General features: G+C 33.9%; 100 protein-coding genes and 3 tRNA genes (2 of these 103 running past the window's edge). 50 read left to right on the plus strand and 53 right to left on the minus strand.

What is annotated here, in order from left to right; translation table 11 throughout:
- Positions 1–143 carry the beginning of a YgiQ family radical SAM protein gene (locus H6589_08405; GenBank protein MCB9174615.1) on the minus strand. The gene continues 1,774 nt to the left of window position 1, outside the view, so only the first 143 of its 1,917 coding nucleotides appear in the window; it begins with the start codon at positions 141–143; its stop codon lies off the left edge, out of view.
- A 38-nt stretch (positions 144–181) separates the two neighbouring features.
- Complete coding sequence (locus H6589_08410) at positions 182–919, minus strand: hypothetical protein (protein ID MCB9174616.1); 738 nt, start codon at positions 917–919, stop codon at positions 182–184.
- Positions 920–1,190: 271 nt separating this feature from the next.
- On the opposite strand from H6589_08410, the gene H6589_08415 reads away from it, so the two are divergent.
- Entirely contained in the window at positions 1,191–1,562 is a 372-nt protein-coding gene (locus H6589_08415) for a hypothetical protein (protein MCB9174617.1), read from the plus strand.
- Here the strand turns inward: H6589_08415 and H6589_08420 are convergent.
- Positions 1,559–2,023, minus strand: a complete 465-nt coding sequence (locus tag H6589_08420) for a hypothetical protein (protein ID MCB9174618.1) — start codon at positions 2,021–2,023, stop codon at positions 1,559–1,561. The two genes, H6589_08415 and H6589_08420, sit on opposite strands and share 4 nt — an antisense overlap.
- A 126-nt stretch (positions 2,024–2,149) precedes the next feature.
- Between H6589_08420 and H6589_08425 the strand changes: the two genes are divergently transcribed.
- The 4 genes from H6589_08425 (at position 2,150) to H6589_08440 (ending at position 7,909) form a co-directional block, all read left to right on the plus strand.
- Positions 2,150–2,857: a Crp/Fnr family transcriptional regulator gene (locus tag H6589_08425; protein MCB9174619.1), complete on the plus strand. Its 708-nt coding sequence runs from the start codon at positions 2,150–2,152 to the stop codon at positions 2,855–2,857.
- A gap of 188 nt (positions 2,858–3,045) precedes the next feature.
- Positions 3,046–4,596: an MFS transporter gene (locus H6589_08430; protein MCB9174620.1), complete on the plus strand. Its 1,551-nt coding sequence runs from the start codon at positions 3,046–3,048 to the stop codon at positions 4,594–4,596.
- 40 nt (positions 4,597–4,636) lie between these two features.
- Complete coding sequence (locus H6589_08435) at positions 4,637–6,265, plus strand: NarK/NasA family nitrate transporter (protein MCB9174621.1); 1,629 nt, start codon at positions 4,637–4,639, stop codon at positions 6,263–6,265.
- A gap of 165 nt (positions 6,266–6,430) precedes the next feature.
- Positions 6,431–7,909, plus strand: a complete 1,479-nt coding sequence (locus H6589_08440) for a hypothetical protein (GenBank protein ID MCB9174622.1) — start codon at positions 6,431–6,433, stop codon at positions 7,907–7,909.
- Between the two features lie 161 nt (positions 7,910–8,070).
- On the opposite strand, the gene H6589_08445 is transcribed toward H6589_08440, so the two are convergent.
- On the minus strand, positions 8,071–8,247 hold the full coding sequence (locus tag H6589_08445; protein ID MCB9174623.1) for a hypothetical protein: 177 nt from the start codon (positions 8,245–8,247) through the stop codon (positions 8,071–8,073).
- A 151-nt stretch (positions 8,248–8,398) separates the two neighbouring features.
- Here H6589_08445 and H6589_08450 point away from each other — a divergent pair, with 151 nt between their 5' ends.
- The 9 genes from H6589_08450 to narI all read left to right on the plus strand — a co-directional run bounded on the left by H6589_08450 (position 8,399) and on the right by narI (position 19,956).
- Positions 8,399–9,499, plus strand: coding sequence for a c-type cytochrome (locus H6589_08450; GenBank protein MCB9174624.1), 1,101 nt, complete (start codon positions 8,399–8,401; stop codon positions 9,497–9,499).
- An 81-nt stretch (positions 9,500–9,580) separates the two neighbouring features.
- Positions 9,581–10,309, plus strand: a complete 729-nt coding sequence (locus H6589_08455) for a hemerythrin domain-containing protein (protein ID MCB9174625.1) — start codon at positions 9,581–9,583, stop codon at positions 10,307–10,309.
- A gap of 2 nt (positions 10,310–10,311) precedes the next feature.
- On the plus strand, positions 10,312–11,316 hold the full coding sequence (gene moaA / locus H6589_08460) for a GTP 3',8-cyclase MoaA (protein MCB9174626.1): 1,005 nt from the start codon (positions 10,312–10,314) through the stop codon (positions 11,314–11,316).
- A gap of 90 nt (positions 11,317–11,406) precedes the next feature.
- Entirely contained in the window at positions 11,407–12,057 is a 651-nt protein-coding gene (locus H6589_08465) for a Crp/Fnr family transcriptional regulator (GenBank protein ID MCB9174627.1), read from the plus strand.
- A 197-nt stretch (positions 12,058–12,254) separates the two neighbouring features.
- Positions 12,255–13,127: a cytochrome c gene (locus H6589_08470; GenBank protein MCB9174628.1), complete on the plus strand. Its 873-nt coding sequence runs from the start codon at positions 12,255–12,257 to the stop codon at positions 13,125–13,127.
- A 31-nt stretch (positions 13,128–13,158) separates the two neighbouring features.
- The gene (locus H6589_08475; GenBank protein MCB9174629.1) at positions 13,159–16,800 is read left to right on the plus strand and encodes a nitrate reductase subunit alpha; all 3,642 of its coding nucleotides are present in this window, start codon (positions 13,159–13,161) and stop codon (positions 16,798–16,800) included.
- 74 nt (positions 16,801–16,874) lie between these two features.
- On the plus strand, positions 16,875–18,368 hold the full coding sequence (narH, locus tag H6589_08480; GenBank protein ID MCB9174630.1) for a nitrate reductase subunit beta: 1,494 nt from the start codon (positions 16,875–16,877) through the stop codon (positions 18,366–18,368).
- Between the two features lie 27 nt (positions 18,369–18,395).
- Entirely contained in the window at positions 18,396–19,127 is a 732-nt protein-coding gene (locus H6589_08485) for a hypothetical protein (GenBank protein MCB9174631.1), read from the plus strand.
- 79 nt (positions 19,128–19,206) lie between these two features.
- Positions 19,207–19,956, plus strand: coding sequence for a respiratory nitrate reductase subunit gamma (gene narI, locus H6589_08490; GenBank protein MCB9174632.1), 750 nt, complete (start codon positions 19,207–19,209; stop codon positions 19,954–19,956).
- A gap of 96 nt (positions 19,957–20,052) precedes the next feature.
- On the opposite strand, the gene H6589_08495 is transcribed toward narI, so the two are convergent.
- The 9 genes from H6589_08495 to H6589_08535 form a co-directional block, all read right to left on the minus strand.
- The gene (locus H6589_08495) at positions 20,053–20,889 is read right to left on the minus strand and encodes a universal stress protein (GenBank protein ID MCB9174633.1); all 837 of its coding nucleotides are present in this window, start codon (positions 20,887–20,889) and stop codon (positions 20,053–20,055) included.
- A 107-nt stretch (positions 20,890–20,996) separates the two neighbouring features.
- Positions 20,997–22,337 carry an acetyl-CoA carboxylase biotin carboxylase subunit gene (gene accC, locus H6589_08500; GenBank protein ID MCB9174634.1) on the minus strand — a complete coding sequence of 447 codons (1,341 nt, stop codon included), beginning with the start codon at positions 22,335–22,337 and terminating at the stop codon, positions 20,997–20,999.
- Positions 22,338–22,440: 103 nt separating this feature from the next.
- Entirely contained in the window at positions 22,441–22,947 is a 507-nt protein-coding gene (gene accB, locus H6589_08505; protein ID MCB9174635.1) for an acetyl-CoA carboxylase biotin carboxyl carrier protein, read from the minus strand.
- 63 nt (positions 22,948–23,010) lie between these two features.
- Complete coding sequence (locus H6589_08510; protein MCB9174636.1) at positions 23,011–24,012, minus strand: ketoacyl-ACP synthase III; 1,002 nt, start codon at positions 24,010–24,012, stop codon at positions 23,011–23,013.
- A 133-nt stretch (positions 24,013–24,145) separates the two neighbouring features.
- Positions 24,146–24,331, minus strand: coding sequence for a 50S ribosomal protein L32 (rpmF, locus tag H6589_08515; GenBank protein MCB9174637.1), 186 nt, complete (start codon positions 24,329–24,331; stop codon positions 24,146–24,148).
- 14 nt (positions 24,332–24,345) lie between these two features.
- Positions 24,346–24,855, minus strand: a complete 510-nt coding sequence (locus H6589_08520; GenBank protein MCB9174638.1) for a DUF177 domain-containing protein — start codon at positions 24,853–24,855, stop codon at positions 24,346–24,348.
- Between the two features lie 80 nt (positions 24,856–24,935).
- Positions 24,936–25,985 (minus strand): M42 family metallopeptidase, encoded by a 1,050-nt coding sequence (locus tag H6589_08525; GenBank protein ID MCB9174639.1) that lies wholly within the window; start codon positions 25,983–25,985, stop codon positions 24,936–24,938.
- A 19-nt stretch (positions 25,986–26,004) separates the two neighbouring features.
- Positions 26,005–27,432 carry a pyruvate kinase gene (gene pyk / locus H6589_08530; GenBank protein MCB9174640.1) on the minus strand — a complete coding sequence of 476 codons (1,428 nt, stop codon included), beginning with the start codon at positions 27,430–27,432 and terminating at the stop codon, positions 26,005–26,007.
- On the minus strand, positions 27,433–27,846 hold the full coding sequence (locus tag H6589_08535) for an IPExxxVDY family protein (protein ID MCB9174641.1): 414 nt from the start codon (positions 27,844–27,846) through the stop codon (positions 27,433–27,435). It lies immediately after the preceding gene.
- 87 nt (positions 27,847–27,933) lie between these two features.
- On the opposite strand from H6589_08535, the gene H6589_08540 reads away from it, so the two are divergent.
- Both H6589_08540 and H6589_08545 read left to right on the plus strand, forming a co-directional pair.
- Positions 27,934–28,005, plus strand: a tRNA-Arg gene (locus tag H6589_08540).
- Positions 28,006–28,204: 199 nt separating this feature from the next.
- Positions 28,205–28,561, plus strand: coding sequence for a c-type cytochrome (locus H6589_08545; protein MCB9174642.1), 357 nt, complete (start codon positions 28,205–28,207; stop codon positions 28,559–28,561).
- Positions 28,562–28,627: 66 nt separating this feature from the next.
- Here the strand turns inward: H6589_08545 and groL are convergent, their stop codons facing one another.
- The 3 genes from groL to purD form a co-directional block, all read right to left on the minus strand.
- Positions 28,628–30,265 (minus strand): chaperonin GroEL, encoded by a 1,638-nt coding sequence (gene groL, locus H6589_08550; protein ID MCB9174643.1) that lies wholly within the window; start codon positions 30,263–30,265, stop codon positions 28,628–28,630.
- A 21-nt stretch (positions 30,266–30,286) separates the two neighbouring features.
- Positions 30,287–30,562, minus strand: coding sequence for a co-chaperone GroES (locus tag H6589_08555; GenBank protein ID MCB9174644.1), 276 nt, complete (start codon positions 30,560–30,562; stop codon positions 30,287–30,289).
- Between the two features lie 123 nt (positions 30,563–30,685).
- Positions 30,686–31,960 (minus strand): phosphoribosylamine--glycine ligase, encoded by a 1,275-nt coding sequence (gene purD / locus H6589_08560; GenBank protein MCB9174645.1) that lies wholly within the window; start codon positions 31,958–31,960, stop codon positions 30,686–30,688.
- A 391-nt stretch (positions 31,961–32,351) separates the two neighbouring features.
- On the opposite strand from purD, the gene H6589_08565 reads away from it, so the two are divergent.
- Complete coding sequence (locus H6589_08565) at positions 32,352–32,999, plus strand: hypothetical protein (protein ID MCB9174646.1); 648 nt, start codon at positions 32,352–32,354, stop codon at positions 32,997–32,999.
- 56 nt (positions 33,000–33,055) lie between these two features.
- On the opposite strand, the gene H6589_08570 is transcribed toward H6589_08565, so the two are convergent.
- The 6 genes from H6589_08570 to H6589_08595 form a co-directional block, all read right to left on the minus strand.
- Positions 33,056–34,588: an OmpA family protein gene (locus H6589_08570; GenBank protein ID MCB9174647.1), complete on the minus strand. Its 1,533-nt coding sequence runs from the start codon at positions 34,586–34,588 to the stop codon at positions 33,056–33,058.
- A gap of 73 nt (positions 34,589–34,661) precedes the next feature.
- Entirely contained in the window at positions 34,662–36,440 is a 1,779-nt protein-coding gene (locus H6589_08575) for a hypothetical protein (GenBank protein ID MCB9174648.1), read from the minus strand.
- Positions 36,441–36,547: 107 nt separating this feature from the next.
- Positions 36,548–37,477 carry a type IX secretion system membrane protein PorP/SprF gene (locus tag H6589_08580; GenBank protein MCB9174649.1) on the minus strand — a complete coding sequence of 310 codons (930 nt, stop codon included), beginning with the start codon at positions 37,475–37,477 and terminating at the stop codon, positions 36,548–36,550.
- 2 nt (positions 37,478–37,479) lie between these two features.
- A complete protein-coding gene (locus tag H6589_08585) occupies positions 37,480–42,066 on the minus strand; it encodes a gliding motility-associated C-terminal domain-containing protein (GenBank protein ID MCB9174650.1) in 4,587 nt (1,528 codons plus the stop codon).
- 106 nt (positions 42,067–42,172) lie between these two features.
- Positions 42,173–43,711: an SUMF1/EgtB/PvdO family nonheme iron enzyme gene (locus H6589_08590; protein ID MCB9174651.1), complete on the minus strand. Its 1,539-nt coding sequence runs from the start codon at positions 43,709–43,711 to the stop codon at positions 42,173–42,175.
- 101 nt (positions 43,712–43,812) lie between these two features.
- The gene (locus tag H6589_08595; protein MCB9174652.1) at positions 43,813–44,028 is read right to left on the minus strand and encodes a response regulator transcription factor; all 216 of its coding nucleotides are present in this window, start codon (positions 44,026–44,028) and stop codon (positions 43,813–43,815) included.
- Positions 44,029–44,153: 125 nt separating this feature from the next.
- Between H6589_08595 and H6589_08600 the strand changes: the two genes are divergently transcribed.
- Positions 44,154–44,675, plus strand: a complete 522-nt coding sequence (locus H6589_08600; GenBank protein ID MCB9174653.1) for an adenylyltransferase/cytidyltransferase family protein — start codon at positions 44,154–44,156, stop codon at positions 44,673–44,675.
- Between the two features lie 72 nt (positions 44,676–44,747).
- Here H6589_08600 and H6589_08605 read toward each other — a convergent pair whose 3' ends face one another.
- Positions 44,748–45,260 (minus strand): gamma carbonic anhydrase family protein, encoded by a 513-nt coding sequence (locus tag H6589_08605; GenBank protein ID MCB9174654.1) that lies wholly within the window; start codon positions 45,258–45,260, stop codon positions 44,748–44,750.
- 2 nt (positions 45,261–45,262) lie between these two features.
- On the minus strand, positions 45,263–45,715 hold the full coding sequence (locus H6589_08610) for a D-tyrosyl-tRNA(Tyr) deacylase (protein MCB9174655.1): 453 nt from the start codon (positions 45,713–45,715) through the stop codon (positions 45,263–45,265).
- 72 nt (positions 45,716–45,787) lie between these two features.
- On the opposite strand from H6589_08610, the gene H6589_08615 reads away from it, so the two are divergent.
- Positions 45,788–46,306, plus strand: a complete 519-nt coding sequence (locus tag H6589_08615) for a hypothetical protein (GenBank protein MCB9174656.1) — start codon at positions 45,788–45,790, stop codon at positions 46,304–46,306.
- On the opposite strand, the gene rsgA is transcribed toward H6589_08615, so the two are convergent.
- The gene (gene rsgA, locus H6589_08620) at positions 46,307–47,239 is read right to left on the minus strand and encodes a ribosome small subunit-dependent GTPase A (GenBank protein ID MCB9174657.1); all 933 of its coding nucleotides are present in this window, start codon (positions 47,237–47,239) and stop codon (positions 46,307–46,309) included.
- A gap of 146 nt (positions 47,240–47,385) precedes the next feature.
- Here rsgA and gldA point away from each other — a divergent pair, with 146 nt between their 5' ends.
- From gldA to H6589_08650, 6 genes are all read left to right on the plus strand, one after another.
- Positions 47,386–48,288 carry a gliding motility-associated ABC transporter ATP-binding subunit GldA gene (gldA, locus tag H6589_08625; protein ID MCB9174658.1) on the plus strand — a complete coding sequence of 301 codons (903 nt, stop codon included), beginning with the start codon at positions 47,386–47,388 and terminating at the stop codon, positions 48,286–48,288.
- Between the two features lie 205 nt (positions 48,289–48,493).
- Positions 48,494–49,747, plus strand: coding sequence for a methionine adenosyltransferase (locus H6589_08630; GenBank protein MCB9174659.1), 1,254 nt, complete (start codon positions 48,494–48,496; stop codon positions 49,745–49,747).
- Positions 49,748–49,931: 184 nt separating this feature from the next.
- Positions 49,932–50,753 (plus strand): MotA/TolQ/ExbB proton channel family protein, encoded by an 822-nt coding sequence (locus H6589_08635; protein ID MCB9174660.1) that lies wholly within the window; start codon positions 49,932–49,934, stop codon positions 50,751–50,753.
- A gap of 5 nt (positions 50,754–50,758) precedes the next feature.
- Positions 50,759–51,166, plus strand: coding sequence for a hypothetical protein (locus tag H6589_08640; GenBank protein MCB9174661.1), 408 nt, complete (start codon positions 50,759–50,761; stop codon positions 51,164–51,166).
- Positions 51,167–51,172: 6 nt separating this feature from the next.
- Complete coding sequence (locus H6589_08645; protein MCB9174662.1) at positions 51,173–51,775, plus strand: biopolymer transporter ExbD; 603 nt, start codon at positions 51,173–51,175, stop codon at positions 51,773–51,775.
- Complete coding sequence (locus tag H6589_08650; GenBank protein ID MCB9174663.1) at positions 51,775–52,251, plus strand: biopolymer transporter ExbD; 477 nt, start codon at positions 51,775–51,777, stop codon at positions 52,249–52,251. Before H6589_08645 ends, H6589_08650 begins: the two co-directional genes overlap by 1 nt.
- A gap of 144 nt (positions 52,252–52,395) precedes the next feature.
- Here H6589_08650 and H6589_08655 read toward each other — a convergent pair whose 3' ends face one another.
- Together H6589_08655 and H6589_08660 are read right to left on the minus strand one after the other, a co-directional pair.
- Positions 52,396–53,838: an aldehyde dehydrogenase gene (locus tag H6589_08655; protein ID MCB9174664.1), complete on the minus strand. Its 1,443-nt coding sequence runs from the start codon at positions 53,836–53,838 to the stop codon at positions 52,396–52,398.
- A 68-nt stretch (positions 53,839–53,906) separates the two neighbouring features.
- Entirely contained in the window at positions 53,907–54,347 is a 441-nt protein-coding gene (locus tag H6589_08660; GenBank protein MCB9174665.1) for a CopD family protein, read from the minus strand.
- A gap of 92 nt (positions 54,348–54,439) precedes the next feature.
- On the opposite strand from H6589_08660, the gene mtgA reads away from it, so the two are divergent.
- A complete protein-coding gene (gene mtgA / locus H6589_08665; protein ID MCB9174666.1) occupies positions 54,440–55,162 on the plus strand; it encodes a monofunctional biosynthetic peptidoglycan transglycosylase in 723 nt (240 codons plus the stop codon).
- A gap of 1 nt (position 55,163) precedes the next feature.
- Here the strand turns inward: mtgA and H6589_08670 are convergent, their stop codons facing one another.
- Positions 55,164–55,670: a DUF2480 family protein gene (locus H6589_08670; protein ID MCB9174667.1), complete on the minus strand. Its 507-nt coding sequence runs from the start codon at positions 55,668–55,670 to the stop codon at positions 55,164–55,166.
- A gap of 75 nt (positions 55,671–55,745) precedes the next feature.
- Between H6589_08670 and H6589_08675 the strand changes: the two genes are divergently transcribed.
- Complete coding sequence (locus H6589_08675; GenBank protein ID MCB9174668.1) at positions 55,746–57,305, plus strand: aldehyde dehydrogenase family protein; 1,560 nt, start codon at positions 55,746–55,748, stop codon at positions 57,303–57,305.
- A gap of 54 nt (positions 57,306–57,359) precedes the next feature.
- Here the strand turns inward: H6589_08675 and H6589_08680 are convergent, their stop codons facing one another.
- The 3 genes from H6589_08680 to H6589_08690 all read right to left on the minus strand — a co-directional run bounded on the left by H6589_08680 (position 57,360) and on the right by H6589_08690 (position 63,775).
- Positions 57,360–59,450, minus strand: coding sequence for a T9SS type A sorting domain-containing protein (locus tag H6589_08680; GenBank protein ID MCB9174669.1), 2,091 nt, complete (start codon positions 59,448–59,450; stop codon positions 57,360–57,362).
- A 69-nt stretch (positions 59,451–59,519) separates the two neighbouring features.
- Positions 59,520–61,619 (minus strand): T9SS type A sorting domain-containing protein, encoded by a 2,100-nt coding sequence (locus H6589_08685; GenBank protein MCB9174670.1) that lies wholly within the window; start codon positions 61,617–61,619, stop codon positions 59,520–59,522.
- Positions 61,620–61,642: 23 nt separating this feature from the next.
- Complete coding sequence (locus tag H6589_08690) at positions 61,643–63,775, minus strand: T9SS type A sorting domain-containing protein (protein ID MCB9174671.1); 2,133 nt, start codon at positions 63,773–63,775, stop codon at positions 61,643–61,645.
- 178 nt (positions 63,776–63,953) lie between these two features.
- Between H6589_08690 and H6589_08695 the strand changes: the two genes are divergently transcribed.
- A complete protein-coding gene (locus H6589_08695) occupies positions 63,954–64,961 on the plus strand; it encodes an OmpA family protein (GenBank protein ID MCB9174672.1) in 1,008 nt (335 codons plus the stop codon).
- Here H6589_08695 and truB read toward each other — a convergent pair.
- The 4 genes from truB to H6589_08715 form a co-directional block, all read right to left on the minus strand.
- Positions 64,947–65,732, minus strand: coding sequence for a tRNA pseudouridine(55) synthase TruB (gene truB, locus H6589_08700; protein ID MCB9174673.1), 786 nt, complete (start codon positions 65,730–65,732; stop codon positions 64,947–64,949). The genes H6589_08695 and truB overlap by 15 nt on opposite strands.
- Complete coding sequence (locus tag H6589_08705) at positions 65,732–66,526, minus strand: undecaprenyl-diphosphate phosphatase (GenBank protein ID MCB9174674.1); 795 nt, start codon at positions 66,524–66,526, stop codon at positions 65,732–65,734. The genes truB and H6589_08705 overlap by 1 nt, the downstream gene beginning before the upstream one ends.
- Before the next feature lie 77 nt (positions 66,527–66,603).
- On the minus strand, positions 66,604–66,843 hold the full coding sequence (locus tag H6589_08710) for a DUF3098 domain-containing protein (GenBank protein MCB9174675.1): 240 nt from the start codon (positions 66,841–66,843) through the stop codon (positions 66,604–66,606).
- Between the two features lie 10 nt (positions 66,844–66,853).
- Positions 66,854–67,729 (minus strand): cell division protein FtsX, encoded by an 876-nt coding sequence (locus tag H6589_08715; GenBank protein ID MCB9174676.1) that lies wholly within the window; start codon positions 67,727–67,729, stop codon positions 66,854–66,856.
- Between the two features lie 143 nt (positions 67,730–67,872).
- Between H6589_08715 and H6589_08720 the strand changes: the two genes are divergently transcribed.
- The gene (locus H6589_08720; protein ID MCB9174677.1) at positions 67,873–70,809 is read left to right on the plus strand and encodes a leucine--tRNA ligase; all 2,937 of its coding nucleotides are present in this window, start codon (positions 67,873–67,875) and stop codon (positions 70,807–70,809) included.
- A 44-nt stretch (positions 70,810–70,853) separates the two neighbouring features.
- Here the strand turns inward: H6589_08720 and H6589_08725 are convergent.
- The 7 genes from H6589_08725 to rsmI form a co-directional block, all read right to left on the minus strand.
- Positions 70,854–70,928: transfer RNA gene (locus tag H6589_08725), tRNA-Val, on the minus strand.
- A 65-nt stretch (positions 70,929–70,993) separates the two neighbouring features.
- Positions 70,994–72,889, minus strand: coding sequence for a DUF4153 domain-containing protein (locus H6589_08730; protein MCB9174678.1), 1,896 nt, complete (start codon positions 72,887–72,889; stop codon positions 70,994–70,996).
- A gap of 472 nt (positions 72,890–73,361) precedes the next feature.
- Entirely contained in the window at positions 73,362–73,967 is a 606-nt protein-coding gene (locus tag H6589_08735; GenBank protein ID MCB9174679.1) for a hypothetical protein, read from the minus strand.
- A gap of 248 nt (positions 73,968–74,215) precedes the next feature.
- The gene (locus tag H6589_08740) at positions 74,216–74,581 is read right to left on the minus strand and encodes a hypothetical protein (protein ID MCB9174680.1); all 366 of its coding nucleotides are present in this window, start codon (positions 74,579–74,581) and stop codon (positions 74,216–74,218) included.
- Positions 74,582–74,629: 48 nt separating this feature from the next.
- A complete protein-coding gene (locus H6589_08745; GenBank protein MCB9174681.1) occupies positions 74,630–75,709 on the minus strand; it encodes a hypothetical protein in 1,080 nt (359 codons plus the stop codon).
- A 171-nt stretch (positions 75,710–75,880) separates the two neighbouring features.
- Positions 75,881–77,002 (minus strand): chromate efflux transporter, encoded by a 1,122-nt coding sequence (gene chrA / locus H6589_08750; GenBank protein MCB9174682.1) that lies wholly within the window; start codon positions 77,000–77,002, stop codon positions 75,881–75,883.
- A gap of 68 nt (positions 77,003–77,070) precedes the next feature.
- A complete protein-coding gene (gene rsmI / locus H6589_08755; GenBank protein ID MCB9174683.1) occupies positions 77,071–77,742 on the minus strand; it encodes a 16S rRNA (cytidine(1402)-2'-O)-methyltransferase in 672 nt (223 codons plus the stop codon).
- A gap of 115 nt (positions 77,743–77,857) precedes the next feature.
- Between rsmI and H6589_08760 the strand changes: the two genes are divergently transcribed.
- Together H6589_08760 and H6589_08765 are read left to right on the plus strand one after the other, a co-directional pair.
- Positions 77,858–78,394, plus strand: coding sequence for a sigma-70 family RNA polymerase sigma factor (locus tag H6589_08760; protein ID MCB9174684.1), 537 nt, complete (start codon positions 77,858–77,860; stop codon positions 78,392–78,394).
- Between the two features lie 4 nt (positions 78,395–78,398).
- The gene (locus H6589_08765; GenBank protein ID MCB9174685.1) at positions 78,399–79,511 is read left to right on the plus strand and encodes a gliding motility-associated C-terminal domain-containing protein; all 1,113 of its coding nucleotides are present in this window, start codon (positions 78,399–78,401) and stop codon (positions 79,509–79,511) included.
- Here the strand turns inward: H6589_08765 and H6589_08770 are convergent.
- Together H6589_08770 and H6589_08775 are read right to left on the minus strand one after the other, a co-directional pair.
- Positions 79,508–80,257, minus strand: coding sequence for an ATP-binding cassette domain-containing protein (locus tag H6589_08770; GenBank protein MCB9174686.1), 750 nt, complete (start codon positions 80,255–80,257; stop codon positions 79,508–79,510). The two genes, H6589_08765 and H6589_08770, sit on opposite strands and share 4 nt — an antisense overlap.
- A complete protein-coding gene (locus H6589_08775) occupies positions 80,258–81,001 on the minus strand; it encodes an ABC transporter permease (protein MCB9174687.1) in 744 nt (247 codons plus the stop codon).
- 127 nt (positions 81,002–81,128) lie between these two features.
- Between H6589_08775 and H6589_08780 the strand changes: the two genes are divergently transcribed.
- From H6589_08780 to lptB, 8 genes are all read left to right on the plus strand, one after another.
- The gene (locus H6589_08780) at positions 81,129–82,181 is read left to right on the plus strand and encodes an OmpA family protein (GenBank protein ID MCB9174688.1); all 1,053 of its coding nucleotides are present in this window, start codon (positions 81,129–81,131) and stop codon (positions 82,179–82,181) included.
- Between the two features lie 312 nt (positions 82,182–82,493).
- Positions 82,494–82,721, plus strand: a complete 228-nt coding sequence (locus H6589_08785; GenBank protein MCB9174689.1) for a ferrous iron transport protein A — start codon at positions 82,494–82,496, stop codon at positions 82,719–82,721.
- A gap of 11 nt (positions 82,722–82,732) precedes the next feature.
- Positions 82,733–84,712: a ferrous iron transport protein B gene (gene feoB, locus H6589_08790; GenBank protein MCB9174690.1), complete on the plus strand. Its 1,980-nt coding sequence runs from the start codon at positions 82,733–82,735 to the stop codon at positions 84,710–84,712.
- Positions 84,713–85,315, plus strand: a complete 603-nt coding sequence (locus H6589_08795) for a SprT-like domain-containing protein (GenBank protein ID MCB9174691.1) — start codon at positions 84,713–84,715, stop codon at positions 85,313–85,315. It begins immediately after the preceding gene.
- A 170-nt stretch (positions 85,316–85,485) separates the two neighbouring features.
- A complete protein-coding gene (locus H6589_08800) occupies positions 85,486–86,727 on the plus strand; it encodes an aminotransferase class I/II-fold pyridoxal phosphate-dependent enzyme (protein ID MCB9174692.1) in 1,242 nt (413 codons plus the stop codon).
- Positions 86,728–86,731: 4 nt separating this feature from the next.
- Positions 86,732–87,823 carry a mannose-1-phosphate guanylyltransferase gene (locus H6589_08805; protein MCB9174693.1) on the plus strand — a complete coding sequence of 364 codons (1,092 nt, stop codon included), beginning with the start codon at positions 86,732–86,734 and terminating at the stop codon, positions 87,821–87,823.
- Positions 87,824–88,043: 220 nt separating this feature from the next.
- Positions 88,044–88,850 (plus strand): twin-arginine translocase subunit TatC, encoded by an 807-nt coding sequence (gene tatC, locus H6589_08810; protein MCB9174694.1) that lies wholly within the window; start codon positions 88,044–88,046, stop codon positions 88,848–88,850.
- 415 nt (positions 88,851–89,265) lie between these two features.
- Complete coding sequence (lptB, locus tag H6589_08815; protein ID MCB9174695.1) at positions 89,266–89,997, plus strand: LPS export ABC transporter ATP-binding protein; 732 nt, start codon at positions 89,266–89,268, stop codon at positions 89,995–89,997.
- A 13-nt stretch (positions 89,998–90,010) separates the two neighbouring features.
- On the opposite strand, the gene H6589_08820 is transcribed toward lptB, so the two are convergent.
- The 6 genes from H6589_08820 to miaB form a co-directional block, all read right to left on the minus strand.
- Positions 90,011–90,553 carry a hypothetical protein gene (locus tag H6589_08820; protein ID MCB9174696.1) on the minus strand — a complete coding sequence of 181 codons (543 nt, stop codon included), beginning with the start codon at positions 90,551–90,553 and terminating at the stop codon, positions 90,011–90,013.
- Between the two features lie 141 nt (positions 90,554–90,694).
- Positions 90,695–91,060, minus strand: a complete 366-nt coding sequence (gene secG, locus H6589_08825) for a preprotein translocase subunit SecG (GenBank protein MCB9174697.1) — start codon at positions 91,058–91,060, stop codon at positions 90,695–90,697.
- Entirely contained in the window at positions 91,061–91,975 is a 915-nt protein-coding gene (locus H6589_08830) for a hypothetical protein (protein MCB9174698.1), read from the minus strand. It lies immediately after the preceding gene.
- Positions 91,976–92,488: an LptE family protein gene (locus H6589_08835; protein ID MCB9174699.1), complete on the minus strand. Its 513-nt coding sequence runs from the start codon at positions 92,486–92,488 to the stop codon at positions 91,976–91,978.
- Positions 92,485–93,729: a sigma-54-dependent Fis family transcriptional regulator gene (locus H6589_08840; protein ID MCB9174700.1), complete on the minus strand. Its 1,245-nt coding sequence runs from the start codon at positions 93,727–93,729 to the stop codon at positions 92,485–92,487. Before H6589_08840 ends, H6589_08835 begins: the two co-directional genes overlap by 4 nt.
- Before the next feature lie 11 nt (positions 93,730–93,740).
- Positions 93,741–95,180, minus strand: a complete 1,440-nt coding sequence (gene miaB / locus H6589_08845; GenBank protein ID MCB9174701.1) for a tRNA (N6-isopentenyl adenosine(37)-C2)-methylthiotransferase MiaB — start codon at positions 95,178–95,180, stop codon at positions 93,741–93,743.
- A 210-nt stretch (positions 95,181–95,390) separates the two neighbouring features.
- Between miaB and topA the strand changes: the two genes are divergently transcribed.
- The 7 genes from topA to gldN all read left to right on the plus strand — a co-directional run bounded on the left by topA (position 95,391) and on the right by gldN (position 104,979).
- On the plus strand, positions 95,391–97,868 hold the full coding sequence (gene topA / locus H6589_08850; protein ID MCB9174702.1) for a type I DNA topoisomerase: 2,478 nt from the start codon (positions 95,391–95,393) through the stop codon (positions 97,866–97,868).
- A gap of 32 nt (positions 97,869–97,900) precedes the next feature.
- Positions 97,901–99,064, plus strand: a complete 1,164-nt coding sequence (locus tag H6589_08855; protein ID MCB9174703.1) for a formimidoylglutamase — start codon at positions 97,901–97,903, stop codon at positions 99,062–99,064.
- A 132-nt stretch (positions 99,065–99,196) separates the two neighbouring features.
- Positions 99,197–100,147 (plus strand): type IX secretion system membrane protein PorP/SprF, encoded by a 951-nt coding sequence (locus H6589_08860; protein MCB9174704.1) that lies wholly within the window; start codon positions 99,197–99,199, stop codon positions 100,145–100,147.
- Positions 100,148–100,255: 108 nt separating this feature from the next.
- Complete coding sequence (locus tag H6589_08865; protein ID MCB9174705.1) at positions 100,256–101,557, plus strand: SUMF1/EgtB/PvdO family nonheme iron enzyme; 1,302 nt, start codon at positions 100,256–100,258, stop codon at positions 101,555–101,557.
- A gap of 100 nt (positions 101,558–101,657) precedes the next feature.
- The gene (gene gldL, locus H6589_08870; GenBank protein ID MCB9174706.1) at positions 101,658–102,413 is read left to right on the plus strand and encodes a gliding motility protein GldL; all 756 of its coding nucleotides are present in this window, start codon (positions 101,658–101,660) and stop codon (positions 102,411–102,413) included.
- 37 nt (positions 102,414–102,450) lie between these two features.
- Positions 102,451–104,118: a gliding motility protein GldM gene (gldM, locus tag H6589_08875; protein MCB9174707.1), complete on the plus strand. Its 1,668-nt coding sequence runs from the start codon at positions 102,451–102,453 to the stop codon at positions 104,116–104,118.
- A 21-nt stretch (positions 104,119–104,139) separates the two neighbouring features.
- Positions 104,140–104,979, plus strand: a complete 840-nt coding sequence (gene gldN, locus H6589_08880) for a gliding motility protein GldN (protein ID MCB9174708.1) — start codon at positions 104,140–104,142, stop codon at positions 104,977–104,979.
- Positions 104,980–105,030: 51 nt separating this feature from the next.
- Here gldN and H6589_08885 read toward each other — a convergent pair.
- A tRNA-Cys gene (locus H6589_08885) sits at positions 105,031–105,101 on the minus strand.
- An 82-nt stretch (positions 105,102–105,183) separates the two neighbouring features.
- On the opposite strand from H6589_08885, the gene H6589_08890 reads away from it, so the two are divergent.
- Both H6589_08890 and H6589_08895 read left to right on the plus strand, forming a co-directional pair.
- The gene (locus H6589_08890; protein ID MCB9174709.1) at positions 105,184–106,206 is read left to right on the plus strand and encodes an aminotransferase class I/II-fold pyridoxal phosphate-dependent enzyme; all 1,023 of its coding nucleotides are present in this window, start codon (positions 105,184–105,186) and stop codon (positions 106,204–106,206) included.
- The gene (locus H6589_08895) at positions 106,207–106,773 is read left to right on the plus strand and encodes a DUF3109 family protein (protein ID MCB9174710.1); all 567 of its coding nucleotides are present in this window, start codon (positions 106,207–106,209) and stop codon (positions 106,771–106,773) included.
- Here H6589_08895 and ispG read toward each other — a convergent pair.
- Entirely contained in the window at positions 106,770–108,692 is a 1,923-nt protein-coding gene (ispG, locus tag H6589_08900; protein MCB9174711.1) for a (E)-4-hydroxy-3-methylbut-2-enyl-diphosphate synthase, read from the minus strand. The genes H6589_08895 and ispG overlap by 4 nt on opposite strands.
- A 193-nt stretch (positions 108,693–108,885) precedes the next feature.
- Between ispG and H6589_08905 the strand changes: the two genes are divergently transcribed.
- Both H6589_08905 and H6589_08910 read left to right on the plus strand, forming a co-directional pair.
- Positions 108,886–110,988 carry a T9SS type A sorting domain-containing protein gene (locus tag H6589_08905; protein MCB9174712.1) on the plus strand — a complete coding sequence of 701 codons (2,103 nt, stop codon included), beginning with the start codon at positions 108,886–108,888 and terminating at the stop codon, positions 110,986–110,988.
- Between the two features lie 186 nt (positions 110,989–111,174).
- Positions 111,175–113,340, plus strand: coding sequence for a gliding motility-associated C-terminal domain-containing protein (locus H6589_08910; GenBank protein ID MCB9174713.1), 2,166 nt, complete (start codon positions 111,175–111,177; stop codon positions 113,338–113,340).
- 7 nt (positions 113,341–113,347) lie between these two features.
- Here the strand turns inward: H6589_08910 and metH are convergent, their stop codons facing one another.
- On the minus strand, positions 113,348–115,343 hold the 3' portion of the coding sequence (gene metH, locus H6589_08915) for a methionine synthase (GenBank protein ID MCB9174714.1). The gene runs 1,670 nt beyond the window's last position; 1,996 of the gene's 3,666 nt are visible here — the last part of the coding sequence; its start codon lies beyond the right edge, outside the window — the gene reads right to left on this strand; the stop codon is at positions 113,348–113,350.

A 115,343-nucleotide genomic window follows, 5' to 3' on the forward strand; every position in this document is an offset into this window, starting at 1 on the left:
CCAATTACAGCTGCCCCAAAAGCAGGATGGTCAACATAGGCGTCACCACTAATTAGTATGACGTCTAAGTTGTCCCACCCACGTATTTCTACTTCTTTTTTTGTTGTTGGCAACCAGTCGGTTAACTCATACTTCCTTTGCATGCTTCAAAGTTAAGTATTACTTTAACAGGTTGTTGTTTTTAATTATCTGCTAAATTATTTACCATAGTTTGTACTGTTATAGCAAAATTATCGTAATCATCAATGTCAATTTTTTCATCGGTAATCTGAGCCATAATAAATACATCATTGATATTTCCACCAATAAATTTCTGACGAGCTTTTAATACATCTTCAAATTTCTCGTATCTACCTATAGAGTAAATATCGTTGTCAGAACTTATTTCTATTATTTGTTCGTTATCAATCTCTTCTAATAATTTGTCAACTGTTTCAATAGATTTTACAGGAATAGCTAAGGCATAGTAATGTTTTAGCCCTGATCTTTGAACGTCTAATAAATAGTTAACCTCTCGTGTTGAGATTTTTTTCAAGTCTCTATGCTCTTGTGCAGTTGATTCATTTAACATGTCTGCTTTGTAATTTATCGATATGGCTTCGGCAACCGAAATTTCGATTTGATCTTTAAATGCTATTACTTCTATTTTAGTACAACCTTGTTGCTCTAAAAGTGTTTTTACAGAATCTATGGTTGAAAAGGTTGAGTAATTACCAAATATATATAGTGAGGATGTTTCTTTAATAACATGAGTTAGATAGGGGTATTCGTTAATTACTTGTTGTGATTTTTGTAAATCGTTACTGTTTAGGCACAACTGGTAAACAATACCTTTTGGTAAATTTGGATTAAAAGCATTTACTTTAATCGAAGTTGCAATTATTATAATAATTGTCAGATATGTGGCTAAAGTTTTCATGGCTGTAAGTTTTAGTTATTAGACAATATTGTTGCTTTCCCCTAAATAGGGTATTTTATACTGATATTCTTTAAACTAATTTGGGAGCTCTTGGTTGTATTGTACTAAAAAATACAACAAAAGGTTTCGGTTGTTCTTAGTAAATAATAATATTTAATATATAATATTAATATTTAATATTATATAAAAATAATAAACTACAAAACTTGTATTTAGCAGAATATAAAATTTATACTTACAATGCATGACTATTAATTAACTTTGTATCGTAATGTTTAAATACAACAGTAAACATAAATTAATAATAGGAGTCCTTATCATGCTTTGGGCGGCTTATTCATTTTCTGGAAAGAGAACTAACGATACCTTTGATAAAGAGGGTAGGCTTTTACAAACGGGTGATTTTAAAGAAGGGAAAAATCATGGAAAATGGACTTGGTTTTATGAAAATGGTAAAAAGAAACTAGAAGGTTCTTTTAATATGGGAAGTAGAGAAGGGGTGTGGTTAACTTATGATAAAAATGGCGACACCCTAAACAAAAGTTATTACATACAAGATAAACTAGATGGTCCTTTTATCACGTATAAAAAAGGACTACCTATAGATACCACAATATATATTAACGATATTGAAATGAATTAAAGAGGTAATTCAAATTTTGTTTCCCAAATTTCTTTTGAGTTAACTTTCTGTAATTTCACTTGTAAATAAGGCGTATCTTTTTCTTTAAATAGTGATCTATCAATTACTTTGCTAGCTTCATTAGATGGATTTTCTGAGTCTGTTATTACATCATCTAATCGAGGTAAAAACGGATATTGGATGGTTATTTTTTCATCCTCGGTATGAACCAATTTATTAGCTGTTTCAAAAATAATTTCTTCAAATTTTTCAGCAATTATTTCGTCGTTTACTTCATCTTTTGCTTCAGGATTCAAATTTGAAACCCATTTAAAAAATCCATCTACAGCTTTTTCTTTTAATATAGGGCGAATGTATTCAGGAAATGGTGAGCGAATGTGTTCGTTATCGTTAAACCAAAAATTAAAGGTTTGTTCAACTAATTCGCTGCTTTCTACGGTATTTGGTTCTAATTCTTTCATGTTGAATTTTTTATCAAATTTAAGAATTGATTTGTCTTAATAAAAATGATTTAAATCAGTTATTTCGAATTCGTCATTTTTATAAAATAATATTTTGTATACATTTGGGCAACTTTGATTTGCCACATGAGAAAACCTTTTGTGAAATGTATAGATTGTGAAACAACAACTTGTTTAGTTAAACTAAACTCTAGTGCTGCTTGGATTAAAAAATTTGAAGAACACAATCAAATGGCATACTACAAAGAAGGGCAGCATATTGTTTATGAAAATAATCCTGTATTAGGCTTGTATTTTATACAAGAGGGGAAGGCAAAAATATTTTCTACAGGTATAAACAATAAAACTCAAGTTGTAAGATTAACTAAGGCTGGAGGAATAATTGGACACAGAGGCTATGGTGGAGATGTTTATCCAATAGGTGCGATTGCAATTGAAGATTCTGTAGTTTGTTTTATTGATAACGATACTATTTACAAAGCTTTTCTTGAAAATCCTAAGCTTACATTTAGTTTAATGATGTATTATTCCAAAGAGCTAAGAAATTCTGAAGCTAAAATTAAAAACATAGCTCAGATGAACGTGAAAGAAAAAGTTGTTGATGCCTTACTATATGTTGATGATGTTTTTAATTCATCCAATAACACTCATCAAATTATTTCTTTGTCAAGAAAAGACTTAGCCGATTTAGCAGGGATAAACCCTGAACAGTTGTCTAGAATTCTGTCGGAGCTTAAAAAGGAAAAACTGATATCGGTTAAAACCAACGAGATTAATCTAGAAAAATTAGAAGGACTAAAAGCTATTATTAGTCCTTTTTCAAGAACATATTAATCAAAGCTAGCATTCTCAAAAAACGCAAATAGATATGATATACATCATATAAATATTTGCCAAAAAACAATTTTAAGGTTGAGCATTATCAGTTTAAGACCCTATTAGTCTTTCTACATTTGTTGTGTTAAATTATGTGTTATACAAAAATTGTATGATACAAATCAGAAAACTAAACACTACAACACATGGAAGATAAATTTAAATTGTTCGATTTCTCACAAGAGAGGGTAAGAGTGCTTCATTATACATGGATAGCATTCTTTTTGACATTTTTTGTATGGTTTAATATGGCTCCTATAAAAAGTCTTTTGATAGAATCATTTGACTTTTTAACTGATCAAAACATTAAATCGTTATTAATATGTAACGTGGCTCTTACTATCCCAGCGCGTATTATTATAGGTTCGCTAGTTGATAAATATGGTCCAAGAGTAACTTTTTCTGGTATTATGATACTTACTGCAATACCAGGGTTGATGTTCGCTTTCGCTGATACCTTTACACAATTAATCGTTAGTCGTTTATTATTAAGTTCTATCGGTGCTGGTTTCGTAATTGGTATTAAAATGACTGCAAACTGGTTTCCTCCTAAAATGATAGGACGAGCTGAGGGTTTTTATGCAGGTTGGGGTAATTTTGGGTCGGCTGCTGCTTCAGGCTTAATTCCTGTTATTGCTATTTCTCTAATTGGTGGGCAGTTTGGTTGGAGATATTCTCTTGCTCTTAGTAGTATAATTTGTGGTTTGTATGGTGTGGTGTATTATTTTTTAGTAAAAGATTATCCAGTAGGTAAAGAGCCTCAAAAACAAACCAAAAAAGCAAGTGTGATGCCAGTATCATCTTATGGTGACTTAATTCAATACATTATTTGGACTGCTCCAATGAATTTTGCATTAGGGTTATTGGCTAAAAACTTACAAAAACAAATGGTTCATGGAGAAAATATGTTTTCTATGGATGTTTTATATATGATTTGGGCTGGATTAACCATTTTATATCTTTATAAAGTAATTTCAATTTTGAAAGTGAATTTACCTCGTTTGAAAGAAGGTGTTCCAGACGAAGAAAAATATCCATTTAGCAGTGTTTCTGCATTAAACACCACGTATTTTGCAAATTTTGGAGCAGAGTTAGCCGTTGTTTCTATGCTTCCTGCATTCTTTTTTGAAGTGTTTGAACCATTAAAAGATTCAAGCGGAGAAAGAATTGTTACACTTGGATTGGCAGGGTTAGTAGCTGGTTCGTTTGCTTTTATCAATTTAATTGCTCGTCCTTTAGGTGGTTATTTATCAGATAAGATGGGTAGCCGTAAAAAAACCATGTTGATATACATGCTTGGTATTGCATTAGGTTTTGCTGCAATGGGTTTAATAGGTAAATATTCAGGTACTTTTCACGAAAATGGAGTTGAAGTTATTGTTCCAACTTTTAGTGGAACATGGTGGTTGGTTGTATCAGTAATTATAACCATGGCTTGCTCAATGTTTGTTCAAGGAGCTGAAGGAGCAACATTTGCTGTAATTCCATCTATTAAAAAAGAATTAACAGGTAGAATTGCGGGAATGGCAGGGGCTTATGGTAATGTTGGAGCAGTTACTTATCTGTACCTATTTACATTGGTTGATGAAAAAACATTCTTTTTCGTACTTGCAGGAGGAGCTTTCTTCAGTTTCCTTTATTGTATGGCATTTTTAAAAGAACCAGAACATGGTTTTGATGAAGAAGGAGGACATTAATACTAACTCAAACAATAATAACCTAACTAAAAATTAAATTATGGCACAAATTAATATTGAAAAATGGGACATAGAAGACGAGAGTTTTTGGAAGTCAACAGGAAAAAAAATAGCAAATAAAAACTTGTGGTTATCTATTCCTGCATTATTTCTGTCTTTTGCTACATGGGCAATGTGGGGAGTTATCATCAAGTACATGAAAGACTTTGGTTATAACTTCGGTTTAACTGCAGGACTCGAGCCTGGTTCAGATGCGTTTAATAATGCTTTGGCAGAGGTTAATAATTTGTATTACACCTTACCCGCAATAGCTGGTTTAGCAGGAGCTACTTTACGTTTACCTAATTCATTCTTAATTTCATTGGGTGGAGGTAGAAACGTAATCTTTATCACAACTGCATTAATGTTAATTCCTACTATTGGAACAGGTATAGCATTAAACGATATCAATACTCCATACTTGTTTTTTGCTGTCATGGCATTCTTTTCAGGTTTTGGTGGTGGTAACTTTGCGTCTTCTATGAGTAACATTAGTGGATTTTTTCCTAAAAAAATGCAAGGTTATGCTTTGGGGATGAATGCTGGTATTGGAAACTTAGGTGTTGGTGCAATGCAAAAAATGATACCTTTTATTGTTGGGTTTGCATTTTTTGGAGCTGTGGGTTCTGATGCAGTTATTAATGGAGCTCCATTTGCTGGTGTTCAAAATGCTGGTTGGATATGGGTACCACTATTGGTGTTGTCAACCATCGGAGCCTTTTTTGGGATGAATAATATTTCTTCAAATTGCCCTAACTTACCTAATACAGCACAAGGAGTTGGTAAAACGCTGTATTTGGTTGGGTTGGGTTTATTAGCCGCAGGTATTGGTGCAATATTATTATTAGGTATTCCTTGGAAAAATTTTGGAATGAAAGATTCTTCTATTTGGATTGTAGTACCAGTTGTTGCGTTAATAACTGTACAATTAATGAAATATGCAACCCCTTCAGAAATTAAATCAAATTTAAAAAAGCAATTTACTATTTTAAGCAGTAAACACAACTGGATTATGACTATTATCTATATCATGACATTTGGTTCTTTTATTGGTTTCTCATTTGCATTCCCTAAATTATGTCAAGATATATTTGAGTTTACTGATAAAGCCAACCCATTATATAAAAATCCAAACGCTCCAAACTATATGCTATGGGCTTTTATTGGACCAATGCTTGGTGCTCTTGTTAGACCATTAGGAGGCATTATTTCTGATAAAGTGAATAGTGGAGCGAAAGTTACTGCAATTGCAACTGTTGTTCAGATTATAGCAACTTTTGCGGTGGCTTACTTTGTAATACAAGCAAAAAACTCATCTACTCCTGAAGATTACTGGTGGCCATTCTTTGCTTGTTTTATGGTATTGTTTATAACTACTGGTATTGGTAATGGCTCTACTTTTAGAAGTATTCCTTATATTTTTAGTAAAGAACAAGCAGGTCCTGTTTTAGGTTGGACTTCAGCTATTGCTGCTTATGGTGCGTTTATTATCCCAAATATTTTTGGACAACAAATAAAAGCTGGAACCCCTGAATATGCTCTTTACGGATTTGGTGCGTTTTACATAGTTTGTTTGGTGTTAAACTGGTGGTATTATCAAGGTCCAAAAAGAGAATTTGATAATCCTTAACAATGTTATAAAAAGGGGCTTTAAGAGAGCCCTTTTTTATTGAGTCAAAAATATGATTTGTATCAGTTTTTTATCTTCTAAAAAGAAGAATAACTCTTGACAACATTCATAACTCATCATAAAATCTAAATCTAAATTTGAGTAATAATTATAAAAAACAATAAAATGAAACTATCAAAAAAAATATTAGTGGGGGCAATGCTATTTGTAGCAGCACCTACTTTTGCACAATTTACATTAGACGGGGAAGTTCGTCCACGTTTTGAATATCGCCACGGATTTAAAGCTGTTGCCGATTCAGCACAAGATGCAGCAGCATCAGTTGAGCAACGTACTCGCTTAAATTTTGGATATAAAAACGAAGGTTATATTTTTAAAGTAACTGTTCAAGATGTTAGAACATGGGGTAGTCAGCCACAAATAGTTGGTACTGCTGCACAACAAAACAACGATGGAGCATATATCTCTATTCATGAAGCATGGGGAGAGGCATTAATGTCAGATAAATGGTCGTTAAAAATGGGTCGCCAAGAAATTAATTATGATGATGCTCGTATTTTTGGTGATTTAGCTTGGGCATCTCAAGGACGTAGTCATGATGCAGCATTACTGAAATTTAAAGCTGAAAAATTTAAAATGGATTTAGGGGTTGCATACAACCAAGATAAACAAGCTACAATTGGTCACGATGCTCAATTTGGAACTTATAAAGCGATGCAGTATCTATGGTTCAACCATAAGTTTAACGAGAGTTTTTCTGCAAGTGTGTTGTTCTTAAATTTAGGGAAAGAGCAGTTAAATTACGACAGTACAGTGAGAGCTCCAGTAGCTCCACCAACTCAATACTATACCGATGTGTATGCGCAAACCGCTGGTACTAGGTTGTTGTATAAAAAAGAAAAATTAGAGGTGGCAGGTGCTTTTTACTACCAAATGGGATTAGATGGAAATAGAAATGTTGTATATACAGATAGAGATGGAGAGTACAATAAAGAAGTTCAAGCTATGAATTACCGTGTGGATGTTAATTACAAGATTACTGAAAAGATTTCAACTCATTTAGGATACGAGTACATGAGTGGTAACAACCAAACGGATACTAACCTATCATATAGAAGAGTTAATCATGCATTTAACCCATATTTTGGTACTAACCATAAATTCAATGGTTTAATGGATTATTTTTATGTAGGTAACCATGCTGGTAGTGTAGGGTTAAGCGATATTTTCTTTGGACTAAAATATAAAAACGAAAAATTCTGGGTGGCTGCAGACGCTCATTTGTTTGCTGCTGCAGAAGATGTGTGGGATGGTTATAAATACAACAAAGATTTAGCAGACGCTATTACTGCTGGAACTCCAACTCAACCAATAACGGATGTTAAATACACCAAATATAAAATGGAAAAAAACTTAGGTACTGAGCTTGATTTCACTTTTGGTTTTGATTTAGCTAAAGGAGTTGGATTACAAGGTGGTTATTCGGTGTTAATGGATACTGAAACTCTTGCTTACTTAAAAGGAGTGACATATGCAGGCAATAATAAAAATGCTGGTCAAGGTAGAACAGATCAAATGAACTCTTGGGGTTGGGTAATGGTTACTTTCAAACCTAAGTTTATAACAGGAGAAGAGAAAAAATAGAGACATTGGTTTTACAGTTTAATTCGTTTAAATTGTAGTTAGTTAGGTGGTGAAAAGGAGCAGCTGTAGGTTGCTCCTTTTCTATTTCTCGTTAGTCATTCCTGCGAAAGCAGGAATCCAGATTTAAGATAATATGAGTTTGATATAAAACAGATTCTTTATTAGTTAATTAAACCATCTTTGATGAGAATAACCGACAAGACAAAGCTGGTTTCCTGCATACGCAGGAATGGTAATTGCCCTTTATAAACTAATTTATCCTCTTGAGGGGATTGTAGGGGTGGTTTTGGCAATACAGATTGTATGTCTTGTAATGCTGAATGAAGTTTTATTGCCATTTTTAATGGTAGTATAAAACAACATGAAGTATTTATCTTAAAGAATGCTAAAGCTCAATTCAATAAGACATATTGAGTATTGGTATGATGAATATCATATATCACCAAACTCGAATTGGGTAATTTTATGATATAAGCTTGTATTAACGTGATGAAATTATTTCCAACCATTATCAATTACATAACCATACTTAGTTGTTTGGCGGCGGTTTCGTGTAAAAAAGATGATGTTAAAATACAAGAAAGCTCTGTTCCCGCACCTCCAATTTTAGAAGCCTACAATCCCACCTACATACAACCACCTATGTTACCTTACATATTACCCATGCACAACCCTGAATTTAATAAAATGACTGTTGAAGGTGTTGCACTGGGTAGAAAACTATATTATGATAAAATATTAAGTACCAACAATCGCTCTTGTTCGTCTTGTCATTTGCCTCAATACTCATTTTCACTTCCTTTTATGGGACCAATAGGTACTGCAATATTGCCGCATGTAAATTTAGGTTGGTACAACAAATATGGCTGGGAAGGTGGTGAAGACCATTTAGATTATGTTGCATTAGCCGATTTAGCCGAGGGCAATCCCTTTTTAAATGCAAATGCCGATAGTATTGATTCTCGATTTAAAAGAAGTACAGAATATCAACAAATGTTTTGGTCTGCTTTTGGAGTAAGTATTACCACTCAAACCGATAGTGTTAGAAAAAACTACATCAGTTTTGCATTGGCTCAGTTTTTACGTTCGATGGTTTCAAACGATTCAAAGTTTGATAAATACCTAAGAGGTGAAGTAGCATTGACACCCCAAGAATTAAGTGGATTTAATGTTTTTATAAGCGAAAATAAAGGAGATTGTTTTCATTGTCATGGAACAGGTAATAATCCAATGTGGTCCGATTTGCAGTTTCATAACAATGCCCTTAACGCAACATTTTCTGGGGTAGATTTAGGAAGGTATAATGTTACAGGAAACCCAAATGACATTGGTAAATTTAAGACGCCAACACTTCGTAATATAGCTTTATCCGCACCATATATGCACGATAATAGGTTTGCAACACTCGAGGAAGTTGTCGATTTTTATAGCGAAGGTTTACAGCAATCACCTTATGTTGATCCGCTAATGCAAAAAATAGGGCAGGGAGGAGCACAGTTAACTGCTGCAGATAAAGCTGATTTGGTTGCCTTTCTAAAAACATTAACCGATAGTACTTTTATCAATAATCCAGATTTTTTAACACCATAATTTAAAACATGATTTAAATCATTTTACGAAAGTTTCGACTAGCGTAATTTTATCTAAAATATAACGCTTAAATTTACTCAGATGAAAATAGTTGATAGAGAAACAGGTAAAAGATTAAAAGAGGTTGATCCTGTAATAGGAAACCCTGAAAAAGATATTGAAATTCAAAACGATGAATTGTCGCCAATGGATCCGCCTGATGCTTATTCATCCTATGCATCTATTGAGATTGAAAATGGAGAATTAAACGAAAGTTTAATCATCTTAAAAAAAGAACACGAAGAACTTATAGCTGTTTTAGATGTGTTTGAAAAAGCATTAGCCGATTTTAAAGAATTAGGATATGTGTTGAATAACGATGTAAATGAAGGCTTTAAAAAATTCTTTGATTTTTTCGATAATGATTTATTGCCTCATAATAGAAAAGAAGAAAAAATATTGTTTCCTGTTTTACAAAAAGCGCTTTTGGCGAATAACGAACATGGTGTTGGAAAAAATCCAGTGACAGCAGTCGATATAATGGAAGACGACCATGTTAAATTTATTCAATTAGGAACACTAACGTTTAATCTATTAGGTTTAGCACCTCGTTTTAGGGATGCACAATCGAAAATGTTTACCTATGATGTGGCTTATAATAATGCTAAAGAATTGGTTGAATTAATTAGATTGCACGTGTTTAGAGAAGACAATACCTTGTTTCCGTTAGCGCAGAAATACCTTTCGGCTAAACAATTTGAAGATATTATTTTAGAAATGAACGCGATAACAACCGAAGGTGAACATTCGGAAGAACACCATCATCATTAACAATGTTTAACCCAACAAATATAACTGATCAATTCGGGCGAGTACACAATTACTTACGTATTTCGTTAACCGAACGGTGCAATTTACGTTGTTTTTATTGCATGCCCGAGGATGGTATTCCATTAACCGAAAAGTCAAATTTAATGACTCATGAAGAGGTTATATTTATTGCTAAGCAGTTTGTTGACATGGGTGTAAAAAAAATCCGATTAACAGGAGGAGAGCCTTTGCTAAAAAAGAACATCGAAAAAATAATTCGTGAATTAGCAGCTTTGCCAATAAGTTTGGGGATTACTACCAATGGTATTTTATTAGATAAATATTTAGATTTATTCAAAGAAGTTGGTGTAAAAGACATCAACGTAAGTTTAGACACGCTTAATAAAGAAAAATTTAACACAATAACTCGTAGAGATTATTTTGATACTGTTACCACAAATATTGATAACTATATTAGAGAGGGATTTAACCTTAAAATTAATGCTGTATTAATAAAGGGAGTAAACGATGATGAATTAGTTGATTTTGTTGCTTATACCAAAGATAAAGATGTGTCAATCAGATTTATTGAGTTTATGCCTTTTGATGGGAACAAGTGGGATTTAAGCAAAGTAGTTTCGTTGCAAGATATTTTGGATAAAGTAGAAGCCAAGTTTGGAAAAGATAATTTGATAAAATTAGAGGATAAGAAAAACGATACCACAAAAAATTATCGAATAGAAGGCTATAAAGGTTCATTTGGAGTTATTAGTACCGTTTCGAATCCGTTTTGCGATAGTTGTAATCGAATCAGACTGATTGCTAACGGTAGAATTAAAAATTGTTTATTTTCATCAACCGAAACAGATTTGCTTTCCTCGTTAAGAGAAGGTAAAGACATCAAGCCATTAATTCATCAAGGTGTTTATGCTAAATTTAAATCAAGAGGAGGAATGTCTGCCGATAAAGATTTCTTTAACGAAGATAATTTTTCAAAAAATAGGACCATGACTGCAATTGGTGGTTAATTTAGTATTTTGAACAACTCTTTTTTTCCTGCCAAAAATCATTTTATTACCGTTTTTTAATAATTAGTTTTATGCCATAATTTATTAAATATGGACTCATTTTTAAAACAATATTGTACTCCAGAGTGGCAGCAATTTGTTGATTTTCATAAAACTACTTTAACTTTTGACGCAAACTCTTTGATTTTTAGTGAAGGAGATGAAGTAAAAGGGTTATATATCGTAAAAGAAGGTAAAGCAAAAGTATACTCGAACGAGTTTGATGGTAAAGAAAAAATTATTCGTTTAGCTTCTGATGGAGAAATAATAGGACACAGAGGTTTTGGGGGTAATTGGACTTATCCTGTGTCAGCAAAAACGTATGTAAAAACCACCATGACGTTTATTCCTATAAATGTGTTTAATACCATAGCAAAAGCCAATGTAGAATTTACCTATCAGTTAATGATGTTTTTTGCTGAGGAGCTTAGGCTTTCGGAAGAAAGAAATTCATCAATACCAGTTAAAAATAGAATAGCAAAAGCCATTTTATTAAATTACAAAGCTTTTGGTGCCGATGCAAAAGACCCACTTACATTGAGTTATACCATAAGCAGAAAAGATTATGCAAGTAAAGTAAATACGACTTACGAAACAGTTATAAGAGTGTTGAGTGAGTTAAATAAAGACAAGGTAATTGAATTACAAGGTAAGACAATCAAAATATTAAATCTTCAAGAATTGAATCGATTAGCAAAATAACTCTTGCCTAATTTTATGTTTTGAATCATATTTTATTCGTTCAAAACAATTAAAAAATCCAGAAATCCTAAAAAACATGATTAGAATCATATTATCACATGATTCGAATCATTTCTCATTTGTTCAAATGGTATGACTTTTATATCGTCAAAGAATGCATTAACTAAACAATGATATAAATTAAAAGTACAATGAACATGAAACTAAAATCAATTGTTATTACCGTTTCAGTGGCAGTTTGTAGTTTAGCCGTAAACGCACAAGATGGCGAGGCACTTTTCAAACAAAACTGTAGTGCTTGTCACTCCATAGGAAAAGGTAAATTGGTAGGTCCTGATTTAAAGGGTGTAAATACCAAAAGAAGCGAAGAATGGATTACCAACTTCGTTAAAAATGCTCAAGCATTTGGAGAAAAAGATGCTGATGCAAAGGCAATGATAGCTGAGTATGGTTACCCAATGCCAAATCAAAATGTTTCTGATGCCGACATCAAGGCAATTATTACGCACATTGCTGCAAATAGTCCTGCAGAAGCTGTAGCAACAGAAGAAGCTCCTGCAGAAGTAGTTGAGACTCCTGCTGATCCTGCTTTAGACCCAGCAAATGCATCTGATGAAGACGTAATGGCTGGTTTAATGTTGTTTTCAGGAGAGAAAAGATTTGAAAACAAAGGGGCGCCATGTATTACTTGCCACAATGTAGATTACGATAATTTAATTGCTGGTGGATTATTAGCAAAAGATTTAACAATGGTTTACGAAAGAATGGGCTCTGCAGGTATCAATGGTATTTTAAGTGCTCCACCATTCCCAGCAATGAATGCTTCGTACAAAGATAATCCATTAACAGAGCAAGAAATTTTTCAGCTTTCAGCTTTCTTTAATAAAGCAGGAGTTAACAATGTGTATCAACACCAAAGAGTATACAACAATAATCTACTACTTTATGGCGGAGGTGGAGCATTTGTTGTAATTGCAGCAATCATTTTATTGTTATACATCGAAAGAAAAAGAAAATGCGTTAAACAAGACATTTTTGATAGACAAATCAAATCGGCTTGTTCGAAATAATATTATTGACTAATAAATTAAACTAAAAAATATGAGTTGGATTGAAGATATCATATCACCGAAAACCAGAAAATGGGAAGAATTTTATCGTAACAGATGGCAGTACGATAAAGTAGTACGTAGTACTCACGGTGTTAACTGTACTGGTGGTTGCTCATGGGCAATTCACGTAAAAGACGGAATTGTTGTATGGGAAATGCAACAAATTGATTACCCACAATTTAATAAAGAAATTCCACCTTATGAGCCAAGAGGATGTCAAAGAGGTATTTCTTACTCGTGGTACTTATATAGCCCAATTAGAGTAAAATACCCAATAATGAGAGGTGCTCTTTTGGATTTATTTAATGCTGAAAAAGAGGCTGCAGGTGGTGACTTAGTGAAAGCTTGGGAAAATTTACAAAAAGACCCAGTAAAAAGAGCTCGTTATCAAAGAGCAAGAGGTAAAGGTGGATTTAGAAGAGTAAGATGGGATGATGCTCTTGACTTGATTGCAGCAGCAAATATTTATACTGTTCAAAAATATGGTTCTGACCGTATTATAGGTTTCGCACCAATTCCTGCAAAAAGTATGTTGAGCTACGCTTCTGGAGCTAGATATATCCAGTTAATGGGTGGTGTTAACTTAAGTTTTTACGATTGGTATTGCGATTTACCAAATGCTTTCCCAGAAATTTGGGGCGAGCAAACTGATGTTTGCGAAAGTGCTGACTGGTTTGTATCGAAATTTATTGTGTCGATGGGAGCAAATCTTGGTATGACAAGAACACCAGATATTCACTTCTTCTCTGAAGCAAGACACAATGGAACAAAAACGGTTGTAATGTCGCCAGACTTTAGTATGGTAACAAAACACGCTGATCAATGGATTCCAGTTCATGCTGGTTCTGATGGTGCTTTCTGGATGGCTGTTACTCACGTTATTTTACAAGAGTATCACGTTAATCGTCAAGTTCCTTATTTTATTGATTACGTAAAAAGATTTACCGATTGCCCTTTCTTAGTTCGTTTAGATAAAAAAGGAGATGTGGTTACTCCAGGTAGAATGGTTAGAGCCAATGAAATGAAACAATATCAAGGCATAACTAACGGAGATTGGAAATTCTTAAACTTTGATACAAAATCTGGTGATTTAGTTGTTCCAAAAGGATCTATGGGTCAACGTTGGGATGACAATCAAGGTAACTGGAATTTGAAATTCGAAGACAGTGAAACCAACAAAGAATACGACCCTGAATTATCATTCATTGATAAACATGAAGAAGTAGTTCAAGTAGAATTTGTTGAATATGGGTTAGATAAAAAAGCGTTAAGAGGTGTTCCAGTAAGATATTTAACTTCTGCAACAGGCGAAAAAATTCCAGTAGCTACTATCTACGATTTAACCATGGCACAATATGGTGTGGGTAGAGGTTTAGCTGGTGATTATCCAACTTCTTACAATGATAAAGACCAAGCTTATACTCCAGCATGGCAAGAAATATTTACTGGAATTGGTAGAGATACTGTATTACAATTGGCTAGAGAATGGTCAGATACAGCTGAAATTACTGAAGGTAAATGTATGGTAATTGTTGGTGCAGCTATTAATCACTGGTTCCATGGTAACTTAATGTATAGAGCTTCAATTATGGCTCAAATGCTTACTGGTTGCAATGGTAAAAATGGTGGTGGTATGAACCATTACGTTGGACAAGAAAAATTAGCTCCAATGGAGTCTTGGTCAACAATAATGAGTTCTAAAGATTGGGGTACAATTCCAAGATTACAACAAGGGCCAATATGGCATTACATCAATTCTTCGCAATGGAGATACGATGGAAACCAAAAATATTACAACTCTGTACCAGATAATAAATTAGCTGGCATGCATACTGCCGATTGGGCTGTGAAAGCAGTTCGTAACGGTTGGATGCCTTATTATCCTCAATACAACAAAAGCAATTTCGATATTGTAAAAGATGCTCAAAAAGCTGGTTGTAATACTGATGATGAAATGAGAAATCACATTGTTAAACAATTGGTAGACGGAACATTAAAACACGCAATTGTTGAACCAGATGAAGAAATTAACTTCCCAAGAAACTGGTTTATTTGGAAAGGTAATGCCATTGGAACTTCTGCCAAAGGGCATGAGTATTTCTTAGATCATTATTTAGGAACTCATACCAATAAAATTGCTGACGAAGTTGCTGGTGATATAGTTGAAGATATTACTTACAAAAAAGAAGGAGCAAGAGGTAAAATGGATTTAGTAGTTGACATCAACTTCCGTATGGATACGTCGGCGTTATATTCTGATATTGTTTTGCCAACAGCATCATGGTACGAAAAAGCAGATATCAACTCTACTGATATGCACTCGTTTATTCACCCATTATCAGCAGCGATTGACCCAGTATGGGAATCGAAAACTGACTGGCAAATATTTGAAACATTAGCTGAAAGAGTTAGTTCAATGGCTCATAAATATTTACCTGGAGTAATGAAAGATGTGGTAAACTCTCCATTATCTCACGATTCGAAAGATGAAATTACTCAACCAAGATTACAAGATTGGAGTAAAGGTGAATGTGAAGCAATACCTGGAAAAACAATGCATAAAATAGCATTTGTTGAAAGAGATTACTCTAAAATTTACCACAAATTTATCTCTTTAGGTAAAGGTGTAGAGAAAAATGGAGTTAGTGCTCACGGTGTTGGATTCCCTGTTGACGATGTGTACAAAGAAATGTTAGAAAACAGACAACACATTAGTAAATGGGAAGATGGAACTGAATACCCATCATTAAAAGAAGATGTGGAAGCAATTAACGCAGTACTTAAACTTTCTTCATTAACAAACGGTAAGTTAACCAAACGTGCTTACGAAATAATGGGTAAGAAAATAGGTGTTGAGGCGGTTGAAAGATTGGGTGATGGTTATGAGCAAATAGAAATGGAATATCGTGACTTACAAGCTCAACCAAAACGTTACAATTCTTCACCACTTTGGTCAGGTTTAATGCACGAAGGAAGAACTTATGCAGCCTACACCTATAACGTTGATATGTTTGTTCCATGGAGAACATTAACAGGAAGACAACACTTCTACTTAGACCACGATGCTTACATCGCATTTGGTGAACACTTGTCTACTTACAAACCCTCTCCAACTCCTGAAGCTTATGGTGATTTAAGAGTTACTGTAAACGATGGTAAAGCAAGAATGTTAAATTGTTTAACTCCTCACGGAAAATGGCATATTCACTCAACTTATGGTGATACATTAAGAATGTTAACCTTATCAAGAGGTGGAGAACCATGTTGGTTAAGTGAAAAAGATGCCGAAGATTTAGGTATAAAAGATAACGACCATGTGGAAGTTTACAATGACCACGGTACTTATGTAACTAGAGCTTGTGTTAGTGCACGTATTCCAAAAGGTGTTTGTATTGTTTATCACGCTGTTGAAAGAACTTACAACATTGCAAAATCACAAGAAAGAAGAGGTAAAAATGGTGAGGCTCGTAGAGGTGGAATGAACAACTCGTTTACTAGAGTTCATTTGAAACCAAACTTAATGTGTGGTGGTTACGGACAATTCTCTTACCACTTCAATTACTGGGGTCCAGTAGGGGTAAACCGTGATACACATGTATTGGTACGTAAAATGACTAAAGTTGAATATTAAAAAAATGTTGAATTATAAATGATGAGTGATAAATATTTAAAACTCAACATTTAAAACTTAAAACTTCATAAGTTATGAATATAAGATCGCAAATATCAATGGTTTTCCACCTCGACAAATGTATAGGTTGTCATACTTGTTCGGTTGCTTGTAAAAACATCTGGACGGATAGAAAAGGTGCCGAATACATGTGGTGGAACAACGTGGAAACTAAACCAGGAACTGGATATCCTACAAAATGGGAAGACCAAGAAATTTACCAAGGTGGTTGGGTTAAAAATGGAGATACTGTTTCGTTAAAAGGAGCTGGTAAATTAAAAGGGTTAAAAAATATTTTCCACAATCCTAATATGCCAGTATTAGATGATTACTATGAGCCATGGGCTTATCGTTATCAAGATTTGTTTGATGCACCAGAAGGTGATGATCAACCAATCGGTAGAGCTGTATCGTTAATTACAGGCGAACCAATGGAAATTAAAGCTGGTCCAAACTGGGATGATGATTTATCAGGAACACCAGATTATGCTCGTCAAGATGTTAACTTTAAACACTTGAGCCAAGCAGAACAAGAAGCAATGTTCCAGTTGGAAAAAATGACTTTCCATTACTTGCCACGTATCTGTAACCACTGTTTAAATCCTGCCTGTGTTGGATCATGTCCATCAGGAGCTTTATACAAAAGAGGTGAAGATGGTGTAGTTTTGATTAACCAAGAAAGATGTAGAGCTTGGAGAATGTGTGTAACTGCATGTCCTTACAAAAAAAGTTACTACAACTGGAATACAGGTAAATCAGAAAAATGTGTGCTTTGTTACCCACGTTTAGAATCGGCTCAAGCACCAGCTTGTATGCACTCATGTGTTGGTCGTATCCGTTATTTAGGAGTAATGTTGTACGATGCAGACCAAATTCAAGCGGTTGCTTCTTGCGATGAAGACCAATTGGTTGACAGACATTTAGATATTTATTTAGATCCGTTTGATCCAGCTGTAATTAAAGCTGCAAAAGAAAATGGTATTGCTGACTCTACAATTAAAGCAGCTCAAAATTCTCCAGTATATAAATTTGTTAAAAAGTGGAAAATTGCGTTACCACTACACCCTGAATTTAGAACTTTACCAAACTTATTCTATGTTCCACCATTGTTGCCAGCTATGGCTTCGGTGAGTGCTGATGGTACTTATGATACAGTTTCTGAACATTTATTAGCGGGTGTAGAAAAATTAAGAGTTCCAATTCGTTATTTATCATCTTTATTTACTGCCGGAAACGACAACAAGGTAATAGATGTGTTTAAAAAGTTACACGCTGTTAGGGTTTCTAGAAGAGACACTACCGTAAAAGATGTAACCGAAAAACAATTAAATACTGTAATGAGCGAAGCTAATATGGATATACATACTGCAAACGAAATTTTCAGATTAACATCGTTGGCTACTTTCGAAGAAAGATTTGTTATCCCTGCTGCTCACCGTGAAGAAGCTATTGAGATGCTTGAAAACACTGGTGATTACAAAGGAAGTACTGGCTTTGGATTTAAAGAAAAACCAGCTAGAGGTCTTTAATAATTGAATAGAATTAAATCTTTTAAAATGAAAAATTTAGAACACTATAAACTTTTAGCTGAGCTTTTCAGATACCCTCAAGAAACCATTTTTGAGACGGTAAGTGAAATTCAGTTATTGTTGGATAGAAACTATCCGAATGCAGGTCTAGAATTTAAAAGATTCTCTGATTTTATTGCAAATACACCATTTAATCAAGTTGAAGAGATATTTCAAAAAACGTTCCACATACAAGCTGTTTGCTTTTTGGATTTAGGCTATGTTATTTTTGCCGAAGATTATAAGCGTGGAGAGTTCTTGGTTAACATGAAAGCAGAGCAAGACAAGTATAAAAATGATACCGAAAATGAACTTGCTGATAATTTACCTTACGTATTGAGATTGTTACCAATACACAAGGATAAAGATTTTGTAAATGAATTAGTGGTTATGGTTATTATTCCTGCACTTGAAAAAATGCTTTCTGAATTTGATGAGTCGAAAACACAAATCAGAGAAAAGGTGTTGAACAAAAAACAGAAAGTAATTATAATGGAAGGGATTAAAGATGGAAACATATATAAAAATGCCATCAGCTCTTTAATTATGGTGTTCAAAAAAGACTTTGAAGAGGTTAAATATGAAAAAGAGGTAGAAATTATTCCAGCTTATGCAAAAGCATTTTTACATAGCGATTGCGAAGATGGATGTAGTGTGTCGACCCCAACACCAGAACAAGTAAAACAACGTGCAATGCAGTCCATGGGGATTGGAAATTAAAATGTTATAGAAATAAATTAAAAATTATATTAATAAATCTGCAATTTGTAAACTGTAATTGCAATAAAAACTTAAAACTATGTTAGATTTTTTATTATTCGGAGCCTTACCTTATGTAGCACTAGCGGTGTTTTTAATAGGGTCAATATATAGATATACTGCCAAAGGCTTTCAGGTGTCGTCATTGTCATCACAATTTTTAGAAGGAAGACAATTGTTTTTCGGTAGTCAGTTTTTTCACTGGGGTATCGTAATGTTGTTTCTTGGTCATTTAATTGGGTTTTTAGTGCCAAGTGCTGTTTTAGCTTGGAATGGTTCTCCAGTTAGATTGTTAATTCTTGAATTTACCGCTTTTGGTTTCGCCATCTCATCATTAATTGGGTTAGCATTATTAATTAAAAGAAGAGCTACTACAAAAAGAATTCAAATGGTATCTAACAACATGGATTATGTTGTTTACCTAGTATTGTTGGTTCAAATCATTACAGGTATTGGAATAGCTTATTTTGGTAGATGGGGCTCTAACTGGTTTGCATCAGTAATGACACCTTATTTACGTTCGGTATTTGCTTTTAATCCTAACGTTGATTTAATTGCTCAGTTATCTACAAGTAACGCAATGGCATTGTTAATGGTTAAAACCCACATTGCTTCTGCGTTCTTAATTATCGGAATTATTCCTTTTACAAGATTTGTTCACTTTTTGGTTGCTCCAGTTGATTATATTTGGAGAAAATACCAATTGGTTATTTGGAATTGGAATCACAAAGAAATTAGAAACTCTAAAAATTATTTCCCAGGAAAAAGTAGAGATTTCAAAAACAATTAATAAATTAGTAATGAAATACAAAAAGAGCCCATCAAATTTGATGGGCTCTTTTTGTATTATAAAAAACTGTTTGGCTACCCAAACGAATTGTGCAAATCAGGTTCCTAATACACCTCCAGCAACAACTTGCTGAGTAGGGTTAGTTATGATAACAGGTATTTCTGCATCATTTGCAATAACAACTTGTTCATCGCTTCCAAAAAAATCAGGTAATAAAGCACCTTCTTGAGTGTTAACAACAGCAATCAAATCAGCATCAATACGTGCTGCAAATTTGATTAATTGTTTTTTCAAACTACCTTCTTCATCAGCTTGATTCATGGTGTAAGTAATTTTTCTTTCTAAGAAGTAATTCTTAGCGAAAGACAATTCTCTATCTAATTTTTTCTTTAAAAATTCATCACTTACATTTTCATAAAATAAATGGATTCTACTTCCAAAATGAGTAGCAATATTAGCTGCAACAGCTAATTTTTGTTTCGTCACATCTGAATGATCAACAGGAACAACAATGTCATCATAAGTATCAGAATCTTTTGGATTTTTATTTTGAACAACAACAAATGGTACTTTTGAATGAGAGATTACTCTTAAAGCATAACTACCCATAATTTTTTGCATACCCTTTGCACCATGTGTTCCCATTACAATAAAACCAGCACCTATTTCTGAAGCTACATCACCAATGTCTTCAAAAATATTTCCAATACGAACAATAACATGAAAAGATGCTGCTGTATTTTTCTCTGCTTTTTCTGCAATTTTTGTAAGTTTTTCTTTTATAGCATCAACTTCTTTTTGTTTAGAAACAACATGAAGTAAATGAACTTCGCCATTAAACGAATTAGCAATTTTGGAAGCATGATTAACTGCACAGTCTGCAACTGCACTAAAATCATGAGGGACTAGAACTTTAAAAATCTTTTTATCCATAGTTATTTTTATTTATTGACTTAGCAATTTATTGATTTTTAGAACAATAAATATACATTTTTATTGCAAAGATATAAAACAGATTAATCTTAACCCTTAATCTTTTATTAAATTTCTTTTAATTTAAACGTTTCCATAAATTTAGTAGTGAAGTTTCCTTTTCTGAAATCTTCATTTTGCATTAGTTGTTGGTGAAAAGGTATAGTAGATTTTACACCCTCAATAATGTATTCACTTAACGCTCTTTCCATCTTTTTAATTGCTTCTTCACGGGTTTGAGCTACTGTAATCAATTTTGATATCATCGAATCGTAATAGGGTGGAATAACATAACTAGCATAAACATGAGTGTCTATTCGTATTCCATGACCACCTGGTTCGTGATATGTTTCAATTTTACCTGGGCTAGGTCTAAAATCATTAAAAGGGTCTTCTGCATTTATTCTACATTGAATAGCATGCATAGTTGGTTCATAATTTTTTCCGCTAATTTTATCTCCCCAAGCCAGTTTTATTTGTTCTTTTATTAAATCGTAATTAATTACCTCTTCTGTAATTGTGTGTTCTACCTGAATTCGTGTATTCATTTCCATGAAATAAAAATCTCTATTCTTATCCACTAAGAATTCAACAGTACCAACACCTTCGTATTTAACGGCTTTTGCAGCTTTAATTGCCGCAGCGCCCATTTTTTTTCTTAACTCAGGAGTCATAAAAGGAGAAGGGGTTTCTTCAACTAATTTCTGATGTCTTCGTTGAATAGAGCAATCTCTTTCAGATAGATGACAGGCATTTTTGCCGTCTCCAGCAATTTGTATTTCGATATGACGAGGTTCTTCAATGTATTTTTCCATATACATACCGTCATTACCAAATGCAGCAGCAGCTTCTTGACGAGCAGATTCCCATGCCGCTTCTAATTCTTCTTCTTTCCAAATGATACGCATACCTTTTCCCCCACCACCAGCAGTTGCTTTCATCATTACTGGGTACTTTATTTTTTTAGCTACAATTTTTGCATCAGCTAAATCTTTAAGTAACCCTGGTGAGCCTGGCACAACAGGAACCCCTGCTTTAATCATGGTTTCTTTAGCAGATGCCTTGTCGCCCATTGCATCAATCATTTCTGGTGATGCACCAATAAACTTAATGCCATTTTCTTGGCATATTTTCGAAAACTTAGCGTTTTCTGATAAAAAACCATATCCAGGATGAATCGCGTCAGCATTAGTAATTTCAGCAGCAGCAATTATTCGAGGTATATTTAAGTAAGATTCTGAACTCTTAGGAGGACCAATACAAACTGCTTCATCAGCAAAACGTACATGTAAACTATCTTTATCAGCTGTAGAATAAACTGCAACGGTACTAATTCCCATTTCTTTACAAGTTCTAATAACTCGTAGTGCAATTTCTCCTCGGTTAGCTATTAATATTTTTTTAAACATAATGTCAATTTGAAAATTAAACAATTTGAAAATTTGAAAATAATTACTACCTAATTTGAAATTGATTGTTCAATATTCAAATTAGCATTTTCAAATCATAAAATTAACTAGGGTCTACTAAAAACAATGGTTGGTCGTATTCTACAGGAGAGCCATCGTCAACCAACATTTTTACAATTTTACCAGTAACTTCTGCTTCAATTTCATTAAATAATTTCATTGCTTCGATAATACAAACAACTGTTTTAGGAGTTACATCATCACCAACATTCACGAAATTAGGCTTGTCAGGCGATGCTTTTCTATAAAAAGTACCAATCATTGGCGATTTTACAGTAACATATTTTGCGTCATCACTTTCTGCTGCTTTTTGTGGAGCTGCTGCAACTGGGGCAGGAGTAGGTGCTGGAGCCGCTTGTTGAATTTGTTGCGGTGCCTGCATCATCATTTGTTGCGGTTGAGCATAAATAGTATGAATCTCTTCGCCTTTACCTTTCTTTTGTGCAGGAGTTTTAATAACAATTTTAAAATCTTTGTCTTGAATTTCTACTTCGCTTACGCCAGATTTAGAAACAAATTTTATTAATTCTTGAATTTCAGTTGGTTTCATGTATTGAAATTTATGTTTTTGTCAATTATTAGAATGTAAAATTAATTATTATTTGCATAAATACTATTGTTTGGAGTCATAAGCCCATTTTACCCAAATGGCACCCCAAGTAAATCCACCACCAAAAGCAGATAAAATAATATTATCACCTTTCTTTAATTGTTTTTCCCATTCCCATAAACACAAAGGAATAGTTCCTGATGTGGTGTTGCCGTATTTTTGAATGTTTAGCATAACTTTATCGTCGCTTAATCCCATTCTACGAGCAGTTGCATCAATAATTCGTTTGTTGGCTTGATGTGGCACTAACCATGCAACATCATCAGCAGTTAGATTGTTTTTTTCCAATATTTCTGCAGAGACATCTGCCATGTTGGTTACAGCAAATTTAAATACTGCTTGTCCTTCTTGGTGGATATGATGTTCTTTATTTTTAACGGTTTCTAATGATGGAGGGTATGCTGAACCTCCAGCTTTTTGGTGTAAATGCTGAAAACCAGATCCATCACTTCGTAAAATGGAATCCATCACTCCATAACCTTCGGTATTTGGTTCTAATAAAACAGCTCCACAACCATCTCCAAAAATAATACAAGTTTGTCTGTCTTCATAGTCAACTAAAGCTGACATTTTATCTACGCCAACAACTACTACTTTTTTATGTGTGCCAGATTCAACAAATTTCGAGCCCGTTACAAGACCATATATAAATCCGGAACAAGCTGCATTAATATCAAATCCAAAAGCATTAATTGCTCCAACTTTATCGGTAATAATGTTAGCTGTTGCTGGAAAAATGTGATCGGCTGTAACCGTACAGCAAATAAGTAAGTCTATTTCTGTTGGAGAGATTCCTCTTTTTTTACAAAGCTCTAAAACTGCAGGAGCTGCCATATCTGATGCTCCTTTTCCTTCTCCTTTTAGTATTCTTCGCTCTTGAATACCAGTTCTCGAGATAATCCACTCATCGTTGGTGTCAACCATAGTTTCCAACTCTTTGTTGGTTAAAATATAATCTGGAACGTACCCCTGAACTGCAGTTATAGCTGCTGTAATTTTACTCATAAGTTTTGTTTTCTAGAAATGAACAACGAAGGTAAAAAATATATCTTAGTCTTAAAAAGAATAAGGTAATAAAACAAAAAAACTTGCTGCAATAGTTTACAGCAAGTTTTTATATGTACTTGAAATTGCTAATTTAAAGAGCAACTTGTTTTTCTACAGCTTGTTTTCCTCTGTAATAGCCGCAATCGCCACATACTCTATGGTATAATGTTGGGGCTCCACAGTTAGAACATGTTGAAGTGGTTGGAGCAACAGCTTTGTAATGTGTTCTACCTTTGTCTCTTCTAGTTTTCGATGTTTTTCTCTTAGGATGTGCCATTTTATTTTATTTTTCTAATTGTTGTTAATGTTTTTTAATGCTGACCAACGTGGGTCTATCTCTTCTGTTTTATTTACTTCTAGTTCGTTTAATCGTTTTATTGTTTCAGCGTTACAATCTGCTTCTTTATGTACTCTTCTGAAAGGTATGTTTAATTCAATAAACTCATAAATATAATGTGCTACGTTTATCTCATGTTCGCTTTCGGCTAATATTAAAATATCGTCAACTTCGTTATGTGAAGTATCACCGAATTTAACAATTAATTTGTCTTCACCTTTAATGGGCATCTTTAAATCTTCAAGACACCTATCGCATGGTACAATTATTTCGCCTTTAAACGAAAAATTTAGTAGCATCATGGTAGATTGTTTGATAAATTCTAATTCCACCTTAAAGTTGGAATCAATAAAATCATCACAATCTAATTGTTCAAAGAACTTGTTGTCTACACTGAACTCAAAATGATGAGTTCCTTGCTTTAAACTAACAAACTGTATTGTATAGTCTTTCAATGCTTTCACTTACTCTTTTAAAAAGAAAGTTGGCAAAGGTAATAAAATTATTAACACTACAAATAGTGTTGCAAACAATTTTAGTTTATTTAAAATCTCCAATCGTACTGATTTATTTCTAATAAACAATTAGTTAGCAAATCAATACTACCTTTTATATCATCTTTATCAGCCATTTCAATTACTTGATGAATGTGTCGAGTAGGTATAGAAATTGCACCTGCAATAGCCCCGCCTGGATTCATACGTTGAATTCCAGCAGTATCTGTGCCTCCTGCGGTTAGTATTTCTTTTTGATATTTTATTTTATGTTTTTTAGCTGTTTGTTCCATAAATTTTACCATACGGTAATCGCAGATGGTAGAGCTATCCATAATTTTTATAGCTGTTCCTTCGCCCAAAGAGGTAATTATCTCTTCTGGTTTTGCTCCAGGAACATCAAAAGCTATTGTAGTATCTAAACCGAAACCAAAATCAGGTTTAATTTCTAGAGCTGCAACATTTGCTCCTCTAATACCAACTTCTTCTTGAACAGTAAACACTCCGTAAATATCAAAAGGAACTTTTTTGGTTTTTAAATTTTTTAAGGCTTCAATTAATATGAAAACCGCCAAACGATTATCTAACGATTTACAATTAACACAATTCCCCATCTCTATTAAGCCTCTCTCACGAGTAATTGGGTCGCCTACGCTTACAATTTTTTCGACTTCTTTTTTGTTCATTCCTAAATCAATAAAAAAATCGGTTGTTTTAGGAAGTTTGGTTCTTTCTTCTGTACTCATTACGTGTATTGGTTTTGAACCCATTACACCAATCACATCTTTTTTTCCATGAATAATTACTCGTTGTGCAGTTAATGTTTTTGGGTCGAAGCCACCAAGTGTATGAAATCTAACAAAACCTTTATCGTCAATATGAGTAACCATAAAGCCTATTTCGTCCATGTGAGCACCAATCATAACACGTTTTTTGTCTTTACCTTTTTTAATGGCATAAACATTCCCCATATTATCTATGGTTACTTCATCTACCAATGGTTTAATTTCTCTTAATACAATTTCTCTTATTCGTTGTTCGTGACCTGGAGCTCCCGCAACTTCAGCAATTTCTTTTAATAAAGGAATGTTAATTGGCATAATATATATTTTTATTTTATTAATCTATGTAACTTAATTTCATCATGTTTGCTTGTCCTTTTTCAGCAATTGGAACGGAAGCAATATTAATTACAAGGTCTTTTGTATTTACAAAACCTTCTTTTTTAAGTATGTATTTGATATCAGCAATGGTATGGTCGGTGCTTACATATTTGTCGTAATAAAATGCTTTTACCCCCCAAACTAAACTGAGCATATTTAATATTGATTTATTACCAGTAAACACATAAATACCTGCTTTTGGTCTAAAACTAGAAATTTTAAACCCAGTATAGCCTGAGAAGGTCATGGTTACAATTGCTTTGGCTCCAACTCTTTGAGCCAATCGGCACGAGTTAAAACAAATGGAATCGGTAATATACCTATCGTGATTATCTTCTTCAGGTGGATATTCATAATTGTATAAACTATCATCTTGTTCAACATCAGAAATAATTTTTGCCATGCTTTCAATCACTTTAACAGGATGTTTACCTACGGATGTTTCAGCACTCAGCATTACAGCATCGGCACCATCTAAAACAGCATTGGCAACGTCATTAACTTCTGCTCTTGTTGGAGTGATGTTTTCAATCATACTTTCCATCATTTGAGTAGCAATAATAACTGGTTTTCCTGCTTTCATGCTCTTTTTAACTAGCATTTTTTGTGTTAATGGTACTTGATGAAAAGGGATTTCTACACCTAAGTCGCCTCTTGCTACCATTAAGGCATCAGTAACTTTTAGGATGTCGTCAATTTCTCGAATGGCTTCAGGTTTTTCAATTTTTGCTACTACCTTGGCAGTACTTTTCGCATCTGAAATAAGATATTTTAATTCGATAATATCTCGAGCAGTTCGTACAAATGAAAGACCTATCCAAGAGATGTTCATTTTCAAAGCAAAGTTTAAATCTTCAATATCTTTAGGTGTTAAACAAGGTAAAGAAATTTTGGTGTTAGGAAGATTCACCCCTTTATTAGAAGATAATTTGCCGCCATGAACAACCGTAGCAACAACTTCATCTTGTTTGTTGGTTGACTTAATTTTTAAGTTTAACTTGCCATCGTCAAGTAAAATGGTTTCTCCTGACGAAACATCTTTCGGAAAATTTTGGTAGCTGATATAAACTTTTTCGTTAGTTCCAATACACTTAGTCGAGGTGAAAATAATATCTTGTCCCACTTCTAGCATTATTCCGTTATTTTCAATTTCGCCAACTCTAATTTTTGGTCCTTGTAAATCTGCTAGGATAGCCACATTTCGACCTTTTTCTTCGCAAATTTCACGGATTATATTTATCGTTTTTTCATGATCGTCATAACTTCCGTGAGAAAAATTAACTCGGCATACATTTACACCAGCATCAATTATCTCTGAAATGACTTCTTTGGTTGATGTTGCTGGACCTAATGTTGCAACAATCTTGGTTTTTCTATAATTCATTTAAAAAATTAAATTTTGTTTAGATTTTAGTGAGTTTACATCAATTTGAAACGAGGTTAGTACCAATTCAATTTCACTAATTTTATTTATAATGTTTTCTATAATATCATCGTTTGATGCCCCTTTAAGCAATAAAAAAAAGTCGGTAGACTTATGTTCGGGGATTAAAAAACCTTTGTTACTTCTATTTGAAATCAAATAATAGTCTATAAAGTTTTCTTCATCAATATAATCATAAAGTGCGTAATTTGCTTTAGTATTTTTCGAATCAATATCTAAATCTTCTCCACGAACTAGATCAATTTCTAAAATTTTATTTAATTCGTAACACAATCTATAATCTTTAGCATGACAACTAATACCTATCAAGCTAAAATCATAATCTTCCTCAATATTTAATGTGAATTTAGACATTTCTTAGCAAAGATATAAAGTTATCCCTATTCTAAGAGTTAATTAGACGTTAAATGATAAAGAATATATTATTTTTGAATTGATTTTGGCCCCGTAGTTCAACGGATAGAATAGTAGTTTCCTAAACTGTAGATTCGGGTTCGATTCCCGACGGGGCTACTGAAAAAAGTTAGGAGCTAGTAAAACTATTTATAAACCAAGTATTGAGTAGCATATTTTCTATGAATTTGTTGTGAGAAGTTTAATATTTTGTACAACTTTGCACCTGATTTTCAATTCTAAAACAATTTAAAAACATAAAACAATGAAAAAAGTACAAATTAGTGTGTTAGCATTAGCGATGATTTTTGGGTCAGTAATGTTAACTTCATGTGGTTCTTCTGAAGAACATAAAGAAGAAGTTGCTGCGACTGAAGCTCCAGCTGAAGAGGCTGTAGCAGAAGCTGCTCCAGCAAAAGATGGTGCAGAATTTTTCCAAACAAGTGGTTGCGTTGCTTGTCACCAAATGGATGTAAAAACAGTAGGCCCTGCAATTAAAGATATTGCTGCTGCTTATGCTGATGAGGCAACTTTAACGGCGTTCTTAAAAGGTGAATCAAAAGCGATTGTTGATCCAGCTCAAGAGGCAGTTATGGCTCCACAAGTAGAGGTTACTAAAAAAATGAGTGCTGAAGATTTACAAGTTATCGTTTCTCATATTATGGCAAACAAATAATTACAGTATCATTTTAATAAAAAAGGAGCTCATTGAGCTCCTTTTTTGTTGTTATGAATTTTTAAATTACATCATTCCAGGCATTCCTCCGCCCATGCCACCCATGTTTGGCATAGAGCCTTCTTCAGTAGGTTCATCTACAATAACACATTCGGTAGTTAACAATAATGCAGCAATTGAAGCAGCATTTTCTAACGCAACTCTTGTTACTTTAGTTGGGTCAATAACTCCTGCAGCATACATGTTGGTGTATTCTTCAGTTCTAGCATTGTAACCAAAGTCATCTTTGCCTTCTCTAATTTTTTGAACAACAACAGCTCCTTCTCCGCCAGCATTAATGATTATTTGACGTAAAGGTTCTTCTAATGCTCTTTTTACGATTGCAATACCCGTGTTTTCGTCTTCGTTAATTCCTTTAAAACCATTTAAAGCGCTTTCTGCTCTAATTAAGGCAACACCACCACCAGGAACAATACCTTCTTCAACAGCAGCACGAGTAGCAGCTAATGCATCATCAACTCGGTCTTTTTTCTCTTTCATTTCCACTTCGGTAGCAGCACCAACATATAGTACAGCAACCCCACCAGCTAATTTAGCCAAACGCTCTTGAAGTTTTTCTTTATCATAATCAGAAGTAGTTGTTTCAATTTGTGCTTTAATTTGATTTACCCTTCCGTCGATTGCTTTTTTATCACCAGCACCGCCAACAATGGTAGTATTATCTTTGTCTATTGTTACTTTTTCTGCAGTACCTAACATTTCTAAAGTAGCATTTTCTAATTTAAAGCCTTGCTCTTCAGAAATAACTGTTCCCCCAGTTAAAATAGCGATGTCTTCTAACATGGCTTTTCTTCTATCACCAAAACCTGGAGCTTTAACAGCTGCTACTTTTAAACCACCTTTTAAACGGTTTACCACTAAAGCAGTTAAAGCAGTACCATCTACATCTTCAGCAATAATAACGATTCCTCTACCTGATTGTGCAGCAGGCTCAAGTATTGGCAATAATTCGTTTAAGTTCGATATTTTTTTATCGTGAATTAAGATATAAGGATTATCCATATCAGCAACCATTTTCTCAACATCTGTTACAAAATATGGAGATAAATAACCTCTATCAAACTGCATACCTTCAACCACGTCAACTGTAGTTTCAGTTCCTTTCGCTTCTTCAACAGTAATTACACCTTCGGTTTTCACTTTTTCCATTGCTAAAGCAATTAAGTTACCGATGGTTTCGTCATTATTTGCAGAAATTGTAGCTACCTGGCGAATTTTTTCGTTGTCAGTCCCTACTTCTTTCGATATTTTTTTAAGTTCAGCAACAACAGCTACTACTGCTTTGTCGATTCCTCTTTTTAAGTCCATTGGATTTGCTCCAGCAGCTACGTTTTTAAGTCCGGCAGTTACAATAGCCTGAGCTAAAATGGTTGCAGTAGTTGTTCCATCACCTGCATCATCAGCGGTTTTGCTAGCTACTTCTTTTACCATTTGAGCACCCATGTTTTCAATAGGGTCTTTCAATTCAATTTCTTTGGCAACAGTAACACCATCTTTGGTTACGTGTGGCGCACCAAATTTTTTGCCAATAATTACATTTCTACCTTTTGGTCCTAAGGTTACTTTTACTGCATTTGCTAATTTATCAACACCTATTTTAAGGCTATCTCTCGCATCTATGCTAAATTTAATTTCTTTTGACATTTTTTTAACGAATTAATTTGGTTAAACAATTGCGAAAATATCCGCTTCTCTCATGATTAAATAATCTTTGCCTTCAACAGTTATTTCAGTTCCAGCATACTTGCCATAAAGTACAGCATCGCCAACTTTTACTGTCATTGGCTCATCAGGTTTACCTTTTCCAACAGCCAAAACTTTTCCACGTTGTGGTTTTTCTTTTGCGGTGTCAGGAATAATAAGTCCTCCTGCGGTTCTTTCTTCAGCTGCAGCAGGCTCTACAATAACTCTGTCAGCTAATGGTTTAATGTTAATAGACATTGTTTTTTAATTTTTTGGTTAAACAAATTTTTACGGAAGCACATTAGTCAGATTTTGTGCCAATGCACAGAATTAATTTTTTTAAGACATTTTTGCAGACAAGTATGACAAGAATGACATGTTTTACACTAAATCAAACCCAATATCTTTTCGGTAGTACTTTTTAGTGTAGTTGATTTTTTCTGCATTAGCGAACGATTTACACAAGGCATCTTTAATGTCAGTTCCGAACGAAGTTATTGCTAACACTCTACCACCAGCAGTAACAATGTTTTTGCCATCTTGTTTAGTTCCTGCATGGAAAGCTATACTGTTTTCAATGTTGTCGAAACCTGTCATTACATGTCCTTTTTCATAATCTTCTGGATACCCACCTGAAACCAACATAACCGTAGTTGCAGTTCTAGTATCAACTTCAAACGATTTTTCGTGAAGTGTTTGATTGCCAACACCAATAAACAAATCCAATAAATCAGACTTTATTCGAGGTATAACTACTTCTGTTTCTGGGTCGCCCATGCGTACATTGTATTCTACCACGCTTGGATTTCCGTTATCGTTCATTAACCCAATAAAAATAAAACCTCTATAATCGATTCCATCTTTTTTCAAGCCATTTATGGTTGGAATAACCACTTGTTCTTCTACCTTTTTAATAAAATCGTTGGTAGCAAACGGAACAGGAGATATAGCTCCCATACCACCAGTATTCAGTCCTTTGTCGCCTTCGCCAATTCGTTTGTAATCTTTTGCAGAAGGTAAAATTTTATAACTGTTACCGTCGGTTAAAACAAAAACCGAAAGCTCAATACCTTTTAAAAACTCTTCGATAACAACAGTAGCCGATGCAGCGCCAAATTTTGCTTCGGCAATCATGTTGGTTAGTTCTTTTTTTGCTTCTTCTAAATTGTTTAAAATCAACACTCCTTTACCCGCAGCCAAACCATCGGCTTTTAATACGTATGGAGATTGTAAAGTTTCTAAAAAGGCAAAACCATCGGTTAAATTAGCTTTGTTAAAACTTTGGTATTTAGCCGTTGGAACACCATGTTTTATCATGAATTTTTTTGAAAATTCCTTGCTTCCTTCCAACAAAGCACCATCTTTTTTAGGCCCTATAACAGGAATATTTTTCAATTCATTGTCTGCTAAAAAGAAATCGTGAATTCCATTCACCAAAGGGTCTTCTGGTCCAACAACAACCATGTTAATGTTATTGGATAAAACAAAAGATTTTATACTTTCAAAATCGTTAACTCCAATATTTACATTAGTACCAACTAGTGCTGTACCTGCATTACCTGGAGCAATAAATAAGTTTTGTAGTTTGTTGCTTTGTGCCAATTTCCATGCAAAGGCATGTTCTCTTCCTCCTGACCCAATGATTAAAACATTCATGTTGTTTTTCTTGCAAAAGTATAAAATCCTAAACGAGTTTGATAATGATTTTTATTTTCTTTCGGTAAAGATTTGTTGCTTTCTGCACAAACCATGGAAATGGACGAGCAAGAATCTTACTTGCACTATGTATTAAAAAATTGGATGCAAGATGAACCCCAAATTGACGATATTTTAATGGTGGGGATTAAATTGTAACAAAAACGGTCCGTTTTTCTGCCCGCTTTAATTAGTTGATTATATTTGGGTAAACTTATAATGCGAATAAATGCATTGTATAGCAATCAAGATAAAAAATATGAGAAATATAATTATAACGATTACATTATTCATCATAACTACGATGGCTTATGGACAATCATTTCTTGACTCGTCCAATTATTATGTGCAAATGGCAAATGGGTTACCAAAGGAAAACCATAAACAGAAAATCGAATATTTAGATAAGGCAATTGGATTTTGCAAACAAAGTAATATGAAGACTATTCTTTTCATGGTTGTTCCAAATAGGATTAATGAATATATAGCAATTAATGAATTTGATCTAGCTGAAAAGGACTATTTGTGGTTACTTGAAGAACATAAGCAATCACCATATTTTGGTATAGGGGATATTTATTGGGGGCTAGCAAATTTATATAGAGATTCAAAAAAATATAATCAAGCCATTGAAAACTATAAAAATGCAGTGACATCTAATGGAATGATTGGTAAATTTATAGTGTTTCTTGACTATTCAAAATGTTTGACAGAAATAAATAATTATGATGAAGCAATAGAAAATATTAATAATGGATTGAAGTCATTAGCAAATAATGACCCTAATGTGATAAAGATTAACTATTATGAATCAAGAAAAAATATTCCAGCAGAATACTTTTTGCTAATGCTTCAAAGAGCTAATATTTATTTTAAAGCCGATAAGAAAAAAGAAGGCTGTAATGATTTGAATGTAGTTCTTGATCTTATTGAAAATGAACAGGATATATTTAATGTTAAGATTGAGGCAGTTGAGTTAAGAAATAAAAGATGTAAATAATAGTATTTATTTTGGGTTTTAACGTTAATCCAGCCTTTAAAAGATAAAACATTCTTCTATTTCGTCTTGACCACAAACTCCACCCTTCTGTTCAGTTGTTTTCCTTCTTCGGATTTGTTATCAGCTAGTGGTTTGGTTTCTCCAAAACCATTAGAAGACAAACGTTTTTCCGCAATTTTTTTTGAGGTAAGATAAGATACCACCGCAGCAGCTCTATCTTGCGAAAGTCTAAGGTTGTCGGCATCAGCTCCAACATCATCAGTATGTCCGTTAATTTCTATGGTAATGCTTGGGTTATCGGTTAGTAATTTTACCAATCGGTCCAATTCTGGAAAAGATTCTTCTTTTAAGGCGGCTTTACCAAATTCAAAGAAAATGTTATTTAAACGTATGGCTTCATCTTTTTCGATAGGAGCTAAATATAAATTAACTTCTAACTCTTGGTAAGCCTCTAGTTTACTTGCGTCAATGTTTTGTGTTACTGAATAATAATTATCGGCAGTAGCCATAAAACCATAGTTTTTACCGTGCGGCAACACAATTTTATAAATGGTTTCGTCGGGGCTAGTACTGGCTGTGCCCAATTGTCTACCTGAAGGCAATTGTTCGTAGCTAATTTTTGCTTTTATTGGTTGATTGGTTTTTTGGTCAAGTACTTTTCCGTAAACCAACACTACGGGTTCTGGTTTTGCAGCTTGAGGCATTTTAATTCTATAAATATCGCTTTTCCCATAGCTGTTTTTTTCGGAACTGAAATAAGCATATTCGCCTGATGCATCTATACTAAAATAAGCATCAAAATTGGCAGAATTAATTTTTTCACCCATGTTAACAGGTTTCGACCAATTGGTCCACGAGTCGTCTAATCTTCTGGTCATCCAAACGTCAGCTCCACCATAACCACCAGGTAAACCTTCCGAAACGTAGTACAATGTTTTTTCGTCGGATGCTAAAAATGGTCCAAATTCGTCACCTTTGGTATTTACAACATTGCCAAGGTTTAAAGGTACCGACCAGTTGTTGTCAGACGTTTGAAATGATACCCAAATATCTTTTTCACCAAGACCTTTTTTCTTTTCGATTGCCATAAGTAAAAACTTACCGCTGTTCGATAAAAAATAGTTCACGTATTGGTTGTTGTTTTCGTATTTTTCGATGATTTGCTGTTTAGGAAACGCCCATCCACCACGTTGTCGTGAGCTTATAGAACAGCCTCCTCCAGAAACGCTACCATCAAAATATTTGTACAAGTTAGATAGCAAAATGGTGTTACCATCAGGAGTAACGGATTGAACCGATGTAGAATATCCAGGAACATTCAGGGGAGTTCCAATGTTTGAAGCTAATGTCCATTTTCCGTTGGCTTGTAAATACGATACCCAAATGTTGTTTTTTCCGTTATTGTTTTCAGGGTAGCGAGTAATGAATAAGGTTTTGCCGTCGGGAGATATTTTTGGAGACAACTCATCTCCAGCAGAATTAACGTTTGTTCCTAAATTTTCGGGTTCTGCATCGAAAACGATTACATCTTGCGAAAAAGTAACTTGCGTTGTAAATAAAATGGTTAGAAAAAAAATGAAACGTATCATAGGGTTTAATTTAAAGTAAAAAAATGCCTGCTTTTTACACAGGCACTTCTTATGAAAAACTAACTAAACTTACTTATTGTTTTAATGGGTCGAATTTACCAAACCATAGGCTGTTGCCCCATCTTTCGTTACCGCTCATACCACCTTTACGTTGACGAGCAATGTAAACCACTTGTTTACCACCATTGATAGTGATGTAAGGACTATCTTTTCCTTTTCCATTATCTTCTAAATCTAGGTATAAGTAGTAATCTTTACCTCCAAAAGTTTTAAAATCAGAGATGTCTCCTGAAGTGATGTCTATTTTACCCAATCTACCTTGGTATAGTGGCGTATAAACACATGTTGTAGTAGTTGTTTGAGTTCCTGCAATGTAGTTTGTTGAGGTTTCAGAAGAACAGTCAACATCCACATCTTGAACCAAGAATACATTCCAGAATAAATCTTTACCGTTTGGAGCTTCGTAGATAGAAAACTCTGATGGGAATGATTTAGCGCCACCAGCGCCACCTAACAAACCTGCCGATTTAGCTGTGTTTTCAACACCATAGTATCGTTTAAATGCACCTGTTTTATCAAAATGGAACATTAATAAGTCTTTGTAAACTCTTCCTTTTACATCGCCAATATTATCCATTTTAAAATCCTGACCAGAGATAAATACATCGCCATTTGAAGTAATGTTAACACCGTTTAAGATGAATTTTTTACCATCGAACTCACGTAATTTTTTCTGACTAGCTGGTTTAATGCCTTTTGCATTAATATCTTCGATAGAAACTGCCGAAACGAATTCCGCTTTTCCGCCACTAATTTTAGCAACTTGTAAGTATCCAAATTTCATGCTCTCTAATGTTGTCATTCTAGATTCAGCATCTCCTGCACTTGGCATAGCATCAAATGAAATACAGTAAGGAGGTTTAGTGTAATTTTTTTCTGGTTTGTTAATGTTACCAGCTCCGTAGAAATAAACATCATTACCTACGGCATAAGCATCGAAAATTGCCCATTCGTTACACTTGCTTTCAAAATTGAAACGTTCTTTAACATTTCCTGCCTCATCAATTCTAATGTAAGTAAGGTTGTTGGAATTGTCGTCGGCTAATTTTCCCATACCTTGAGCACTATATGGTGCAAAAACCAATAACCATTCGTCGGTATCTTCTAATTCTTTTGAAATTAATAAGGATTGTGGATGATCAAATTTAATAGGTGTTTTTTTAACTACATTTAAATCTTTGTCTATATGCATCAATAAATATTCTCTGTCGGCTTCTTTAGCCATTGACATAATACCTTTATTTATTAAAGCACAAACCAATAATTCTCCTTTGTCAGCAATATCTTTATGAGCGGTGTAAAATAATTTACGTTTTTTATCATCGCCGTCACCACCAATTTCTTTTGGTTTTTCTTTATCTAACAGTTTTTTAGTGGTTTCATAACCACCTTTCCACCAGTTCCATTGGTTAATGTATAAGGTTTTACGCAACACCAATTTCCCTGTCATGTTTGGACTAGCAGTAACACCAATCACCTCTTGGTAATCGCCTTTGTAGGTTTTGTTTTTTGATTTTGATTTCAGTTTTCTTTCAGCATCTTTAAAATTGTTTAACAAATTAAAGTCGTAATCGAATTGGTATACTTCATATTCCACCTTACGGTTGTTGTCTTTGGTTACAAAAACCATATCAAACTGCTGTTTAACATCGTCAACAACAACATTACCTAAGTACCCTTTGTTTTTAGATTTACCAGTAAGTTCTACAATTTTTTCTTGTGCAATTTGCGCACTAGCTGAGAATACAATGGCAAAACCAAATAGACCAGCGATTATTTTTTTATTCATCATAATTATTAAAGTTTAGAATAGTTAACGATACAAAGATTCCTCAAATAGAAAACAAAAGCAATACGGCATTTGACGTATAAATCAATTTTCAAATATTTTGAAAAACATTAAAAATGACTAGGCATTGATTTTTCTTTATTCTTAACAATGTCGTATCTCAACATTATTTCGTGACTACCACCATTGTAGTTAAACGTAGTGTTAGTGTAAGAAAAATCAAAAGAATAGCCAAACATAAATTGGTCGTTTAAATTGATGCCAAGCAGCAAGCCAAGAGCATCTCCAGTTCTCCAAGATATGCCTCCAGAGAATTTATCATTATAAATAACTGAAGAAGTTAAATCCATTTGAATAGGAGCTCCACTTGTAACTTTTACAAACGATGTTGGTTTTAATTTAAATTGTCCATCAGTTGTAAGGTTAAAAATGGTACCTCCCATTAAAAAATAGTGGCGTTGTTCGTTCGATATGGCTATTGAAGTTCCAGCTGGATTGCTAGCATCAAAACCATTTTGTAATAATTTTGGAGTTGATATTCCCGCGAAATATTTTTTGTTGTAATAATATGCTCCAAATCCAAAATTTGGTAACGTACCACTGCTTATGTTTTGAGCAAACGAAGCATCATTTTGGTCGATTATTTCTAACGAGGTTAAATTGGTTGAAATAAAATTAATTGATGCTTTAATTCCTAGTGACAACTTATCTCGTTCGTTAATTTTTATTTTGTAGGCAAAATCACCTGCTAAACCAATATTTTGCGTTGGACCAATTTGATCGTTTAATACCGAAAATCCAACACCAATATTTTTACCATCAATAGGCATGTGAGCCGTTAAATTTTGTGTGGTAGGTGCTCCTTTAAATGATGTCCATTGCGAACGATGAATACCTGTTATGCTTATGGCATCAACAGTACCGGCATAGCCTGGGTTTATAGCCAATTTATTAAACATGTAATGCGTAAACATGGCTTCTTGTTGTGCAAACGTTACACAAGAAATAAAAAGAGATATGATGGTTATAAAGTTTCGCATGGTTATCTATTTATATATATGTAACCTTTAATTTCTTGAGAACCTGAAGGTCCTGTTTTACCTAAATCAAGGATGTAGAAGTACGTTCCTGATGGTAATTTTTCGCCAATTGTAATTCCAAACTGACTTGTTCCATCCCAATCCGATTTGTAAGGAGCAGCTTCAAACACTTTGTTCCCCCAACGGTTTACAATCATTATTTTATTGTTCGGGAATTGACTAATACCCACTATTTCAAATACATCATTAACTCCATCACCGTTAGGAGAGAATCCTTCAGGAATTTTAAATTCAGAATCAACACTTACTGTAATGGTGTCTGAAACGATACAACCACTTAAATTAACCTCAACTGTATATAAAGTTGTTTCTGTTGGAGATGCAATAGGATTGGCACAGTTTATACACGATAAACTTGATGTGGGTGTCCAAGTATATAACCCTCCGCCTGTAGCAGTTAATTGCGACGATTGACCGGATAATATCAATTCAGGGTCGGCAGTTAATGTTACTACTGGTAACGGATTTACATAAAGTTCAGTTATTACTAAACTATCGCAACCACCAGAAGATACTAGCAATTCAGTATAAGTTCCTGCAACAGTTTGATAAGCTCCTGCCAACAAGATGCTATCTCCAGCGCAAATGGTATCGTTGATGTTTATGGTAAAGCTGTTTATCACATTTAATGTTGTTGTAATTGTGCTATCGCAAGTTAAACTTGATGAATAAACATCCACATAAACTCCTGCTGTAGTTTGGTAAGCACCGCCAAGGAAAATACTATCTCCGCTACAAATGGTTGCGTTTGCAAAAATTTGATAGGTAGGATTTACAATTAATTCTTGTTGTACAATACTATCGCAACCATTTACTGCTCCATTTGGTATTACAGTAGAATAGATTCCTGCAACGGTTTGGTAGTTTCCAAAAATAAGAGCAGAATCGTTATCACAAATTGTAATTGGAGTTAAGGTTTCTGTTGCAATTGGTTTAATTCCTAAAGTTGTAACAACTGTACTGTCGCAACCAAATATTGAACTATAAACATCGGTGTAAACGCCTGCACTATTCTGATATGCTCCACCAAGCATTATGCTATCGCCAAAACATATTTCAATGTTTTGATTTATTGAGTAGGTAGGATTTATGTTTAAGGTTGTGTTAACTGTACTATCGCAACCAAAAATTGTACTATAAACATCAGTATAAACTCCAGCAACAGTTTGGTAAGCCCCTCCAAGCATGATGCTATCGCCTTGACAAATTGCAGCACTTGTATTAATAGTAAAAGTAGGGTTAACAATTAAAGTCGTTGCAATTATACTATCACAAGTATTTACAGATTGCAAAGTATCGTAATACGTTCCAGCAGTATATTGGTATATTCCACCGAACATAACACTATCACCTTGACAAATAGCAAGAGATTGAGGTACAACGTAATTAGGGTGTACAATTAATTCCTGAACCAAAATACTATCGCAACCAGAAGCTGCTGTGAGTACTTGATTGTATGTTCCTGCAACAGTTTCGTAGTTTCCAAAAATCAACGCACTATCCCCCTGACATACTTCTGCATCAGCTAAATTGGTATAAACAGTTGGAATTACATTAACATTAATAGTATCTGACGAAGAACATACACCTATTGTGGCAACTACATAGTACATGCCTGCACCAGCTGCACCAAAGGTTTGATTCATGTATCCTGGTAATGGGTTGCTTTGCCATTGATAAGTATCTGCACCAGCACCTGCATCTAATAATACTGTTACATTTTCACAAACGGTGGTATCTGGTCCCAAATCAATCGGGTGGTAAGGATTGATAATTAATTCTTGAGCAACAATACTATCACATCCAAAAACTGTTGTTGTTGAATCGTAATAAGTTCCCGCAACGGTTTCGTAGTTTCCAAAAATCAATGCACTATCGCCTTGGCAAATAGATATTGGAGTTAAACTATAGTTGTACGTTGGGTTAATGATTAATTGTTGTATCACGATGCTATCGCAAGTTGTTGATGCAACTAAGGTATCGTAATAATTACCTGCAACGGTTTGATAGTTTCCAAAAATTAATGCACTATCGCCTTGGCAAACTGCAACATCTGGTAAATTAGTTGTAGGTATTGGATTAACCGTTACATTAATAGTATCATTTGCAGAACAACTTCCAACATTTACAGTTACATAATATTGTCCAGAAGTAGTAACCAAATAAGTTTGATTAGTACTGTTGTCTTGCCAAGTGTACGAATTTCCAGCTCCTGCATCAAGTAATAATGAGTTTCCTGCACAGAAAGCCGTATCGTTGCCTAAATTAACACTTGAGTTTGATAATACTGATAAAGGTTGATTAACAATACTATCGCAACCATTGATACTTGTTAATGTATCGGAATAAGTTCCTGAAACGGTTTGATATGTTCCAAAAATTAACGCACTATCACCACTACAAATGGTAATTGTAGTAAGGTTTTGATTATAAACAGGATTCAAGATTAGTTGTTTTACCAAAATACTATCACAACCCGTTGAAGCAGTTAGGGTATCGTAATAATTCCCTGCAACAGTTTGGTAGTTTCCAAAAATTAACGCACTATCTCCTTGACAAACTACTTCGTTTGATAGGTTTGTAGTTACAATAGGATTTACGATTATATTAATTGTATCAGAAGTTGTACAAGCACCCAAAGTAGTTACAACATAATATGTTCCTGTACTCGAAACAGTGAAGGTTTGTTGATTGTAAGGGAACCCTGTACCATTCATCCATTGATAAGAACTTGCTCCAGCACTTGCGTCTAATGTTAAATTATTTCCAGCACAAAAAGCAGTATCGTTACCCAAATTAACCGCATGGCTTGGACTCACATTTAAAGTCTGATAAACAATACTGTCACAGCCATTAATGCTCATTAAAGTGTCGGAGTACGTTCCTGCTATTGTTTCATAATTACCTAATATTAAAGCACTATCACCTTGACAAATATTAACAGTACCAAGATTTTGATTGTATGTAAGATTAACAATTAATTGTTTTACCAAGATACTATCACAACCTGTTGAAGCAGTTAGGGTATCGTAATAATTCCCTGCAACAGTCTGGTAGTTTCCAAAAATTAAAGCACTATCTCCTTGACAAACTACTTCGTTTGATAGGTTTGTCGTTACAATAGGATTTACGATTACATTAATTGTATCAGAAGTTGTACAGGCTCCCAAAGTAGTTACAACATAATACGTTCCCGTACTTGAAACAGTGAAGGTTTGTTGATTGTAAGGGAACCCTGTTCCATTCATCCATTGATAAGTACTTGCTCCAGCACCTGCATTTAATGTTAAACTATTGCCAGCACAAAATGCTGTATCGTTTCCTAAATTAACTACATGGGTTGGACTAACATTTAATGTTTGCGAAACTGTACTATCACAACCATTAATGGTTTGATAAGTTGCTGTATAGGTTCCAGCAACTGTTTCATAATTACCTAATATTAAAGCACTGTCACCATTACAAATGGTAACAGTACCAAGGTTTTGGTTATAGGTAGGATTTACATTTAATTGTTGAACCAAAATACTATCACAACCTGTTGAAGATAAAATGGTATCTCTGTATGTTCCTGCAACACTTTGTAGTACGCCAAAAATTAAAGCACTATTACCTTGGCAAATGGTTGAATCAGGTAAATTAGTTGTTACGATTGGATTTACTGTAACGGTAATTGAATCGGTATCAGTACAAGTACCAAAACTTGCTGTAACAAAATATATTCCACTTGTATTTACTGTTAGTGTTTGATTTTGGTATGCTGGTATTGGATTGTTTTGCCACACGTAAGTAGCTCCTGTGTTTCCTGCATTTAAAACAATATTGTTTCCTGCACAAAAAGCGGTATCGTTTCCTAAATTAACTATAGGAACAGGGTTAACTGTAACTACAATAGAATCAACACCAGTACATCCAGCAGTATCGGTAACCAACACATAATATGTTCCAGTGGTATCTACTAAAAAAGTTTGCGTAGCAGAACCATCTTGCCATTCGTATGTCGCTCCTCCTGGAAAACTCCCTGCGTTTAAAGTAAGTGTTTGACCAGTACAGAACGAAGTATCGTTTCCTAGATTAATAGCAAGGAAACATCCTAAAGGTTCATTGGCACACCCATTTAGCTTACCATCTCCACCATCTCCACCGCTAAAAATATTGTTTAGATTAGATTGTTGAGTATAACAGCTTGTTGCATATCCATCGCCACTTCCACCAGCCGACATGGTCATGTTTAAATTAGAAGCTTGTGTATAACAATCTTTACTATACCCATCACCACTACCACCCGCAGAAAGTGTTAAGTTTAAATTAGAAGTTTGTGTATAACAATCTTTACTATGTCCATCACCACTTCCACCAGCCGACATGGTCATGTTTAGGTTAGTAGCTTGCGTATAACAATCTTTGCTATGCCCATCACCATTACCTCCTTGCGAAAGTGTTGTGTTTAAATTAGAAGTTTGTGTATAACACCCTTTGTCGTGTCCATCTTTGCTTCCCCCATTAAAAATGGCGTTGTTTTGTGCCATTATTAATGTTGAACTGCAAAGCAGTAACATTAGGTATATGATATATTTAGTCATTCTTATTTTTGATTATAAGATGCAAAGCTTTTTTAAAAGACTATTAATTTATTTATTGAGCAGTTCTAACTCCTCGTCCACCTAATGCAGCAATTCTAGTGGCGTTTATAGAGTGATAATGTGCATATTGACGTGATGAAGTTCGTAATTGATAGTCAGCACCATTAAACCCACTACCTCTCATTCCTAAGCCCCAAACACCAGAAGGCCAACTTGCAACATTGTAATTCCCAGCGGCATCAATACTCCCGTCGCCATGAGCTCCAACAAAAGTTCTTCCTTCAGCTCTTCCTACTGCAATAGTTAATTCCCATTGGTTTCCAGCTAACTCCATTATACCATAATAAGATGCTCCAGCTTCTACTCTGTTAGGGGTAGCTAAACTTGCTGCAAAAATACCTACTCTGTAAGGACGAGTATTGTTTGTTAAATTGTAAGCCGCATTTCCAATTGTAGTTACTGAATTTACTGTTTCATTTGGTAAGCCAGTATTTGTAATCGTATAACCTGGTCCCGCTTTAAGTGTAATATCTCCCCAAGGATATTCATCTGGGGTAGGTAAAAATCCAACACCTCTTGAACCTCTACATGCTTTTTCGTATTCCAATTCAGTCATTGGGCGTAAACCACTCCAATCCAAATAAGACATAAAATCGATATAATTAATGTAATACAAAGGTCTATCTGGAGCATCTGCTGCAAAAGTTGGGTGAGTACCTGTAATAGATTGATTATTTGTATTGTAAGCAGCCATATATCTTGCAGTGGCTTGAGTTAATGTAAGTTTGTTTAAAAAATCGGCATATTGACCTTGGGTTATTTCATACTTCATACAATAGAAAGCATTAAAACCCTTAGGAAACGCTGCTGGTAAAGTTTTAGTTGTAGCATCACTAAAATCTTCATAAGAAGGAGTTGTCATACCAGATGTATTGTTGTTGCCTAATGAGCCTGCACCGCCACCACCAAGTGTTAATGCTGCTTCAGACGTTAAATAAAATGGGTTGCCAGATGTTCCAGCTTCAAAATTTCCTTGAATACCAACACCAGCAACAGCAGCACCATCACCTAAATAATAAGCACCTTGTGGAACATAAACCATTTCAATAGCAAAAACACACACTTCAACGCTATCATCATCATTTAAACCATCAGCACCATAATCCCAACGTAAACGAGCCCCTGTAAAATTAACATTGCCAATACCATTTGCATTTCTATATAAAAACGCACCTTTTCCGTCAGAAGTAGTGTTAATTGTTGATCCTACAGGTTCAGTATTACCATCATTTGTAGCCGTTCCATCCACATAGTTTAATGTAGCATGTTTCCATGTGTTCATTGGAGGTATTCTGTATTTTACAAACACATACGCGGCATCCCAGTTGCTTTCAAGGGTTGAAGTTCTCCATGAATTTTCCCAACTTACATCAAACTTTACATGGGTATAATTAGCTGCTGTATTTTGAGCAATAATTGAAGTGTTAGCTACAGCAATATTGTTAGCAGATAAATTTGTTACTGAAGAAATAGCTATTAGCAACATTGCTGCAGTAACGTTTTTTGTAGTTTTTAGTAATGAATGTTTCATTTGTCTGTGTTTTATTTTTATTCGTCGAAATAATTTTATTATTAATCTTTACAAAGATTTGGTTAATGAGAAAAACTCGCAATACGGCATATGCCCTATTTTTAAAATTTTAATATTTTTTTCTCAATACATTTATGTATCGCTTCAACTTTATTGTGTGCACCTAATTTTTTATAAATGTTTTCAGTATGTTTTCTAACCGTTGCAGGACTAATATTCAGTTGGCTAGCTATTTCAGTATAATTTAATCCTTTATACATTAGAGCAACTACATCTTTTTCTCTACTAGTAATAGAACTATTCATTTGTTTCTTCATAAAGGATTTTTTTCAAAAACAAATAACATTAAAAAAACAAAACCATTCAATACGGCATTTGTCGTATATCGATTTGATTGTGTAATTAGGGAAAAAAATAATATCTTCGTTGTTTGAATTTGTAAATGAATAAACTACAAAACATAAAATCTAAAATTGTTGACCTTAAACAACTTGAAAAGTTGATTTCAACGTGGAAATCTGACCATCAACAAATTGTTTTTACCAATGGTTGTTTTGATATAATTCATCGTGGACATGTTGAATATTTGGCAGAAGCTTCAGATTTGGGAAATAAATTTATTCTAGCAGTAAATTCAGATGCTTCCGTTAAACGATTAGAAAAAGGAAGTTCAAGACCAATTCAGGATGAATATTCGAGGGCATTAATTGTTGCTGCTTTTAAATTTGTTGATGCAGTAATAATTTTTGATGAACAAACGCCTATAGAACTTATTCAAAAAATTGTTCCAGATGTATTGGTGAAAGGAGGGGATTACGACCCGAATTGTACTGATAAAACAGAGAAAAAATACATTGTGGGTTCTGATGTGGTTAAAGCAAATAGTGGTAGAGTAGAGGTTATCAAATTTGTACCAGGGTTTTCTACTTCAAAAATTGAAGCTAAAATTAGAACTTGTAAATAAAATTTCCCATCCCTGCCCTTCCCAAAGGGAAGGGATTGTTCCCCTCCTTCGGAGGGGTTAGGGGAGGAAGTTTCATTTGTACCAACCCGAATACATTACATAACTATCAGCGATTCGATTTATTTCTCCTTCAATTAAATTCTGGTCTACATTTTTTATTTTTTTAGCAGGATTTCCAGCATAAACACTTCCACTTTCAATGTGTGTTCCTTTGGTAACTACAGCTCCAGCACCAACAATTGAATTACTTTCAATAACAACATCATCCATAACAATGGCGCCCATACCTATTAAAACATTGTCATGTATAGTGCAGCCATGCACCAAAGCGTTGTGTCCAATTGAAACATTGTTGCCAATATTGGTTGGTGATATTTTATAGGTGGCATGTATTACCGCTCCATCTTGCACATTTACTTTGTTACCCATTTTAATGTAATGCACGTCACCACGGATAACGGCATTAAACCAAATACTGCAATTATCTCCCATTTTTACATTGCCAGTTATGGTTGAATTTTCTGCTAAAAAGCAATCTTTGCCAAATTCTGGAGTGTCTCCGTTTACTGTTTTAATTAATGCCATAGTTATTCTTTGTTTTTTGAATCGATAATTATTGTAACTGGTCCATCATTTACTAACGAGACTTTCATGTCGGCTCCAAATTCTCCGGTTTGTATTTTTTTATTGAGCTCTTTTTCCAGTTGAGTGATAAAACCTTCGTACAACGGAATTGCAGTTTCTGGTTTTGCGGCATTTATAAACGATGGTCGGTTGCCTTTTTTTGTGCTGGCGTGTAAAGTAAATTGGCTAACTATTATCACTTCTCCTTTGGTGTCTAAAACAGATAAATTCATCGCTCCGTTTTCATCTCCAAAAATACGTAAACGAGCAATTTTACCACACAACCATTCAATGTCTTCAGTGGTGTCATCATGTTCAATACCCAATAAAATAAGCAGCCCATTGCCAATTTCACTTTTGGTGATTTGGTTAATATCAACCGATGCTGATAATACTCTTTGAATAACTGTTTTCATTGGTTACGAAGATAATAGTTTTAATTCCATTTTTTAAAAAGTAAGTTTATATTTGGATAAATTAATTGTAATATGAAGAAGCTAATATTAGTGCTGTTTTTACTGGCCGGTTTGACTAAAGTTTATGCTCAACAAGAACCCACACCAAAGGAATTTGATCAGTTTTCGTATGGGTTAGGGGCTGGATTGGATTATGGAGGGTTGCTTGGGGTTAATGTTTCTTGGTATATAGTTCCAAATGTTGGAATTTTTGTAGCAGGAGGCTATAGTTTTCCTGGTGTTGGTTACAACTATGGGTTAAAAGCTCGATTACGAAGTGTAAATCAAAAATCAAACTTATCTCCATATATAATAGGTATGTATGGTACAAATGCTTTTGTAATTTATAAAGATAAATACTCAGAAGAATTTAAGAGTTTTAATGGTACTAGTTTTGGTATTGGAGTTGATTTTGGTCCTAAAAATGGAAAGAACACGTTCTTTAATTTTTCAATCATTTATCCTATTAGAGATGCTCAACTAAAGGCTTATGATTTTTATCCGGCAACTCTTGGATTGGGAATAAAGTTTGTATTGTCAAAACATAAATAATTAATACCCTTTTCCTCGATAATTCTCTTCCTCGTCGTCGTTATACATGCTTAAATAGTTGTTGTATCGAAACTCAACAATCCCTCCATTTGCAACAGCATCTTTTACCGCACATTTGGGTTCGTTAATGTGTTGGCAATTACTAAACTGGCAATTATCTAAAACTTTTAACATATCTAAAAAATAGTGAGATAAGTCTGCTTTTTCAAAATCAATCAACCCAAAAGCTTTTACTCCAGGCGTATCTATAATGTATCCTCCAAAATTTAAATCGAACATTTCAGCAAAAGTAGTGGTGTGTTTTCCTTGTGAGTGCATTTCAGAAATGGCACTGGTTTTTAAATTCAATGTTGGTTCTATGGTATTTAACAAAGTAGATTTTCCAACACCCGAATGACCTGATATAACCGAAGTTTTATCTTTTAAAATTAGTTTGAACGTCTCTAAATTTTCTTGGTTTAAAGCCGAAACAGCTATACATTGATAACCTATTTTTGTATAAATAGCCATCAAGTTGTTTAACTCTTCCTGTTCTTCCTTATTATATAAATCAATTTTGTTAAACACTAATATGGTAGGAATGTGGTAGGCTTCCGCCGAAATTAAAAATCGATCAATAAAACCTGTTGTAGTTTTAGGTTGCGAAATGGTTACAATTAAAATGGCTTGGTCAACATTAGCAGCAATAATGTGCGAGTGTTTAGATAAGTTTATTGATTTTCGAACAATGTAGTTTTTTCTATCTGCAATTGCTGTAATCACATTACTCCCTTCATCCTGTTTTATGCTTACTAAATCACCAACTGCAACTGGGTTTGTAGAGCGAATGCCTTTAAGCCGAAATTTTCCTTGAATACGTGCTTCCACAACATCTCCATTATCAAGTTTTACGTTGTACCAGCTTCCTGTAGATTTTACGACTATTCCTTTCACTGTAAATTAAAAAATCAAAAATAAAGAAATAATCTGCTTTAAGTTAAAATCATTATTTTCGCAGTACAATATAGTTAACAAGGGTAAGTGTTGATAGGGTTGGAGTAACCCTTTTAACTTTTAACTTTTAACTTTTAACTTGAAGTATGTCAATAGAGGTAAAAAATGTAAGTAAAATTTATGGAGAGCAAAAGGCTCTTGACAATGTTTCATTTACTGTTGAACCAGGTCAAATAGTGGGGTTTTTAGGTCCAAACGGTGCTGGAAAATCTACCATGATGAAAATTATTACTTGTTTTATCCCTCAAACCGAAGGACAAATAAAAGTTTGTGGCTTTGATGTAACCGAACAACCAATTGATGTGAAAAAACATGTGGGCTACTTGCCAGAACACAATCCTTTGTATTTAGACATGTATGTAAAGGAGTATTTGGATTTTACTGCTGGTGTTTATAAAATACCTAACAAACGTGAGCGAATAAAGGAGATGGTTGAAATGGTTGGTTTAACGCTGGAACAAAACAAAAAAATTGGCGCCTTATCAAAAGGATATCGTCAGCGTGTTGGCTTGGCTCAAGCCATGATTCACAATCCTGATGTATTGATTTTAGATGAACCAACAACAGGTTTAGACCCCAATCAATTAGAAGAAATTCGAAATTTGATTAAAAGAATTGGACAAGAAAAAACCATTATGCTTTCAACGCACATTATGCAAGAGGTTGAAGCTATATGCGACAAAACCATTATCATTAATAAAGGAGTAATTGTTGCCAATGATAAAACCAAAGAGTTACAAAAACAACAATCAAAATCCATCATTTTAACGGTGGAGTTTGATAAAGAAATTGATAAAGGTCAATTGTCTAGAATTGATGGTGTTTCAAATGTGTTAAACAAGAAAGGCAATAGTTGGGTGTTAGAAATAGCTTCCGATAAGGTTAGAAATAATATTTACCAATTTGCAATGCAAAACGATGCAACGGTTTTATCTATTCAAACCGAAACACAGAGTTTGGAAAATGTATTTAAAAATTTAACCAAATAAAATAGTTTCACATTCTTCGTAAACAATATTTTTTTCTTTTCTTTGTCGAAATATTTGTGGAATGATTTGATAGATTGCAACCACGACCAAGTTTCTCTTTTATCAGAAACTTGTCAAAAAAGTGCTAAAACATGATTGCTTTCTCTCTACACATTACTTCAAATTTTATTTAACAATTGATTTATTCATTTAAAATTAAAATTTAATGTCGTATTTATTTACATCTGAATCGGTATCAGAAGGGCATCCAGACAAAGTTGCCGACCAAATTTCTGATGCGTTAATTGACAACTTTTTGGCGTTCGACGCAGACTCAAAAGTTGCTTGTGAAACATTAGTAACAACAGGGCAGGTTATTCTTGCTGGCGAAGTAAAATCTAAAGCATATTTAGATGTTCAAGAAATCGCTAGACAAGTTATTCGTAAAATAGGATATACCAAGTCTGAATACATGTTTGAAGCAAATTCATGTGGTATTCTTTCTGCTATTCACGAACAATCATCTGATATTAATCAAGGCGTTGACCGTAAAAAGAAAGAAGAGCAAGGAGCTGGTGACCAAGGTATGATGTTTGGTTATGCAACCAACGAAACTGAAAACTATATGCCGTTGGCTTTAGATTTAGCTCATGGTATTTTAATTGAATTGGCTGCTTTACGTAGAGAAAACAAACAAATTAAATACTTACGTCCAGATGCTAAATCTCAAGTAACATTAGAATATGATGACAATAACAATCCTATTCGTATTGATGCCATTGTAGTTTCTACACAACACGATGATTTTGATGCTGAAGGAAAAATGTTGGCTAAAATTAAAAAAGACATCGTTGATATTTTAATTCCAAGAGTTAAAAAGAAATATCCAAAATACGCTCATTTATTCAACAATAAAATTAGTTACCACATTAACCCAACGGGTAAATTTGTTATAGGTGGTCCTCACGGTGATACTGGTTTAACTGGTAGAAAAATTATTGTAGATACTTATGGTGGTAAAGGTGCTCACGGTGGTGGTGCTTTCTCGGGTAAAGATCCAAGTAAAGTTGACCGTTCAGCAGCTTATGCTACTCGTCATATTGCTAAAAACTTAGTTGCTGCAGGAGTTTGTTCTGAAGTGTTGGTTCAAGTTTCTTATGCAATTGGTGTTGCGAAACCAATGGGTATTTTTATTGATACTTATGGTACAGCTAAAGTTAAAATGACTGATGGTCAGATTGCTAAAATCGTAGAATCGGTATTTGATATGCGACCTTATTTTATTGAGCAACGATTAAAATTACGTACTCCAATGTATAGCGAAACTGCTGCTTACGGACACATGGGGCGTAAAAATGAAGTGATTACAAAAACGTTTAAATCACCAGACGGAAAAGAGAAAAAAGTAAAAGTTGAATTGTTTACTTGGGAAAAATTAGATTATGTTCCTAAAGTGAAAAAAGCTTTTAAACTAAAATAATTTTAAGGTCGGTTATGTTGCATAATCGACCTTTAATTTAAAAAATCAACCGTTAACATAAGCTTATCAAAAAAAATTAACCATTGAATAATTTTTTTTGTAATTTGGCGGTTAATTACAACAACGTAATTTTAAAATTAAAAATAATACAAACAAAAAAGGTTAGATAACAAACAATTAAACTATGAAAAAGTTATTAGCACTATTAACAATTACAAGCGTTTTAAGCTTTGGTATGTTAAACAATTCAGTTTATGCTCAAACAGAACCAGCAGCTGAAGAAACAGTAGTAGAAGAAACTCCAGCTCCAGCAGAAGCTGCGCCAGTAGCTGCAGAAGCACCAGCTGAAGAAGTTGCTCCAGCAGAACAATCTTTTACTCAAGTTATTAAACAAAAATTTATTGAAGGTGGTCCTGAGTTTATGGGTATCGTTTTAGTGTGTTTAATTTTAGGTCTTGCAATTGTTATTGAAAGAGTTATCTATTTAAACATGTCTACTACAAACACTACTAAATTATTAAAAAACATCGAAGATGCATTGTCATCAGGTGGTGTTGATGCTGCTAAAGAAGTTTGTAGAAATACAAAAGGTCCGGTAGCTAGTATTTTTTACCAAGGTTTAGAAAGAAGCCACGAAGGTGTTGATATGGTTGAGAAATCAGTTGTATCATACGGTGGTGTTCAAATGGGATTATTAGAGAAAGGAATTTCTTGGATTTCATTATTTATTGCTCTTGCTCCAATGTTAGGTTTCATGGGTACCGTTATTGGTATGATTGACGCTTTTGATGCAATTGCTGCTGCTGGTGATATCTCTCCTGCTGTTGTTGCTGATGGTATTAAAGTGGCTTTATTAACTACTGTATTTGGATTAATTGTAGCAATTATCTTACAAATTTTCTATAATTACTTAGTTGCGAAAGTTGATGGTTTAGTTAACGATATGGAAAATGCTTCTATTTCATTAATTGACATTTTAGTAAAACACGATTTATCTAAAAAATAATAAATATGGATAACAAGTTATATAGAATCATATTAATTGCATTGCTTGGATTATCAGCTGTTTTAAGCGTGTTATTCTTTGTTGGTGCAGTTAGTGAAGGTTTATTAATTACATGGTGTTATATTTTGTTTGGGATTGCTGCAATTGCTGCAATTGTATTTCCAATACTTAATATGGTTCAAAACCCTAAAGGAGCAAAAAATGCACTGATTGGTGTGGTTGCTCTAGTTGTTGTTTTTGGCTTAGGTTATGCCTTAGCTGGAAGCGAAGAGTTTTTTACTCACGATGGAAATTTATTAGCAGATGCTGCAACCTCAAAAAAATCTGAAGCAGGACTAATTGCATTTTATATTATGGGTGCAGCTGCTATTGGAGCAGTAATTTTTGCTGAAGTTTCAAAAATGTTAAAATAATAATTCATGGCAAAAAGAGAAATATCTGAAATAAATGCCGGCTCTATGGCCGATATTGCTTTCTTGCTTTTAATTTTCTTCTTGGTTACCACAACTATGGATACCGATACTGGATTATTGAGAAGATTGCCACCTCCACCAGAAGATAAAAACGAAGAAATCGACATTAAACAACGTAATATTTTTGAAGTGTTGGTTAATGCGAATGATCAATTGTTAGCTGATGGTGAATACATTCAAGTAACGGAGCTTAAAGCTAAAGTGAAAGAATTTATTAAGGGAGATCCAAACAATCCAGAAATGCCAGAGTTTAAAAATGAGGAAGTGCCAATTTTTGGAACTATTCCTGTTTCTAAACAAATTGTTTCATTACAAAATGATAACGGAACATCTTATCAAATGTACATTAAAGTACAAAATGAGTTGATTGCCGCTTACAGAGAAGTTAGAAACGAAAGAGCATTAAAGGAATTTGGTAAAACATACGATGAGTTAGCTGCAACTGCTGAATCTTCTGAGACGATTGCAAATCAAGCAGAAGCGATTAAGTCAATTTACCCTCAACGTATTTCTGAGGCAGAACCTAAAGCTATAGGAGGAGGTCAATAATGTCAAAATTTAGAAAAAACGGAAAAAAAAGTCAGCCAGCTGTAAATACTGCGGCTTTACCTGACATCGTTTTCATGTTGTTATTTTTCTTTATGGTTACAACAACCATGAGAGAAACTACCTTGAAAGTAAAAGTGGTAACTCCAAAAGCTACTGAGGTAGAAAAAATGGAGAAAAAATCGTTGGTAAGCTACATTTACATTGGAGAGCCAATTAAATCGTTACAAGGTGCGTTTGGTACTGCCCCACGTATTCAGTTAAACGATGTTTTTGCAACTAAAGAAGATTTGTTTCAATTTGTTGAAATGGAAAAAGACAAAAGAGACGAAGCTGAACGTAACATGATTACTTGGTCGTTAAAAGTTGATCAAGATACCAAAATGGGTATTGTTACAGAAGTAAAACAAGAAATGAGAAAAGTTAATGCGTTGAAAATTAACTACTCATCTAAAAAAACGGATAAGATTGTAGATTAATTACAACAATCGACATAAAACAAAGAAGGGAGCAATTTTGCCCCCTTCTTTGTTTTATGTATTCGTCATTGCGGGCTTGACCCGCAATCTAGTTCCCAAGAGTTTACGCATTGGATTGCGGGTCAAGCCCGCAATGACGTAACATCAAAGCTTAATACAAACATTTTTAGGTTCAGTAAAAAAGTTTAGTGCTTCAAATCCACCTTCTCTACCGACTCCCGATTGTTTTACACCGCCAAAAGGAGTTCTTAAATCGCGTAACAACCATGTGTTTACCCAAACTATACCTGAGTGTAAATTTCCTGCTACTCGATGTGCTTTTTTAAGGTTGTTTGTCCATACCGTAGCAGCTAAGCCATATTTAGTACTATTTGCCATCATTAACACTTCTTCCTCAGTTTCAAAAGGCATAATGGTTACTACTGGTCCAAATATTTCTTCTTGATTTGTTCTACAAGTGTAACTTAGTCCCTCAATAATTGTAGGTTGAATATAATAACCGGTTTTAAATTCGCCATCTACTATATATTGACTTCCACCACACAATACGGTACCACCTTCTTCTTTAGCTAAATCTACATAAGAAAGTACTTTTTTCATGTGTGGTTCTGAAACTACTGCACCAACATTGGTGTTTTCATCAAATGGATTTCCTACTTGTAGTTTCTTTACCTTGTCTACAAATGCAGTTTTAAATTTTTCATAAATTCCTTTTTGTACAAAAATTCTTGAGCCACATAAGCAAATTTGACCTTGGTTGGCAAAAGATGAATGAACAGTAGTTCGTAACGCATCTTCAAAATCGCAATCATCGAAAATAATATTAGGGTTTTTACCGCCTAATTCTAAAGATAGTTTTTTAAACATTGGGCCAGCAGTAGAAATAATTTGTTTTCCAGTAACAGTACCTCCTGTAAAAGAAATTACTGGAATGTCAGGATGGCTTGTGATAGCAGCACCAACTTTATGACCTAAACCGTGCACAATGTTTAAAACACCTTTTGGCAAACCTGCTTCAATACATATTTCAGATAATAAATATGCGGTCATTGGTGTAACTTCAGAAGGTTTTGCAACAACAGTATTTCCTGCAGCTAATGCAGGAGCTATTTTCCAACTGAATAAATACAAAGGTAAATTCCAAGGAGAAATACATCCGCAAACTCCAATAGGTTCACGCAAGGTGTAATTTATAGCGGTATCTTCCATGGCGTGAGATTCGGAAGCATAATGCAAAATTCCTGTTGCATAAAAATTAAAGTTGCTTGCTGCACGAGGAATATCAACAGACTTAGCTAATTTCAAAGGTTTGCCATTATCAATAGATTCTGCTTCAGCCAGTTTATCGAGATTTTTCTCAATTAAAAAAGCAATTTGTTGAATTATTCTTGAGCGTTTTTCTTTTGGAGTTTTACTCCACGATGGGAAAGCAGCTAAAGCAGCTTTTGTTGCCAAATCAACATCTTGTTCGTCAGAATCAGGAATTAATGAATAAACCTGACCAATTGAAGGATTAACATTATCAATATACGTATTGTTTATTGGAGCAATTAATTCTCCATTAATGTAATTTTTAATTTTTTGCATACTTTAAAATATAGAATAGTAAAGATATTGAATTTTAAAGAGTTTTTGGCTATTAGAGCAGGAGCTTGTTAAAACAACTGTAATCTCAAACTCAATCCTGTAATAACAAACAAAACAGAAACAAACGCCACCATAATGATATGAACAGCTAAGAAAAATAAATTTTTTTCTGAAAGATTAGGGATTAACCGAAATCTTGCATGAAGTGCTAGAAGAAGGGTGATAAGTAAGAGTGATAATTTTATGCCAATGTGGGTTGAAATAGTTGATGAAAAACTAAACCATTCACTGATATTAGGCAATAAACGGTAAGCAAGGTAAACACCAGTTATTACTTGTAGAATTAGTGCTGGAATGCCAATTTTTTCAAAATTTTCTTCAAATTTTGTTAAGGCATCAATATCCTTGGTACGTAATATTTTAGGAAGTATTGCAATTGCCAAAATTAAGTGCCCACCAGTCCAAATAGTGGCGGCTAATACATGAATGATAATAATTATTGAATACATCATTCCTCAAAGTTAACTTTATAGACTCAATTATTTTTATCCATATAAAATAATTTACATTTGCATGGTCTAACTTAAGTTAGATTTGTAAGATGAAGAAATTCTATTCTCGAATTTGGAAAATATTCCTCAAGACTTTTCTTTGGTTTATTGCAATTAGCATTGGTTTAGTTTTAATATTTAAGTGGGTGCCGATACCCGTAACACCATTAATGCTTATTCGTTGTGTGGAGCAAAAAATGGATGGTAAAGAAATGACCTTAAAAAAAACATGGGTACCAAAAGAGGAGATTTCAAATTCATTGCAATTAGCAGTGGTTTGTTCTGAAGACCAAAATTTTTTAAAACACCATGGTTTTGATTTTGGAGCAATTGAAAAAGCCATGAAACACAACAAAAAAAGTAAGAAAAAACGCGGTGCAAGTACTATTAGCCAACAAACAGCCAAAAATGTTTTTTTATGGCCAGGACGAAGTTGGGTAAGAAAAGGTTTTGAAGTTTACTTTACCTTTTTAATTGAGACCTTTTGGAGTAAAGAAAGGATAATGGAGGTTTATTTAAACGTAATAGAAATGGGTCCAGGCATTTATGGCGCTGAAGCGGCTTCTCAAGCATATTTTAAAAAATCAGCAATAAACATAAGTAAACAACAATCAGCAACTATTGCTGTTGTTTTGCCTAGCCCGTTAAAATACAATGCCAAACGACCAAGCGCTTTCTTACAAGGAAGAATTAATTGGACCATGAAGCAAATGCGTTTCTGGGGAGGAAAGTTGGATTATGACAAGGAAGAAAAGAACCCCAAGAAAAAGTAATCTATTTTCTTTTATATAAAGGTACAGCCGAACAAGCTTCTCCAAACATTATGGATTTGGCAAAGTCTTGCAAACGATTGGTAAAATCAACAAAAACCGCTTCTGGAATCGGGTGTTTTCCACAGCCTTTTACAATTACAGTTGCATCTTGATAAATAGAAAAATCGTGTTGATTTAAAACTTCTGTTAGAATGGTTTTTTCTAATTCTTGAGTACTTCCAAAAACCACATTTTTAGCGAACGGTTTTAATTGTGATGCTACCAACATGTAAGCCCATAATGGAACAATGGCATCAGTTGAGCAAATAATTGAAACGTATTTATCTTGATAAATTTTCCAATCATAGTTTTTTACAAAATCTCTAAAGTTGTTTTCAATTAGCACAAAACCTTCATGCAAACAGTTCTTCATGTCAAAAACTACTCGTTCGCCTTTTGGGTAAAAATCATCCAAACTCACTTGAATTAATCCGCTCTTTTCAACTCTATTTATGATTTCCTTTTCCATGGTAAGCCCAAATTTACTCACATTAAATTACTAAATTTGTACTTCTATTTTAAAAACATAAAAAAATTACACAATATGTCTGAAGTTTTAACAGCAAATACATTTGGAATTCAAGAAGCATTAAAGGCTTTAGGTTTAAAAGAAGTTAATGAAGGAACATCAACGGGGTCTAACAACTTTGGTGGAGGAGAATTGATTTCTTCATACTCTCCAACCGATGGTAAATTGATTGGAAAAGTAACCACAACTACTAAAGAAGACTACGAAAAGGTAATGAATGCTGCAACTAGTGCTTTTATTACTTTCAGAGCTATTCCAGCGCCACAACGAGGAGAAATTGTTCGTCAGTTTGGAAATAAATTAAGAGAGTTAAAAGAACCACTAGGTAAATTGGTTTCTTACGAAATGGGGAAATCTTTACAAGAAGGTTACGGCGAAGTTCAAGAAATGATTGACATCTGTGATTTTGCAGTTGGGTTATCAAGACAATTGAATGGTCAAACCATACCATCTGAGCGTCCTGGACACGTAATGAGAGAGCAATGGCATCCGATTGGAGTTGTTGGAATTATTTCAGCATTTAATTTCCCCGTAGCTGTTTGGGCTTGGAATACAGCTTTAGCATGGATTTGTGGAGATGTATGTGTGTGGAAAGCTTCAGAGAAAGCACCATTGTGTTCGGTGGCTTGTCAAAACATAATTGCAGCAATTTTAAAAGAAAATAAATTGCCAGAAGGAATTTCTTGTATCATTAACGGAGATTATAAAGTTGGTGAAATGATGACAACAGATGCTAGAATTCCATTGGTTTCAGCAACAGGTTCAACCCGAATGGGAAGAATTGTTGGTACAACTGTTGCTCAACGATTCGGAAAATCTTTATTAGAATTAGGTGGAAACAATGCCATTATTATTACTCCATCGGCTGATTTAAAAGTAGTAGTTCCAGGAGCTGTTTTTGGTGCTGTTGGTACTTGCGGACAACGATGTACTTCTACACGTAGATTAATTATTCACGAATCGGTTTATGATAAAGTAAGAGATGCTATTGTTGGTGCTTACAAACAAATTAAAATTGGAAATCCATTAGATGAAACCAAACATGTTGGTCCGTTAATCGATAAAGATGCTGTAAATACCTACTTAGCTGCAATTGAAAAAGCGAAAGCCGAAGGAGGAAAAGTATTGGTAGAAGGTGGTGTATTAAGTGGCGAAGGTTACGAGAGTGGATGTTATGTTAAACCTTGTATTATTGAAGCAGAGAATCATTTTGAAATTGTACAACATGAAACTTTTGCCCCAATTTTATATTTAATGAAATACAAAGGAGAAGTTGAAAATGCTATTGAAAAACAAAATGGCGTTGCTCAAGGATTATCTTCTGCAATTATGACTAACGAAATGAAAGAAGCTGAGAAATTCTTATCATTCTCAGGTTCTGATTGTGGTATAGCTAATGTAAATATTGGTACTTCTGGTGCTGAAATTGGAGGGGCTTTTGGTGGCGAAAAAGAAACAGGTGGTGGTCGTGAATCGGGTTCTGATGCTTGGAAAGTTTACATGAGAAGACAAACAAACACCATTAACTATTCTGATAGTTTACCTTTAGCACAAGGAATTAAGTTTGATTTATAAACTTGATAATACAATAAAAAGAAAGGCTTCCAATTTTGGAAGCCTTTCTTTTTATTACCTAACGATTAATTTTTCTAATCGAATATTTTCATCGGCATTAAACTCAATAAAGTATAATCCAGAAGCTAGTTTTTTTCCTTGATCAACCGTTAAGGTATATTTTCCAGCAGAAAAGCTATGGTCATTAACAATTGTTGTTACTTCTTTACCTAACACATCTTTCAAGGTAATTTTTAACGATTTTATATTTGAACTCAGTAAGTAAGTTAAAGTTGTATTATTGCTACTTGGATTTGGGAAAATATTAATAAATTCAATTGGACTTTGTTCAGTAATTTGAGTTGAGATATCACTTATTAAATTAATATCATCTAAATAAAAATTATTGCCTCCATTACTTTTAAAGTAGAATTTAAGCTTTACATTACTTGAAGCTGCTAAAGAAGCGTTGAAAACCAAATCATGTTCTTTCCATTGGGTTGTATCTGCAGGTATAAATGGCGAATTTGTTGCAGGAGCACTACTTAATACATTTGCAGATTTTATACCCACTATTTGCCAAGTTGATCCACAATCAACTGAAGAATATACTATAAGTTGGTCGTTACCTCCTGATAATTTTTTAGCATAAGCACTTTTCCAGTTAATTTTTGGATTTGGGATAGTAGATAAATCAAATGTTGAAGAGATTAGCTCAGTTATTGTTGATGAATTGTTAGTTATGTTGTTAATTTTAACACAATTATTTCCGCTATAAGATACCGAAGTTGTATGTTCCCAATTATTTGCAGCAGTACCAAACGAAAACCAATTATTAGCGAAATTAACTGTGTTTTCAAAACCTTCAGAATAAGGCAAGAGATAATCAGCATTTATACTACTAACAATAATAATACTATCTTTTTTATGATACCCTGAGCCAGTTGTTGTGCCAGGCTCGTTAATTACCGAATATACTCCCTTAGTATTATAAGTAATCGTTGGGTTTTGTATGTTGCTAAAAGAAGGTGTTCCTCCATTAAAAGTCCAATTCCATAAGGTTGGTGTTGCATTAAATGAGTTGTCAGTAAATGAAACTTGTTGTCCTTCACAAATAAATTTTTTGTTGTAATTGAAATTTGCAATTGGAGTGCAAATAGGATTTGCATCATAAGGATCAGCAGTACCGGTATTAATAAGGTTTGCTTGGCTACATAAAATATCTCTTGCTCCTATAGGTGAATTAAGCGCAGCATGCATTCGTTGTTTTTGCCCTTCGGTAAACATAAGGTCGCAAAAATTATATTCCATGTAATTTTGAACATTATCAATAGAACCACATGAGCTTGCAGTAGCCAAACACCCTGTTCTTCCTATTGTGTTAGGGGTGTCTGCTACTTGGTCATCATCAAAACAATTGTTTGGGTCTTGGGGGTCATTACTGTCACCCCATAAATGAGGCAAATTCAAATAATGACCAACTTCATGAGTAACTGTGTTTCCTAATTGTTGAGCAATTAATACAATTCCTTCTGTTTCATCGGTTGTTGTACCAGGATAAAATGCATAACCACCTGCATCAAATGAGATTTTGGTGCCTTGCCAAATGTTTAAATATTTTATTGTCGGTGTATTCCAGGATGGTCTTATTGTTTCTTTTACAATTTCATCCATTGCATAAGTTAAAGTACTTTTGGTTCTAGTAATACCTTCTGTACAATTTCCATTGGGATCTAGTCTTGCTAGTCTAAATTCAATTTGACAATCAGCAGTAATTCCTGCAAATAATGGATGTACATTATTAATGTCGGAATTTAACTTTTGAAAATCTTTATTTAACTCGGCAATTTCGTTTTGGATAGCTGCTTTAGAAATGTTCTCAGGACCATCGTTATGAATAACATGCCATACTACAGGTATAATATAAGTAATGGTTTTTTTACCACTAGCATCTATGGTTGTTTTACCGTAATTATTTTTTGTCCACTCTTGAGCAAAATTATTTTGTTGATCCACTAATTGCTTAATTATTGGATTTTTTGCAATAATTTCATTGTATCGTTCTGATGTAGAGCACGACCTATAATTGATTCCTGAAACTTCTTGTTCTTGCGAGAAGCCAATTGTAGAGTATAAAAACACAATTAGAAATCCTATTTTTTTCATGGTTTTTTATTTATATAAAAAAAGACTCGAACAAAATGAACGAGTCTTTTTTTAAGTTTAGTTTAACTATTACTTAACGATTAATTTTTCAATTTTAACTTTATTGTCTGCATTGAATTCTACAAAATAAAGACCTGAAGCTAATTTTTTACCTTGGTCAATGCTCATGTTGTACTTTCCAGCGCTAAAACTTTGTCCGTTTACAATATTTGTAACTTCTTTACCTAAAACATCTTTTAATGTTATTCTTAAATTTTTTACTTCAGTTGTTAAATTAAAAGAAACGATTGCACTTTCTGATGTTGGGTTAGGATACACAATAAAGTTGTTTACTGTCTTTACTTCGTCTATACCTACAGTAGAAGCGTCACCAAAAACATTAATATCATCTATATAAATATTGTTTCCGCCATTGCTTTTAAAATAGAACTTAAAACGTACATTACTTGAAGCAGCTAATCCAGCACTTAAAGTTTGTGTAAAGTCTTTCCATTGTGTTGGTCCTGAAGGAACGAAACTACTATTGGTAGCAGGTGCGCTAGCCATTGTTGATGCAGTCTTAATTGTAACAATTTGCCATGAAGCTCCACAATCAATTGAAGAGTATATAATTAATTGATCATTACTACTTCCTGTAGCTTTTTTAGCAAAGGCATTTTTCCAATTTAATTTTGGAACAGTCATTGATGATAAATTGTAAGAAGGTGAAATTAATTCTGTAACGTCATTAGCAGAATTAAAAATATTATCAACCTTTACGCATTTAGATCCAGTATAGCCTAAGGTGTTAATTTGCTCCCAAGGGCTACCACTTTGAGCTGTTATCCACCAATCATTATAAAAATCAACATCATTCTCAAAACTGTCGGCGTATGGAAGCGTATATTGTGCATTAATAGAACTAACAGTGATAATGTTGAATTTGTTTGCTAAAGGACCCCATCCTGCTCCATTTCCAGCTTTTAAAGATGCGCTATAAACTCCAGCAGTATTATAATCAATAGTAGGAGTTTGTGCTCCTGATACATTAGGGGTTCCACCATTAAATGTCCAATCCCATTGTGTTGCTGTACCATTATAAGTGTTTATTTCATTAAAAGTAACTTGTTGTCCTTCACATAAATATTCTTTGTTATAGGTAAAATCGGTCCCCATTAATATACATACAGGATTTTGAACATATGGATCATCGATTCCCGTATTAGCTCTATTTGTTGGAGACCATAAAGTACTTCTTCCTCCAACAGCGCTATTTAAAGCTGAATGCATTCTTGATTTTTGTCCTTCCGTAAACATTAAATCGCAAAAATTATATTCCATATAGTTTTGAACATTATCTACAGAACTACATGAAGATGCTGTGGAAGTACAACCTGTTTGACCAATTGTGTTAGGAGTGTCAGCAACTCCGTCGTCAGAAGAGCAGTTTCCAGCATCACCAGGAGTGTTAGAACTCCCCCAGCAGTGAGCTAAATTCAACCAATGTCCTACTTCATGAGTTACAGTATTTCCTAATTGAGCAGCTCTTAATACTACGCCATCTCTATTGTTAGGAACAACACCTGGATAATAAGCATAGCCACCAGCACCACTACCTATAGCTTGTCCCATCCAAATGTTAAGGTAATATCTACCATTTCTATTCCATGATGGAGCAATCGTTTTTGCCGATTCATCCATTGCATAAGTTATTACATTTTTAGTTCTCGTTATTCCTTCTGTACAATTGCCATCAGGGTCTTTTCTTGCTAATCTGAATTCAACTTGAACATCGGCAACTATACCAAGAAAAGCTGCATGTGCATTACCCCAATCTGGATTTAATTTTTGATAATCCTTATTTAATTCAGCTATTTCATTTTCTATGGTTGCCCTTGAAATATTCTCAGGACCATCATTATGTACTACATGCCAAACAACAGGTATTACATATAATATTGTTTTTTTACCAGTTGCATCTGTAATTATTTCGCCATAATGGTTTTTTGTCCATTCTAATGCATCAGCATGTTGTTGGTCCATTAAAGCTTTAATAGCAGGGTTATTATCAATAATTTCATTGTTGCGTTCGGCTGCAGAACACGATCTATAATCAATACCAGGAATCCCTTTTTGAGCATTAACACTTACACTAAGTGCAAGACCTATAATTAAATATATATTTTTCATGTTATTTTTGAATTAGTAGATTATTATTGTACAATTAATTTTTCTATAGTTATTTTATTGTCAGCATTAAACTCTATAAAATAAAGCCCGCTACTTAGTTTTTTTCCTTGATCAATACTCATGTTGTATCTTCCTGAAATGAAGCTGTGACCATTTACAATAGTAGTTATTTCTTTGCCAAGAACATCCTTTAAAGTAATTTTTAAATTTTGAATTTCAGACTTCAAGTCAAAAGCGATGAAAGCACTTTCTTTTGTCGGGTTCGGGTACACCGAAAAGTTGTTAATAGGTTTAAATTCATTAATGCCGACTGGTGAATCACCAAAAACATTTATGTCATCTAAGAATAAGTTGTTTCCTCCATTATTTTTCAAATAAAACTTAAATCTAACATTTGAAGAAGAAGCAAGTCCAGCACTTAGTGTTTGAGTAAATGTTTTCCATTGAGCTGTCCCTGAAGGAAAGAAATCAGCATCAGTATTTGGTGCACTCGACATTGTTGATGCAGTTTTTATCGTAACAATTTGCCATGAAGCGCCACAGTCAATCGAAGAATAAATGATTAATTGGTCATTACTACTTCCAGTTGCTTTTTTAGCAAAAGCCGATTTCCAACTAAGTTTTGGAACGGTCATCGATGATGGATTGTAAGACGGAGAAATAAGTTGCGTAACGTCGTTAGGTGAATTGTAGTTGTTATAAACAATTACAGATTTAGTTCCAGTATAAGCTGCTGTAGAGGTTAGTTCCCAGTCTAAACCACTTAATGTTTCTATTGTCCAATCATTGTTAAATTGTGTAGTATTTTCAAAACTATCTGAAAATGGCAATGTATACTGAGCAACAATGGAACTAACAGTTATTATATTATTTTTAGAAACCGCAGGAGTGTAGTATCCAGCAGATGTTCCAGGTGAATATGTTGCGCCATAGCTGCCAGCAGTGTTGTAACTAATCACTGGAGAAGCAGCATTTGAAGCATTAGGCGATCCCCCAACAAAAGTCCAGTCCCATAAGGTTGGAGTTGCATTGTAAGTGTCAATATCGCTAAAAGTAACTTGCTCTCCTTCACAAACCTTAGTTTTATTATAGGTGAAATTTGCTCCCCAAGGAATACAAATTGGGTTTGTATCGTACGGGTCAGCTGTACCTGTAAAAGCTAAATTTCCAGCATTCCATAATTGTGCTAAACCCGTGGCAGTACTTGTAGAATTTAAAGTAGCCATCATTCTAGTTTTTTGATCTAAACTAAACATGTTTTGACAAGAATTGTAGCTCATGTAGTTCTCAATCTGGTCTACAACATTTCCACCATAAGGAGATCCTCCAGTATTGTCATTTGAGCAAGTGTTTTGATTAAAATCACAAGGAAAAGAAGATTCAAATACAGGAGGGGTGTCACAACAATAATCTCCAGAGCTACCACAACTTCCTCCACAACTGCTTTGAAAAGTATGGTATAGGTTAAAGCAATGGCCAACCTCATGAGTCAATGTTCTTTCTCCAGCTCCAAAGTTCTGGTTTACCATAACCACACCATAAGTATTATTTATTCCTGAGCTTGGGAATTGAGCATAACCTGCCACATAAGATCCATCAGGATTTGAAGAGATTTCATCGATTACCCAAATATTAAAATATTTTTTACTATCCCAATAGCTTGTTGCCTTAACATTATCTCTAGGGTTAGGGTTTAAACTCAAAGGAGATTCGACTCTTACAATACCTTCTGTACAGTTTCCATTAGGGTCTTTTCTTGCTAATCGAAATTCAATATCTAAAGAAGTTGCATAAGGAGCAAATAAAGCTCGAGTCATTCCTGCATCTGGATTTAAACGCTTAAAATCTTGGTTTAATGTAGCAATTTGTGCTTCAATTTGTGCTTTTGAAACATAAGCCTGACCACCACTGTGTGTTACATTATGAACAACAACAGGAATGATAATTGTAGCTTTTTTGGCAACAGGGTCATAAGTTTGAGAAAAGTTTAATATATAATCTTCTAAGTCTTGTCTTTGTTGAATAATATTAGGGTTTTGTTGTTCTAATATTTGAGTTTGCTGATCTGTAAAACACCAGTTGCCTGATTTGTTTTGAGCCAACAAACTAGTAGAAATCAAGATTAGTAAAGAAAGAATTAGTTTGTTTGTCTTCATGTGTTTAGTTTAGTTAGAGAGTAAAATTAACCAATTACCTTGTACATTCGACGATAAAATTCGACTAAAAGTTGCATTCCTAAGGTTTTGAATAGTTGTTTGTTTATAAAATATAATTAACCATGGTTAAAAGAACGCTTTAAAAGAATAGTATTGTATTGAAAAACAAACTAGAGCTATGAAACAAATTAAAGTCTATACGATTTCGGTAATTGTAATTGGATTAATGTTTTCTTGTGTTCCATCAAGGAAATATGAAGAATTAAATGCTAAATATAAAACATGCTCTGATGAAAATGCAAGTTTAAAGAACTCAAATAAAGAACTTGAAGAGAAGTCGAACGAAATGTCGGTTTCTATTGAACAGTTGAAAAAAGCTATATCTGCTTTGGAGAAGGATACAAGTGTTATGGGCAACTCATTACGATTAATGACTAGTAATTATGATAACATCAATAAAACCTACCAATTGTTGTTAGATAAAAACAATGAATTGTTATCAGGAAATAAAACAACCACTGAAAAATTGATGAAAGATTTGCAAAAGACTCAGGAAGAATTGCAATCGAAAGAAGATGCATTGAGAACATTAGAAGGTTCATTAACTGCAAAAGAAGAAAAATTAAAAAAATTAACGGCTGATTTAGCTTCAAGAGAAAAGAGAGTAAATGAGCTGGAAGCAATGATTAATAGAAAAGATTCGTTAGTTACGGCATTAAAAAATAAAGTAAAAGATGCTTTGCTTGGATTTGAAAACAATGGATTAACTATTCAACAAAAAAACGGGAAAGTGTATGTTTCATTAGATGAAAGTTTGTTGTTTTCGTCAGGAAGTTATGCTGTAGCAACTAAAGGGGTTGATGTGTTAAAGAAATTGGCAAAAGTATTAGAGCAAAATCAAGAAATTAATATTTTAGTTGAAGGACACACTGATAATGTTCCTTTAAATGGAAAGGGCGACATTGCTGATAATTGGGATTTGAGTGTAAAACGAGCAACATCTGTGGTTAAAATCATTACTTCTAATAGTAGTGTTAACCCAAAAAGATTGACAGCTGCTGGTCGAAGTGAATATATACCATTGGATATGACAAATACTGCTGATGGTAGAAAGAAAAACAGACGAACGGAAATTATTCTTTCGCCAAAATTAGATGAGTTGTTACAAATGTTAGAGAGTAACTAAAAGGGAAGTTACATCTATATTAGGCAAAGCATTTTCTACGTCAAAATCGCCAATTTTGGTTCTGCGAAGTTCGCTTAAGTGAGCGCCAGAATTGAGTCGTAAACCAAAATCTCTAGCAATAGAACGAATATATGTACCCTTGCTACAAGAAATTTTAAATTTTACATGTAGTCCTTTTTCGTAGTTTGGAACCAAATTGATTCTGTCGTTTTTGTAATTTTCGTCAATCTTTACAGTATCTTTTAGCTCATTAATATTGGTTGAAAACCCTAGAATCTCAAACGATTTAATGGTGATTGTATTGGATTTTATTTCTACTTCTTCGCCGCTTCTGGCATACTCATAAGCTCGTTTTCCGTCAATTTTTTTTGCTGAGTGTATTGGGGCTGTTTGTTGTTGTTCTCCAAGAAATGATTTTGCTACCTCTTCAATCATTTCTTTAGTAATGTGGTTGGTAGGAAATTCTTCATCAACTTCTTTTTCTAAATCGAATGATGGAGTTGTTGCACCAATGGTAATGGTTCCAGTATATTCTTTGGTTTGAGCTTGAATTTCGTCAATTTTTTTGGTGAATTTCCCTATGCAAATAATCAAAAGTCCTGTTGCTAAAGGGTCGAGTGTTCCTGCATGACCAACCTTTATTTTTTTAAGGTCTAATTCTTTTCGTAATTGATAGTGAATTTTTTTTACCACATCAAACGATGTCCATTTTAATGGTTTATCAATTAAAATGATTTGTCCGTTTAAAAATTTGTCTTGAAGTTGTTGCATTATACTATGGTAAGTTCAATTCCCATAAAATAAAGTGCTAGAATAATTATTCCAACAACAATACGATAGTATCCAAAATATTTAAAACCATGTTTGGTTAAGAAACTGATAAATCCTTTTATTGCAATAATGGCTACAATAAAAGCAACTAAATTTCCAATAATTAACAAGGTAATTTCTTCACCATGAAAACCACCGCCATCTTTATAAAACTTTAACAATTTATAGCCTGTCGCTGCTAACATGGTTGGAATGGCAAGAAAAAAAGAAAATTCAGCAGCGGCTTTTCTGTTCATTTTTTGAGTTAAACCACCAATAATGGTTGCGGCAGAACGAGACACTCCAGGAATCATTGCTAAACACTGAAATAAACCAATTTTTAATGCTGTCGGATAAGTAACTTCAGATGTTCCTAATTCTTCGGTTTTTTTAAACCATTTGTCAACGTAGATTAAAACAATTCCACCCAATAATAAAGATACCGCTACTACAATTACATTCTCAAGCATGGCATCTATAAAGTCATTTAACAGTAAGCCAAACACAGCCGCAGGTAAAAAACCAGCAGCTAGTTTAAAGTAGAAATTAACCGATTGAAAAAAGCGTTTCCAATAAATGGCTACAACCGAAAGGATAGCTCCAAACTGAATAGCAATAGTAAATGTTTTGGTAAAATCATCATGGGCAATACCCATAATTGAAGAGCCAATAATCATGTGTCCTGTTGATGATACAGGTAAAAATTCAGTAATACCCTCAATGATGGCAAGAATTATAGCTTCGAGAATGGTCATGATTTATTAATGTGAAGAGTGTGAAGAGTTTAAATAGTCATATTACTCCCTCCCTTTGGGAGGGTTGGGGTGGGATTTTACTTTACCTTTTTCATAATTCCCCAACCTACAACAGCTAGCCCAATAATGATTAGGGCTGGAGCAATAAACATACGTCTAAAGCTAAATAGTTCTTCACTAAAAACTGCTGGGTCGTCAGAGCCACCGCCCGACATTAAAATATAACCTAAAATGGCTAAAGCAGTACCTATTATCATTAACATATAATTTTGCTTACCAAAAGCAAAATCGTTATTTATTCTGTTGTTTTCGCTCATAATTGTTTAATTAATATAGATTTCCAGCATCCATTCGTAAATATTTTCGAACGGCAAGGGTTGTAGAAATCCAGGAGATTAAAATTCCTAAAATAATTACTATTAAAAATAAAGCACCGTATAATTCGATGTTTTTGAAATCAATAATTTCGGGCATTTGTTTTTGTAGGTAATACAAAAACAACACAATTAGTCCGATGGCTAAAATTGCGGCAGCAATACCGTTTCCAATACCTTTTAACACAAATGGTTTTTGAATAAAAGTTGACTTTGCTCCAACCAATTGCATGGTTTTTATTAAAAATCGTTTCGAATAAATGGATAATCTGATGGTGTTGTTGATTAGCGCCATCGCAATGACAAGCAGTAAGCCACTAAATCCTAATAAATAGATGCTGATTTTTTTTACGTTTTCGTTAATCAAGCTCACTAAATCTTTTTGATAAAACACTTCCTTAATTTTTGGATTGTTGGTTAGATTTGCTTCAATAACAGCTAAACTGTCGTTGTTGGCATAATCAGCATTTAGTTTAACATCAATAGAAGCCAATAACGGGTTATAACCTAAAAAGCTAATAAAATCTTCGCCTAATTCTTGTTGAAGTTCTGCTGCAGCTGAATCTGGGTGAATAAAATGTGTAGATTTTACAAAGTTTTCTGCATCTAACGATTTTTGAATTTGTACAATTTCCACATCCTTAATGCCATCTTTTAAAATAATTGAAAAACCAATATTTTCTTTTACGTGGTCGGAAATTTGTTTAGCATTCAATACAATCAAACCTAATATTCCCAACATAAAAAGCACTAACGAAATACTAATTATGGTAGTGAAATATGAAGATTTTAATCTTCTCGTGGTATGTTTATTTTCTCCGTTCGACATTTTATTTAGTTCACAGTTTTCAGTAATCAGTCTTCAAACTTCGGTTTCAAAAATAATATTAACTTGGCTATAAACAACTTATTTGCTCAAAAATACTGCTAAATATTGTTAATTTCGTGGCTCTAATAAAAGACTTATTAACGATGCAATATCAATATAACGAAATAGAAAACAAGTGGCGTAAATATTGGGCCGAAAATAAAACGTTTGCTGCAAAAGACAATAGCGTTAAGCCTAAATATTATGTGTTAGACATGTTTCCTTATCCATCTGGAGCTGGCTTGCATGTTGGTCATCCGCTTGGATACATTGCATCGGATGTTTTTGCTCGTTACAAGCGTTTATTAGGGTTTAACGTGTTGCATCCAATGGGTTACGATTCGTTTGGTTTGCCTGCCGAACAATATGCTATTCAAACGGGTCAACATCCTGCTATTACTACCAAAATGAATATTGAAGGTGGAGTGGATAAACAAGGAAATGTTATTCCAGGGTATAGAAATCAATTGGATAAAATTGGTTTTTCGTTCGATTGGGATAGGGAAGTTAGAACATCAGACCCTAGTTACTACAAGTGGACACAATGGATTTTTAAACAATTGTTTAATTCGTGGTACAATAAAGAAGCTGATAAAGCAGAGAAAATAGAAACCTTAATTGAGCAATTTAAAACCAAAGGAAATGTTGAAGTAAATGCTGTTTGTGATGATGTAGCCGTTTTTTCTGCAAACGATTGGAACAATTGGAGCGAAGAAGAGCAACAAAAAATGCTCTTGAATTACCGTATTGCTTATTTATCGGACACATGGGTGAATTGGTGTCCTGCATTGGGAACCGTTTTGGCTAATGATGAAATAAAAGATGGCGTTTCTGAACGTGGAGGACACCCTGTTGAACAAAAGTTAATGCGCCAATGGAGTATGCGAATTACTGCTTATGCCGAGCGTTTAATTAGTGGATTAGAAGGGTTAGACTGGACAGATTCGGTAAAAGATATTCAGCGAAATTGGATAGGAAAAAGTGAGGGGGCTAGTGTGAAGTTTGCAGTCCACAGTCCACAGTCTACAAAACTGTCAACTGAAAACTGTGAACTGAAGACTGATTTTATCGAAGTTTTTACTACACGACCTGATACCATTTTTGGAGTTTCGTTTATGGTGCTTGCACCCGAACACGAATTGGTTGATGTTATTACTACTGCTGAACAAAAAGCAACAATTGAAGCATACAAAAAAGCCGCATCGTTAAAATCGGAAAGAGATAGACAATCGGACATAAAAAATATTACCGGTGCTTTTACAGGAGCTTACGCTATACATCCGTTTACTGGCGATAAAGTGCAAATTTGGATTGGCGACTACGTGTTGGCAACCTACGGAACAGGAGCTGTGATGGCGGTGCCTTGTGGTGACCAACGCGATTGGGACTTTGCCAAACATTTTAATATCGAAATCAAAAATATATTTAAAGACAAAGACATTTCGGAAGCGGCTTATGCAGAGAAAGATGCCATTATTGCTAATTCTGATTTTCTGAACGATTTACCAGCAAAAAAAGCCATTAAACTGGCCATTTTTGAAATTGAAAAACGCGGTTTTGGAAAAGGTAAAACACAATACCGATTAAGAGATGCGGTGTTTTCTCGCCAACGTTATTGGGGAGAGCCATTTCCTGTGTATTACAAAGGAGAAATACCTTATTTGTTAGAAGGAAACGAAGTGGTAGAATTGCCCGAAGTAGATAAATATTTACCTACCGAAGATGGTGAGCCACCATTGGCAAGAGCGAAGAAAGAAGCTTGGAATGTAACTTGCCCAGGGGATAGAATGGAGTTCAACACCATGCCTGGTTGGGCAGGCAGCAGTTGGTACTTTTTACGTTACATGGATGCCAAAAACGACCACGAGTTTGTAGCTAAAGAAAAAGTAAATTACTGGAAAAATGTAGATTTATACATTGGCGGAGCCGAGCATGCTACTGGGCACTTGTTGTACTCACGTTTTTGGACCAAGTTTTTGTTCGATTTAGGTTTCATCCCTTTTGAAGAACCTTTCCAAAAAATGATTAACCAAGGAATGATTCAGGGAGTTAGTGCTTTGGTTTACATTGGTTCTGATAATGTTATTTACTCTGCAGAAGATGAAAGAATAAAGGAATATCTTAACCCCACAAAAATAGATACGAAAGAGTTTGAAAATGGTGATTCACAGCAAAATCTAACTATAAATGATATTCCTGATGTTTCATTCACTACTTATAGAACTATTCCTGTATGGGTTAACCTTATCGAGGGGGATAATTCATTAAATATTGCAACATTTAGAAACTGGCTCCCTGAATATAAAAACATTAAAATGGAAACAGTTAATGGTAAAATCATTTGCAAAAGGGAAATAGATAAAATGTCGAAATCGAAATACAATGTACAAACACCAGATGAATTGGTAGAAAAATACGGAGCCGATACTTTACGTTGTTACGAAATGTTTTTGGGGCCTTTAGAGCAACACAAACCTTGGGATACGCAAGGAATTACCGGTGTGCATGGTTTCTTAAAAAAACTGTGGCGTTTGTTCCACGATGATAATGGGTTAAATGTAAGTGATGAAGCCCCAACCAAAGAAGAACTAAAAAGCTTACACAAAACCATTAAAAAAGTAAAAGAAGATATCGAGCGTTTTTCGTTTAATACACCCGTTTCGGCTTATATGATTTGTGTAAACGAGCTAACAGCACTAAAATGCAACAAACGAGCAATTTTACAAGATTTGTGTATTATACTTTCGCCTTATGCACCACACATTGCCGAAGAACTATGGGCGAAACTGGGTAATAAAGAAAGTATTTCTGAGGCGGTTTATCCTAAATTTAACGAGGAATATTTAACCGAAAGCAATTACAAATACCCTGTTTCGTTTAACGGTAAAATGCGTTTTATTTTGGAATTGCCCACTACTTTAACTGCTGCTGAGGTAGAAAAAGAAGTTATGGCAAATGAGCAAACTATAAAACAGCTGAATGGTCAATCACCTAAAAAGGTAATTGTTGTGCCGAACAAGATTATCAATTTTGTGGTTTAGAAACAAAAAAAAGCCGTTTGAATTTCAAACGGCTTTTTTTGTTGTGGGCGATGAGGGATTCGAACCCCCGACCCCCTCGGTGTAAACGAGGTGCTCTGAACCAGCTGAGCTAATCGCCCTTTCTTTCTTCGAAAGCGGCTGCAAATATATACTTATTATAATTTACTGCAAACTTTTTTAAAAATTATTTCACGTCTTTTATATTAAAAAGTATAACACCATTAAACGAACTTAATTTAATACTGTCTTTTTCCAAGTTAAAGGCAATGTTTTCGAGTATTATTTTATAATTGAAATTTGTTGTGGAGTCTTTTATTGTCAGTTCTTCGGTAGGTATATTGTATTGTTGATTTTTACCGTATTTACTCATTAGGTTAGTTCTTAATGCAGTTAAATCTATTGCAGAAAATAGCTGATTATTTTTGTAAACTACAATAATACAATTGTTTTTTTGCTGATGTTTTAATTCATATTCGTTCGAGTCGAGTGTAAATTTTTTCATGCTCACATCACTGTTGTATAGGTATGAGTTTACTTTGGTTTCATAATCGTAACCTTTTACATCAATTACTGCATCATAATTGTTGGTTGAGTAAGAGATGTAATCATTGTTGGAGTAGTAATAGGTGTAATCAAGTCCAAGTGCTCGCATGTATATTTCTGCTTCATTGAGTCTGCTCCACCGTTCTTTTTTTAAGTTGTAATTTTCGATTTGACTATCAAAATCTTGACTGTACCATGTTTTTATTTTGTTAAAGCCATGATGGTCGTCTAAATAATCTAAAATGGATTTAATTTCGTTTTTTAACGAATCGTTTAGTAACAATTGGTTTTGTGGTGTAAACGATAAATGGTTATAGTTTGAGTCAATTTTAATGATTTGTTCATTTACTATTTTATTGTTTTCCAACAATTTGGTTTCTTCAAGCAAGTGTTTTAGTCTAGTTACCTGACTGTTTTCGCTAACATTAAACATGCTCCATGGACCAAAAGAAGTTAATACAAGTACTACAAACAGTGATGTTGGAATAAATTTAATGTTGGTTTTACCAATCACAAAATAGAGGCTAACCAAACTCAACCAGATTCCAAGTACGTAAATAATGTATCGGTTTATGGTAATTCCATAATCGCTTAAACGCATACTTATTGCAATAAACAACATTACAATTAATGGGATTAATAAAAAGTAATACGCCCTTGAAGTGGTTTTAATCCATTTGTTACCCTCTAATTTCCCGTAAGGATACATCAATAATAAGTTAAAAATACCCAGCACTGCCACGCATACAATTAAATACGATACCACGCCTTTAGGCCAATCCCAGATAGAGACTATTTTTATGCCATAGCCATAAAGAATAACTAGATAAAGTGCTAATAATGGAAATAAAATGTATTGTGTAAACACTTTTAATCCGAAAGGATAAACGGTGTCATGTTCCAAGTCATCAAAATTTTGCGGCATACCAGCAATAAAAAACCATGTATTAAAAAAACCACCAATAAAAATAAAGAGTTCAGCATACAGCTTATCATGAATTTTTATATCAAACAATAAGTTTAATGAAACCAATGCTAAGGCAATACCAACATAAAGAAAGCCAGAATAGATGGCTGAGGTAATAAACCGAATAAATAAGACTCGATTATATTGCCAAAATCCATTGGTTGTATTGGTTCTTATAAACGGAATAAAGGAAACCAATAAGTGAACAGCTAAATTATAAATGGTATAGCGAATATAAGGCATGGAAGTATTTGCGGTTACTTCAGAGTTTGGTAGTGTTAGAAACAATAAAAAAAGGATAACAATGCCTGAAAAGTTAGCAATTATTCGTTTAGAACGATTAAAATTGAATTTTTTAGCAAATACTTCAATGCAAAACAACAAAGGAATGCCGAGTGCGGCAGTTAAAATAACATTTAAATAAGGAAAAATATTAATGATGTTTTTTTCATTTTCTATCAAAAATATTCCAATAATTACTCCTACTAGTGACGAGATTAGTGATAATGGAAACCGAAGAACAGCATTTTTTGCTTGTTGATAGAGGTAGTTAATAGATGGTAATTTCATGGCGAGAATTTTTTACACTACTAACTTACTAAAAATCAATTTAGTATTTTATTATGATATTTTAACAGTTTGGGATGTTTCGTTTATCGCTACTATATGTAATGTGCGTTCAGTTTGTTCAACGCTTAAAAGTAATAATTTTTGTGATGAATCCCCCGAATCGCACCAACTTAGTAGCGAAACCTTGTCAAGTTACAAAGCGAGAATGCAGATCGCTAATATGCTATTAAAAAGCACTAGCAAAAATTATGGCATAAACTGCCTAAGTTTCACAAAGCTAAAATGCTAGCAACAGGGCATATTATATATAGAATGTTAGGCAGCGTTTTTATTTATTCACAACAAAAATAAATTACCAAACATCTATTATCCATAGTATTGCATGTTTTGCTAATTTAGATAATCTATTTCAAATAGATGAGATATAAAAGTATAGTTGCAAAATACGACTAGTGATGGGGGGCTGCCACACTTAGTTTAATTCTTTGCTTAGTTCTTCAACAAATGGTCTGTGTCGTCCGATGAACGGTCGTCTTGTAACAATTATTTTTGTGTTTTCGTGCTGTCCGATTGCTTGGATGTAGTTTCCTTTTTTTTCTTGTATTTGTATGTTTGCCAGTCGTAAAATTGGTTCAGCCCATGTATCGAGATTTGTAATTATTAAAACATTTTTCGGCTTAAGGTCTTCAAGTTCTTGTATAAAAAGTTTTGCACAACCTTCCATTTGAGCCTGTCGTTCTTCGCTGTTAGGATTGCCATAGTCGGACGGAGCAATTTTCATTAAGTTACTCCATGCAATAATATTATTCCAGTCTTTGTCAGACCGATTGTATTTTTCCTTTACAAGTTTGTAAGTTACATTCCAGAAAAATGAACGAAATAAACTGTATGCACTCCATTTTTCATTTATCCATTCAAGTGGACATATACCTTTCTCCTCGCTTGAATAGTCAATGCTGTCGGTAACGATTTTGTCTGTCTGTGCAGGAATATCTTTTACAAACCATTTTGGCTTCCATCCGTTTGTTGCCTGTCCGATAACGAGCAGTTGTCTGTCGATAAGAAAGTTTTTGCCCAATGATGGGTAAAATAAAGAATATTTTTTTGAGATTAAAGTGTCGTCCTTTGACTGCTTGATATTGTTTGCAAAGGAAGAAATTGTCTGCTTAAAAATTAAGTTATAGTTTTCTGAAAGCATTTATTTTTAATTACTCCACTTCTTCTTGTGGAATTGGGTTTCGGTTTTTTCTAACTCTTTTGTGCAGTGAGGGACATCTCTCTCCTATTTCGTATATGAATAAGGGTTTCAATCCAGACCTCACTATCTTATGGGTTCAATAATTCCTCAATTTGTGAATTCATTGTATCTTTTTCTTCTTTAGATTCACACTTTTCTACAATCAATCCAATTACTACCAATAGCACAATGATACCAATACAACCTACATTTAAATTAAAGTTATTTTTCTTCTTTTTAACAAAATCCTTTTGTGAAGATGCACCTTCTCCTGGTTTAAATTTATTGTTACAACTCAAGCAAGTAATTTCAATTTTATTGCTTCCGTGAGTACCGCCAAGAAGTCCAATCCCACCAAAAAGAAACGTACCACCTAGTGCTTTCTTGCCACTATATCCTTTCTTATTTGCTGAAATTTGGTTAGACCCACATTTCGGACATAATACACTCGTCATGGTTTCGTTTTTAATTATTAATTATGGTAAGTTTTTGTATACCTAATTTCATTTTTTTAATAATAATTGTATCTCATAATCCTTGTTAAGAATATAATCTATATCAATCTTTAGTATAGTTCCTCTTTCACCAACTACGATACCAGAATTTGATACCGAATTAAAAATAGTTTCATTTTTATCATTCGACAAAGGGAACCACGACTTTCCACCATCACCTGTAACTAATATCCCAAGTTCCCTGCCCCCTGATTTATGGTACACCTGCCTAGCCCCAACAGCATAACCAATTTTGTTATTTAGAAAATTTATATCTTTATATATATACATAAACTCTCCTTGGTCAATCCATGTTATTCTATATTTATTCAATTTTGTTATCGTGTCTAAACACAAAGTGGTTCCTTTTTTTCCATCCAAAACAGAAGCTATCCCCGTTTTAGAATTAAGTGCAAAGCCTTCATAAGGTGTTTTAAAATATATGGCTGAAATCGGATAAAGAGAAGTAGCCACATCCAATTTTTCCCACAGTCTTCCAGCTGTTTCTGTTATATATATTTGTCCGCCAATTCCACCCATATAACCAATATTTTCATCAAAAAAATAGATAGATGTCATTTCGTCATTCGGACAAGAAATTTTTTCCCATGACTTACCCCCATTACTTGTTTTATATGAATAACTCTCTCCAAATCTTAATCCTTTGGAAATATATCCAACATTATCAGTAGGAAAATAAATATCTTCTCCTATAATGTCTTTAACCTCAGCCCAAGTTTTTCCGCCATCAGTAGTTTTAATAAGTTTTTTTTCTCCTATAATAAACCCTTTATTCTCATTTATAAAATGTAGAGAAGTTAAATTAATCCGTTCATCCTTTTGATTTTTTTTAGTAAGAATATAAGCATTAGTACTTATATCTGACCAAGTCATCCCTTGATCAATTGATTTTAAAATGGTGCCATTATCACCAACTATATATCCTACATTATAAATAAATTGAATCTCATTTAAATCATATTGACAGTTACTCTGAATAATTTCAGTCTGACTGTATGATATTAAGAAAATATGCATCAACAGTATCGAAATTGCTATCTTACGGAATTGAATAAAAATCATACTCATAGTGCTAATTTAGTAATACTTTGACAAATGTTGCCTAACGCCTGTCTATGTCGCGTTTTAATGCGATATAATCGGTTGATAAACGAAGGTAGAGCATTTTTTTGATAAAGTCAAGTGTTAGGTATGCTTTGTTTGTAAGTTTTATTAAATAAAAAAGGCGTTAATTTTATATCAAAAAATATAAGGCAATAAAAAGCCTAAAAAAGCACCAATCAAAATAATATACATTACATTTAGCTTAGCAACAAAAGTAAGGAGTAAGCTAGCCGCTAAAATAATAATGGCATTGAGGTTGGTAATGGTTTCAATGCTCATGGTAATCATTACTCCTGCAATTACAGCTATAGATGAAGCATTTACTGCATTTAAAAAATTGCCAAACAATTTAGAAGCTCTCAATTTTGGAATAATGGGGTTTAGTATTAAAACAAACAAAAACGATGGCAAGAAAATACCAGTTGTTGCAGCCAATGCTCCCCAAATGCCATTCATTTGGTAACCAATAAAAGTGGCTGTAGATAAAACTGGTCCAGGAGTAAACTGCCCAGCTGCAACAGCATCCATTAATTGTTGTTGGGTTAAAAATCCTTTCGTTACCAATTCAGCATCTAAATAAGCAAACAACACATAGCCACTACCATACAATACAGCTCCAACTTTTAAAAAGATTAAAAATATTTTCAACGATGAAATTTTTGCAACAGCTAAGGTGGTGGTAGGAATGAATAAGAAAGGAAATAAAAATTTGGTTTTTGTTGAGTTGTTGTCTTTTAAATTAAAGTAAATACCACCCAAAATACCAACACCTATTAAGGCGATAATTTCATTCACTCCTGCAAGGCAAAGTCCTAATGTGATAGCTCCAAGTATGCCGAGTTCTACATTTTTTATAGCTTTTTTTCCTAACGTTATTACAGCTGATAAAATAATTGCAATTACAGTTGGTTTAATACCTGTAATAAATGGTTTAATGTTGGGCAATTCGCCATATTCGGTATATGCCCAAGCTAAAATCGCAGTAATAACAATGGCAGGAAAAATAAAAGCAATCCCTGCAACAAATAAACCTATTTTACCAGCTCTTTCGTGTCCGCAGTGCATGGTCATTTCGGTAGAGTTTGGACCAGGAATCAAGTTGGTTACACCAATTAAATCTAAAAAGTGGTCTTTGCTCATCCATTTCCGTTTGGTAACCACTTCTTGCTCCATCATGGCAATGTGTGCTGCTGGCCCACCAAAGGCAAAACAACCCATTTTAAAAAATACTGTTGCTACTTCTTTTAAATTTGACATGATTCAAAAATAAGTCTTGAAAGGTTAAGATTCAAAAAATCGAATATTAAGTTATTGTTAAGAAACTTTTATTCGACTCCATGAACGACAATTACAATTTCGCCTTTTGTAACGTTAGTTTTGTAATATTCAATCACTTCTCTAACGGTTCCTCGCACATTTTCTTCAAACATCTTTGTAAGTTCTCGAGATACAGAAACTTGTCGTTCCTCGCCAAAAAACTCCGCAAATTGCGTTAAGGTTTTTAATAAACGATGTGTAGATTCATAAAAAATAATGGTTCTGGTTTCTTCCTTTAAAAGGTTTAGTCGAGTTTGTCGTCCTTTTTTGTGTGGTAAAAAGCCTTCAAACACAAATTTATCGCAAGGAAAACCAGAGTTTACTAAGGCTGGAACAAATGCGGTAGCTCCAGGCAAACATTCAACAGCAACATCATTTTCAATACATGCTCGTACAATTAAAAAGCCAGGGTCGGAAATAGCGGGTGTTCCAGCATCGCTAACCAAACCAATGGTTGCTCCTTGTTTAAGTTGGTCAATAACTTTATCAATACTTTTATGTTCGTTGTGTTGATGATAAGCCACCAATTTTTTATCAATTTCAAAATGTTTAAGCAACTTGGAAGATTGCCGAGTATCTTCAGCTAAAATAAAATCTACCTTTTTTAATGTTTCAAGCGCACGTAAGGTGATGTCGTTTAAATTTCCAATTGGAGTAGGTATTATGTATAATTTCGACATAAATTTGAATTAAGAAAACGTAAAGATAAACTCTACAAGTGGAAATGTTTAACTTTATGACTGCATAATGCAACCTTTTTTATAAAAATTGCATCTTAAACCCGAGTAGATGAAAATGAATGATGAGCAATTGGTAAAGAAATGTCTCGAAAAAGACGTTTTGGCTCAAAAATATTTATTTGAATCGTTTTCAAGGAAAATGATGGGGGTCTGTTTGCGTTATACTAAAGATGCTGAAGAAGCTCAAGATGTGTTGCAAATGGGTTTTGTTAAGGTTTTTGAAAAACTACATTTATTCAATAATGAAGGTTCTTTAGAAGGTTGGATTAGAAAGGTTTTAGTGAACACAGCATTGGATCAAATTAGAAAAAACAAAAAATTTGAAAATAATGTTGATTTAGATGCTGTTGATTTTAGTTTGCCTACCGAAAACGAAAATGTTTTAGACCAAATGGGGGCAAATGACTTGTTGAAAATTATACAACAAATGCCACCAGGTTTTAGAACAGTGTTTAACTTATACGCTATTGAGGGTTACACGCATCAAGAAATAGCAGACGAACTAAACATATCGATTAACACCTCTAAGTCACAATATTCGAGAGCAAGAGTTTATTTACAAAAGATAATAATAGAAGAAAAGATTATATAATACAGTGAAGAAAGATTTTAATAACATAGAAGAAGTATTTAAGAATGCATTTGATGGTTTTGAAGCCAATGTTGACCCATCTGTTTGGAGCAATATTCAAAGTCATATTAGTGCAGGTAATGGTTTGCCAAATAATCCATCATCGTTAGCAGCATCTGCTTCAAAAGCAGTTTTAATTAAAATTGTTGCTGGAGTTGTTATTGCTTCAGGTTTAGCTACATCGGTTTATTATTTATCAGACAGTAAAAATGAAGTTAAATCACCAGTTTCAACGGTGGTTACAGAAATCCATCAGGAGAACAATCAAGAAGCATTAACTCCAACAATAGAAGTTACAGAAAAAGTTGTTGCTGAAACAAATACCAACGAGACTTCTGTTCAAAATAATTCAGAGAAAACCACAGCAGAAAGTGTTGAAAAACAAATTAATGCTGATAATAATACAAAATCAGACAAACAACCTGTAAAAACTGAAAATAAATCTCAATCGAATGTTGTTGCTACACCACAAAATAACAACAATACTTTTGCAGTTTCTAGTAATAGCAATGCTTCTGGTAGTGTTGCTGATAAAAAAGTAACAGAACAGATTGATTTAACAGTTAAAATTAAAGCAAGCCAAACGAAGGGTAAGGCACCTTTAGATGTTGAGTTTAATGTAGATGGAAATGCAGTAGCTTATTCATGGGATTTTGGAGATGGGTCTGAAATTTCTGGACAAGAAAATAGCTTTCATACCTATACTGCTCCTGGAAAATATACCGTTAAACTTACGGCTATTGATAAAAATGCTAATGCAAAAACAACTCTACAAGTTATTACAGTTGAGCAAAATATCAAATCTTCTATTTCAACAATACCAACAGTTTTTTCTCCAAATGCCGATGGAATTAACGATGTAATAAAAATTGATGGTGAAAACATTAAATCGTTTACTGCAGTTGTCAGAGACTCTAAAGGAAACTTAGTTTTTGAGTGGAAAACATTAGAAGGTTTTTGGGATGGTAGAGATTTGAACAATCAAATTTTACCTAAGGGAACGTACTACATTGTTGTTGTTGCTGTTGGAGTTGATGGTGAAAACCATACCAAGAAACAAACGATACAGCTGTTTTAGAATCCTTTAAATTTCTGCATAATTTTTGAGGCATAGACAAAGTCGCACAGTTCTGGATTGTCGGTTTTTAGTATTTCTACATTATCACCTTCCCACCATTTTTTACCTTGATGTAAGAACATAATATTTTCTCCTGTTTCCATAACGGAGTTCATATCGTGAGTAATAACTATAGTGGTTATTTGGTATTCTTTTGTAAGTTCCATAATAAGGTTGTCAATCAATATACCTGTTCTTGGGTCTAAACCAGAGTTAGGTTCATCACAAAATAAATATTTTGGATTTAAAGCTATAGCACGAGCAATACCAACACGCTTTTGCATTCCACCACTTAGTTCAGCAGGAAAAAGATGGTTGACATTTTTTAAATCAACACGTTGAAGACAAAAATTAACCCTATCCAACATTTCCTCTTTCGTCATCTTGGTATACATCTCTAAAGGAAAGAGAATATTTTCCTCAACTGTTAGAGAGTTAAAAAGCGCCGAACCTTGAAATAACATACCTATTTCGGAACGAACTGCTTTACGTTTCATAAAATCCATTGAGGTAAATTCTCTACCATCAAACTCTACAGTGCCACTGTCAACCTCGTGTAAACCAACAATACATTTAGTAAGTACAGATTTTCCAGAGCCACTAGCCCCAATAATAAGATTCATTTCGCCTTGCTTAAAAGTGGCGGAAACATTATCTAAAACATTTTTGTTGTAGAACGATTTGCTTATGTTTTTAATCTCTAGCATCTATATCAACAACAATTCAGTAATTATATAATTTACAATAAGGATACATATACTGCTGTAAACAACCGATTTGGTACTCGCTTTACCAATTTCGATTGAGCCTCCTCTGGTATAGTAACCAAAAAATGCAGGAACACTGGTAATGATAAAGGCAAAAAACAAGGTTTTAATCAAGGCGTAAACAATGCTAAACAAGGTAAAATTCCAACGAATACCTAAAATGTACTTATCCATGGAAGTAAAATCGGAGTAGGCAGAAACAAACCAACCACCCATAACACCTAAAAACATACTGTAAACAATAATTACAGGAACAATTAAAAGGGCAGCAACAATCTTGGGTAAGATTAAATAAGAGGCTGAATTTACTCCCATAATTTCTAAAGCGTCAATTTGTTCAGTAATTCGCATTGTACCTATTTCGGAAGCAATGTTAGAACCAATTTTCCCGGCCAATATCAAGCACATCATCGTAGGTGCTAGTTCCAAAATAAACGATTGTCGAGTTGCAAAACCAATGGCGTAATCAGGAATTAAAGGACTATCAATATTTGATGCTGTTTGCAATGTAACAACTGCACCCATAAAAAAAGAAATAATGGCGATTAATCCTAACGAACCCAAACCTAGCGTGGTAATTTCTAGTAGGGTCTGTTTGCGGTACAATCTCCAATTGTCAGGTTTTCTAAAAACCCTACTCATTAAAATAAAGTATTCACCTATGGTATGTAAAGCTGTAATCATTTCTTATTTCTACTCGATAAAAGTAATTATTTATTAAAAAACATCATCAAGTAAATTTTTATTAATTTTTTCATCACCCATTTAGTTGTAGTAGGTATAGCTGTTTTTGAAATATTTTTATAACTTCATGCGTTCAATTAGTTTTCACCGTTTAATGAGACCACTGTTATTAATATTAGTTATAAGTTTTGGTATTAAAGCTCACGCTCAAAACCTTATTTTGAATGGTGATTTTGAAGAATTATCATCATGCCCACAGGGATTAAAAACTCTAGAAAAATCGAAGACACTTTTACATGTAACCAATCCAAATCAAGGAACTTTTGATTTTATTCATGAATGTGACGAAGATAATTATCCTCGTTATTCTTATGGAAAACGTGAGCCAGTGAGTGGTAAGGGATTTGTTGGGATAGGTGTTTTTGTTAATAATTCCATTGGGGTAGATAATTTAAAAGAATATATACAATTGGAACTTAGTGATTCCCTGAAGAAAGGATCTATATATAGTTTCGAGATGTTTTTAAGTTTAGCTAAGAATTGGCATATTTCGATAAATAATCTTGGAGTGTATTTTAGTAATGAATTTTTGCAACTAAAAACAGATGGTGTAATTCCAGTAAAGCCTGATATTGTCTCTCCAGAGTTTTTTGGGAACAAATCTGGTTGGGATAAATATTCGGGAGATTACATCGCTAGAGGAGGTGAAAAATATATAGTAATAGGCAATTTTAGAAAAAACAAAGATGTTAAAATAAAGAATGTTGATCCTGGGCCTACTTTTGAGAATTATGTTTATTATTTTATTGATAATGTTTCTTTAAAGTTAAACACGAACCTATCTGAAGGTATAGTATTAAACAACATAAATTTCAAAACAGGTAGTACCGAATTACTAGCTAGTTCCAATTTTGAATTAGATAAAATTGTAACTGTTTTAGAAACAAATTTAAATTTCAAAGTCGAAATAATCGGGCATACTGATAGTGATGGTAACGAATCAGAGAATATTAAATTATCAATAGATAGGGCTAATCAAGTATCAAAATATTTAATTGATAAAGGTGTTAGTGCTACGCGAATAAAAAGTAGGGGAGAGGGAAGTAAAATTCCTATCAAAGATAACTCTACACCAGAAGGTAAAGCTAAAAATAGAAGGGTAGAATTAAGGTTTTTATAAAATAAAGTAAAACTGATTCTTTTTAATGATAAATCTTAACTTTGATTTTCAATGAAACTAAAATTAAAACATATTGTACTAGGAATATTTATAACAAGTGTGTTATTCGCTTGTTCAGGGAGTAAAAAGAGCAAATGCAATACCTGCCCTAAGTGGGGGCACTATTCTCAAAACCCAACTTACCGTAACGTGTAGTCCAATTTTTTCTTCTTTTACACCTTTCTTCCTTCTTTTCTGATATTAATCATGTGTTGGCACTGAAAAAAAAATTACATTTGAGCTTTATTTAGACTAAATCTAAATAAGCAAGACATGACAACTTTAGATCAACTTAAAGAAAACGAAGGAGGAACCATCTGTAACATTGTCGACGAACAATTGGCTGTGCAGCTGCTTACCATGGGTTTTATTTTAGGTGAAGAAATTAAAGTTGAACGTATTGCTCCGCTTCACGACCCCATGATTATCACCTCTGGATGTAACTGTTTAAGCATCCGTAAAAAAGACGCTAAACACATCGAAATCAATAAAGCAAGCTAATTATTTTGAGTATTGCCGAGAAAAATCTATTGAACGTATTATTAGTTGGTAACCCAAACACGGGAAAAAGTACGCTTTTTAATGGCTTAACGGGATTGAGCCAGAAAGTAGGTAACTTCCCTGGTGTTACAGTCGATAAAAAGTCGGGAACCTTTAAGGTAAATAACCAGTTGGTGAATGTAGTTGATTTGCCTGGAACGTATAGTCTTTCGCCAAACTCCGAAGACGAAAAAGTAACGCATGAACAAGTTTTAAATGCTGCCGAGCACGATGTAATTGTTGTGGTTGCTGATGTTACCAATTTAAAAAGGAATATGTTGCTTTTAACTCAAATAATGGATTTGGGTAAAAAAGTGGTGCTGGTGTTAAATATGATGGACTTGCTTCAAAAAAATAAGCAAGAAATAAACATCGAAAAATTAGCTAGTCTGCTTGGTATTTCTGTTATTCCAATCAATGCTCAAATAGGCAAAGGGCTTCAAGAGCTTAAAGAAGCGGTAATTAATTGTAATACGAGTTCGGTTAAATTTATTGATGAAAAAACTTCTTCGTCTGGTGTTGTTGATGAAACCATGCTAAGGTATAGTAAAATCAATCAAATTTTATCGCAATGCTTAAACCAAAAAGGAGAGGATAAAATAGCTATACTGACCAAGAAAATAGATAATATTTTAACCCATAAAATTTACGGATACCTCATTTTTCTAGGAATATTATTTACCATTTTTCAGGCCATTTTCTCATGGTCGTCATACCCCATGGAGCTTATCGAAAATGGGTTTTTACTCTTGGGCGAGTGGTTAGGGAATACCTTGCCGCCTGGTATTTTTAACGATTTAATGGTGAATGGTATTGTAGCTGGATTGAGTGGGATTTTTGTGTTTGTGCCTCAAATTACGATGTTGTTTGGGTTTATTGTAATACTTGAAGATACTGGTTACATGTCGCGAGTTAGTTTTTTAATGGATAGGATTTTACGACAATTTGGGTTAAACGGAAAATCAATTATTCCATTGTTGAGTAGTACAGCATGTGCTGTGCCTGCAATAATGAGTACTCGAACCATCAATAATTTTAAAGAGCGTTTAATCACCATAATGGTAGCACCATTAATCAGTTGTTCGGCACGTATTCCAGTTTACACTTTATTGATAAGTTTAGTTATCCCAAAAGAAAGCAGTTGGGGGATATTTAATATGCAGGGCTTGTTAATGATGGGGCTTTATTTAATTGGTTTTATTGCTGCTTTGGCTGCTGCTTGGGTAATGAAAAAGCTCATTCAATCGAAAGAGAAGAGCAGTTTTATTATGGAGATGCCCATTTACAGAATGCCTCGCTGGAAAAATGTGGGATTGTCGATTTATAGCAAAGTTCAAATTTTCTTGTTCGATGCAGGAAAAATTATTGTCGCCATTTCTATTGTACTTTGGGTGTTGTCTTCTTATGGACCTGGAGATAAGTTTGAGCAAATAGAAAAAAAATACACCGTAGAGACGTATGATTATACGTCTCAATCTGATAATAAGATGTATAATAATACGTCTCTTACTGAAAATGAAATCAATACCTTAATTGCTGCCGAAAAATTAGAATCATCGTATGCAGGTATGATTGGAAAAACCATTGAGCCGTTGATTCAACCTATAGGATTCGATTGGAAAATAGGAATTTCCTTGGTTACCTCGTTTGCTGCAAGAGAGGTTTTTGTTGGTACAATGGCTACCTTGTATAGTGTAGGCGATGAGGATAATACCGCTTCAATTCGTACAAAAATGATGAATGCTAAAAACCATGTAACTGGCGAAAAATTGTATTCAAAAGCAACCACCATGTCGTTACTGTTGTTTTATGCGTTTGCAATGCAGTGTATGGCTACATTAGCGGTGGTTTATCGAGAAACAAAATCGATAAAGTGGCCACTAATTCAGTTGGTATATATGGGGGTGTTGGCATATTTATCTAGTTTTATCGTTTACCAAATTTTTGCGTAAATGAATCATGATTTATTAATTAAGCACGTTCCAGAAAGTAGTTTGCCAACGTTACTACAATGGTTTGGTGATTATGAGTTTAAATTAGCTTTTTCAAAAGCAAGGAGTACAAAATTAGGCGATTTTAGAGCCAGAAGAGGCTTTCTTCCACACCGAATATCTGTAAACCGAAACCTAAACCAATATGCTTTTTTAATTACACTCACACACGAGTTTGCTCATTTATTGATTGCAGAAAAATTTAAAAAACGTGTTTTACCACATGGATCAGAATGGAAAAATCAGTTTGCTGAGTTGATGCAAGTGTTGCTTGAAAAGCAAGTTTTTCCGGATGATTTGACTCAAATTTTACAAAAACACATTAAAAATCCAGCTGCTTCTTCTGTTCGAGATTTTAAACTTACGTTGGCGTTAAAAAAATACGATGTTCATACCGAACAATCTATTCATTTGGTTGATTTGCCTGATGGAGCGGTGTTTTCGTTGAAAAACAAACGAAATTTTATTAAGGGAGCAAAACAAAGAACTCGTTTTCTTTGTGTAGAAAATAGTACTAGAAGAAAGTACCTAATACACGGAGCAGCAGAAGTAATTGTTGATTAAAATTTTAACAACGATGTTAAATTTAAATTAAAATTGGGCTTTTGTTGAAAAATAATAACCTTAAAAAATTTTATAAGGAACTCGCTTTTCTTAACTTCGCGACACTAAACAAATAAAAGACTATGAGTATTTCATTACACGAACCTATCATCAATCAAAAAGTTTCCGAAATGGCCGAAAATTTAATCGGTTCAGAAATTATTAAACTTGCTGGAGAAGTTAAAGCTAAAATGGATAAAGGCGAAAAAATTCACAACCTTACCATTGGCGACTTTAACCCTAAAATTTTTCCAATTCCTGTAGAGTTAAAAAATGAAATTATCAAGGCTTATCAGAACGAAGAAACCAATTATCCTCCAGCAAATGGAATACAAGAATTGAGAGAGGCAGTTTCTCGTTTTTTACATACCAGAGAAGGATTGGAATACAATGCCAACCAGATTTTAATTTCTGGAGGTGCTCGTCCGTTAATATATGCTGTTTTTCAAACTTTAATCGACCCGCAAGATAAAGTGTTGTTTCCTGTGCCATCATGGAACAACAACCATTATACACACCTTTCAAGAGCACAACAAATTTTGGTTGAAACTTCTCCTGAAAACAAATTTATGCCTACTGCTGCAGATTTAAAACCGCACATTAGCGAAGCAACGATGCTTGCAATTTGTTCGCCGTTAAATCCAACAGGAACAACTTTTACAGAGGAAGGCTTAAAAGAAATTTGCGAAATGGTGCTGGAAGAAAACAAAAAAAGAGGTTTATCAAGAAAACCTTTGTATTTAATGTACGATCAAATTTACTGGACATTAACTTTTGGAGAAACTCGTCATGTTGACCCAGTAACTTTATGTCCAGATATTAAAAACTATACGATTTACATTGATGGTATTTCTAAATCATTTGCTGCAACTGGAGTTAGAGTTGGTTGGGCTTTTGGGCCACAAAAAATCATTGATAAAATGAAATCAATATTGAGCCATGTTGGAGCTTGGTCGCCAAAAGCAGAACAAGTTGCATCGGCTAAATATTTGGTTAACGATACTGCTATTGACAAATACTTGACTTCGTTTAAAAGCGAAATTAACCAACGATTAAATGCTTTTTACAAAGGCATGATTGAATTGAAAAATCAAGGCTTTCAAGTTGATGCCATTGCACCAGAAGCTGCTATTTATTTAACGGTAAATTTCAACTTGGTTGGAAAGAAAACAGCTGATGGAAAATTGTTAGCATCAACAGCTGATGTAACTGCATATTTATTGGATGAAGCTAAAATTGCAATTGTTCCTTTTAATGCTTTTGGTTCTTCAGCTGACTCTACTTGGTACAGACTTTCGGTTGGTACAGCAGTTTTATCAGAAATTGATGGGCTTTTTGTACAATTGAAAGCAGCATTGTCTAAATTAAAATAACAACATGTTAAACCCGAATAACTACTGCGTAATTATGGCAGGCGGCATTGGTAGCCGCTTTTGGCCTATGAGCAGGACATCTCAGCCTAAACAGTTTTTAGATATTTTAGGTACAGGAGAAACCTTAATACAACAAACCTACCGAAGGTTAAAACGCATTTGCCCCGAAGAAAACATATACATTGTTACCAATGACATGTATAAAGACTTGATTAATGAGCAATTAAAAGGCATCACCGATGAACAAATTATTTGTGAGCCAAGTAGAAAAAATACCGCTCCATGTATTGCCTATGCTAACCATAAAATTGCTTTAAAAAATCCTAATGCAAACATTGTTGTTGCTCCTGCCGACCACTTAATTTTAAAAGAAGATGAGTTTGTTCGTGTTATCAATTTAGCATTAAGTTATACCGAAAAAGATGATTGTTTGGTTACTTTAGGAATTACTCCAAGCCGACCAGATACTGGCTATGGTTATATTCAATTCGATAGCAATCACTCATCAATTAACGATGAAATTAAAAAGGTGAAAACCTTTACTGAAAAACCAGATTTAGATTTAGCCAAACAATTTATTGAAAGTGGTGAATTTTGCTGGAATTCGGGCATGTTTATTTGGAGTTTAAAAAGCATTAACAATGCTTTTGATAAGTTGTTGCCTCAAATGAACCAACAATTTAAAGATGGGACTAGTTTGTATAATACACCACAGGAAGCTGATTTTATTCAAAAAACTTATTCGGTTTGTAAAAATATTTCCATCGATTATGGTATTATGGAAAAATCGACCAATGTATATGTGATAAGTGCAGATATTGGCTGGTCAGATCTAGGAACTTGGGGATCTATTTATACTCATTTACCACAAGACGAAAACAAAAATGCTATTGTTGGTGACACGGTTATGATGTATGATTCTTCGAATAACATTGTGAATGTACCTAAAGACAAGTTGGTAGTTTTACAAGGTTTAGACGACTATATTGTGGTAGAATCGGACAATATTTTGTTGGTTTGTAAAAAACAAGACGAGCAAAAAATAAAGCAATTTGTTAACGATATTAAACTAACCAAAGACGATAGTTTTTATTAATAGAATATGCGATGGTTTTATTGTTGAAACCACATAGGAACATAGTTCTTTAACACTAAATTGTATTTAGCAAAACATAGTTCTTCCGATAAATCGGAAGAAAACTATTGCGACCTCTTTAAATGGATTTTATAATCTTTTTACAGTGAGAAACTATGTGTCTATGTGGTAAAAAAAAACTACATTGTTTAATTTTTTAAAAAGTACATTTGTACCTTAAATGAGTAATTCAAATAAAAACAAAGCTGAAATGTCGTTTTTGGAGCACCTAGAGGTGTTGCGGTGGCATTTGGTTAGAGCAAGTGTGGTGATTTTGATTTTCACCATTCTTATTTTTGCCTTTCCAACTTTTGTTTTTGATAAAATTATTCTAGCACAAAAAAGTGCTGATTTTTGGACGTATCAACTATTTTGCGATTTATCTCATTGGTTGGATAAAGGCGACTTGTTGTGTATGGGCGACCTCAATTTTAGTTTGATAAACATTGATATGAGTGGGCAGTTTTCTACGCACATTATGGTCTCGATTATTGGTGGTATTATTGTTTCTTTTCCCTACATACTTTTTGAATTATGGCGTTTTATTGCTCCAGCATTAGCTGAAAAGGAGCGTAGATATGCACAACGATTAATTTTTGCAGGTTCTATTTTATTTGCCATAGGTATTTTGTTTGGTTACTACTTAATCTCACCTTTTTCGGTACATTTTTTAGGAAACTATCAAGTAAGTGAATCGGTGGCTAACCAAATTAGCTTGAGTTCGTTTATTTCGACAGTAACAACAGTTACCTTGGCTTGTGGTTTGGTTTTTCAGTTACCATTAATCATTTACTTTTTAACTAAAGTGGGCATTGTTACTCCTGAGTTTATGCGTAAATACCGTAAACATGCTATTGTGGTGGTTTTAATTGCTTCTGCAATTATTACTCCGCCCGATGTAATGAGCCAAGTGTTAATGTCTATACCATTGTTGATATTGTACGAGTTTAGCATCTTTGTTTCACAAAGGGTAATAAAAAGTAAATAAAACCCAATTTTCTTATTTAACCACATAGAAACAAAGTGAAGTTTGTTGTTGTTTTTTTGCCTAAGTAATCATGAGAAAAACAATAGTATTCCCGACAAGTCGGGAAAAACTATGAGGCACTAGTTTATTTTCTTTTTAAAACAAAATACGATGTTGCCTATGTGGTTAAATGTTATATTTGGTAAGTTAAAAACCAAAAAAATTAATTGAAAAAAAGATTATTTTTACCAATCTGCGTTTGTAAAAATTTGTCAATTCGAGTGTCCAGCAGAATTGCGGGATGTATCGAGAATGTAAATTTTCAATAAAATAATAGATGTGTTCTCGATACTTTTTCTTTCAGAAAAAACTCGAACTGACATTTAGTTTTATTAAAAAATTCCTAAAAGCAGAATGGTTATTTTTGTAATATAATATGATTTTAAGAGCAGAAAATATACGAAAACGTTATGGCAAAAGAGAAGTGGTAAAAGGCGTTTCTTTTGATGTAAAACAAGGCGAAATTGTGGGTTTGTTAGGTCCAAATGGAGCTGGAAAAACCACTTCGTTTTACATGATTGTTGGTTTGGTTAGACCCAACGAAGGCAAAGTATTTTTAGACGATAAAGAAATTACCACCTCGCCCATGTATAAAAGAGCACAAATGGGCATAGGTTATTTACCACAAGAGGTTTCGGTGTTTCGTAAATTGAGTGTAGAAGATAACATTACGGCTATTTTAGAAATGATGCCGCTAACCAAAGCTGAACAAGCTGAACGATTGGAAGAACTGTTGGATGAATTTAGCTTAAACCATGTGCGTAAAAATTTAGGGCACAATTTATCGGGTGGAGAAAAACGACGAACAGAAATTGCGCGTGCCTTAGCCTCAAACCCAAGTTTTATATTGTTAGACGAGCCTTTTGCAGGTGTTGACCCTATTGCGGTGGAAGACATACAGCAAATAGTATCGAAACTAAAAGAAAAAAACATAGGTATTTTAATTACCGACCACAACGTACAAGAAACCTTAAGCATTACCGATAGAGCTTATTTACTGTTTGAAGGTAGTATTTTAAAAGCGGGTACTGCTGAAGAATTAGCTAACGACGAACAAGTACGCCGTGTATATTTAGGTAAACACTTTGAGTTGAAAAGAAAGGTATAGTTTCAAATATTACCTATGGTATGTACTGATTGGTACTATCTGGTTTTGGGCTGTATTGCCTAAAATAAAACGTTTCATCTAGAGCAGACACACCTGTTTTAACACCACTAACTAATCTATAAACTTGAGTAAATTTGAATGTTGTGTCATTCAAAATTGTCCCTTCTCTAGTATAAGCTGCTAGTTTATTACTTCCTGCCATCCATTCTTCAAGTTTAATACTACTTCCATTAATTATAAAGACACCCCAACCATATTTCTTAGTCATAATTTCTGTACTAATGGTTGAAATATAATTGTCTGCATCCGAAATATTAGATCCAGAAGGAGAACCTGTTTGCTTAACAGTTCCATTTCTATAAAACACTCGCATATGATAAAATCCACCACTCCAAACACTATAGTAATATCCATCAATACGTAATTCGTTACCAGTATAATTGGCTCGTTGTAAGGTTAGTTTGTCATCATGCGCCTCTCTCTCCTCTTTACTCTCTTTTTTACAAGCAAACAAAGTAATTAGACATAGTATAAGTATAGTGGTGCTTTTATTCATTTTATTTCAAAATATTGGTAATTGCTTTTTAAAGCATTGCAATAGTTTAATCAAATATACAAAATATTGTTTTTGAAAAGTATGATATAAAAAAAGCCCAACTCATTTGAGTTGGGCTTTTTAAATTATACGAATTGTATCTTATTGTCCTTCAGCAGGAGCTGGTTGTTCTTCGTTTGGTAACGGAGCACCGTTAACATTTTGAGGAGCATTTTGTACTGGCAATACTTTCTCGTCAATTTGTTCTTGTATTTTCGATTGGTTTACTGAGTCTTCGTCAATAGTTTTGGTTGGGTTAACAGCGGCAGAAGCAATACTCAGTACCACTAAAGCAATACCTAAAGTCCAAGTAGCTTTTTCTAAAAAATCGGCAGTTTTTCTAACACCCATTACTTGGTTGTTGGTAGAAAACGCTGAATCCAAACCACCTTTAGGATTTTGGATTAAAACAATAAGTAACAACAATGCACATACTATTATTACTAAAACGGTGATTAATGTAAACATCTATTTTATTTTTTGGTTTAAAATTTTAATTTGGTTTGCAAAATAAGTTCTTTTTTCTGGATTTTTCAAACTTAATTTCTGATATGTTTTTATAGCTGCCTCAAGGTTTCCTTGCTCAACCTGGATAAGGGCTAGCGTCTCGCTCACCAGGTCAGAATCGTCAACTACACTTAGCCTTGCCATGTTAATGGGCGAGTAAAATTCGGTTTTTTTAGGTTTAATCTTAGGGTCTTCTTGTATAAACTTGTCTATCAGGTCGAGGTTAATATTTTTTCTTGGTGTTTTTTCTTGAGTTCCTTGAGGTGCAGAAGTAGGTAAATGTTTCAACCAATCGCTAAACGTAAATGTAGCATTTTCATCTAATTCTTCTACTTCAAACTCCTTGCTTCCATCTTCTGTCCTCTGTCTTCCCTCTTCCCACTTCTGTCTTCTGTCTTCTGTCTTCTCACTTCCCTCTTCCAACTCCAACGAGTAACTGTTCGAAATAGCTTGGTTAATGTATTCCAATTCCAACAACTTGTCTTTCTTGTTTAGCTCTTCGTCAGCTTGTTGGGTTGTTTCTGTAGTAATAGATTCTTTAACGGTTTCTTTAATTTCTACGATAGGTTCCGATTGTTCTAAAATAATCTTGGTTTCTATAGCAGGTGTTTCTGTAACGGCAGGTTGAGCTTGTTCTACTTCAACGGCAGCGTTAATTAAATCGAACAAGCGTTTACGGTCGGCACTGTAAATGGCACTTTTTTTCAATTGTTGCTCAAATAACAAATGGTTGTTTTGGTTGAGGTGTATGGCTAATAACAATTGCCCACTTTGGCAATACGGAAATTCTTTAACCAACGAAGCTGCTTCGGTTTCAGAAACCTGTCGTGCTGCGTTTGCATCAGCAATGTATTTTATAAAATGAGTTGTTTGCATTTACCAGCTTCCTACCGATTTATTAAAAATATCTTGTGTTAACTGTGTATTTATTTCCTTAATCAATTCATCTTCAATACCTGAAATATTTACCGAACTGTCGTAATCGGTAAATCGAGTAAAATCGGTTTCAAAGTTTTGTTTTTTGTCTTTGGTGTTGTTAAACTTTACATGAACCGTAATGGTTAAACGGTTTTTTGCTGCTGTTTCGTTGCCTTGAATTGCCACCGATGTAATTTGATAATTGGTAATAGAGCCTTCAAACTGTAAATCGCCATTACTTGAAGCCAGCGTTAAGTTGGTTTGAGATATAAAAATATCTTTTAATGCTTCGGTAAAAGTTTGACTGTAATTTACGTTTGCCAACGGAGCAAAATTCTGGAATGTTTTTACTGAAACGGTCTTTACATCGTCAGCAATAGCAGCACCTGTAAACGAGTAGTTTGCCTTACAAGCAGCTAAAGCAGCTATTACAACAATAAGTAAAGTATATTTTAACGATGATGTTCTCAATTGTCTAAATTGTATTCTTTTATTTTACGGTACAAGGTTCGTTCAGAAATACCCAATTCTGTGGCAGCATTCTTACGTTTACCATTGTATTTTTCAAGCGCTTTTATAATAAACTCCTTTTCTTTATCTGCTAAAGATAAAGATTCTTCCATAACTTCTTCGTGCTGAGTAATGTTGTCGTTGCTTATAATTTGAGGTTTATATATTTTTTCTTGTTCCACCTCTCTGTTGTGCACCAACTCTTCAGAGCTTGAATACAACTGTTGTATGCTCTTTAAAATCGAATTTTTGTTTTCCGAATCAATTGATGATGCTTCTTGACTATTGATGATGCTAAACACCAATTTTTTTAACTCAATTACGTCGTTTTTTAATCCAAACAATACTTTATACAATATGTCGCGTTCCGATAAATCTGATTTATCTGCACCATCGTATAACGCAGGTAAGTTAGAAGTAGTATTGCTAGGTAAATATCTTAATACAATTTCGGTAGTAATGTTTCTAGCATTTTCTATTACTGAAATTTGTTCGGCTACATTTTTTAATTGTCGGATATTTCCTGGCCAACGATAATTGGTAATGGTTTCAATAGCACTTGGCTCTAAAACAATAGAAGGCATTCGGTATTTTGTAGCAAAATCGGATGCGAATTTTCGAAACAACAAATGAATGTCTTCTTTTCGTTCTCTTAGCGGAGGCAAGTTAATTGGCACCGTGTTTAATCGGTAAAACAAATCTTCTCTAAATTTTCCTTTGCTAATAGCATCGGGCAATTTTACATTGGTAGCTGCAACTATTCGTACATTGGTTTTTTGAACTTTCGATGAACCTACTTTAATAAACTCACCCGACTCTAACACCCTTAACAAACGAGCTTGTGTAGGTAGCGGTAACTCTCCAACTTCATCTAAAAAAATGGTTCCGCCATCAGCAACCTCAAAATAACCTTTTCGAGCATCATGCGCTCCAGTAAAAGCTCCTTTTTCGTGCCCAAACAACTCCGAATCAATAGTTCCTTCTGGTATTGCACCACAGTTTACAGCAATGTATTTGTTGTGTTTTCTTGAGCTTAACTGATGAATAATTTGTGGCATCACCTCTTTACCAGTTCCACTTTCTCCACTAATTAAAACAGATAAGTCGGTTACAGCCACTTGAGCAGCTATATCAATAGCCCTGTTTAGTGCGGGTGAAGAGCCAATAATGCCAAATCGTTGTTTTATTTGTTGTGCGTCCATTTTAAATTCTTTTAAATCACCGAACCCAATAATGTTCCTCTTGTACAATCATTAACATGTACATTTATATAGTCGCCAATTTTATGATTGCCTTTTGGAAAAACCACCACGGTATTCTGCGATGTTCTACCATAAAATTCTTGGTCAGATTTTTTAGATAATCCTTCAATCAAAATCTTATATTCTTTTCCAATAAAAGCTCTATTTCGTTCTAACGAATGAACTTTTTGTAAATCAATAATCTCTTGTAACCTTCTTTTCTTTGTTTCTTCATCAATGTCATCATCAAACTTACGTTCAGCTTGGGTGTTTGGTCGTTCCGAATACGAAAACATAAATGCAAAGTCGTATTTAACGGCCTCCATTAATGATAAAGTTTCTTGGTGTTCTTCTTCTGTTTCGGAACAAAATCCAGAAATAATATCGGAAGAAACGGTACAGCTAGGAATAATTGTTTTAATCGCTTTTATACGTTCTAAGTACCATTCGCGAGAATAACCTCTATTCATCAACTCCAAAATACGAGAGCTACCACTTTGAACTGGTAAATGAATATGTTTACAAATGTTTTCATACCTATTTATGATATGTAAAACATCATCACTAATGTCTTTAGGGTGAGAAGTAGAAAATCTTACGCGTAATAAAGGATTTATTAAGGCAACTTTTTCCATTAATTGAGCAAAACTAACTGACTGTGCTTTTTCCTCAACACTCAAGTTTTCAAATTCTTTTTTCAAACCATCTTGCCCATACCACAAATACGAATCTACGTTTTGACCAAGCAAGGTTACTTCTCTAAATCCTCTGTCAAATAAATCCTGAGCTTCTTTTAAAATGCTTTCAGGGTTTCTGCTTCGTTCTCTACCTCTGGTAAAAGGTACAACACAAAAAGTACACATGTTATCGCAGCCTCTAGTAATAGAAATAAAAGCAGTAACACCGTTACTCAACAATCTAACAGGACTAATATCAGCATAAGTTTCTTCTTTAGATAGAAGTACATTTACAGCCTTTCTGCCATCTTCTGCTTGATTTACGAGATTTGGTAAATCTCTGTATGCATCAGGTCCAACAACAATATCAACCAGTTTTTCTTCATCTAAAAATTTAGATTTAACTCGTTCAGCCATACAACCTAAAACACCAATAATTAATTCAGGCTTTTGTTTTTTGTATTTGGTAAACGATTTTAATCTGTTTCTTACCGTTAATTCAGCTTTTTCACGAATGGAGCAAGTATTTACAAAAACAACATCAGCTTCTTCAATATTTTTTGTGGTGTTAAAACCATTATCCGAAAGTATAGATGCAACAATCTCGCTGTCAGAAAAATTCATCTGGCAACCATAGCTTTCAATATAAAGCTTTTTTCCATCGTTTGATTTCGGCTCTATAAGTGTTGCACTACCTTGTATCGACTCGTCAATTGTCTTTTCTAACTCTTTCATTTTTCAATCTAATTGGGTGCAAAGTTAATTAAAAATACAGTTTAATGACAAAATGACACACTTTAAAACAAACTAAAATTGCTTGTTATTTTTTGCCAATAAAAAAGTTATTTCATTAAAGTAATTCCAATAATTTGCAAATCAAGAATATTATTTTATTTCTTTGCAGAATAATTTTTTTGAAATATCCATAATACTTAACATATTAATATGATAAAAAATCTAGTAATCGTTGAGTCTCCAGCTAAAGCAAAAACAATCGAAAAGTTTTTAGGTAAAGACTTTTTGGTTAAATCAAGCTTTGGTCATATTAGGGACTTACACGGAAAAAACTTATCTGTTGATATTGAAAATGGATTTGAACCGGAGTATGTGATACCTGCCGACAAGAAAAAATTGGTTACAGAACTTAAAAAATTAGCAAAAGAAGCCGAAACGGTTTGGTTGGCTTCCGATGAGGACCGTGAAGGAGAGGCTATTTCTTGGCATTTGTTAGAAGCGTTAGATTTAAAAGAGGATAAAACAAAACGTATTGTTTTTCATGAGATTACAAAGAATGCTATCACTAAAGCTGTTGAAAATCCTCGAAAAATTGATCAAAATTTAGTTGATGCTCAACAAGCTCGTCGTATTTTAGATAGATTGGTTGGTTATGAACTTTCTCCTGTTTTATGGAAAAAAGTAAAACCATCGTTATCTGCAGGAAGGGTTCAGTCGGTTTCAGTTCGATTAATTGTTGAGAGGGAGAGAGAAATACAAAATTTTGTTAGTCAATCTGCTTTTAAGGTAGTGGCAAACTTTATTGTAGGTGGTAACGTAAATTTAAAAGCCGAGTTGCCAAAACGATTTTCAACAAAAAAAGAAGCAGAAGATTTTTTAAACTCTTGTAAAAATGCCGAGTATGTAATTGAAGGACTGGAAACTAAACCTTCAAAAAAATCGCCTGCTGCACCATTTACAACATCTACTTTACAGCAAGAAGCCAGTAGAAAACTTGGGTTTTCAGTATTACAAACCATGACGGTTGCTCAAAAGTTATACGAATCAGGGAAGATTACTTATATGAGAACCGATTCTGTTAATTTATCGAATGAAGCGATAGGGGCTGCTAAAAAAGAAATTGTTAGTGCTTTTGGTGAGGAGTATTCTCAAGTAAGAAAATTTACAACCAAATCAAAAGGAGCTCAAGAAGCTCATGAGGCTATTCGTCCAACATATATGAATGCTCATTCAATTTCTGGAGAACCACAACAGGTACGATTGTACGAACTGATTTGGAAAAGAGCAGTTGCTTCTCAGATGAGTGATGCGAAATTGGAAAAAACCACAGTTAACATTAATATTACTACAAATAAAGAAAAATTTGTTGCTAAAGGAGAAGTGTTAATTTTTGATGGATTTTTAAAATTGTACATGGAATCTACTGATGATGAAAATCAAGAAGATGACGAGTCAATTTTGCCTCCATTAAAACAAGGAGAAAAGCTACAATTGAATGATATTGTTGCTTCAGAACGATTTTCGTTAAACCCACCAAGATATACCGAGGCGAGTTTGGTAAGAAAACTAGAAGAATTAGGTATAGGTAGACCATCTACATACGCTCCTACGATAACAACTATTGTTAAAAGAGGGTACATTGTAAAAGAAGATAGAGAAGGTAAAGAAAGAAATTATACTGTTTTAACATTAAAAAACAATCAAGTCTCTGATAAAACGCTCAAAGAAATTTATGGTGCAGAAAAAAAGAAAATGTTTCCTTCAGATATTGGAATGATTGTAACTGATTTTCTTGTTGAACATTTTAATAAGGTAATGGATTACGGTTTTACAGCTAAAGTTGAAGAGCAATTTGATGAAATTGCCGAAGGACAAAAGAAGTGGAACAAAATGATAGAGGAATTTTACAATCCTTTTCATAAGCGTATTGAAGATACAATGGAAAATGCTGATAGGGCCTCTGGAGAAAGAGTTCTTGGTATTGATCCAGAATCTAAAAAAGAAGTTATTGCTCGAATAGGAAAGTTTGGTGCAATGATACAGATTGGTAAAACTGATGATGAAGAAAAACCAAAATTTGCAAGTTTACAGCCAGGTCAGTCATTAGATAATATTGAGCTTAAGGAGGCATTAGAGTTGTTTAAGTTTCCAAAAACATTAGGTACTAGTAAAGGGGAAGAGGTTGTGGTAGCTTTTGGAAGATTTGGACCTTATGTTAAGTTGGGTAATCTTTTTGTGTCAATACCTAATGATGAAGACATCAATTCGATCGATTTAAAAAGAGCACTAGAGTTAATCGCATTAAAAGAACAAGCTGATGCTCCAATAGATACTTACGAAAATTTACCAGTACAAAAAGGTAAAGGAAGGTTTGGTCCATTTATAAAATGGAATAACATGTTTATTAACGTAAGTCGAAAATATAATTTTGATAAATTGAGCTCTGCTGATATTGCTGAATTGATTGAAGACAAAAAGAAAAAGGAAATAGAGAAATTTGTACATAATTGGGAAAGTGAAGGTATTTCTGTTCAAAAAGCTCGTTGGGGAAGATATAACTTAGTCAAAGGAAAAACAAAGATAGAACTTCCGAAAGATACAGATGTTGAGTCGTTTACTTTGGAAGCTGCAAAAAAAATGATTGAAGATAAAAAGCCTGCAAAAAAGACCAAAACAAAGAAAAAATAGAACAACTATTGTTATACACTAAATAAATCAAAATGGATTTTTCAGATTTTTTCGAACCCATAAATCTTAATCAAGGCGATTTAAACATTAATTATTCTAGCAATAGCTTTGTAAACGATATTACATTTTATAATGGTCAAGAATTAAAGGATTTTTCCATTGCTTTAATAGGGGTAGGAGAAGAGAGGGGTAGTGTTTCAAATTCGGGAGTGTCACAAGCACCTAATCATGTAAGAAAGTATTTATATAAGTTAAATAAGATATCGGGTAGCGCAAAAATTATTGATTTAGGTAATTTAAAAATAGGTGCATCATTAAATGATACCTACTTTGCATTAAGCTCTATTTTAGAAGAGTTGATTAAGTACAATGTTATACCTGTAATAATTGGCGGCGGACAAGATTTAACCTATGCAAATTTTTTAGCGTATAAAAACCTAGAACAAACCGTTAATTTAGTTTCTGTCGATTCTCATTTTGATTTGGGAGAGCCTGATGCAGATATTAGTTCAAATAACTTTTTAACAAAAATAATTTTACATCAACCAAATTTTTTATTCAACTATAGTAATATAGGTTATCAATCTTATTTTGTAGATAAATCAGAAATAGATTTAATGAACAAGCTGTTTTTTGATGTGTATCGATTAGGTCAGGTTCAAAAAAATATTGAAGATGTTGAACCAATAGTTAGAAATGCTGACATCATCTCCTTTGATGTGTCATGTATTCGACAAGCTGAATCACCTGGTAATTCAAATGCATCACCTAATGGTTTTTATGGCGAACAAGCTTGTCAAATTACTAGGTATGCAGGATTAAGTGATAAACTAACTTCAATTGGGTTTTATGAAATTAACCCTGAATTTGATAACAATGGACAAACATCTCACTTGGTAGCCCAAATGATATGGTACTTTATAGATGGAGTAAATAATAGAAAAAAAGATTTTCCAGTCGGTTCCAGAAAACCTTATACAAAATATAGGGTTAACATTCAAAATGGTGAAAATGAGTTGATTTTCTATAAAAGTGATAAGAGCGAGCGTTGGTGGATGGATGTTCCATATCCTTCTCATCAGAAAATAAAATACGAAAGACATTTATTGGTTCCATGTTCTTATAAAGATTATCAAACGGCCTGTGAAGATGAAATGCCCGATAGATGGTGGCAGACATTTCAAAAACTAGCCTGATTTTCAGTTATGAACAAGAAATTAACAATTAAAAGTTGAAAAAGTTTTTGGAAAAAAATAATTTTTATTTATCTTAGCCGACTAATGTGTATAATAGTGTATTATAATTAAACAAGAAAAACCCCTATTTATATGAAGAAACTTATTCTTTCTATTACTTTATTTGTTGTTGGTGCTAGCGTCTATGCACAACAAGATGCACAATTCACTCAAAACATGTTTAATAAATTAGCCATTAACCCTGGTTATGCCGGAGCTAATGGAGGTATTTGTTTTACATTGTTAAGTAGAACACAGTGGACTGGCTTTGATGGGCATCCACAAACACATTTATTTAGTACTGATGCATTAATTTTTAATAAGCATGGTGTAGGATTAACTGTTTTTCAAGATAAATTAGGTATTGAAAGTTCATTAGTTGCTAAATTGGCATATTCTTATCATTTAACTTTAGGACCTGGTTCTTTAGGTATAGGTCTTGATGCAGGGATGTTAAATAAGTCTTTTGGTACTGGTTTTATAGCTGTAGACGATCCAACATTAGATCCCTCAATACCTAATAGTGGTACTTCAGCGAGTACCTTTGATTTGGGTGTAGGTTTGTACTATAACATTCCAAATAAAATGTATGTGGGTATTTCTACTTTGCATTTAACGGCTTCAGAGCTAAAAGATGTAGCTGATGCTGGTGGTGCTGGTGCTTTAAATTATGCACAGTCTCGTCACTACTATATTATGGCGGGTTATGACTGGGATATTAATGGTAGTGGAAAATGGGTTCTTAAACCATCTATCTTAGCTAAAACTGATGCTGCATCAACGCAGTTGGATGTAAATGCTTTGATGATGTACAATAATTTATTGTGGGGAGGCGTTTCTTATAGAATAGAAGATGCTATTGCTGTATTGGCTGGAGTAAACATTCCTCAACTGCCAGGATTAAAAATAGGAGCTTCTTATGATATTACGACGTCTACTTTGGGAGATTATAGTAATGGTAGTTTAGAGTTTATGATTAAATATTGTACAAATATATCTAAGCCTGCAAAAAGAGAAGTTTATCATTCAGTAAGATTTTTATAATAATTGTAACCTAATAAATTTAATTACGTTAAAGTGCAGTTCGCCGTTAACTTATAAAGCGGCACTATTCTAAAACATAAATTCGAATAGTAAAAACTAGGAGGTAAAATGAAACGAATATTAATTTTAATAACAATTACTATACTTTACTCATGTAGTAAAGGAAATGGTGAGTTGATTGGAGTTCAAGGTAGAGAGGAATGGTATCAACCAGATCCTTTTGGAATGCTTTTTATTCCTATGGGTAGTTACAATATGGGTCCATCAGATCAAGATGTTCCTTATGCGCTTACAGCTCAATCAAGAACGGTTTCTGTTCAAGCATTCTATATGGATCAGACAGAAATTTCTAACAACGAGTATCGTCAGTTTGTTTTTTGGGTTAGGGATTCCTTAGCTCGAAGAATTATGGCTGAAGAAGTAGATGAAGAGGCGTTTTCAATTTCTGAAAATGGATATGGTGAAGAGATTGACCCTCCAGTATTAAATTGGTATGAGAAGTTAAAATGGGATTCTCCTGAAGCAAGAGAAGCTTTAGAGCCAATGTTCTATATTCCTTCTGAAAGGTTTTATAATAGAAGAGAACTTGATGCAAGAAAACTGATGTATGAATATTACTGGATTGATTATAAGAGAGCTGCTTTAAGAGAAAGTAGAGATTCAGAAGATCATCCGTTTAGTATGGATCGCTCTAAGTTTATTATGAGAGATGTAATTAATGTGTATCCAGATACATTAGCTTGGATTCATGATTTTACATATTCATTTAACGAACCAATGACCAAAAACTATTTTTGGCATCCAGCTTATGATGATTATCCAGTAGTTGGTGTTTCTTGGAAACAAGCTACTGCGTTCTGTATTTGGAGAACTCAGTTATTAGAAAGTTTCTTGATTGAAAATGGAGGGATTATTGTTAACGATTTCAGGTTGCCTACAGAATCAGAGTGGGAGTGGGCTGCAAGAGGTGGCTTAGATTTGAGTCCTTATCCTTGGGGTGGGCCTTATATTAGAAATAGTAGAGGTTGTTTCTTAGGAAACTTTAAACCAATGAGAGGTAACTATATTGATGATGGTGGTTTTCATACAGTTAAAATAAATTCATATAACCCAAATGATTATGGTTTATATTGTATGGCTGGTAATGTAGCAGAATGGACAAGTAATGCTTTTGATGAGTCTGCATATAATTTTGCTCATGATTTGAACCCTGACTATACTTATGATGCAAATGAAAATGATCCTCCTTCTTTAAAAAGAAAGGTAATAAGAGGTGGCTCATGGAAAGATGTTGGGTACTATCTTCAAACTGGAACACGTACTTACGAGTATCAAGATACAGCGAAATGTTATATCGGATTTAGATGTGTGATGACTTATTTGGGAAGAGCGAAAGACGATAATTTATAAACAGTAATTAATTAAAACCTATCTATATAATTAACTTTTAAAACTAAAACTTATGGGATTTGTAGAATTTTTATTTGAAACAAAAAAGGGGAAAACAATTATGGGTCTCCTTTATGGTATGGGAGCCGCAGTAGTAATTGTTGGTGCAATGTTTAAAATTATGCACTGGCCTGGTGCTGGACCAATGCTTGTAATTGGACTGAGTACTGAAGCTATTATTTTTGCTGTGTCAGCATTCGAACCTGCTCACATGGATCTAGATTGGACATTAGTATATCCAGAATTAGCTGGTATGGATGAAGGTCATGGTCATGGTGCATCGATTTCTAACAAACCAGTAACAGAGCAATTAGATGATATGTTAACTGAAGCTAAGATTGGACCTGAATTAATTGAAAGTTTAGGTGTTGGATTAAGAAAATTAGGTGATAACGCTAGTAAATTATCTGAGATATCGGATGCTTCTGTTGCGACTAATGATTATACGAATAGTTTAAAATCTGCATCTAATAAAGTAAGCGAATTAGCTGATACTTATGCTCAGGCATCACAAGCTTTAACAGGATTGTCAGATGCTGCACAGTCAGGAACTTCAACTGGTGAAGAGTTACAAAAAATGGCATCTACTTTAGAAGCACTTAACAGATCTTATGAAGTACAATTGTCAGGCTCTCAACAACAAGCTCAAACAATGACTACAATGTATGAAGGTATAAATGCATTGATGACTAATTTGACTGATTCTGTTGAAGATACTAAACGATATAAAGAAAATATTTCTGAATTATCTGTAAACTTAGCTAAGTTGAATACTGTTTATGGAAATATGTTAACTGCTATGACAGTTAGATCTTAATACTAATCTTTTGTTTAACCTTAAAATTTAAAAAACTATGGCTGGAGGTAAACTACCACCGCGGCAGAAGATGATTGGTATGATGTACCTTGTATTAACTGCCCTGTTAGCAATGAACGTTTCTAAAGATATTCTTGATGCATTTATCGTAGTGAACGATGGTATTGAGAATTCGACTTCAACTTTTGGAGATAAAACGAGTATGTACTATTCTAAATTTGCTGCGGCTGCTTTAGATAGTGAAACTGCAAAACCTTATAAAGTAAAAGCTGACAAAGTTAAAAAAATGTCAGACGAACTTTATGATCATATTTCAAATTTAAAAAAACAAATAGTTGGAACAACGGATAAATTGCCTGAAGGATCAGTAGATTCTTTGTACAAATTAAAGAATGTTCAAAGTAAGGATAATTATGATACTCCAACACTTGTGATGGGTTTAGCTGAACCTTCAACTCCCAAAGATGGAGAATGGAGTGCAGTAGATTTGAAAAAAAGAATTAATGCATACAGAGATGGATTGTTAGAATTGTTTTCTGAAAATAAAGAAGCACAAGAATTAATGAAGAAATCTTTAGCTACTTTGGATACACCAGACCCTAAACCAGGTTCTGGTGATGATAAAAATTGGGAAAGTGCAAACTTTTATCATGTTCCTTTAGCTGCTGTAGTTACAATATTGTCAAAAATACAATCTGATGTTAGAAGTGCTGAAGCAGAAGCTGTTGCAAAATTATATGAGAATATTGATGCTTCAGGTGTTTCATTTAGTAAAGTAGATGGTTTTGCATACGCAAAACGTGCTTATGTAATGGATGGAGATTCTTTTGCTGCTCAAATATTTACTGCTGCATATAATGATTTGGATAATCCAGATATATTTATTGGAGCATTTGATAGCTCTGCTGTTGCAAATGGAGAAACTGATGAGAATAAAATCATGAAAGGCTCTAAAGGCGAAGGTTGGGCTTCAACTAAAAATGGTGGTTGGTTTCAATTACAAAGTGTTGAAGCTGGAAAAGGACATTTAAAAATTAAAGAAGGAGTTGGTATTCATGAGTGGGGAGGTATTATTAAGGTAAAAACTAAAAAAGGTCCAAAAATTTATCCATTTTCTCATACTTTTGAAGTTGGTAAGCCTTCTACAACTGTAGCAGCAGCAGCTATGAACGTGTTTTATATGGGGATCGATAATCCAGTTTCTGTTTCGGCTCCAATGCCAAACTTTAAAGCTTCTGCGCCTGGATTGAGACAATCTGGAGGTGCTGGTCAGTATATTATGAGACCTACCGCAATTGGAAAAGTTAACATTAATGTGACTGGAACAGACGATAATGGTAAAACTGTTAACTTGGGGTCTACCGAATTTAGGGTTAAGAAAATTCCTGATCCAGTTCCATATATTGCTGGGAAAACAGGTTCTTGTACTATGTCAAAAAGTGATTTAGCAAGTGGTGTTATCCAAGCTAAAATGGAAGGGTTTGAGTTTGATTTAAGAGTACAAGTTAGTTCTTTCAACTTAGGTACTACGGTTTCTGGTGATTATAAGGAAGTTTCAGTATCTGGAAGTAGAATGGATGGAGCAGCTCAAGCTTTAATTTCAAAAGCTAGTCGTGGACAACGATTTTATGTTGAGAAAATGAAAGTTAAAATGCCAGACGGCTCAACACGTGAGCTTGCAAACATTAACATTAGAGTAATTTAATAATTTACAAAGGAGGTTATTATGACACGTAAATTAATATTAATAGTTATCTGTACATTTTGTTTTACTGCAATATTTGCACAAAACAAAGTTTTAGATAAACCATGGATAAAAGAGAACACTCCAACTAGAAGAGTTGTTCCATACACTCACGTCAGAGAAGCTGATGTGATGTGGCATAGACGTATTTGGAGGGTTATTGATTTGCGTGAAAAAATTAATCAACCATTGTACTATCCTATTCAAAAAATACAAGATAGAAAAAGTTTATTTGATGTTCTCAAAGAAGGTGTTTTGGAAGGAACTATTACAGCTTATAGCGATGCTGATGACGAATTTACTGTTCAGTTGACTAAGGCTGAAGCAAAAAATCGTATGGGATTCTGGAAAGAAACTAAACAATACGATGATTTTGGTGAGGAAATATTTGGAGCAGCAGATTCTACTTATGAAGAATATGAATCTATTGATGTTGTTGAATATAGAATTAAGGAAGATTGGTTTTTTGATAGAGAACGTTCTATTATGGATGTTCGCATAATAGGAATTGCACCTGCATTAAATATTATTGACCAAAGTACTGGTGAATCAAAAGGTAAACAATTAATGTTTTGGGTTTATTTCCCTGAAGCAAGATATGTATTTGCTAATTATGATGTGTATAATCGTCAGAATGATGCAGAGAATAGAACTTTTGATGATATCTTTTGGAAAAGAATGTTTAATAGTTACATAGTAAAACGTTCTAATGTTTATGATAGAAATAATAAAGATTATCTGAAAGGATTAGATTTAATATTGGAATCAGATAACATTAAAGAGGATATGTTTAATCTTGAACACGATATGTGGCATTTCTAAGAATAACTTAATATAAAAAAAGCCTTGTATACTACAAGGCTTTTTTTTTTGAGGTCGCGGACGGATTCGAACCGCCGTAGAAGCTTTTGCAGAGCTCTGCCTAGCCACTCGGCCACGCGACCCTTTTAAAGAGATGCAAAGCTAACAATAATTTTTATTTTCTTCTTAATTTATTAACGAACTTTACCGTTTAAATTTTAAATGATGATTATTGATTTTAGAAGTGATACAGTAACTCGTCCCTCTAAGGATATGCTTGATTTTATGATGTCAGCAGAGGTTGGTGATGATGTGTTTGGAGATGATGAATCAGTTAATACTTTGCAAAATAAAGCTGCTCAAATGTTTGGTAAACAAGATGCCTTGTTTTGTCCTTCAGGTACTATGACCAATCAAATTGCCATAAAAATCCATACGAATAGTCCTGGAGAAGTTATTTGTGATGAGTTATCTCATGTCTATAAATATGAGGGGGGAGGTATTGGTTTTAATTCTGGATTGGCAACAAAACTTATTCAAGGTGATAAGGGGAGGTTAACTGCTCAACAAATTGAAGAAGCTATAAACCCTGATGACATTCATTTCTCACCAACTCAATTGGTAAGCTTAGAAAATACTTGTAACAAAGGGGGAGGAAGTATTTATGAGTTGGAAGAAATTAAAAAAATTAACTTGTTGTGTAAACAAAAAGGGTTAAAACTTCATTTAGACGGTGCTAGAATTTTTAATGCCATTATTGAATCCAATTATTCTACTCAAGATATAGGGAATCAATTTGACACTATTTCTGTATGTCTTTCAAAAGGTTTAGGAGCGCCTGTCGGCTCGTTATTAATAGGAAGTTTGGAAGATATAAAAAAGGCGAAGAGAATTAGAAAAATTTTTGGAGGAGGGATGAGACAAGCTGGGTATCTTGCTGCTGCTGGAATATTTGCCTTACAAAACAATATTGAACGATTACGAGATGACCATGTTAGAGCTAAAATAATAGCTGAAACATTATCTTCATTAAACTGGATTATTAATGTTTTACCAGTATATACCAATATTGTTATTTTCGAAATTAGAAAAGGTTTAAACCTTCAGGACACCATAAAAATTTTAGATGATAATGGAATAAAGGTAGCTGCTTTTGGACCGAACCATATACGGATAGTTACTCATTTAGATATTACAGATGATTCATTAACAAATGCAATTAGTATTTTAAAAAAAATAAATATTTAAATGATACAAATACAAGATACCATTGTTTCTGAATTGTTGTTGGATAAGAAGTTTGTTTGCAATTTGAACGCTTGTAAAGGTGCTTGTTGCATTGAAGGCGATGCTGGAGCGCCTCTTGAAGAGAATGAATTAGAAGAGTTAGAAAATGTCTTCCCTCATGTAAAGGAATATTTAACACAAGAGTCTATCAATGCACTTGAACAAGATTTATATACGATAGATACTGATGGTGATTTTGTTACCCAATTGGTAAACAATAAAGCTTGTGCTTTTGTTTTTTTAGATGATAAAAAAGTAGCCAAATGCTCCATAGAACAAGCCTTTTTAGATGGTAAGGTTTCATTTAAAAAACCAATCAGCTGCCATTTGTTTCCGGTACGAATAAAATCTTTTAAGTCGTTTTTGGCTGTAAACTATGAGGAAATTGAAATATGTAGTGATGCTTGTACTTTAGGAAAAGAATTGGGAGTAAAAACCTATCAATTTTTAAAAGAACCTTTGATTAGAAGATTTGGAGAGGAATGGTTTAACGAACTTGAGTTGGTCGACAAACACTTGAATCATTAGCTTTCTATTTCAACCCAATCGCCATGTTCCTTAATTAAGTTGATTAATTCTTCAACAGCCTCTTTTTCTGGTACGTTACGTTTTACCACATTCTTTTCTTTGTATAGTGTAATTTTTCCAACTCCAGTTCCAACGTACCCATAGTCGGCATCAGCCATTTCTCCTGGACCATTTACAATACAACCCATAATACCAATTTTAACTCCTTTTAAATGAGAGGTTACGGCACGTATTTTTGCTGTAGTTTCTTGTAAATCAAACAACGTTCTACCACAACTTGGGCAAGAAATGTATTCGGTTTTTGAAATACGAGTTCTAGTGGCTTGTAAAATCCCAAAAGCCGTATCATTTACCATTTTATCACTACCACAGTTTTCAGCAGCAATAAAAACGCCATCACCAAGCCCATCCACCAAAAGAGCTCCTATGTCTGTAGATGCATGTAGTTGTAACTGTTCGGGTGTTAAATCACCATAAGCTCTACCAATAATAACAGGTGTTTTACAATTGTTATTTATTAATTCAACAAATAGTTTACGCTGTTCTGCCATACCATGTGCATTGTAAGTATCAATCATTAAAACAATCGTTTTGTCTGATTTTAGTTTGCTTATCAATGCTGAACTTAAATCGGGTAATGTTACATAAACGATATTCAATTTATCAGATATATCTGAAGTAGTTAAATATTGTTTGGCATCTAAAAAAGGATAAGCGTTAAAATTGTTTCGAATGGTTAACCATGTTTTATAATTGTAAATGAGACCTAAAGTTCCTGGTACTTCAAAATCAATTGTTTTGTTACCTAAAAATATATAATCACATGCTGAATCTGTAATATTCCATTTGTCTAAAGGGACAGAATACTGATAGCCTAAAGCAAATAAAGAGGCTGGAGTTACTTTTTCTTTCGCACAAAAATCGGTAACCACTCTTGGTACGTTGGAACCTCCAAAATTTACAACTTCGTTAGTGTTTCTTTTGTTGTATTCAAATGGAGTAATGGGATAGTTTTTAATTTCCTCAATTGAATCATGCCCTATTCTGTTGTTGTAGCGAGCAACCAATTCTTTTGCTACAGGAATTTCAAACTCTGGGTCTTCGGTTAACGATACACGAATGGTATCGCCTAAACCATCTTCTAACAAAGTGCCAATTCCAACCGCCGACTTTATTCTTCCATCCTCTCCATCACCAGCTTCGGTTACGCCTAAATGTAACGGATAATTCATGTTTTCAGCAATCATTTTATCCACTAACAATCGGTACGCTTGAACAACAACCAAGGTGTTGCTTGCTTTCATCGAAAGTACAATATCGTGGTAATCAAATTCTCTACAAATACGTAAAAACTCCATAGCGGATTCTACCATTCCCATTGGTGAATCGCCATAACGACTCATAATCCTATCCGATAACGAACCATGGTTAGTTCCTATTCGCATGGCAGTACCGTGTTCTTTACAGATTTTCACCAAAGGAATAAAACGCTCTCTTAATCTTGCTAGTTCAGCATTGTATGTTTCATCGGTATATTCAATTGTTTCAAATTTCTTTTTGTCGGCATAATTGCCTGGATTTACTCTAACCTTTTCTACAATTTTAGCAGCAACTTCAGCAGCATTTGGTGTAAAATGGATATCTGCAACCAATGGTGTTGTATAACCTCTTTTTAACAATTCAGCTTTTATGTTGGCTAAATTTTCAGCTTCTTTAATGCTGGGAGCGGTTATTCTAACAATTTCGCAACCTGCATCAATCATTCGTATGCTTTGCTCAACAGTAGCTTGGGTGTCCATGGTGTCGGTAGTAGTCATGGATTGGATACGGATGGGATTATCTCCTCCAATACCAATGTTGCCTACTTTTACTTCTCGGGTTTTAAAACGCTGATAATTGGTTAAACTGTTGCAATACATGTGTTAGAAATTTTAGACGAAGTTATTCATTAGTTTGCGAAAAAAAACAATTTTTTTGGAGCACTTTTTTCTCAAAAATGCACAAAACTGGGCAAAAAACTACCGTTCAAAAGATAAATGAACACATATAGCAGAAATTTAAAACCAAATAAATAGCTTAGCGTAAGAATTAACAAAATTTAAAACACTTTTTATGAAAAATTTATTCATCATTTTATTAATTGCAAGCATTTTTGCAGTTAATAGCAGCAAAGCACAAACAGCACCAGTAGCTGTTAACGATACATTTTATGTTGATTATTCTGATACCTTAAGAACAAATAAATTTTTTAGAAATTACATTGTTGCAAATGATACCTCCAAAGGGGGAGGGTATTTAAAGATAGACACATTGTTTTATAATGGGCAGGGTATGATTGATAACGTGGTAAAAACTTTGTCTAGTGTTCAAAGTTTTATATATACCCCACCATTAGGTTTTTATGGTGTAGATAGTATAACTTATTACCTATCAAATTATCCAACAAATTATGGTTATGATACGGCTACCATTTATATTTATGTAAAACGAAAAGATTATGAAAGCATTGATTTGAATAATGTGAAAGCACGAGTCGAACCCAATGCTTTATTTGCTGATAGAGCAAATAGTATAACTGGATTTGAAGTCCCAAAGGGTAGTGGGTCAAATACTATATACGCTGCAAATTTTTGGTTTGCTGGGTTAGATGCTAACGCACAACTGAAAGGGTATGCAGAAACGTATGCATCAAATCCATACCCACCAATTCCATATCAAAACTACAATGGTAATGCCGGACCTATAGGAGCGACCACTAATTTCGAAAATTACAGTTACCAATGGGATAGGGTATGGAAAGTAAGTACTACAGATATACAAAACCATGTTGCTGGAACAAGCACTACAGAAGCCATAGCCAATTGGCCAGCTCATGGAGACACCACAAAAGGACAAGCTTTTAATTTAGCACCATTTGTTGATGTGGATTTTGATGGAGTTTATAATCCCGTTTTAGGCGATTATCCCAAAATTAAAGGGCAACAGGCTATTTATTTTATACGTAATTCTGATAGGTCAGCTAATCAAATGCAAACTACCAACATTAATTTTGAATTTCATGGAATGGTGTATGCTTTCGATTGCCCCGAAGATTCAGCTATAAACAACACCATATTTATAGATTATACTATTTACAACCGCTCTACTACAGATTTAACAGATTGTTATTTTGGGCAATGGGTAGATTTTGATTTAGGTAATTCCAATGATGATTTTGTTGGTTGTGACGTTGCTCGAGGGACTTTTTATGTATACAATGGAGATATTAACGATGAAGATAATTTGGGTGTTACTGGTTATGGGTCTTATCTGCCTGCACAAGGTGTAACCTTTTTAAAAGGAGCAAATCAAAATAATGACGGAGTAGATAATCCGTTAACTACAAATGTTCCTGTTGCCATAGCACAAAACGGAATCCCTTATGCAGGTTTAGGTATTGGATTTGGTGATGCAATACTTGATAATGAATATTATGGGTTGAGTCATTTTATGTATTATAATATTGGATCGCAAATTAATGGAAACGGTGACCCTGCTAATACAGCTGATTATTATAATTATTTACAAGGTAAGTGGACAAATGGAAATTCTATGGTATGGGGCGGAGATGGAAATTCATTATCAACAGGAGGGGTTACTTCATCAAATTATATGTTTACTAATGATTCAGACCCATTGTTTTGGAGTACAACTGGTGTAGTTTCAAATCCAGTAATATGGAATGAAACATCTGCAGGAAATACTCCAAGTGACAGAAGAGGTATTGGCTCTATTGGTCCTTTTACCTTGTTAGCGGGAGAATCAGCAGAAATAGAATTGGCATTTGTATTTGGAATTGACTATAATAGTCCGGGAAACAATACAGCTGGTATTGTGGTAATGCAAGAACGTGTGGATTCTATTCGTAGTTATCATGCCAATGGTTTTACCACAACACCTTGTGGTGGAGCAATTTTAAGTGCAAAAGAAGAAGTAAAAGAAATCAACAACTTGAATATTTATCCAAATCCCTTTGCTAACCAGTTTTTAGTTAATTATAAACCAAGTATAAACTCAAGAGTAGAGGTTTATAATTTATTTGGTGGTAAAGTTTTAACTCAACAAATCACGAACCATTTAACCTTACTCAATTTAAGCAACCAACCTAATGGTGTTTATTTTGTTAGGGTTACCAATGGTAAAGAAGTGATAACCAAAAAAGTGGTGAAGCAGTAGTAGTTTTAAGTTTTCATTGTGAATAAAGAATAGATACACTTTATTCGTGATGACAATTTAAATCAATCAAAAAACACATTTTGATTGATTTACAACCGTTAATTAAATGAGGTTTAGTTTATGGTGTAAAAACAAACAAATAGATTAGTTTAGCATATAATTGTACCAACAAGCTAATTAGGTATTATGAAACAAATAGCTACATTTTTCATTTTTTTTACGTTAGTATTCTCAAGTGGATTTAGTCAAAACACTCCTATAGCAGTTAATGATACGTTTTATGTTGATTATTCTGATAGTGTTAGGGTTCTGCCTTACAGTCGTGCCACCATTGTTTTTAATGATTCTGATGTAGATGGTAATACCTTGATTATAGATACCATCTTTTATAATGGAGTTAATACTGTTACTATTCAAAATCACCCTTCGGGCTGGCTAAGAGTAAATAGACTATTTTATACTGTACCCCCTGGTTATTCAGGAAAAGATAGTATCACCTATTATTTAACAGACAATGGGTTTCCAACAGGATTTGATACAGCAGTTATTTACATTTATGTAAAAAGAAAGCCATTTGAGAACCTCGATGCAAATAATATACGAGCATCAATTCATAAAAATGTCTTGTTTCAATATGCAGGAACTTATGGCTCTTATGGGTTGGGGTATTTTAATGTGCCTAAAAATTCGAATACAGCTACAATATATGCCTCTAATCTTTGGCTAGCAGGAGAAGATATAAATGGTAATATCAGGGTTTCGGCTTCTACATATCAAGAAGCTAATAGCAGAGGGAATGCCGGTCCAATAATGGATTCTGTAAACTATAGTTATTATAATTATCAATGGGATAGAGTATGGAAAGTGAGTGAAATGGATATTCAAAATCACATTGCTGGAATAAGTACTACTGAAGCAATTATTAATTGGCCTGCTCATGGTGATACCAGCTTAGGACAAGCATTAAATCTTGCTCCTTTTGTTGATGTAGATAATAATGGCATTTACAATCCACTTGTGGGCGATTATCCGAAAATAAAAGGGCAACAAGCTATTTATTTTATTCAAAATGATAAACGAGATACTGTTCAACCATATATATTGAGGATTGGAATTGAAATTCATGGAATGGCATATTCGTTTTATTGCCCTGAAGATTCAGCACTAAACAACACAGTTTTTGTAAGCTATAAAGTGTACAATCGGTCTGCGTCTCCATTATTTAATGCATACATTGGCTTATGGTCGGATTTAGATATTGGAAATCCTCAAGATGATTATCTTGCAACTGATGTTTCTAGAGGATCTTTTTATGGGTACAATAAAGATAATGTTGATGAAACTGTTCCTTGGACAGTTGGATATGGAGCTAGTCCTCCTGCTCAAAGTGTAACTTTTTTAAAGGGACCCAAACTGCCAAATGACGGAATAGACAATCCATTAACAAACAATGTTCAAGATGCTATTGATTCTAACGGTGTTCCATATCAAGGTTTGGGAATTGGCTTTGGTGATGGAGTAGTAGATAATGAATTTATGGGCTTGTCAAATTTTCTTACATATGACATAGATTCGAATTCAATTGGATTTAATGAACCAGAAATTTCTTCGGATTATTATAATTATTTAAAAGGCAACTGGAAATCTGGAATCCCGATGACTTGGGGAGGAATGGGAATAGGAGGAACTGTTCCGACAAATTATTTATTTCCCGGGGGGAGCGACTCCCTTTTTTGGAGTACCCAAGGAATAATTACAACACCTTCACCTTGGAATGATAATAGTTCCTTAAGAGATATAAGAGGGATTGGTTCATGCGGTCCATTTACGTTTTTACCTGATAGTGCTGTAGAACTAGATTTGGCTTTTGTTTTTGGGAGAGATTATACTGATACAAGTAATACAGCAGCCATTACAATTATGCAAAACCGAATAGATGTAATAAGAAACTATTTTGTAAATGGATTTGTAAATATTTGCGAAGATACAACCCAAGTAATTGAAGATGCTACACCTGATAGTTTAGTAGTTTTTGTGCCAAATGTTTTCACTCCTAACAAAGATGGTTTTAATGATTTATTTGTGATTGATTTAAATAGCGCACGTTTACTGGAAGAAGTTAACGTAGAAATTTTTAATAGATGGGGACAACTTATTAAAGTATCTAATTATGGTGTTCAGGCTTTATCCAAACTTCCAACCATCAACAATAAACAACAACTTACTATTTGGGATGGGAGGACAACGAGTGGGGAGAATGTGCCTATTGGTACATATTACTATGTTATAAAATATAAAACTACAGAAGGTGAAACAAAAAACATTAAAGGGTTTTTAAGTCTTTTAAGATAAATTGTTTTTAATTCATCGAAGAACCCAGCCAACGTTCTGCCTTATCAATACTTATGTTGTTTGCAATTGCATAGGCTTCTACTTGGTCTTGGCTAATTTTTCCAACTCCAAAATATTTAGCTTGAGGATGCCCAAAGTACATTCCACTTACAGCAGCAGTTGGGTACATAGCCAAACTTTCGGTTAATTCAATACCCGTATTTTTTGTAGCGTCCATCAATTCAAACAATTGATTTTTTAAGGTATGATTTGGACAAGCTGGGTAACCAGGAGCTGGTCTGATTCCTTTGTATTTTTCTTGTATTAACGCATCATTGTCAAGGTTTTCGTTTTGAGCATAACCCCATATTTCGGTTCGCACTTTTTTGTGCATATACTCAGCAAAAGCTTCAGCAAGCCTATCAGCTAAAGCTTTTAACATAATAGAATTGTAATCGTCGTGATCGGCTTCAAAACGTTTGATGTGCTCTTCAATACCAATACCTGTTGTAACTGCAAAACCTCCAATGTAATCTTTAATTCCAGTTTCTTTAGGAGCTATAAAATCTGCTAACGAAATGTTAGGCACACCTTTCGCTTTTTTAGCTTGTTGACGCAATTGGTGAAGGGTAGAAATGGTTTTATTGTTTTCATAAACTTCTATGGTATCTTCGTTTATAGTGTTTGCTTCCCAAATTCCAACAACTCCGTTTGCTGTAATCCATTTTTCTTCAACAATTTTTGTAAGCATTTTTTGTGCATCGTCGAATAATTTTTTGGCAGCATCACCAACAATTTCGTCCTCTAAAATGTTGGGGTAACGACCTGCCAATTCCCAAGTTCTAAAAAACGGACTCCAATCAATATAATCTAACAATGTTTTAATAGGAAAGTCTGAGAAGACCTGAACGCCTAACTGGTTTGGTTTAAATGGGGGTTCTTTTTCAAAATCAATTTTTAACTTGTTGTCACGGGCTTCAGCAATGGTTAGAGATTCTTTAGTAGCATTTCGCTTAGCGTGAATGTCTCTTAAATTTTGGTACTCGTCTTTAATTTTCTGAACAAATGTTGTGTTGTCTTTTGCTAATAACTCTCCAACCACTGGTACGCTTCTGGAAGCATCTAAAACATATACTGTTGGAGCTTTAGAATAGTTAGGTTCAATTTTTACTGCAGTATGAATTTTAGAGGTTGTCGCCCCTCCAATTAATAAAGGAATACTCATATCTTGTCGTTCCAATTCTTTAGCAAAATAGGCCATTTCATCAAGTGATGGAGTAATCAAACCACTTAAACCAATAATATCTACCTTTTCTTTCTTAGCTACTTCAATAATTTTTTCGGCAGGAACCATTACTCCAAGGTCAATTACTTCGTAATTGTTACAACCCAACACAACTCCTACAATGTTTTTACCAATATCGTGTACGTCGCCCTTTACAGTAGCCAATAAAATTTTACCATTTCCTGTTGGGGCATCACTCGGATTGTTCTTCTTTTCTTCTTCAATATATGGTAACAAATAGGCAACAGCTTTTTTCATTACTCTTGCACTTTTTACTACCTGAGGAAGAAACATTTTACCTGCACCAAACAAGTCTCCAACAATGTTCATCCCGTCCATTAACGGTCCTTCAATAACTTCTATGGGCTTATCAAACAATTTTCGACACTCCTCAGTATCTTCATCAATAAATTCCACTATACCTTTAACTAAAGCATGTGAAAGACGTTCTTGAACAGTTCCTTTTCGCCATTCTAATTCTTTTGCATCGTCTTTTTTTACTCCTTTTACATTTTCAGCAAAATCAACCAATCGTTCTGTAGCATCAGGTCTTCTGTTTAATAAAACATCTTCAACTTTTTCTAAGAGTTCTTTCGGAATTTCTGCATACACTTCTAACATACCAGGATTAACAATACCCATATCCATTCCTGCTTTTATGGCGTGATACAAAAATGCAGAATGAATGGCTTCTCTAACGGTATCATTACCTCTAAACGAAAACGACACATTGCTAACA

This window comes from Flavobacteriales bacterium, from assembly GCA_020635795.1.
Classification (GTDB): Bacteria; Bacteroidota; Bacteroidia; order Flavobacteriales_E; family Vicingaceae; genus Vicingus.

Coding starts and splice junctions, on each gene's coding strand:
- H6589_08805 (MCB9174693.1), top strand. CDS start 86,732: ATGTTAAACCCGAATAACTACTGCGTAATTATGGCAGGCGGCATTGGT.
- narH (MCB9174630.1), top strand. CDS start 16,875: ATGAATATAAGATCGCAAATATCAATGGTTTTCCACCTCGACAAATGT.
- topA (MCB9174702.1), top strand. CDS start 95,391: ATGATAAAAAATCTAGTAATCGTTGAGTCTCCAGCTAAAGCAAAAACA.
- H6589_08570 (MCB9174647.1), bottom strand. CDS start 34,588: ATGATACGTTTCATTTTTTTTCTAACCATTTTATTTACAACGCAAGTT.
- H6589_08690 (MCB9174671.1), bottom strand. CDS start 63,775: ATGAAGACAAACAAACTAATTCTTTCTTTACTAATCTTGATTTCTACT.
- H6589_08715 (MCB9174676.1), bottom strand. CDS start 67,729: ATGTCGAACGGAGAAAATAAACATACCACGAGAAGATTAAAATCTTCA.
- H6589_08535 (MCB9174641.1), bottom strand. CDS start 27,846: ATGTCTAAATTCACATTAAATATTGAGGAAGATTATGATTTTAGCTTG.
- H6589_08600 (MCB9174653.1), top strand. CDS start 44,154: ATGAATAAACTACAAAACATAAAATCTAAAATTGTTGACCTTAAACAA.
- mtgA (MCB9174666.1), top strand. CDS start 54,440: ATGAAGAAATTCTATTCTCGAATTTGGAAAATATTCCTCAAGACTTTT.
- rpmF (MCB9174637.1), bottom strand. CDS start 24,331: ATGGCACATCCTAAGAGAAAAACATCGAAAACTAGAAGAGACAAAGGT.
- H6589_08630 (MCB9174659.1), top strand. CDS start 48,494: ATGTCGTATTTATTTACATCTGAATCGGTATCAGAAGGGCATCCAGAC.
- H6589_08470 (MCB9174628.1), top strand. CDS start 12,255: ATGAAACTAAAATCAATTGTTATTACCGTTTCAGTGGCAGTTTGTAGT.
- H6589_08425 (MCB9174619.1), top strand. CDS start 2,150: ATGAGAAAACCTTTTGTGAAATGTATAGATTGTGAAACAACAACTTGT.
- gldA (MCB9174658.1), top strand. CDS start 47,386: ATGTCAATAGAGGTAAAAAATGTAAGTAAAATTTATGGAGAGCAAAAG.
- H6589_08655 (MCB9174664.1), bottom strand. CDS start 53,838: ATGCAAAAAATTAAAAATTACATTAATGGAGAATTAATTGCTCCAATA.
- H6589_08455 (MCB9174625.1), top strand. CDS start 9,581: ATGAAAATAGTTGATAGAGAAACAGGTAAAAGATTAAAAGAGGTTGAT.
- H6589_08670 (MCB9174667.1), bottom strand. CDS start 55,670: ATGGAAAAGGAAATCATAAATAGAGTTGAAAAGAGCGGATTAATTCAA.
- H6589_08615 (MCB9174656.1), top strand. CDS start 45,788: ATGAAGAAGCTAATATTAGTGCTGTTTTTACTGGCCGGTTTGACTAAA.
- H6589_08495 (MCB9174633.1), bottom strand. CDS start 20,889: ATGGATAAAAAGATTTTTAAAGTTCTAGTCCCTCATGATTTTAGTGCA.
- H6589_08435 (MCB9174621.1), top strand. CDS start 4,637: ATGGCACAAATTAATATTGAAAAATGGGACATAGAAGACGAGAGTTTT.
- truB (MCB9174673.1), bottom strand. CDS start 65,732: ATGCAACAACTTCAAGACAAATTTTTAAACGGACAAATCATTTTAATT.
- H6589_08645 (MCB9174662.1), top strand. CDS start 51,173: ATGGCAAAAAGAGAAATATCTGAAATAAATGCCGGCTCTATGGCCGAT.
- accC (MCB9174634.1), bottom strand. CDS start 22,337: ATGTTTAAAAAAATATTAATAGCTAACCGAGGAGAAATTGCACTACGA.
- H6589_08590 (MCB9174651.1), bottom strand. CDS start 43,711: ATGAAACATTCATTACTAAAAACTACAAAAAACGTTACTGCAGCAATG.
- H6589_08650 (MCB9174663.1), top strand. CDS start 51,775: ATGTCAAAATTTAGAAAAAACGGAAAAAAAAGTCAGCCAGCTGTAAAT.
- H6589_08860 (MCB9174704.1), top strand. CDS start 99,197: ATGAAGAAACTTATTCTTTCTATTACTTTATTTGTTGTTGGTGCTAGC.
- ispG (MCB9174711.1), bottom strand. CDS start 108,692: ATGTATTGCAACAGTTTAACCAATTATCAGCGTTTTAAAACCCGAGAA.
- accB (MCB9174635.1), bottom strand. CDS start 22,947: ATGAAACCAACTGAAATTCAAGAATTAATAAAATTTGTTTCTAAATCT.
- H6589_08775 (MCB9174687.1), bottom strand. CDS start 81,001: ATGATTACAGCTTTACATACCATAGGTGAATACTTTATTTTAATGAGT.
- H6589_08565 (MCB9174646.1), top strand. CDS start 32,352: ATGGCAAATGGGTTACCAAAGGAAAACCATAAACAGAAAATCGAATAT.
- H6589_08585 (MCB9174650.1), bottom strand. CDS start 42,066: ATGGCACAAAACAACGCCATTTTTAATGGGGGAAGCAAAGATGGACAC.
- H6589_08640 (MCB9174661.1), top strand. CDS start 50,759: ATGGATAACAAGTTATATAGAATCATATTAATTGCATTGCTTGGATTA.
- H6589_08865 (MCB9174705.1), top strand. CDS start 100,256: ATGAAACGAATATTAATTTTAATAACAATTACTATACTTTACTCATGT.
- H6589_08745 (MCB9174681.1), bottom strand. CDS start 75,709: ATGAGTATGATTTTTATTCAATTCCGTAAGATAGCAATTTCGATACTG.
- moaA (MCB9174626.1), top strand. CDS start 10,312: ATGTTTAACCCAACAAATATAACTGATCAATTCGGGCGAGTACACAAT.
- H6589_08545 (MCB9174642.1), top strand. CDS start 28,205: ATGTTAACTTCATGTGGTTCTTCTGAAGAACATAAAGAAGAAGTTGCT.
- rsmI (MCB9174683.1), bottom strand. CDS start 77,742: ATGTCGAAATTATACATAATACCTACTCCAATTGGAAATTTAAACGAC.
- H6589_08420 (MCB9174618.1), bottom strand. CDS start 2,023: ATGAAAGAATTAGAACCAAATACCGTAGAAAGCAGCGAATTAGTTGAA.
- H6589_08695 (MCB9174672.1), top strand. CDS start 63,954: ATGAAACAAATTAAAGTCTATACGATTTCGGTAATTGTAATTGGATTA.
- H6589_08510 (MCB9174636.1), bottom strand. CDS start 24,012: ATGAGTAAAATTACAGCAGCTATAACTGCAGTTCAGGGGTACGTTCCA.
- H6589_08785 (MCB9174689.1), top strand. CDS start 82,494: ATGACAACTTTAGATCAACTTAAAGAAAACGAAGGAGGAACCATCTGT.
- H6589_08595 (MCB9174652.1), bottom strand. CDS start 44,028: ATGAAGAAACAAATGAATAGTTCTATTACTAGTAGAGAAAAAGATGTA.
- H6589_08430 (MCB9174620.1), top strand. CDS start 3,046: ATGGAAGATAAATTTAAATTGTTCGATTTCTCACAAGAGAGGGTAAGA.
- H6589_08440 (MCB9174622.1), top strand. CDS start 6,431: ATGAAACTATCAAAAAAAATATTAGTGGGGGCAATGCTATTTGTAGCA.
- H6589_08675 (MCB9174668.1), top strand. CDS start 55,746: ATGTCTGAAGTTTTAACAGCAAATACATTTGGAATTCAAGAAGCATTA.
- H6589_08910 (MCB9174713.1), top strand. CDS start 111,175: ATGAAACAAATAGCTACATTTTTCATTTTTTTTACGTTAGTATTCTCA.
- H6589_08770 (MCB9174686.1), bottom strand. CDS start 80,257: ATGCTAGAGATTAAAAACATAAGCAAATCGTTCTACAACAAAAATGTT.
- H6589_08830 (MCB9174698.1), bottom strand. CDS start 91,975: ATGCAAACAACTCATTTTATAAAATACATTGCTGATGCAAACGCAGCA.
- H6589_08415 (MCB9174617.1), top strand. CDS start 1,191: ATGTTTAAATACAACAGTAAACATAAATTAATAATAGGAGTCCTTATC.
- H6589_08820 (MCB9174696.1), bottom strand. CDS start 90,553: ATGAATAAAAGCACCACTATACTTATACTATGTCTAATTACTTTGTTT.
- H6589_08730 (MCB9174678.1), bottom strand. CDS start 72,889: ATGAAATTACCATCTATTAACTACCTCTATCAACAAGCAAAAAATGCT.
- H6589_08575 (MCB9174648.1), bottom strand. CDS start 36,440: ATGATGAATAAAAAAATAATCGCTGGTCTATTTGGTTTTGCCATTGTA.
- miaB (MCB9174701.1), bottom strand. CDS start 95,180: ATGAAAGAGTTAGAAAAGACAATTGACGAGTCGATACAAGGTAGTGCA.
- lptB (MCB9174695.1), top strand. CDS start 89,266: ATGATTTTAAGAGCAGAAAATATACGAAAACGTTATGGCAAAAGAGAA.
- H6589_08905 (MCB9174712.1), top strand. CDS start 108,886: ATGAAAAATTTATTCATCATTTTATTAATTGCAAGCATTTTTGCAGTT.
- tatC (MCB9174694.1), top strand. CDS start 88,044: ATGAGTAATTCAAATAAAAACAAAGCTGAAATGTCGTTTTTGGAGCAC.
- chrA (MCB9174682.1), bottom strand. CDS start 77,002: ATGTCAAATTTAAAAGAAGTAGCAACAGTATTTTTTAAAATGGGTTGT.
- H6589_08720 (MCB9174677.1), top strand. CDS start 67,873: ATGCAATATCAATATAACGAAATAGAAAACAAGTGGCGTAAATATTGG.
- H6589_08740 (MCB9174680.1), bottom strand. CDS start 74,581: ATGACGAGTGTATTATGTCCGAAATGTGGGTCTAACCAAATTTCAGCA.
- H6589_08605 (MCB9174654.1), bottom strand. CDS start 45,260: ATGGCATTAATTAAAACAGTAAACGGAGACACTCCAGAATTTGGCAAA.
- pyk (MCB9174640.1), bottom strand. CDS start 27,432: ATGAATTATAGAAAAACCAAGATTGTTGCAACATTAGGTCCAGCAACA.
- groL (MCB9174643.1), bottom strand. CDS start 30,265: ATGTCAAAAGAAATTAAATTTAGCATAGATGCGAGAGATAGCCTTAAA.
- H6589_08555 (MCB9174644.1), bottom strand. CDS start 30,562: ATGTCTATTAACATTAAACCATTAGCTGACAGAGTTATTGTAGAGCCT.
- gldL (MCB9174706.1), top strand. CDS start 101,658: ATGGGTCTCCTTTATGGTATGGGAGCCGCAGTAGTAATTGTTGGTGCA.
- H6589_08450 (MCB9174624.1), top strand. CDS start 8,399: ATGAAATTATTTCCAACCATTATCAATTACATAACCATACTTAGTTGT.
- H6589_08705 (MCB9174674.1), bottom strand. CDS start 66,526: ATGACCATTCTCGAAGCTATAATTCTTGCCATCATTGAGGGTATTACT.
- secG (MCB9174697.1), bottom strand. CDS start 91,060: ATGTTTACATTAATCACCGTTTTAGTAATAATAGTATGTGCATTGTTG.
- H6589_08680 (MCB9174669.1), bottom strand. CDS start 59,450: ATGAAAAAAATAGGATTTCTAATTGTGTTTTTATACTCTACAATTGGC.
- H6589_08475 (MCB9174629.1), top strand. CDS start 13,159: ATGAGTTGGATTGAAGATATCATATCACCGAAAACCAGAAAATGGGAA.
- gldN (MCB9174708.1), top strand. CDS start 104,140: ATGACACGTAAATTAATATTAATAGTTATCTGTACATTTTGTTTTACT.
- H6589_08780 (MCB9174688.1), top strand. CDS start 81,129: ATGCGTTCAATTAGTTTTCACCGTTTAATGAGACCACTGTTATTAATA.
- H6589_08580 (MCB9174649.1), bottom strand. CDS start 37,477: ATGCGAAACTTTATAACCATCATATCTCTTTTTATTTCTTGTGTAACG.
- H6589_08795 (MCB9174691.1), top strand. CDS start 84,713: ATGAATCATGATTTATTAATTAAGCACGTTCCAGAAAGTAGTTTGCCA.
- H6589_08660 (MCB9174665.1), bottom strand. CDS start 54,347: ATGTATTCAATAATTATTATCATTCATGTATTAGCCGCCACTATTTGG.
- H6589_08800 (MCB9174692.1), top strand. CDS start 85,486: ATGGCCGAAAATTTAATCGGTTCAGAAATTATTAAACTTGCTGGAGAA.
- H6589_08465 (MCB9174627.1), top strand. CDS start 11,407: ATGGACTCATTTTTAAAACAATATTGTACTCCAGAGTGGCAGCAATTT.
- H6589_08610 (MCB9174655.1), bottom strand. CDS start 45,715: ATGAAAACAGTTATTCAAAGAGTATTATCAGCATCGGTTGATATTAAC.
- H6589_08635 (MCB9174660.1), top strand. CDS start 49,932: ATGAAAAAGTTATTAGCACTATTAACAATTACAAGCGTTTTAAGCTTT.
- purD (MCB9174645.1), bottom strand. CDS start 31,960: ATGAATGTTTTAATCATTGGGTCAGGAGGAAGAGAACATGCCTTTGCA.
- H6589_08890 (MCB9174709.1), top strand. CDS start 105,184: ATGATTATTGATTTTAGAAGTGATACAGTAACTCGTCCCTCTAAGGAT.
- H6589_08410 (MCB9174616.1), bottom strand. CDS start 919: ATGAAAACTTTAGCCACATATCTGACAATTATTATAATAATTGCAACT.
- H6589_08840 (MCB9174700.1), bottom strand. CDS start 93,729: ATGGACGCACAACAAATAAAACAACGATTTGGCATTATTGGCTCTTCA.
- H6589_08685 (MCB9174670.1), bottom strand. CDS start 61,619: ATGAAAAATATATATTTAATTATAGGTCTTGCACTTAGTGTAAGTGTT.
- H6589_08855 (MCB9174703.1), top strand. CDS start 97,901: ATGGATTTTTCAGATTTTTTCGAACCCATAAATCTTAATCAAGGCGAT.
- H6589_08895 (MCB9174710.1), top strand. CDS start 106,207: ATGATACAAATACAAGATACCATTGTTTCTGAATTGTTGTTGGATAAG.
- H6589_08445 (MCB9174623.1), bottom strand. CDS start 8,247: ATGGCAATAAAACTTCATTCAGCATTACAAGACATACAATCTGTATTG.
- H6589_08525 (MCB9174639.1), bottom strand. CDS start 25,985: ATGCCAATTAACATTCCTTTATTAAAAGAAATTGCTGAAGTTGCGGGA.
- H6589_08760 (MCB9174684.1), top strand. CDS start 77,858: ATGAATGATGAGCAATTGGTAAAGAAATGTCTCGAAAAAGACGTTTTG.
- gldM (MCB9174707.1), top strand. CDS start 102,451: ATGGCTGGAGGTAAACTACCACCGCGGCAGAAGATGATTGGTATGATG.
- H6589_08485 (MCB9174631.1), top strand. CDS start 18,396: ATGAAAAATTTAGAACACTATAAACTTTTAGCTGAGCTTTTCAGATAC.
- H6589_08710 (MCB9174675.1), bottom strand. CDS start 66,843: ATGAGCGAAAACAACAGAATAAATAACGATTTTGCTTTTGGTAAGCAA.
- narI (MCB9174632.1), top strand. CDS start 19,207: ATGTTAGATTTTTTATTATTCGGAGCCTTACCTTATGTAGCACTAGCG.